Genomic DNA, 115,343 nt, shown 5'->3' on the forward strand with positions numbered 1-115,343 from the left:
AGGAGCGGGCCGGGTACTACGAAACCTCCGGGGCTCTGCGCGACATGGTGCAGAACCACCTCACCCAGATCCTGGCCCTCACCGCCATGGAGCCCCCCGGCCGCTTCGACGCCGAGGCGATTCGCAATGAAAAGGCCAAGGTGCTGCAGGCCGCCCGCCTCGCCCGCGAGGACGAGCCCTGGAAGTGCTGCGTGCGCGGTCAGTACAGCCGTGGTGGTTCCGCCGCCAGCCCGCTGCCGGGCTACCGCGATGAGCCGGGGGTGAATCCCAACAGCACCACGGAGACCTACGTGGCGATGAAGCTGTTCATCAACAACTGGCGCTGGCAGGGGGTGCCCTTCTACCTGCGCACCGGCAAGCGCCTGCCCAAGCGGCTCTCCGAGGTCGTGCTCACCTTCCGGGAGGCGCCGGTGCACCTGTTCGACGCCGCCGGTGGTGCCCCCACCCCGAACCAGCTGATCCTGCGCATCCAGCCCGATGAGGGTGCCGAGATCCGGTTCGAGGTGAAGGCCCCCGGCTCCGGCATGCGCAGCCGGCCGGTGGACATGGCCTTCTCCTACGACGACTCCTTCGGTGAACCCTCCGATGAGGGCTATGTGCGACTGCTGGCCGACGCCATGCTGGGCGACCCCACCCTCTACACCCGCAGCGACGAAGTGGAGGCCGCCTGGCGCCTGTACACCCCGCTGCTGGAGCTGATCGAGGAGGCTCCCTGGCAGCTGCCGGTGCATCCCTACGAAGCCCGCACCTGGGGCCCCGCCGCCGCCGACAACCTCATGGCCGAGGACGGTCTGGTCTGGCGCCGCCCCTGAGTCCCCTCCCTCCGCTGACGATTCCCCCCGGTCCTCTCACCCTCGTCCACCATGCCTGCCCAGCTCACCCTTGCGGCCCCCCTGGACGTACCGCCTGCGGAGGTCAGCCCCTATCTCGAACGCCTCTGGAACCAGGAGCTGGAGGGCTCCACCGGAGCCGCCACCTTCACGTTGATCGTCTGGGAGCCCTCCTGGCTGGAGCAGCAGCTGGTGCGCCTCGGTCGGATCGATGGCCCGATCCGTGGCCTTGACCGTGATGATGCCCTCGAGGCGGCCCGCGAGGCGGTGCCGGAATGCGGTCTGCCGTTCAGTACCGCTCCGATGGATCCGCGCCTCACCTGGAAGCTCGGCGCCCTGGCCGGCGATCACACCGCCGAGGATCTGCGCGGTCAGTTCGTCGAGAGCGCCATCAGCGGTCACATGCCGCGGCGGCTGATCACCCTGGCGCCCACCCTCGATGCCTCTCTGGCGCTGGAGACGATGGTGGCGGCCTACTGCCCGCTGCCGCAGGAGCAGGGAGCCGGGGAAGCCTGCGGCGATGTGATCGTGCTCCGCGGTGGTATCGGGGCCCTGCAACAGGGGCTGCCCCTGCTGCAGCCCCTGGTGGGCAGCGATCTGCCCTGCTGGGTGTGGTGGAACAGCAGCCTCGATGAACCGGCCGAGATGCTGGAGGCGCTGGCACCGCCCCCCCGTCGCCTGGTGATCGATACGTCCCTGGGCAACCCGGCCCGCTGCCTGCAGGTGCTGGTGGACCACATCGACAGGGGGCAGGCCGTCAATGACCTCAACTGGCTGCGCCTGCGCAGCTGGCGCGAATCCCTGGCGATGGTGTTCGATCCCCCCTCCCGCCGGGATGCTCTGGCCCATGTGGTGCAGATGGACATCGACGTGGAGGGGGACCATCCGGTCAAGGGTCTGCTGCTGGCGGCCTGGCTCGCCGATCGCCTCGGCTGGCATCTGGTCGACAGCCAGGTGATCGAGGAGGGCGGCATCGCCGCCGAGTTCCAGCGCACGGACGGCGCCACGGTGCGGTTCCGGCTGATGCCTGTTCCGATGGGGCATCCCAAGGCGCACCCCGGTGCCATCGTCGGCCTTCGCCTGATCTGCCAGCCGCCCGAACGGGCGGCCCTGTGCGTGATCCTCTGCTCCGAGTCCGGCGGCTGCATGCGGCTGGAATCCGGCGGCATGGCCTCGATGCAGCTGGTGGAGGAGGTGGTGCCCCTGCCCGAGGAGAAGGAGGAGGTGGAGCTCGCCCGTCTGCTCGGCGGCGGCCACGACACCACCAATCCCCTGCTGGCGGCGGCGGCTCCCGTGGCCCTCGACCTGCTGCCCCAGCCTGCCGGCGCCGGTTGAGCCCTTGGCCTGTGTGATCGCCGCCCCCTGCAGCGGCAGCGGCAAGACTCTGCTCAGCCTCTGCCTGGCGGCCCTGGCCCGTCAGCGGGGCGCCAGCCTGCAACCCTTCAAGGTCGGACCGGACTACCTCGATCCCCAGCTGCTCTCAGAGGTGGCGGGCCGCAGCTGCCGCAATCTCGACACCCAGCTCTGCGGCGAGGAGTGGGTGCGCCGCTGCTTCCGCTGGCATGGCAGCCGCACCGAGCGGGTGCTGGTGGAGGGGGTGATGGGCCTGTTCGATGGAAGGGGGCCCACCAGCGAAGGCAGCACCGCTGAAGTGGCCGCTCTGCTCGAGCTTCCCGTTGTGCTGGTGGTGGAGGCCTCCCGCCAGGCGGGCTCGCTGGCGGCGCTGGTGCGTGGTTTCCGCGATCACGGCCCGCCGCAGGTGACCCTCGCGGGGGTGGTGCTCAACCGGGTGGGCAGTGAGCGCCACCGGGCCCTGCTGGCCGAGGCCCTCGCCGCCATCGACGTGCCGCTGCTGGGGGTGCTGCCCCACGATCCATCCCTCGCACTGCCATCCCGCCATCTCGGTCTGCTGCCGCCCGGCGAGCTGGAGGATCTGGTCGAGCGGCGCCGGCAGTGGGCCGATCTGGCCGCCCGCCATCTCGATCTGGAACGGCTCTGGCCGCTGCTGGAGTCTCCGGAACCCCCCCCTCCGGGAACGGTGGATCCGATTCACTGGGTGCTGGAGCGGGGCCGATCCGGGGACGGCGGGGATCCGGCTCTGTGGCTGCCTCTCCAGGCCCAGGCGGATCCATGCGGTGTCGCCCGCGCCGAGGGAGGGACCAGTGGGCTCCTGACCGCTTCCTGTTCCGGAGGACGGGAGGGCTCGTCGGCGGGTCGGCTGCCGTCCTCCCTGGCCGTGCCGCCGCCCGAACCTGACCCCTCCTGCCGGGTTCCGCTGCCGGTGGCGATCGCTAGCGATCAGGCCTTCCATTTCCGCTATCCCGAGGTCAGTGAGCTGCTGCTGGCGCTGGGCCTGCAGCCGCACCCCTGGAGTCCTCTGGCGGATGCGCCGCTGCCGGCCGGATGCCGTGCCGTGCTGCTCCCCGGCGGCTACCCCGAGCTCCATGCCGAGCAGCTGGCAGCCTCCCGGCGCAGCCTTGGCGCGCTGGCGGCGGCCGCGAGGGGGAGGGTGCCGGTTGTGGCGGAGTGTGGCGGCCTGCTGTTGCTGGGGCAACGCCTGCATGACCCCGACGATCGCCCCCACGCCATGGCCGGTGTGCTGCCGTTCTCGGCTCGGCGCGGCTCGCTCACCCTGGGGTATCGACAGGCCGAGGCGCACTGTGATGGCCTGCTGGTGCGCCGCGGCGAGCGACTGATCGGCCACGAGTTCCATCGCTGGCAGCTGCGGCCTGACCCGCCTGTCCCGACAGATGCGGCGGCGGTTCCGTGGGTCGAGCCGCGGCAGTCCCAGGCGCTTCAGGCGGATGGCGAGGGCGCTCGGCCACTCGCCAACAGGCTCATCCGTACGGATTGGACCGCTGCCCCGATGGCAACCGCGCCGGGGCTGTGGCAGCTTGAGGGCTGGGGTTGGCCGGGGAGACCGGAGGGATGGACGAACGCCGCGCTGCACGCGAGTTGGCTGCATCTCCACTGGGCTGGTTGCCCGGTGATCCCGCTGCGGCTGGCCGCCGCAGCCGCCAGCGCCGTGCCGCTGCCGACGAACGGCGATTTCTGCAGCCCCAGGACCCCCGCCCCACCCAGGGCAGGGAGCGCTGGCGGCTGATCGTGCGCGGCCAGGTGCAGGGGGTGGGCTATCGCGCCATCTGTCGCCGCCGCGCCGAGGAACTGCGGCTCAGTGGCTGGGTGCGCAATCTGCCCGATGGATCGGTGGAGGTGGAGGCCGAAGGTCAGACCCGGGATCTGGGGGAGCTGCTGCTCTGGTGCGAACGGGGGCCCCAGGGCTCCCAGGTGAGCGGCGTCAGCAGCACCCGGATCGCCCCCACTGGCTCCGACTGGTTCGAGATCCGCCGCTGAGCCCGGCTGCCCCCCTGGGCCTGGCGGTTCCGGGGCTGGTGATCCAGGCCTGCTGCCCGGGCCCGGATCGCCTCGTGTGTGGATCCGAACGGCATCGCGAGCCATCTGCGGAGCGGGCGCGGCGAGCGATGGTCGGGATGGCCCTCCCTCGATGGTGTCTGCGTTGATGGCAGGCGGCCACAATGGCCGCTGCTGCCGCCGGACTCCTGAACCTCGCCAGCCTTGCGGGTGAACTGCTGGGGTTTGCCCTGGCCATCTCCTTCAGCCCGCTTCACATCGCCCTGCTGCTGCTGCTGCTGCTCGGTCCCGATCCGCTGCGGCGGGGGGGATGGTTCGTGGCCGGCTGGCTCCTGGTGTCGCTGCTGGAGCTGACCCTGTTGCTGGCCCTTGGCCACGGCCTGCTGCTGACGATGGAGAAGGGCAGCGACCACCGCACCGGTCTTGATCTGCTGGCTGCCGGTGCCCTGATGGCCGTGGGGCTCAATGAGCTGCTCAGTCGTGGCGAGGAGGAGGCCGTGCCCGGCTGGGCTTCCAGGCTGGATCGCTTCTGCGCCAGGCCGCTGCTGCCGCTGCTGGCCCTCAGCGCCCTGATCCAGGTGATCAGTCCGGATGATGTCTTTCTGTATGCCAAGGCCGGCGGCAGTCTTCTGGCCGCCGGTTTCAACCGTCCCGAGGAGCTGGTGGCGGTGCTGCTGTTCAGCCTGGCGACGGGCCTGCTGCTGCTGGTGCCGCTGGGCGCTCTGCTGGTGGTCGGCCAGGAGCGGCTCCAGCCCTGGCTGGAACGCGGCAAGGCCTGGCTCTACGCGCGTGCGGACACCCTGGTGGGTCTGGTCAGCCTGGCTCTGGCGGTTTACCTGGGCGCCCAGGGGGTGCAGGGTCTGCGGTTGGCCTGATCACCCGTCCCTCGCCCTCAGGTCGGCCCCGGCTTCGATCCGGGACCATCCCGCTCCTGCAGCCAGTTGCGCCACAGCTCACCGGCGCCGGGATCGCTCCTTGGGCCCGGGTCGGTCGCCATCAGCGAGACGGACTGGCTGGCCCGGCTGACCGCCACATAGACCAGCTGGCGCCGCAGCACCGGGTCGCGGGGCCAGAACACATCCGCGTCGACGAAGACCTCGGCGAAGGTGCTGCCCTGGCTGCGGTGCACCGTCAGCACCGCGGCGGGTCCCAGCGAGGCAAAGGCGTCCCGCACCAGGAAGAACCGTCGCCAGAGGCTTCGGCCGCCCTGCTTGCCGGCGTCGCGGGCCCGCTGACGCAGCCGCTCCAGCACCGCCTCCAGCTGGTTCCTGGCCTCGCTGCCGAGGGGAGGCAGCAGGCGCAGCTCCAGCTGGCTCTCACCGCTGTCGACACGGGCGGAGAGGGTGTCGATCAGCGGCACCGCCAGACCCTCCAGATCCGCGGCCTGCACGCCGAAATCGAGCAGATCGCAGCGTTCGGGACGCACATCGATCACCTCCAGCTCTCGGTTGGAGCCGAGCACCATGTCCGGCTCCTCCCCCGTCTCGGCCCCCTGGCGGCAAGCCGGCGCCAGCACCGCTCCGCGTGTGATCAGTACCTCGCCCGGCAGCACCGGCAGCTGATCGGCCATGGAGCCGTGGAGGGCGCGTCGGGCGATCGGCACCAGCTGCTCCAGGGAGCGGTTGGTATAGCAGAGGATCCGGGTGCGATCGGGATCGCCGCTCTCGGCGCAGCGTCGCAGGGACTCCTGTGCCGCCTGCAGCCACTCCTGCCGCCCGAGTATCGCCACCCGCCCCTCCGGAGCCTCGATCGTCCCGAGGGCCGGCGGCCGGCTGCAGGGGAGGGCCTGCTCCCGGATGCCCTGGGCCAGGCGCAGCACCGGGCCCTGATGGCGCACCACGTGGGTCAGGTCGGCCCGGAAGGAGCGGCCGAGGCTGAACACCGGACTCTCAGCCTCCCCCACCGGCGGCAGCTGGGCAGGATCGCCCACGAACACCAGCCTGGTGCGAAAGGGATGGGCGCAGCGCAGGGTGATGTCCAGCAGGCTGCTGTCGACCATCGAGGCCTCATCCACCAGCACCAGGGCCAGATGTTCCAGCGAGCCGGCCGTCTGGCTCGTTTCCTCGCAGATCTCCCGATCCCCCTGGCGCTTCAGCTTGAGCCGGAGCAGCCTGTGGATGGTGGAGGGATACCAGGTGGGCCTGAGGCCGGCCTGCTGCAGGTGCTGATGCAGCACCCCCACCGCCTTGTGGGTGGGAGCCACCACGGTCCAGCAGAGCGCGCGGGCCTCGACGCGCTGGAGCAGCCGCGTCGACAGGAACGTCTTGCCGGTGCCGGCGTAACCGCTGAGCACGAACGGCACCCCGGCCTCGGGGGCCTCCAGCCAGGCGGCGAAGGTGTCTTCGGCTCTGCGCTGATCCGGGGTGAGAGCGGCTTCGGTCACGGCACGACCGCCTCGGTCCGCAGGGATCGCTCAGCCCAGGGGCGGCAGACCCCAGAGCTGGGCCAGCTGCAGGGGGGAGCCCACCAGAGCCAGCCCGGGCAGGGCGACCAGAGGGCCCATCAGAGAACCGATGAGCACCTCCAGACGGGTGTGGCCGAGGTTCTGCTTGAGGGGCTTCGCCGGGGTTTCACCGGCCACCAGCCCGCCGGCATCGCTCACCAGGCCATTGACGCGCTCGGCGGTCAGGCCGGCGGCCCGCCGCACCCCCGAGGCGTCGTAGAGCACCACGAAGCAGAGGGTCGCCGCCAGTGCGAACACACCGTCGGCAAAGCCCAGCTGCCAGCCCAGGCCGGCGGCGGTGCCCGTCATCAGCGCCGAGTGGCTCGACGGCATGCCGCCGGTCTCGACCAGCACCTTCGGATTCCAGCGGCGATGAACCACCAGCTCGATCAGCAGCTTGGAGAGCTGGGCCGCGCCGCAGGCCGCCAGTCCCCACCACAGCACGGCGTTGTCAAGCATGGCCAGCAAGGGCCGTGCGTCATGGAAGCCGCTCAGCAGGGCGGGGGACAGGGTCATCGATCGCGGCTGGTGATGAACTCGGCCAGAGCCAGCAGGGGTGCCGCTTTGCCGCCCGCACCGTAGGGCTCCAGCGCCGCCTTCGCTTCGGCCACCAGGGCTTCGGCCCGCCGCTTCGATTCCTCCAGCCCCAGCAGTTTGGGGTAGGTGGTCTTGTCGGCGGCGAGGTCCTTGCCCGCGGTCTTGCCGAGCACCTCGCTGCTGGCGGTGACATCGAGGATGTCATCGATGATCTGGAAGGCGAGGCCGATGCCGCGCGCGTAGGTGCGCAGGGCGTCCAGCAGTTCGGCCGAGGCGCCGCCGATCAGGGCGCCGCAGAGCACACAGGCCCGCAGCAGGGCGCCGGTCTTGTGCAGGTGGATGTACTCGAGAGTCTCGAGATCCACCTGCTTGCCCTCGCACTCCAGGTCGACGACCTGGCCGCCCACCAGGCCCGGGGCGCCCGAGGCCATGCTCAGTTCGCCCACCACCGCCAGCAGTCGTTCCGCCGGCACACCCGGGCTTCGCAGCGCCACCATCTCGAAGGCGCGGGTGAGCAGGGCATCACCGGCCAGGATGGCGTTGGCCTCGCCATACACCTTGTGGTTGGTGGGGCGGCCGCGGCGCAGGTCGTCGTTGTCCATCGCCGGCAGGTCGTCGTGGATCAACGACATGGTGTGGATCATCTCCAGCGCCACTGCCGTCGGTATCGCCAGCTCGCTGTCGCCACCTGCGAGTTCACAGGCCGCCAGGCAGAGGATCGGCCGAAGGCGCTTGCCACCGGCCAGCAGGGAGTAGCGCATCGCCTCCCGCAGGCTCTCAGGCCGCTCGGGACCGAGGGAGGCATCGAGCGCCGCCTCCACCCGGGCGCCGGCGTCGGTCAGATAGGTCTTGAAGTCGAAGCCTGCCGCCCCCCCCTGGGAGGTGCTGTCCATGCTCGTCACCGCCGCGGTCATGGGGGATGGGCCGTCGCGTTCGTCGCGCCGGATTCTCTCAGGCCATCCCATGGGGAGCCGCGCTGGCAGCGCGATCGTTCATGGCACCAGATCCCCCAGCCCGTGTTCGATGCCGTGGCGGCGGCACCAGGCCACCACCGTGTTCACCAGCAGCATCGCCACCGTCATCGGGCCGACGCCGCCGGGTACCGGCGAGATGGCCGCGGCGAGCGGCTCCACCTGCTCGAAGATCACATCGCCGCACAGGCCTCCCTCCGGCCGCCGGTGGATGCCCACATCCACCACCACGGCGCCTGGCCTGACGTGGTCGGCGCCGATCATCCGCGGCCGGCCGGCCGCCACCACGAGCACATCAGCCTGTCGGGTCAGATCGGCCAGATCCCTTGTGCGCGAATGGGCCACGCTCACGGTGGCATCGGCGGCCTGCAGCATCAGCGCCATCGGCTGGCCGACGAGGATGCTGCGGCCGACCACCACCGCCCGCCTGCCGGAGAGCTCGACCTGAGCGGCCTTGAGCAGGGCCATCACACCGGCGGGCGTGCAGCTGCGGGGACCTGCCTCCCCCTTGAGCAGCCGTCCGAGATTGAGCGTGTGCAGGCCGTCGGCGTCCTTCTCCGGATCGATCGCCCTCAGCAGGGGGCCCTCGTCTAGGCCGGCGGGCAGGGGCAGTTGCAGCAGGATGCCGTCGACGGCCGGATCGGCGTTGAGCCGCTCGATCGTGGCCTGCACCTCCGCCGCGGGGGTGTCGGCCGGCAGATGGGCGCCGAGGCTGCGGATGCCGACGCGCCCGCAGGCCTTCTCCTTGTTGGCCACGTAGACGCCGCTGGCGGGGTCATCGCCCACCCGCAGCACCGCCAGTCCCGGGGGCCGGCCGGCCTGGTCCAGGCCGGCGCGGATGGCGTCCGTCAGCCGTTGCTCGATGGCAGCGGCCAGGCTGCGACCGTCCAGAAGCGATGCCATCGGTGCGGCGAACTCGACCCACCAGCATGCCTGCGGGGCTGCAGGGCTAGCGTTTCGGTCCATGACGGGCTCAGCAGCCGAGGCGATGGCGCACGCGATGCGGCGACTGCGGTCTCTGTGGCGGGGCCTGCTGCGGCTCGAGCGCCCGCGCCAGGCGATCGTCTGCTGGCGCCCGGCCGGCATGGCGGCGATGCTGCTGGCCTGCCTGCTGGTCGCACTGCTGACCAGCTGGCCCTGGCTGGTGGAACCGAGTCTGCGGCCGGGGCTGCCGGCTCCGTTCACGGTGCGGGCTCCCCGCGACGCCACCGTGATGGACAGCGCGGCCCTCGAGCAGCGCCGCAGCCAGATGGTGCCGCGCACCACCGTGCAGGTGATCGATGAGCGTCTGACCAGGCAGCTGCAGGACCAGCTCGAGCGCCTGCTGGAGCAGGTGCGTCAGCAGCGCGTCGCCGATCAGACCAGGATCGATCCGCTCAACCTCACCGCTGCTGAGCGGCGCTGGTTGCGGGGGCTGGATCCGAACTCTCTGGCCTCCTGGGAGGACGGCGTGCGACGGGCCCAGAACCGCATGTTGCGCCAGGGGGTGGCCGGCACCCTGGCGGATGCGCAGCTGCTGGAGGCGGCCGGCCTCCAGCTCGAGGATCAGGCCCGGGAGGGGCGCCAGCTGGGGAGCCGTCTCGTTGTTCGCAGCCTCCAGGGCCGCAGCAACCTGCGCAGTGATCCGTTTCTGAGCCAGCAGCGGATTGAGGAGCTGCTCAGCCGCAACGGTCTGCCGACGATCACGGTGCGTCGCGGAGATCTGGTCGTCCGACAGGGCGAGAAGATCACGCCGCAGGCCTTCGATGTGCTGGACGCGTTCGGCCTGATCAACCGCCGGCCGCGGCCCCTGGCCTGGCTGGCCCATGTCAGTGAGGCCCTGGCCGTCTCCGGTGTGATGCTGCTAGTGATGCGGCGCTGGCGGGCGAGCCTCGAACCGCGTCAGGCTCTGCTGGCTCTGGCCACGCTGCTGGTGGTGCAGGCCTGCAAGCTCTGGCTGGGGCTGCTCGTCAGCCCCCTCGCCCTGCTGGTGCCCCCCACCCTGCTGCTGGCCCAGGGGCTGGGGACCGTCGCCGGGCTGGCCTGGCTTGCGGCCGCCAGCCTGCTGTGGCCCTTCCCCCTCAACGGCGTGCTGGAGTGTCGCCTGATCGTCGCCACCCTGGTGGCGGTGCTGGCGGCTGTGCTGGCCGGGCGTCAGCGCAACCGCGCCCAGCTGCTGCAGCTGGCGGTGCTGCTACCGCTCGGGGCGCTGGCGGCGCAGGCCGCCGTGCTGCAGCTGGCGGCCCTTCTGGGGCTGGCGGGCGGCTCCGAAGGGGAGCTCCCCAGCAATGCCGAGCTGATGAATGAGGCCTGGCTGGTGGCGAGCCTGCTGCTGGCGGGTCTGATCCTGGCGCCCCTGGTGGAGAGCTTCTTCGGGCTGCTGACCCGTGCGCGGCTGATGGAGCTGGCGGACCTGGAGCGGCCGCTGCTGCGGCGGCTGTCCACCGAGGCGCCTGGCACCTTCGAGCACACCCTGATGATCTGCGGCCTGGCGGAGGAGGGGGCCCGCGCCATCCATGCCGATGTGGATCTGATCCGCACCGGGGCGCTCTACCACGATGTGGGCAAGATGCATGGCCCGCAGTGGTTCATCGAGAACCAGGACGAACGCAGCGGCAATCCCCACGACCGGCTGGATGATCCCTTCGCCAGTGCTTCCATCCTTCAGGCCCATGTCGATGAGGGGCTGAAGCTGGCACGCCGCTATCGCCTGCCCCGCCCCCTGGCGGATTTCATCCCAGAACACCAGGGCACGCTGAAGATGGGCTACTTCCTGCACCGGGCCCGCGAGCTCGATCCCTCCGTTTCCGAAGAGCGGTTCCGCTACCGGGGACCGACGCCCCGCAGCCGCGAGACGGCGATCCTGATGCTGGCCGATGGCTGCGAGGCCGCCCTCCGTTCGCTGCCGCCGGATACCACCGAGGATCAGGCGCGCCAGATGGTGCGGCGCATCGTCGAGGCCCGTCAGGCCGACGGCCAGCTGGCGGGCAGCGGCATCAGCCGCGCCGAACTGGAGCTGGTGATCCGCGCCTTCGTGAGGGTGTGGAGACGCATGCGTCACCGCCGCATTCCCTATCCCATCCCGGCCCGCAAGGCCTTCAGTGCCTGATCCGATGACCCTCACCAGTTCCAGCTCAGGCATCAGCCCCAGCTCCGGCAGTAGCCCCGGGGCGACCGATCCCTGGCGGCAGGCCTGGTACCCGGTGGCTTACCTGAGCGACCTCGACCCGGATCGGCCCACCCCCTTCACCCTGCTCGGCGAGGACCTGGTGCTCTGGTTCGACCGCCAGGAGGCGCATTGGCGGGCGTTCACCGATGTGTGTCCGCACCGGCTGGTGCCCCTCTCCGATGGCCGCCTCAACGAGAAGGGCGAGCTGGAGTGCCCTTATCACGGCTGGAGTTTTTCAGGCGACGGTCGCTGCACGGCGATCCCCCAGGCCAGCGAGGGGCAGAGCTTCGGTGCCCGCAGCCGCTGCCGCGCCCATGCCACCGCCACGGCTCAGGGGCTGCTGTTCGTGTTCAGCGGTGATCCCGATCAGGCGGGGGCCACACCCCTGCCGTTGGTGCCCGTTCTCGATGAGGACGAGCGCGGCCGCTGGCGCGACGGCTGGTTCGTGCAGGACACCTTCCGCGATCTGCCGATGGATGCGCTGACCCTGCTCGAGAACGTGCTGGATGTGAGCCATGTGCCCTTCACCCATCACGCCACCGTGGGGCGCCGCGAGAACGCCGGGCCGGTGGAGCTTGAGCTCACCGGTTTCGGGCCGCAGGGTTTCACCGGCCTGTGGGCCGAGGGACCGCGGCAGGGAAAGCTCGGCAGCCAGAACACCACCTTCGCGGCTCCGTGCCTGATGTGGCATGACCTGACGGCGCCGTCCTTCGCCCGCATCCTGACCGTGGTCTACGCCACCCCGATCCGGCGGGGTGAGTGCCGTCTGTTCGCCCGCTTCCCGTTCCAGTTCCGCTCTCCCTGGCCGGCGCGCCTGCTGGCGCTGCGGCCCCAGTGGCTGCAGCACATCGGCAACCACACGGTGCTCGAGGACGACCAGCTGTTCCTGCACTGGCAGGAGCGGGTGCTGGAGCGCCGCGGCGGCAGCGCCGAGCTCAGCCGCAGCTGCCATCTGCCCACCGGCGCCGATCTCTATGTGCGCAGCCTGCACGACTGGGTGAACCGCCATGGCGGCGAACCGTTCCCCGGCCAGGCGCTGCCGCCGCGACTGGACCGGGAGGCGCTGATGGAGCGGGAGCAGGCCCACACCCGCCATTGCCGCAGCTGTTCCGGGGCGCTGCGACGCCTCCGGCTAGTGAGGCGGATCTGCGAGGCGGTGGTGGTGGCCGGTCTGGCCCTAGCGGCGGTGTTGCCGGCCGTGGGCGCCAGGCTGATCGCCCTGATGCTGGTGCTGGCGGCCGTGCTGCTCAGGGCCCGCTGCCTGGGTTGGATTGAAGGTCTGCGGCGGGGCAGTGGCCTGCCGCCCCGCAATCGCCGCTGAGCAGCGCTCACCAGCCCTGCCAGAGGCGGGTGCCTGGGCTGGCCAGGCTGGCGACGATCTTCCGCTGGAGCACCACCAGGGCCGGCACCAGGGTGATGGCGTTCGCCACGATCAGCGGGCCGTCTCCGGTGATCAGGCCGTAGAGACCCCACAGAGCGAGGCCGAGCGTGAGCAGCACGTACATCGGCAGCGAGATCCCGCGGGTGTCGCCGCTGCGCAGGGTCTTGATCGCCTGGGGAAAGAAGCTCAGGGTGGTGAGCGTCGCGGCGGTGTAACCGACCAGGGCGACCGGCAGGGGCTGGGCCATGGCGGCGGCGAGTGGGGCAGGCCACACTCTGACGCCGCAACCGTGCTGCGGTGCCCGATCGGCGGTGCCGGTCCCGGCGAGGATGGAATCCTGCCTCCCCGCCCCGATGACACTCAGCTTCGCCCAGCTCCAGGCCCAGCTGAAACCCGAGTGGGGCCGCGAGCACGACGGCAATGGAGTCGACTTCGACCTGCTGATGCTGCCGTCGCTCAGCGTCGATCCCGCTCAGATCGCCCTGATCACCGGTGCCCACAACTACGAGGAGCGTCAGCTGTTCTCGCTGATCCGGCTGCGCGATCCGGGCGTGCGCATCGTGTACGTCACCAGCAAGCTGCTGCCCGATCTGGTGGTGGACGCGGTGCTCGAGCTGCTGCCGGGGGTGCCCACCACCCATGCCCGCCGCCGCCTGCATCTGTTCGACGCCGACGACGCTTCGCCACGGCCGCTCACCGAGAAGCTGCTGGAGCGCCCGGCCCTGTTGACCCGCATCAAGGAGCTGCTGCGGCCCGGGCGCAGCTTCATCGCCTGCTATGTGGTCACCGAGCTGGAGAAGCGCCTCTCGGAGGTGCTGCAGGTGCCGCTGCTGGGCACTGATCCGGCCCTGTCCTGGTGGGGCAGCAAAGCCGGCAGCCGCGCCCTGTTCGCCCGCTGCGGTGTGCCCCATCCGCCCGGCAGCGCGCTGGTGCACAACCTCGACGACCTGGCGGAGGCGACGGCGGAGCTGTGGGAGGCACACCCGGATCTGGCGCGCTGTGTGGTGAAGCTGAACGAGGGGATCAGCGGCGAGGGCAACGCCCCGCTGGAGCTGGCGCCGCTGCAGCTGGCTGCGTTGAGTGCGGCGGAGCGGCGGCGGACGCTCCGGCAGGCGCTGGAGGCGATCCCCATGCCGCCGCCCCAGTGGCGTGACCTGGTGGTGCAGCAGGGGGCGCTGGTGGAGGCCTGGCTGGCCGGCGGCGAGGCCCTGTCCTCCCCGAGCGTGCAGGGCACGATCCACCCCGGTGGTGCGGTGGAGGTGCTCTCCACCCATGAGCAGATCCTGGGGGGTGCCAGCGGTCAGACCTATCTGGGTTGCCGGTTCCCCGCCGATGAGCCCTACCGGCGTGAGTTGATGCGCCACGGTCGCTCCGTGGGCGAGGCGCTGGCCAGCGAGGGCGCGCTCGAGCGCTATGCGGTCGACTTCATCGCCCGTCGCTTCGGTGACCGCTGGGACATCCAGGCGATCGAGGTAAACCTGCGCCAGGGCGGCACCACCCACCCCACCATGGCGCTGCGGGCGATCACCACCGGCCATCTCGATGCCGACAGCGGCCTGTTCCTTTCGCCCACCGGCCAGCCGCTGCATTACGTCGCCAGCGACAACATCGTCGATCCGCACCTGCGCGGCCTGCTGCCGGTCGATCTGGTCGACATCGTCGCCGAGGCCGGCCTGCACTACGACCCGGCCCGGCTGCGCGGCAGCGTGTTCCATCTGCTGGGCTGCCTGTCGGAGTTCGGCAAGCTCGGCATGACCTCCCTGGGCAGCAGCGCCGCCATGGCCCAGACGGTGTTCGACGAGACCCGAGAGGCACTGCTGGAGGCCGGGGCGGCCCGCTCGCTGGTGCAGGGCTGAGGGCCCCTGGAACGGCGGCGACCTCCACACCCCGGGATGGCTCCGATGAGGAGCGAGACGGGTGGCGCGTCGCGCTCCCCTGGCGTGCGGCAGTCTTCCAGTGCCGGTTCAGCGGGCTCATCGACGTGCTCTCCTTGCTGGTCAGCTCGGCAGCGGACCGGCAGGATCGGCTCAGCAATGCCGAAACGTGCCATGGGCGCACCGCCGCCGGAAGGTTCCTCCCCGTGGCAACAGGATGCTCAGGTCGCTGGCCCTCCCGCAGGCCTGCAGCGGGATCTGGGGACGGGGATCGCTCAGGAGTCCCGCATGCCGGCGCACCGGAGAACACCCCCTGGCCCGGAGCGGAGGACACCCTGGCTCTGGCTGCCTGTGGCCCTCTCCACCACGTTGCTGGTGCTGTTCGCCGTGGTGGTGAACCGCCAGCAGGCCCAGGCGCAGCGGATCGGAGAGCTGTCCAACCGGGTGAGGGCGCTCGAACAGAGCCGTGCCCTGGAGCGCACCGCCGTGCTGGAGCAGCAGCTGCGCGCGATGCTGTCGCGCCTGCAGACAATGGAGAAGGGCGGGCTGGAGCTGATGAGCAAAGAGCGTGATCAGCAGCAGGTGATCGAACGGCTGCAGAGCGAACTGGAGCAGGTGCGCAACGCCCTGCTCACCCAAGGCGGCAGCGCGGCCGATGGCCTGCTGCTGCCGTCTCCCGCCAGCGGCGGCCGGCGGCCAGCGCACTCCCTTCCGGCCAGCCCTTGAGCCCTCGTCGTCCGCACACCACTGTCCCGCCGCAGCGGCCCCTCGCCGCTCTTGCCCTCGCAGCTCTGGCATTGGCCCTCCCGACGGCGCTGGCTGCGGCCTGGGGTGGAGGCCGTGCGCTGGCCCAGGGATCGGCGGCGATCCAGCGCTGCCCTGATCCGGGGCTGCCGGATCCCGATCCCGACCACTTCAGCCTGGTCGCGCCCCCCTACCTGCAGCCCGGCAACCAGGCCTGCGCCCCCTGCGACGCGCCCGCCAACGCGGCATCGCCCGCCTGCACCGTGTTCCGGGAGCTGCGACGCTGCCGCGACGGGCAACTCTGCCGCCAGTCCGCGGGACCCTTCTGGATGCTGCCTCAGCGGCGGCTGGGCGTGGTGGCGGTGCTGGACCGCCGGGGCGGCCCTGACAGCTGCCATCTGGTGCTGTTCGCATCCGAGACGACCATCGGCGTGGAGGACCGCTCCCGCCGCGATCAGCGCCCCTACTGGAATCTGGCGATCGACATGGTGCGGCGACTGCGCCAGCCGAGCCTGGGGGAGCGCGAGTGGCTGCTGGGGATCAATCCGATGGACCATCGCAGCCAGCACCAGCTGCACCTGCATGGCGGTCGGATCAGCCCGACGCTGCGGGCGGCACTGATCCAGGCCGGCCAGGACTCACGCTTCCGCTCACTGATGATCCTTTCGCCGATGGCCCCGGGGAACAGCCCCAGCACCACCGGTTCCGCGTCCGCTGGATTGCCGATGCCCAGCCCGGGTCTGGGAATGCCGGCCAGGACCTGAGCCAGCGCAGTCCCTTCGCCCTGGTGAGCCTCGATGCAGGGGAGGAGGCGATGCCCCGGGCGGCGATCCTCCTCAGCCGTGCCGCCGGGGGGGCCGGCTACCACCTGCTCTACAGCCTCGATGGGATCAGCGCCGAGGGCCTGATCGACTTCCGCGGGGCCTGCCAGCTGCGCGATCCCGGCTCTGCCGGCAGCTGACTGACAGACGCCTGGAAAGGCTGATTCACCCCTTCACCGCATCACCGCTGGCACTGGGCAGGATATAACGCTGCAGCAGCACGAACAGCAGCAGTACCGGCACGATCGAGACCACCGAACCTGCTGCCACCAGGCGCCAGTCGAGTGAGAAGCTGCTGGACAGCTGCTGCAATCCCAGCGGCAGGGTGAACAGATTGGGGTCGTCAAGAATGATCAGGGGCCAGAGGAAATCGCTCCAGGTGCCGATGAACACGAACATCGCCAGCGTGATCAGATCGGCACGGGCGGCTGGGATCAGCACGTTCCACCATTCGCCCAGTGGCGTGCAGCCATCGATGCGGGCCGCCTCCTCCAGCTCCACCGGTACCCCCAGGAAGCTCTGCCGCAGCAGGAAGATCCCGAAGGCGGTGGCCGCCTGGGGCAGGATCAGAGCCCAGAGGGTGTTGCGCAGGCCGATCTGCACCATCAGCAGATAGAGCGGGATCATCACCACCTGAAACGGAATCAGGATCGTGGCCACCACCAGCGCCAGCACCAGCCCGCGACCGGCGAAGCGCAGCCTGGCCAGCGGATAGGCGGCCAGCGAGCAGAAGAGCAGGTTGGCCACCACCGCCAGGGCGCTGACGATGGTGCTGTTGAGCAGGTAGGTGGCCATCGGCTGCTCGGCGAACAGCTTGCGGTAGGCCTCCAGGCTGGGGGCGGCGGGCAGCAGGGCCGGCGGGCTGGTGAAGATGTTCTCGGTGGGGCCCTTCAGCGAGGTGCTCAGCAGCCACAGCAGCGGCAGCAGCAGCAGCAGAGCCAGCAGCAGCAGCACCGCCAGCTGCACGGCCACGGCGAGCGGGGATCGGGGCGCGGCACTGCCTGTCGAGGCCATGGGAGTGGGTTCGATCGACGGACGCCGCCAGCATGGGGCATCGCTGCAGATCCATGCTCAGTCCCTCCCGCGGCCCTGAACGGCTGGTGCGCGCCGGTCAGTGGGCGATCGCCGTGCTGTTCGCCTGGTTCCTGATCCAGGTGGGGGCCAGCCTGATCGCGGATCTGCCGCTGCTCAGCCGCGCCCCTCAGGCCGCGCAGTTTCGCCCCGTGGTGGCGCTGCAGGCGGTGCAGAACCGTCTCGAACCGCTGCAGGAACAGGTGCGGCGCCTGCAGGAGCAGCTGGAGGCCCTGAATCGCCGCCGGGAGGTGGTTCAGGAGACGTTGCGGCGAGAGCGCCAGAGCTTCGAGACCTGGCGGGCCACCCGGGCCGCCACCGCCCAGAGCGATCAGAACCCCGAGGTGCTGCAGCGGGCCCGTCAGCTCGATGCCCGGCTGGAGCAGGATCGTCTGCTGGCCGAGGACCAGCGACAGCTCGAACAGCGCCAGCAGCAGCTCCAGGGTCGCCTGGCGCCCTTGCGGCGCCAGCAGGCGGAGTTGGAACGTCGCGGTGAGCAGGCCTATGCGCGGGCCCTCCGCCGCCATGAATGGATCGCCTTCCTGATCCGGCTGGGATTCGTGCTGCCTGTGCTGGCTCTGGCGTTGCATCTGTTCCGCCGTCGGCGTGGCGGCGAGCAGTGGCCATTCGTCTGGGGGTTCCTGCTGTTCAGCCTCTACGCCTTCTTCGTGGAGCTGGTGCCCTACCTGCCCAGCTTCGGGGCCTACATCCGCTACGGCATCGGGGCGCTGCTCACCTACCTGGGCGGGCGGGCGTTGATGCGCTGGCTGCGGGCCTACCTGCGCCGCAAGCAGTCCGAACAGCAGGCTCCCCAGCAGGACCGGCTGCAGCAGATCCGTTACGAGAGGGCCTTGCAGACCCTGGCTCGCCGCCAGTGCCCCAGCTGCGAGCGTTTCCTGTGCAGCGGCGAGGCTCCCATGCCGGACTTCTGCATGCACTGCGGCCTGCGCATCCAGACCCACTGCCGCGTCTGCGACCACCATCAACCGGTCTTCTACCCGTACTGCTCCGCCTGTGGCGCCGCGTCGGAGCTGCACACCAGTCAGCCCGACGCTGCCGCCGGGGAAGACGCTCCCTCCGCCGCCCTCGGCTGACCCCGGTCGCCATCGTCTGCAGGTCTGAGGGGGGCTGTGTGACCGCTGCAGCACCTGGACTTCACCGCGACGCCCGGCAGCTGCGGCTCAGACCGGCGCGTTCCAGCGCAGCAGCACGGCCTGCTCACGTTCGCGTCCCAGAACGCTCAGCGTGCCGGTGGACAGGCTGAGCAGGGCTCCGCCACCCGGCCCCAGCCCCAGCCAGGTGCCGGCGAGGGCGCGCAGGATGTGGCCGTGGGCGAACAGGGCCAGCCGACCGTGCCCACCGATCAGGCCCTGGCAATGGTTGAGCAGCCGCTGGCAGCGCTGCCCCACCTGTTCCAGGGATTCACCGCCGGGGCAGGGGTGGCTGAACACCGTCCAGCCCGGGACGCTGCGGCGGATCTCGGCGGTGGTGATGCCCTCATAGTCGCCGTAATCCCACTCGCGCAGGTCATCCACGATCCGGGCGTCCTTCCCCAGGCCGGCCAGCTCACAGGTGCGCCGGGCTCTCTGCAGCGGACTGGTGAGCACCGCGTCGAAGGCCATGCCGGCCAGTGCCGGCGCCAGACGGCGGGCCTCCTCCTCACCCTCCGGCAGCAGGGGCCGATCGGTGCGGCCGGTGTGGCGGCCGTTGCGGGCCCAGTCGGTGGCGCTGTGGCGCAGCAGCCACAGCTCGGGGGAAGGGGAGGGCATCGGCCTCAGTTGTACTCGCCGGGGATGTCGTTCTTGCGCACGGTGACGCGGTCGAACTTCTGACCGGACACACGCAGGAGTTCATCGCCGGAGAACTCGAAGCCCAGCTTCAGCGCGATCTGAGCGACGTCGTCGGCGGTGGCGGCGGCCAGCACCTGCTGCTTCAGGCCCGCATCGGCCTGCATGCGCGCCAGGAAGGCTTTCAGTTGGTCGAGCGACATCGGCAGGCCGGCAGGAGTATCCACTCTCCCCGAGCCGCGGCGCCCCTGTCAGCCCCGGGCGTGGGGAGTGGCGGGGCGTTTCAACGCGCCGTCAGATCCGGGGGATCAGGCGGCGCAGCAGGGCGAGGAACAGCTCCAGCGAGGCCAGGGCCATCACGACGCACAGGAGATTGACGACCCAGCCCAGCAGATAGAGGAGTGGCGCCGCAGGGCCCGGGCCACCGCCCTGCAGGGCGGCGAACAGATGATCGAGGGCGCCGTCGAGGACCGAGAACAGGGAGGCAACGAACATCGCCAGCGAGCTCTGCATGGCGATCGCGGCCTCGGCTGCCTCAGGGCCCGTGACAAGGAATCGGGCCAGGCTCAGCTGGAAGCTGGCCACCAGGAACAGCACCGCGAAGACCGTGATCTGGGTCAGCTGCCTCTGCGCCGCCACCTCGCGAGCCTCCAGCAGCAGATAGCCCAGTGCCACAGCCCAGATGAGCAGTCGCAGGATCGGCTCGCTCCAGTGGAGCAGCCGCCGCAGCGTATGGCTCATCGCTCACACCCTTGGCATCTCGGCCAGCGGCAGCGGCGTCTTCTGCGGATGCAGCGGTGATCGCTGGCTGCCGGCCACCAGGCGGTTGAGGGCATTGACGAACGCCTGGGCCGCAGCCACGACGATGTCGGTGTCGGCGGCGTGGCCGGAGTAGAGCACACCGCCGGCGCGCAGACGGATCGTCACCTCGCCCATGGCATCGATGCCCTCGGTGACCGACTTGATGCTGAACTCGATCAGTTCATTGGGCACTCCCGCCAGGCGGTTGAGGGCCTGGCAGACGGCATCCACGGGCCCCGTGCCGATCGCTGCCTCGGTGAGTTCGACGCCGTCGGTGGTTTCGAGGCTGACCGTGGCGGTGGGCTGCAGGCCGGTGCCGCAGCTCACCTGAACCCGCTTGAGCACGAAGCGGGCTTCGGATTGCTGCTGCACCTGCTCACTGACGATCGCCTCGAGGTCGCGGTCGCTGATCTCGCGTTTGCGGTCGGCCAGCTCCTTGAAGCGGGCGAAGGCGTCGTTGAGATCGTCACCCTCGAGGTTGTAGCCGAGCTCCTCGAGGCGGGCGCGGAAGGCGCTGCGGCCGGAGAGCTTGCCCAGGGAGATGCGGTTGTCGGCCAGGCCGACGGTGCGGGCATCGATGATCTCGTAGGTGAGCCGGTTCTTGAGCACGCCGTCCTGGTGGATGCCGCTCTCGTGGGCGAAGGCGTTGGCGCCGACGATCGCCTTGTTGGGCTGCACCGCCATGCCGGTGAGGTTGCTCACCAGCCGTGAGGTCTTGGTGATCTCCTCGGTGCGCACGCCGGTGAGCGGTTCGCTGCTCTCGACCGGCCGGCCCAGGAAGGGATTGAAGTAGCTGCGGCGCACATGCAGCGCCATCACCAGCTCCTCGAGCGAGGCGTTGCCGGCCCGCTCGCCGATGCCGTTGATCGTGCACTCCAGCTGACGGGCGCCGTTCTTGACGGCCTCGAGGAAGTTGGCGACGGCCAGACCGAGGTCGTTGTGACCGTGCACCGAGATCACCGCTTGATCGATGTTGGGGACGGCCTTGTCGATGCCGGCGATCAGGGCGCCGAACTCCGCCGGGGTGGCGTAGCCCACCGTGTCGGGGATGTTGATCGTGGTGGCGCCGGCCTCGATGGCGGCCTCGATCACCTGATGCATGAACTCGGGATCGCTGCGGCCGGCGTCCTCGCAGGAGAACTCGACGTCGTCGACGAGCGAGCGCGCGTAGGCGACCATCTCGCGGGTGATCGTGAGCACCTCGGCGCGGCTCTTGCGCAGCTTGTGCTCGAGGTGGATGTCGCTGGTGGCGATGAAGGTGTGGATGCGCCTGCGGGCGGCCGGGGCGACGGCCTCGGCGCAGGCCTTGATGTCACCGGCGGCGGCCCTGGCCAGGCCGCAGATCACCGGCCCGTCGGGTGTGCCCACGGCGTGGGCGATGCGCTGCACGGCATTGAAGTCGCCGGTGCTGGCGAAGGGGAAGCCGGCCTCGATGATGTCGACCCCGAGGCGCGCCAGCTGCTGGGCGATCGCCAGCTTCTCCTCCAGGTTGAGGCTGGCGCCCGGGGACTGCTCCCCGTCGCGGAGGGTGGTGTCGAAGATGAGAACCCGTCCGGGATCGCGCGCCATGGCTGAAATGGCCGCCTGGGGCTGCCCTGGCCGGCCGGAGGGCCGCTGACTGCACGGGGCAGGGCGGATCCGGAGGAGGGCGCTAAGCGGATTGAGTATGAGTTAGACGGCATTCTAAGGCCAGGCTGGCGGGCTGCCCCCTGCCCCCCGAGCCCGGGGACCTGCCGCCCGAGGCCGTGGGGGAGGTGCAGCGGCTGAACGCGTTGGTGCTGAACGGCTTGCGCGGATCGCCTGGGGCCCTTCCAGGGGCTCTGTGACCGGCTCCTAGAGTGCCGCGACTGTGGGTTCGCCATGGCCGACGGCGATCTGGCCCTTGTGCTCCACGCCCACCTGCCCTATGTGCGGTCGGGCGAGGCGGGATCCCTGGAGGAGGACTGGTACTTCCAGGCGCTTCAGGAGTGCTATCTGCCCCTGCTGGAGATGCTGGAGGCGGCCGCCGCTGACCCCACCCAGGAGCCGCGGCTGACGATGGGGGTCTCCCCCACCCTGCTGTCGCTGCTGTGTGACGCGGAGCTCAACGCCCGCTTCGTGCCGTGGCTGCAGCTGCGCCTGCAGCTGCTTCAGGGGGCCCCCACGCCCCTGGAGGCCGCCGCCCGCGATCTCTCCGGTCGGCTGGAGGCTGCCCGCGATCAGTTCCTCGCCTGTGACGGGGATGTGCTGCCCCGCCTGCGGGCCCTGCAGCGCCTGGGGGTGCTCGACCTGATCACCTGCGGCGCCACCCACGGCTACCTGCCCCTGCTGCGTGATGCGCCCGAGGCGGTGCGGGCCCAGCTGCTCACCGCCGTCCGCGAGCATCAGCGTCTGCTGGGCGAGCGGCCGCTGGGGATCTGGCTGCCGGAGTGCGCCTACTACGAAGGGCTCGATCAGCACCTGGCCGCCTGCGGCCTTCGCTACACGCTCCTCGACGGCCATGGGTTGCTGCATGCCCTGCCCCGTCCCCGCTACGGGGTCTACGCCCCGATCTGCTCTCCTGCCGGGGTGGCCTTCTTCGCCCGTGACAGCGAATCCACCCTGCCGGTCTGGAGCGCCAGCCAGGGCTACCCCGGTGACGGCGCCTACCGGGAATTCCACCGCGACCTGGGCTGGGATCTCAGCGACGCGCAGCTGGCCGCGCTCGGCATCGGCAGTCGCCGGCCCCTGGGCCTGAAGCTGCATCGGGTCACCTCTCAGGGCTGCCCCCTCGATACCAAACAGCCCTACGACCCCGCCGCGGCGGCGCAGCGCCTGGAGGAGCACGCCACCGCCTACCTGCGCGGCCGCTCCCGCCAGCTGCAGGCCCTCGCCCGCGCCATCGATCGCCCGCCGCTGCTGGTGGCCCCCTTCGACGCCGAGCTGTTCGGCCACTGGTGGTTCGAGGGCCCCCGCTTCCTGGGTGCCCTGTTCCGTCAGGCGGCCGACTCCGGGGTGCGCTTCACCCACCTGCGCCAGGTGCTCAGCGCCGGCCAGGCCCTGCAGGTGTGCCAGCCGTCTCCCTCCAGCTGGGGCCAGGGCGGCTACCACAACTACTGGCTCAACGAGAGCAATTCCTGGGTGGTGGCCGAGTGGCAGCGGGCCTCGCGCGCCATGGTCCGCCGCGTCAACCGGGGGGTGGGCAGCGCCAGCCAGCGGGAGCTGCTCACCCAGGCGGGCCGCGAACTGCTGCTCGCCCAGAGCTCCGATTGGAGCTTCATCCTGCGGGCCGGCACCACCACCGAGCTGGCGCGCGAGCGCATCCATCGCCATCTCGAGCGCTTCTGGCGCCTGATGGATGCAATCGACCGCGGCACGGAGCTGCCCGAGGGCTGGCTGGAGGCGCTGCAGCACGAGGATGGCCTCTTTCCGCTGCTCAACGCCGCCGACTGGGCGACGCCGCCACTGCGGGCCACGCCAGGCCATCCGCCCAAGCCGCGGGGTTGAGCCTCATCGCCGGCTGAGACTCCAGCAGCGGCTCCGGCGGGGTTCTGCGGCGGGTCTGTCCTCCACCTGCCCGGTTCGGTCCGCCCACCGCCAGCGTGGCCCATGGCTCGGCGTCATCCACGCCCAGCGTCTGGCCTGGAGGCCTTGCCACAGCAGCCCCCGCCAGCGGCGTCCCTGTCGGGCCTGTGGGTTGGCTCCGGGGCTTCAGCACCGCCACTGCCGCAACGTCTCCGTCGTCAGATCAGCCGGGGATCTGCACCACGAGGCTCTGGCGGTTGTTCGCCTGGCGGCAGGCCTCCTCCAGGATGCGCCGCTCAGGATCGACGATCACCTCCAGCCGGTGGCGGCCGGGTGCCAGGTTCAGGGGCATGCGCACCTGCTCCCCTTCGCCCGCCCCCAGCCAGGGGAGGTGCAGGTAGCGGTGATCGCTCCAGCGATCTTCGATCACCACCGCCACGCCCACGTCGCTGGCATCGAGGTTGCCTTCGTTCAGCACCGAGAACCGCAGCTCCCCCGCTTCGAAGCTCAGCTCCCGGATGGCCAGATCGGAGGCCATGGCATGGATCGTCTGCAGCGGGTAGAGCACCAGCCGCTCCAGCTCCTGCAGCCGGCTGCCCGGGTGTTCATGGTGCAGGTGGCCGCCGTGGCGCAGATCGGTGCTGCAGCCGTGCAGGTGCAGGTGGGCGCCGGTCGCCGGCACCGTCACCCGCCCCAGCTCCGGCTGGGTGTCGTAGAAGCCGCAGCCGTCCCAGTGCAGGCTGCGGCCCAGCCAGCGCACCGGATCGCCGGGGGTGGCGGGATCCTCCGCACTGAGGCGGAAGTGGGGCAGCCGCTCGTAGATCGTCGCGCCCACGCCCGCCTCGCCGCCCGCCAGCGCCTGCAGCCGCGCCAGGCCATCGTTGCGCCGCAGCTGGCCCATGCAGAGCTTGGAGGCCACCGTGATCACCAGCGACTCCCAGAGGCTGAGGAGCCGCAGCCCGTACAGCGGTGCCCGCTCCAGGCTGCCGGCGGCGGTCATCGCGGCGATCGCCCCGCCGATCGTCTCCTGCAGGGGCCTGCCCCCGGCGCCGCTCAGCAGCTCCGCCGGCACCGGCCGCCGCAGGGACGTGGCGTCATCGCTGAAGCAGACGTAGGGGAAGTGGCTGAGCCCGGAGCCGCCGGTCAGCCGGCGGATGCTGCCATCGGAGGGTTCGCTCTTGTAGATGCTGCTGCCGCCGTCGGGCCCGGTCTGCAGAAAGGTGAGTTCGCCGTTGTCCCAGCCGCTGGTGGTGCCGAGGCCGAGCACATCGCCCCGCAGCGGGATCCGCTCCAGGGGCAGGTGCTCCTGCACGTCCCCGTGCACCAGATCGGTGACCGTGTTGGCGATGTGAAGACGGACCATCGGGAGCGGGCGACGGGGTGTGGTTCGAAGCCTCTCGCTAGCAGCGGCCGGCGCCGATGCAACGATCGACGCCTGTCCTGTCGCGAAGGTCGGCCCAATCCCGCTCCGGGGTTGACCCCACGTGCCACCGCGCCATGGCTCCCGCGCAGGGCTCCGCTCAGAGGATCTGCTCCAGGAACCTGCGGGTGCGCCCGTGGCTGGGGTTGGTGAAGAACGTCTCCGGCGGGGCTTCCTCCACCACCAGGCCCTCGTCCATCAGCACGACCCGATGGGCCACCTGCCGGGCGAACCGCACCTCGTGGGTGACGACCACCATCGTGATGTCGTCGTCGGCCAGATCCTGCATCACCTCCAGCACCTCGCGCACCATCTCCGGATCCAGGGCGCTGGTGGGCTCATCGAACAGCAGGATGCGCGGCTCCATGCACAGGGCGCGGGCGATCGCCACCCGCTGTTGCTGGCCGCCGGAGAGCTGACCGGGATACTTGTGCGCCTGCTCGGCGATGCCCACCCGCTCGAGCAGGGCCTGGGCCTGGCTCTCGACCTCAGCCCTGGGGCGACGTCGCACCAGCACCGGCGCGAGGGTGAGGTTCTCCAGCACGCTCAGGTGCGGGAACAGGTTGAACTGCTGGAACACCATCCCCACCTCCCGGCGGATGGCGTCGATGCGGCGCAGATCGTTCGACAGGACGATGCCATCCACCGTGATGCTGCCCTTCTGGAACTCCTCGAGGGCATTGAAGGTGCGCAGGAAGGTGCTCTTGCCCGATCCGGAGGGGCCCATGATCACCACAACCTCGCCGCGGCTGACCCTCAGGTCGCAGCCGCGCAGGGCGTGGTAGCCGTTGGGGTACCACTTCTGGACGCCGCTGGCCTCGATCATCAGGCTGGCGGGCTGATCGGCTGGGCTTTGCATCAGGCTGTTGTGTTGGGGTTGAGGCGACGTTCCAGCGCGCGGCTGCCGAGACCGAGGGCGGCGCAGCAGCACCAGAACAGAACGGCAAGCGTCAGGTAGACCTCGGCGTTGCGGCCGAGGAAGGCCGGGTTGGCCATCACGGTGCGGGCGGTGCCCAGCAGCTCGAGCAGTCCGATCAGGGACAGCAGTGTGGTGTCCTGCAGCAGGGCGATGAACTGGCCCACCATCGCCGGCATCGCCGTGCGGATGGCCTGGGGCAGCACGATGCTCGTCATGGCCTGGGGCGTGGACAGCCCGAGCGAGCGAGCGGCCTCCAGCTGGCCCCGGGGAACCGCCGCCAGGCCGGCACGGACGGCTTCGGCCAGGTAGGCCGCCGCGAACAGGGTGAGCACCAGGGCGGCACGCCAAACCCGTTCAGGCGCAACTCCACCGGGCAGCAGGAATCCCAGGATGTTCTGCCCCAGGAACAGCAGGGTGATCAGCGGGGCGCCGCGGATGAACTCGATGTAGACCACCGAGCTCCAGCGCAGCAGCGGCAGATCGCTGCCGCGGCCAAGCGCCAGTAGCACCCCGAGCGGAAAGCAGAGCAGGATCGCCAGGCTGGCCTGCACCAGGGTGAGCAGCAGGCCGCCCCACTCGCCTGGGGGCACCTGGATCAGTCCGAGCCCCCCGCCGATTAGGCCAAGGCCGAACAGGTAGAGCACCGGCCAGACTAGGGGCAGCAACCGGAGGGCGAGGCGGCCGCGGCGACCCGCTCCCCAGTGCCCCGCCGCCCAGCGCAGAGCCAGCAGCAGGGCGGTGATCAGCCACCAGCGTGCCTGGATGGCCGGCGACAACCGCAGCAGAGCTGGCAGCACCAGGGCAATGGCGGCGAACAGGATGATGGCGATGCGGTCGTTGAGGGGCCAGAGCCTGGCTTCCAGGCGGCGATCGCGACGGGGCAGGGCCCGCAGCAGTCCCCAGCTGATGCCGCTGGCCGCCGCCAGCAGGGCTGTCACCAGCCACAGCCGCCACTGCTGCTCCACCGGGTAGCGGCCGACGGCGAACAGGGTGCTGTTGACCTGGATCACGGCCCACTCGGCCTGGAACAGGGCCCAGCGCAGCAGCCCGATCAGGCCTGAACCGACCAGCAGGATCAGCACCACGCTGATCGCGCTGTCCACGGGGGTGGCGAAGTAGTCCCGCCGCAGGCGATGGAGCACGGCTGTCATCAGCGTTCCTTCACCTGCACGCTGTGGTTGAGGCCGTTCATCAGGGCGGAGATTCCCAGATCGATGGCCAGGTAGGCGGTCAACAGGATCAGGTACACCTCAATCGCCCGGCCCGTCTGGTTGAGGGTGGTTTCGGCCACCGAGTAGAGGTCGGTGTAGCCCACGGCGATGGCCAGGGAGGTTCCCTTGGCGAGATTGATGTACTGGCTGTTGAGTCCCGGCACGATCACCCGCAGGGCCTGGGGCAGCACGATGCGGCGCATCGTCGTCCACCAGTGCAGCCCCAGCGACGAGGCGGCCTCCCACTGTCCGCGCGGCACGGAGCTGATGCCGCCACGCACCACCTCAGCGATGAAGACGCTGACGTGCACGATCAGGCCGGTGAGCAGGGCCGCGAACTCGACGCTGAGCTGCAGTGGCGCGTGCCAGACCCCGTTGGTCAGGCTCGGAAGCTCCCAGCCCGCGGATCCGAAGCCCGCCAGGTAGAGACCGGATTTGGCCAGCACCACGCCGGGCAGCTGCGGGGCGGCACTGCCATTGGGCAGGGACAGGAAGACCACGAAATACCAGAAGACCAGCTGCAGCAGCAGCGGGATGTTGCGGTTGATCTCCACATAGATCCGTACCAGCCGGCGCAGCAGGGCATTGCTGCTGAAGGAGGCCATGCCCACAAGCGTGCCCAGCAGCGTCGAGCCGATCAGGCCGGCGATCACGGCCCGCAGGGTGTTGACCAGGCCCACCAGCAGGGCGCGCCAGTAGGGAAGGTCGGGGCTGAACGGCAGCAGCGATTCGCTGACGTCGAAACCGGCGGGCTGGCCCAGCCAGCGCCAGGTGAGCAGCAGGCCGGCGGCGGTGAGGTTGCGCACCAGATTGCCCAGCAGAAAGGCGATCAGCAGCAACAGCACCAGACCAACCACTCCCTGGACCAACCAGGGCAGGGCGCGGCGGTTGTGCCACCAGGGCATGGGTTCGGCCGGCTTGCCGCCGGGGTCCGTGGAGGCGACCGCCATCAACGGAACGGGGGCGAATAGATCAGGCCGCCCTTGTTCCACTGGCGGTTCAGGCCCCGCTCAAGCTTGAGGGGGGACCCCATGCCGACGTTGCGCTCAAAGATCTCGCCGTAGTTGCCGGTGGTGGACACCGCCTTGACGACGAAGTCGGCGGGAAGCCCCAGCTGCTTGCCGAACTCCCCCTCGACACCGAGGAAGCGGCGCAGGTCGGCCTGGTTGGGATTGGCCTTGGCGAGCTGGACGCGCTCGGCCACGTTGGCCTTGGTGATGCCCAGCTCCTCAGCCTGCATGAGGGCGTAGGTGACCCAGCGCACGGCGTCAGCCCAGGCGGGGTCGGCGTTGACGACGGCCGGGGCCAGCGGTTCCTTGCTGAGCACGTCCGGCAGCAGCGCGTGCTCGGAGGGATTGGGGAAGTTGGTGCGTTTACCGGCCAGCTGGGAGCGATCGCTGGTGACGGCGACGCAACGGCCGCCCAGGTAGGCGGCGTAGGTCTGATCCCCCGTCTGGAACTTCAGGGGGGTGTAGGGCACATCGAGCTCGCGCATCCGGTCGGCGAGATTGAGCTCGGTGGTGGTGCCGGTTTCGACGCAGATCGGTTTGCCGGCCAGATCCTTGAGGCTGCGGATGCCGCTGCTGATCGGTGCCATCACGCCCTGGCCGTCATAGAAGACGGTGGGTCCGAAGCTCAGGCCGTTGCCGCCGGCCGCATCACGGCTTAGGGTGTTGGTGGTGTTGCGGGAGAGCACATCCACTTCGCCACTGGAGAGGGCGACGAAGCGCTCGCTGGAGTTGAGATCGCGGTATTCGAGCTTGCCGGGGTCGCCGAACAGAGCCGCCGCCAGGGCACGGCAGACGTCGACATCGAGGCCGCGGTAGGTGCCATCGGGGCCGACGAAGCTGAAGCCTGGCAGCTTGCCGTCGACACCACAGACGAGCTTGCCTCGGGTGGTGATCGTGGCCAGCTTCTGACTCTGCACCCCGCCGCCGCCTTCACTGGCACAGCCGGCGAGCAGCAGGGCGGAGGTCGCGCAGGCGATCGGGAGCGTTGTTTGCCAACGCTGGAACATCCTCATGGCCACGCCTGTCAGTGCGGGAATTGTGTCAGCTGGTGGAGGGTTGCGGATGTCCCTGACGGGAGCTGTCAGCGAAAGGGAGGCGATTGCTGCAGCCCGCCGTCTCCGGCAAGCCGGTCGAGGCCTCGCTCCAGCCCCAGCGCAGACCCCTGGCCAAGGTGCCGGCGGAACAGCTCGCCGTAGTTCCCCACCGCCCGGATCACGCGCACGCTGAAATCGGCGGGCAGGCCCAGCGAGGCCCCCAGGTTCCCCTCCACCCCGAGAAAGCGGCGCAGATCGCTGCGGCGCGGGTCACGGCGGGCGGCGGCCAGGGTGGTCTCGAGCCGGCCTTGGCTGATGCCCCGCTCCTCGGCCTCCACCAAGGAGTGCATCACCCAGCGCACCGCGTCCGCCCAGGCCGGATCCGCCTGGGCGGTGGCGGGGGCCAGCGGTTCGCGGCTCAGCACCTCCGGCAGCAGGCCGTGCTCCTGGGGCTTGGGAAAGCGGCTGCGGCGGGCGGCCAGGCCGGAGCGGTCACTGCTGATGGCGCTGCAGCGTCCTGCTAGATAGGCGCTGAACGTGTCGTCGGCGCTGCGGAAGCGCAGGGGCGTGTAGGGCACCCCCTCGCGGCGCATGCGGTCGGCCAGCACCAGCTCATTGGTCGAGCCGCTGATCACGCAGACGGTCCGCCCGGCCAGGTCGGGCAGGCGGCGGATGCCACTGGCCACGGGCGCCAGCACGCCGCCGCCGTCGTGCACCATCACCGGTGCGAAGCTGAGCCCGTTGCCGCCGGTGGCATCGCGGCTGAGCGTCATCGTGAGGTTGCGGGAGAGCAGATCCACCTCGCCGCTGACCACGGCCGTCAGGCTCTCGGCCAGGGTCAGCGGCCGCAGCTCCAGCCGGATCCCCTCCCCGAGGGCCGCCGCCACGGCACGGCACAGGTCCACGTCGAATCCCTCGTAGCGGCCATCGGGCGCCAGGCTGCTGAAGCCAGGCAGCTGGCCGTTGATGCCGCAGGCCAGCCGTTTGCTCTCCCGGATGCGCTGGAGGGTGGGACTGGCACCGGCCTGTGGGGCCTCCCTGTCGCCGCAGCCGACCACAAGTCCCATCAGCAGCGGCAGCACCGCCAGGATTGCCGCGCGCATGGGGATCCTGCTGTTCGGCGGATCTTCTCACGACTCACCTCGCGGGCCTGAGCGAGGCCTGTTGCGGGTTTGGGCGTTCCCAGGCCCTGGCCTGAGCGATGGGGCACGCCCGGGACGATCGGCGCTGCGTACCGCGGTGGGTTCTCTTCCGCTCAGCGCTGTCACCATAGGGGGGGGCCTCTCCGCCCTGCAGGCATCTTGATGCTGCCTCCGCCGTCGCCGCCGTCGCAGCAGGGGGCCCCACAGGCGTCCGTTGAGGCGCGCTCCGCAGGGGATCCATCGGCCCAGGCACCTGCCGCCGTCCCTGCCACCGCGCGGCGGCTGCTCTCTGCGTTTCGCCGGTTGTTGATCGGCAGCCAGCGGCGCCTGCCTCTGGTTGTTCTGGTGCTGGGTCTCGGCCTCACCGCGGCCGTCGCTGAACAGACCCGTCGTCTCGGTCAGCAGAGCCATGAACAGATCGAGCGGGCCCTGCTCGATGACGTCGCCGATGCGATCGAGATGAAGCTCAAGGAGGTGATCGACACGATCAACGGCGTGGCGGGCCTGTTCAACGCCTCCGCAGAGGTGGATCGGCGCGAATTCAGCACCTACTACGAGACGCTGCGCCGCGAGGAGAACAGTCTCGCCGGCATCCAGGGCATCGGCTTCAGCCGCTTCCTCACCGCGGCCCAATGGCCATCCCAGACGGCGGCGCTGCGTGCGGAGGGTTTTGACGATTTCACGATCCGTCCACCGGGGCCGCGGCCCTACGGCAGCGCGATTGTCTACCTGGAGCCCTTCGACCTTCGCAACCAGCGGGCCTTCGGGTTCGACATGTACAGCGAGCCCGTCCGTCGCCGGGCCATGGATCGTGCCGCGCAGACGGGGCGGGCCTCGCTGTCGGGTCAGGTGCAACTCGTGCAGGAAGGCACCATCGACGTGCAGCCCGGGGTGCTGATCTATCTGCCGGTCTGCCGCCAGGGAACGCGCACGCCGCCGCGTTCCGCCTCGCAGTACTCCACAACGCTGCAGGGGTGGGCCTACGCGCCGATCCGGGTGGGGGATCTGGTGCAGGCGGCGCTGCGCACGATCAACAACCCTGTGCTGGCCGGTTCAACCGTGCGGGTGTACGACGGCGACACGGTCGCGAGCAGCGATCTGATTTTCGACAACACCCGCCAGCAGAATCGCCCGTCGCTCGGCCACGCCCAGTACCAGCCGATCACCGTGGCGGGTCGACGCTGGAGGATCGGTATTCAGCTCAGCGATCAGCTGATCGGTCCGGGCGGCTGGTCCGGCCAGGTGCTGCTGGTGCTGGTGCTCGGTTCGATGGGGACAGTGATTGCTTCGCTGGCGACGGCGATGCTGATCACGAATCACCTGCGTACCCGTGAAGCCCTGGCGATCGCCGAGAAAGCCAATCAGGAGCGGGCCCTGGCCGCCACCGTGTTCGAGGCCAGCCCCGAGGCGATCGTCGTCACCGATTCCCAGGGCAGGGTGCTGTCGGCCAATCAGAGCTTCGCCCGCATCACGGGCTATGCCGGAGCCGAGATCCTGGGGCGCAGTCTCAACCTGCTCAAGTCCGGGCGGCATGAGGGTGATTTCTACGCCCGGCTCTGGGAGGACGCCCGCGAGCGAGGGTTCTGGCAGGGCGAGATCTGGAACCGGCTGCGCAGCGGCGAGATCCGTCGCCATGAGCTGAGCGTCACCGCCGTGCACGACTCCGCTCTGCAGATCAGTCACTTCGTGGGCATGCTTCAGGACATCACCGATCGCCACCACGCCCAGGAACTGGTGCGCTACAGGGCTCTTCACGATGAGCTCACCGGGCTGCCGGGGCGGGCGATGCTGCAGGAGAAGCTCAATGTCGCCCTGGCCGTGGCGGAGCGGCAGGGCGGCCATGTGGGCCTGCTGTTTCTCGATCTCAACGGCTTCAAGCCGGTCAATGATCAGTACGGTCATGCCATCGGCGACCGGGTGCTGCGGCTGGTGGCCCAGCGCCTGCGCGCCGCCACCCACAGCGAGGATCTGGTGGCGCGCCTGGGCGGCGATGAATTCGTGATCCTGGTGCCGCGGGCCATCGGTCTGGAGGAGCTGCAGGCCTTCGCTCAGAAGATCCAGGCGGTGATTCGCCTCTGCAGCAGCGAGTTCGATCTGCCGATCGCCATCAGCGCCAGCATCGGCATCGCTCTTTCGCCGCAGCATGGCATCAGCTCCGGGCAGCTCCTCGATGCCGCCGATCAGGCGATGTATCGCTCCAAACAGGACGACAGCCATGGCATCACCATCGCCCGGCAGGTGCCGACGACGCTCGCCGCTCCGGGGGATGACAGCCAGCCTGGGAGCTGATCAGCCGGGCAGGATCACCCGGTTGAGCACATGCACGATGCCGTTGTCACAGGTGATGTCGGCCTGCAGCACCGTGGCGTTCTTCACCTCGAAGGGGTCGGCCCGACGAATCGGCACCGGGGCTCCTTCCAGGCTCTCCCATTCGGCATGCACGATCAGCTCCTCGCGTCTGTGGGCACCGGCGAGAACGTGATATTTGAGGATGCGGGCCAGCTGGGGGGTGTTGTCCACCAGGGTATGCACGGTGCCGGGCGGCAGGGCCGCGAAGGCGTCGTCGACCGGCGCGAACACCGTGAACGGACCGGGACTCTCCAGGGCGGCGGTCAGGCCGGCCAGCTCGACGGCGGTGAGCAGGGTGTGGAAGCAGCCGGCGGCCTGTGCCGCTTCGAGGATCGTGGCCATGGGGAGCGGGGGGTGGAAGGGCGTCGGGTCGTGGTCGTCACAGGACGGCGGCAGGCACCTCGGGAGGTGGGGATCGTCCGGAGCGTGGTGATCGTTCAGCGGTAGTCCTGGGTCTGGATGGCACCGAGGCGGGCCTCAGGGCGCAGGAAGCGATCCATCTGGGCCTCGAAGAAGCGGCGGTTGGCCATCAGATGCTCGGGATCGCTGTCATCGAGCGGGTAGAGCAGGGCGCAGCGCAAGGCCTGGATCACCGCGGAGGTGACGTTGTACATCGAGCGCTGGAAGGTGATGCCCAGCTGCACCAGCTGATCCTCCTCGCCGCGGCGGTGCTGTCTGTAGAGCTCCTGCAGATAGGGCGGCAGGAAGTGCAGCATGTCCTGCATCAGCAGGGTGGGCGGAATGCCGGCGGACCCCACGGGGAAGACATCGGCGTACAGGATGCCGTAGTGGAAATCGGCCTGATCGGATGGCACCTGGCCGGCCTGGGCGTTGTAGCTCTTGGTGCCGCGGAAGGGGGCCGTGCGATAGAAGACAGCCTCCACATATGGAAGGGCCGCTTCGTACAGCCAGGTGAACCCCTCCGATTTGGGGATCACCTCGATGCATTCGTCGCCCACATGGACGTGGTGGTAGATCGGCCGGCCGGCAACGGCAAAGATGCCGTTCACCAGGAAATTCATCGCATCGGGCACTCCCTGGAAGCCGCCTTCGTCGTAGATGTCGCTCATCTCGAAGAAGACTGGTGCCATCACCTCCCAGAACAGGCCGAGATTGGCGTAATAGCTCATCTGTTTGACCTGTTCCATGAACATTTCAGGGAACAGCGCATACAGACCCAGCATCAGCGGGTTGCCCCGGAAGTAGGCCCTGATCGCCCGATCGGCATTGGCCCGGTAGGCGTCGCTGGCCAGATAGTCGTTGAAGCGCCCGCCCATGCCCTGATGCCAGAGCATCGCCTGCATGCAGGCCTCGGCGAACTCCATGTTGATGCGGTCGTGCCACAGGTGATGCAGCAGCTTCGGCATCCTGCCGGTCTCGCCCCTGGCCATGAACGCGAGCAGTTCGGGATGGGCCTGTTCGCCGCCGCGCCAGATGCGCAGCTTCGATTGATCACCGGCGTAGGAGTTGGGGCGATCGAGATACTCCTGGCTGGGGAAATACTTGAACGCCGGCAAGGGGTTGAGGAACACCCGTTCGGCGATGTAGAGCAGATCGCGCCAGTAGAAATCCATCGGCACGGCGTAGGCTTTGTAGATGCCGATGATCTGCATCAGGTTCTCCGGCGAGTCGGGCAGCATCGAACCCCCCGCTTCCAGCCGGTGAATCACATCGGCCCAGCGGTGCTGGGATGGGGGGATGAGCGGAGCCTTGCTGGGCGCGTCGAGGGTGGCGTTGGCGGGCGTCATGCGGGGAGCACCTCCGGTGCGGCGGGGGAAGCAGAGGCGAGAGCGGTGTCGGCCACGGAGGCCGACGCCAAGGCCGAAGCCGGTGCGTTGGCCGGCCCGGCGGAGAGGATGGCCCCGTCGCCGGCGGCCATTGGCGAGAGCGAGGGCCCCTGGGACAGCAGGAAGGGCTGGGAGCGCAGGGCGAGGGCGTTCGCTTCCGATTCGCTCCAGCCGGTGAGGGCTGTGGGCCAGATGCCGAACGCCACCACCAGGGCGGCCAGCACGAGGGCCGGTGCCCGCTCTCCCCACCGGGTCGAGACCCAGTTGGCGCGGCTGTTGTCCAGCCGGCCGAAGCCCACCCTGTTGAACAGGCGGATGGCGTAGACGGCCGTGAAGCCCGAGGCGATCAGCGAGACCAGCGTGGCTCGCGGGAAGGCGGTCCAGCTGCCCTCGAACACCATCAGCTCGGCCGGAAAGCCCGCCAGACCGGGGATGCCGGCGGCGGCCATCAGGGCCAGCAGCAGCATGCCCATGGTGAAGGGCAGGCCCCGCAGCGGGTTGAGGAGACCGGAGAGCTCAGGGATGCTGGTGGTGCCGGTGCGGCGTTCGATCAGGCCGACGCAGGCGAACAGCAGGGCCACGATCAGGCCGTGGGCCAGGATCTGAGCCACGGCACCCTGCAGGCAGAGGGGGGTGGCGGCAGCGACCGCCAGCACCAGAAGTCCCATGTGGCCCAGGGAGCTGTAGGCCATCAGGCGACGGATGTCGTCCTGGGCGATGGCATTGAGGGCGCCGTAGACCGCGCTGATGGCACCGGCGGCGGCGATCCAGGGGGACCAGGCACTCCAGGCGTCGGGCAGGAAGCCGACCCCGAAGCGCAGCAGGCCGTAGGCGCCCAGCTTGGTGACCACCCCACCGAGCATCATCACCACCGGAGTGGGCGCCTGGCCGTAGGTGAGGGGCTGCCAGCCATGCAGCGGAACGATGGGCAGCTTCAGGCCGAAACCCACCAGCAGCAGAACCAGGATCCAGCGCTGCAGCTCCACCGGGAGGGAGGCCTGCGCCAGGCTGGCGTAGCTGAAATCCACACCCTCGGCGCCGAGCCAGCCGAGGCTGAGCACGGCCGCCAGCAGGGTGAGCCCGGAGACCGCCCCGTAGAGCAGGAAGCGCACGGCGGCGGCGGCGCGGCGCTCACCCCCCCAGATGGCCACCAGCAGGGTGGTGGGAATCAGCACGAGCTCGAAGCACAGCAGAAACAGCAGCGCGTTGCGGGCCAGGAAGGCGCCGCTCACCCCGACGTTGGTGGCCAGCAACAGGGCATGAAACAACCTGGGGCGGCTCTGATCGGGGCGGGTCGCCAGGACCGAGAGCGTCGTCAGCAGGGCAGTGAGCAGCAGCAACGGCAGCGACAGGCCGTCGAGGGAGAGATCCAGGCTCAGTCCCAGCTTCGGCAGCCAGTCGAGACGCAGATCCGGTGGCGGCAGCCGCCAGCAGAGGAGTCCGAGCAGGAACTGCAGGCCCGCGGCCAGAGCCGCCAGAGGTCGCACCGCGGCGGCGCGCTCCTCCGTCAGGAGTTGGATCAGCAGGGCTCTGAGCAGGGGCGGAACCAGCAGCAACAGAAGAGCGATCGGTGGCATCAGCGCATCGACATGGCGGTCACGCCGTGGGTCCGGAATCCGGCCGGCCTTCGGGTGGGCGGGAAGCTACTGAACGTCCGCTGCCGTTGTCGCGGCTTGAAGAAAGGAAGTCGCGATCGTTGAGACAAGCAACTCTGATCGTTGGCCGTGGCCTCTCGCCTGGTGCTGCGGACTGCGCACGGCAGGCTTCTGTTCCCACGACACCCGAGTGATGGTGTTGGACCGGTCGGAGCGGGCCGCGATGAAGCTCAATTCAGGGAGCGAGCTGCATCAGGTTGCAGCGCCGGAGGGCTCAGTCGCTGTTGCGCCGCCCACCGAGAAACGGCAGGCGCAGATAGGAGCGCAGCTGCCGGCGGCGCGTGTCCTGAATGCGCCGGCCTTTGATCGGAATCGCCCGTGGCCGGTAATCGAGTTTCTGCAGCAGGGTGATCGACTCGCTGATCGAGATCGGCACGGAGAACAGGAAGCCCTGGGCGGTGACGGTGCCATGCCGCAGCAACCATTGGCGCTGCTGCTCGTCTTCCACTCCCTCTGCGGTGACCTCCAGGTTCAGATCCGTCAGCATCGTCAGCATCGTGCGCAGCAGAGTCCGAGGGGAATCGGTGTCATCGGTGAGCTGGCAGATGAAGGCGCGATCGATCTTCACGGCCTGGATCGGCAGGGAGATCAGCCTCGCCAGTGAGGAGTAGCCGGTGCCGAAGTCATCGATGGCGATCCGCACATGGCGCTCCACGAGGGCAGCGAGGAACTGGCTGAATTCCCCGCTGGTGTCCTGGAAGATGTCTTCCAAAAGTTCCACCTGCAGGCGCCAGCCGGGAGGGCAGGGGTTGTCATCGATCAACCCGAGCAGGCGTTTCCTCAGCTCTTGATCTTCCAGCAGGATTCCCGAGACGTTGAAGCTCAGCCGCATCTCGCGCAGCGGCACCGGCTGGGCGAGCAGCGGCATCGCGGCCAGGGCCTTCTCGATGATCAGCAGATCAAGTTCTCCGGTGAGACCGCATTCGGCCGCCAGCGGGATGAAGGTATTGGGCAGCAGCAGGCCGTCGGAGCGGGGCCAGCGGGCGAGAGCCTCGAATCCGATCGGTTCCGTGGTGCTGAGATTGACGATGGGCTGCAGGAAGGGTTCCAGCGCCTTGGCGGCAATCGCTTCGCGGAATTCGGATTCGAGTCGATAGCTCTCGCGGGCTGCCACGCGTGATTCGCCATCAATGAAGCGATAGGCATTGCCACTGAGGCGGCTGGCCATCCGCACCGCCATGCTGGTGTCAGCCAGGATGGCCTCGGAGCCGTCATAGTTCTGGCGACGCACAGCGATGCCGATGGACAGGGCCATCGACAGCGACTGCTGGCCACTGCGATAGATGTGGTTGGCAAAGGCAAGGATCCGCTCGGCCACCTTGCGCAACTCGCCCTGTTCCACGAAGAAGGGCAGCAGCACAATCAGCTCTGCGTCGGAAAAGCGGGCCACCGAGGCGGAACGGGGAATCGATGCAAGCACGCGACGGGCGGCTTCGTTCATGTATTCCTCCGCCACGATGCCGCCGAGAGTGGAATTCACCCGCTCGTAATCCCGGAAACGGCAGCGCATCAGACTGAACTCTGACTCCAGCTCCATGCTGAACATCAGATCCAGCATCTGCACCATCTGATCGCGGCTGATCAGTCGCTCCAGGGAGCTGAGGCGCTCGCTGGTGAGGCCGCGCAACTGCTCCACGGTCATGGCAGAGGCATCGGCGGCCAGCAGCGTGGATTCAAGCAGATATTCCAGCTGCTGCACGGTCAGCTTGGCCAGTCGTCGGATGCCGTTGATCTGGTCGTCGTTCAGCTGGTGGGGCTGGCGGCTGATCGCGCAGAGGCTGCCGATCACGAAGCCATCGGCGGTGATCAGCGGAAAGCCGGCATAGAAGCGCAGATAGGGCTCTCCGACCACGAGGGGATTGTCGGCGAAGCGGGGGTCGGCGAGCGCATCGGGGATGATCAGCGGTTCGCGCTGCAGGATTGTGTGGCCGCAGAAGGAGATGTCGCGCGGCGTCTCCTGCTGTCCCAGGGGTGCGCCCACACAGCTCTTGAACCACTGGCGGTTGCTGTCCACCAGGCTGACGATGCCGATCTCGGTGCCAGCGAGATAGCGGGTGAGTTCACTGATGTCATCAAACTTGGGATCCGCCTCCGTATCCAGAACGCCGAAGCTGTACAGCTTCTGTAAACGTTCCGCTTCGTCGTCTGGGATCAGAGGGGGTTCCATGGCCGTCAGCGGCTCATCTCGGAGGGGAGTGACAGGCGACTGACCAGCTCGCCATCATTCCATTCCAGCCGATTGCGGCCGCGACGCTTGGCTGTGTAGAGGGCCTTGTCAGCTGAATTGTAGAGAAAGTCAACGTTGTAGCCGCATTGGGCGGTGGCCGCCGCGCCGATGCTCACCGTGAGCGGAATGTTGTGACCGTTGTAGAGAAGTCTGTTCATCTCCAGCTGCAGGCGAAGACGCTCCAGCGCTTTGGCTCCGGCCTCGCGGGGAGCCGAGATCAGCATGGCGAACTCCTCCCCCCCGAAGCGACAGACCAGGTCTTCGGGTCTGGTGACGGTGAGCAGCAGGGAACCCACCGAGGCCAGGGCAGCGTCACCACAGCCATGGCCGTAGGTGTCGTTGATGCGCTTGAAGTGGTCGATGTCAAGGATGGCAAACACCAGATCTCCCTGGCGTTCCTCCGCTTCGGCGAGCACCTCCATGGCCAGATCCATGAAGGGGGTGCGATGCATCAGTTGCGTCAGGGCATCCGTCTGGGACGCCTCCACCAGCTGGGGCAGCATCCTGGCCGAGATCACGCACCAGAGACCTGCTGCCAGCACAGCTGCGATCATCGCGGAGATCAGCACCAGCCAGGGCACATCCTGCAGGACATCGCTGATGAGCATGCCCGCATCAAAATTGACCACCACCAGAAAGGGCTGTCGCGGCAGGCCGAGATCCGTCGGCGGCATCCAGACAGGGCGCACGATGCTGATGCCGCTCAGATGAAGATTCCAGTCTTCACTGCGCAGCTCCATGCAGGAGGTGTCCTGGCGTTGGAAGCACTGCACCACAGCACTGAAGTCAGGGTCGTCCTGGCCCATCTGCCGAAAGAGCCGATCACTGATCGGAAGTGCCGGCCAGGCTGGGCGCGAGCTGTAGGCGACCTTGCCGCTGCGATCGAGGACCAAGGTCACATTCACCCGGTCAAAGCGCTGGGTTCGGTTGGTCTGGGTGTAGGACTCCAACAGCTGCTGCCGTTGTTTGCTCGTCATCGGTATGCGGAGGCTGGAGGCCACCAGATGGGTGATCTGCTGCCCTTCCCGCACCGTTTGTTTCTGGTGTTCCCAGAGGTCGTAGAGGGTCAGCGCCGTGCTGATCACCAGGGTGGATCCCAGCCAGTAGGTGATCAGCAGCTGCCTCAGAAACTGACCGGTCTGCCTGAGGGAGGAGGGGAGCGGGATCATGTGCTCTTGCTGTAGCGCTCAATCACGCCTGAGATCTCGGCAAGAGAAGCCTCGACATTCTGATGGGCCTGTTCCTCCGAGCGCAGGAAGGCCTCCTGCTCCACGGCGCAACCGCCGCTCTGCTCGAGCTGCCGTTGCAGGGCCTCGGCAAAGCGTCTGGCATCGTGGAGTGCCGCGCGGGCGGCTGCCACATCGTTCTCGAGGCTGCTGAGTTCCTGCAGAGGTACGCCCCTCTCCAGCTTGAGATGGGTGATGTCCACCTGATTGGCCACGAAGAAATCAGGCTTGCCGCTGCTGCCTCCCACGGGTGAGAGAGTGAGGCGATTCCAGAAGCGACTGCCATCGTTGCGATAGTTGATCAGCTCACCGCTGTAGGGCTGCCCCTGATTCAGGGCGTCCCGGATCCGGCGCACCTCCGCCGGATCGGTATCGGGCCCTTGCAGGAAGCGACAGTTGTAGCCAATCGCCAGGTCTCTGCTGTAGCCGGTGATCCTGGTGAAGGCCTCATTCACATAGATGAGGGGCCGGTCTGGTTTGCGCATGTCGGCAATGGCGATGCCCACGACCGAATTGTCAACCGCCGTGCCGAACAGGGACAGCTCCTGCAGCTGATCGCTCATCCGGGCCGCGAGCTCTGACTCACGCGCATGGACGGTGCTCAGCTTTTCGTTGATCTTCCCCAGGTTGCGGCTCTGTCGCTGGAAGACCCAGGCCGCCGCCACCGACAGCAGGCCGAGGAGGGAGATATAGCCAAGCAACGTACCGATCTTGCCGAAGCTGTTCACCTGCAGCCCGCGCACGGTGACCTCCTGAATGCCGCGGATATCGCCCACCTTCCAGTCCCGCTTGGGTGAATCGGGATGGGTGTTGTGGCAGGTGACGCAGGCCTGGCGCATGATCACCGGCGTGGCCAGCCGGTAGGAGGAGCGGCCGAGGCCGTTGCCCTGAAGCTGGGTGTAGGTGGTTCGCTCCGGATCGGCACGGAAGGCGTTGATCGCCCTGGACTCGAACGGGTCCAGCTGGCGGGCCACGCGTTTGGCAAAGGGATAGTCAGAGATGAATTCGTAGGAAATGCGTCCGTCGCGATGGGCGTTGTCAAACAGTGCGCCCAGCTCGATCGAAAGGGTGGCGGGAATCGGGATGCCACCATGAATGTCGCGGTAGTTTTCGCTGTACACCGCTTTGCCATCGGCAGCCTGCAGACGGGCAATCACGTTGTCGGCGTAATAGGCGCGGATGTCGGTGGCCAGGCTGGCGATTTCCTCGGCCTGCATCTTCATCTGGGCCACCGTGGCATCGGAGATGGAGTTCACCATCACAACCGGCAGCAGCAGCAAGGCTGCCAGCAGCAGCCACAACACCGTTTCCGGCCGCACCAGCATCGCCAGCCGCCTTTGCAGCCAGAGGATCGTGCTCTGAAAGCGCCTGGGGTCCCTCCAGGACAAAGTTCTTCGGGCAATTTCAGCCAAGGAAACCAGCCACCGCCCAAGCGCGCCGCTCCAGGTTAGCGCTCAGGTGCAGCGGATTCGGTTCACCTGAATCCGGGCTGAAAATGGGGCTGGCCACGGGTGGAGATCGGCTTGAAACCCCGATCCGCCGCGTCTGCCGGGGTGTCGCGCTGCCGCTTCAGAGTCCTGCCAGCAGCCAGGCGGCCATCAGCAGCACTCCCAGCACCAGTGTCAGGGCATAGGCCTGGGAGCGGCCGGAGGTGGTGAGGCTGAGGCGGCGGGCACCGATCAGCGCGGCACCGCCGGTGGCACCGCTGAACTCATCCACCACCCGCAGCTCGGACCAGCGGCTGAGGCGGGCCAGCAACAGCACCAGGGCGACGACAGTGCGGTGATAGAAACGCTCGGTCTGCATGTCGTGCGCCAGCCAGTCCTGCAGGCCGCCCAGGGCGGCGGGAAGCTGGGCCAGGGGGTGAGGCCGCAGGTAGAAGACGGCCGAAAGGCCACCCCCGATCAACGTCGACAGAAGCAGAGGCAGTGCGAGCGGGCCCCAGCCCGGCAAGGGATCGAGGGCCAAGACGCCATTGCGCACCAGCAGCTGGGGCAGGTGCAGCACCAGGCCCATCAGCAGCAGCGTGGGCAGGGCCATCAGCCAGAGCACTTCGGGAGAGCGCATCGTGAACGGCGTCGGCTGCCCGGCCCAGATCAGGCCGAACACCCGCATCAATCCGGCGCTGATCAGGGCATTGGTGAGCAGCACCAGGCCGCCGAGCAGGAGGGGATGGCTGCTGCCCGCCGTCAGGCTGAGAAGCTCCCGCAGGGCCGCGAAACCACCGAAGGGGGGCAGGGCGACCAGGCTCACGGCCCCGCTGAGGAAGGCCAGACCCATCAGCGGGCGCTTGCTCCACAGGCCCCCCAGCTGGGTGAGGTCCTGGGTGACGTTGGTGAGCACGATCGCACCCACCGCCATCAGCATCAGGGCCATCGGCAGCGGGTAGACGAGCATCAGGTGGTCGGCCACCGGGATGCCGTCGAGGCCCACCGCCACGAACAGCAGCCCCATCCAGCTGGTGACCAGGAAGGAGAGCGCCCGCTTGACATCGATCTGGGCCAGGGCGATCAGGGCTCCCACCAGGGCGCTGGTGCCGCCCACCACCACCAGCACCGACTGCACCAGCGGCACCATCTCGATCAGCGGCTGCAACCGCAGCAGCACCCAGGCGCCGCCGACCACCACCACCGAGTTGCGCAGCACGGTGGAGGGGAGCGGACCCTCCATGGCTTCATCCAGCCAGAGGTGCAGGGGGATCTGGGCGCATTTGCCCATCGGACCGGCGACCAGGGCGAGCACGATCAGGCTGAAGCCGGCAGGCAGCGGCAGCTGGTTGTTGGCCTGATCGGCGGCCCAGGCCTGGAGGCCTGGAAATTCCAGGTGCCGGTGAGCGGCAGCAGGGCGATCACGCCGGCCAGGAGGATCAGGTCACCGATGCGCTTGGTCAGAAAGGCGTCGCGCGCTCCCTTCACCACCAGGGGCTGGTTGTACCAGGTGCCCACGATCAGATAGGTGCCCAGGGTCAGCAGCTCGAGAATCACGTAGCTGAAGAACAGGGAGTCGGTGAGCACCAGGGCGCACAGGCCGGCCTCGAAGAAGCTGAGCGAGCCGAAGAAGCGCGGCCAGCCCCAGTCCATCTCCAGGTAGGCGATCGCATAGATCTGCACCAGCACGTGCAGGGCCGTGATCACGGTCATCGCGATCAGGGCCGGTTCGGTGATCAGGCCGTCGAACCCGATGCGCAGACCGGCGGTCTGCAGCCAGGTCCAGCCGAAGGTGAGCGGCCGGTAGATCGCCGACGAGCCGGCGCCGGAGTTGGAGTGCAGGGCCACCAGGGCGGCGGCGCTGTGCACGAAGGCCAGGCTGCCGAGCAGCAGGTTGAGGTAGCCGCAGGGCCGCGGGCCCGTGCGGGAGATCAGTCCCGGCGACCAGAGCAGCGACAGCAGCGAGGCCAGCAGGGGATAGAGCGGGATCAACCAGGCCGTCTGGGCCGGGAGCAGGGTCATGGCGGCGGGAGCGAGAGCTGGAGCCGATGGGCCCCAAACCCTAAGCAGAGCCTTGCTTTTCTGGGCTGTGCGGGCCAGTGGCAGTTCCTATGGCCAAGGCAAGCGCCGCTGATCATTGCCTCCTGGCCGGGGTTTCGGTCGCCGTTGCTGCAGAACGTGGGGCGACCAGCCCTGCAAAAGTGGGCATTCCCGTGCGGCAACCATGGCCTGTCATCGTTGCGGCAGTCGGATGCTGAGCCGGGCCGGCAGCAGCCGCCTGGGCCTGGTCTGCAGCGACTGCGGCACCCCCGCCCCACTGCGCGTCGAGGCTGGCAGACCCCACCCCCTGCTCACCGGCCTGACCCTGGTGTCGATGGCGGCCTTCGCGATGCTGCTCTTCTTTCTGACGAACTGGAGGCCGCTGCCGGCGCAGCAGGCCTCCAGCCAGAGGGCGATGATCAAGCAGATCACCACCGGCGCCTTCGAACGGGAGCCGGAGCTGATCGACAAGGGTGTCCAGGACGAGTGAGTCCAGCCAAGGGCGCAGCTGGTGCCCACGCCGCCTCGGGGCGGTTCAGGCCCCGGTGATCCGATCAGAGCGCGTCGCTCCTGCGACGGGATTCAGACGGCGTCGCTCCGGTGACGGTGTCCCCAGAGGATGCGCAGTTTGTCGAGTTCGAGATAGACGAAGAAGACCAGGCTCACTCCCAGGCACACCAGCAGATCGGCACCGCTCAGCGGCACCGTGCCGAAGAACCTTGACAAGGCCGGCACATAGAGCAGGGTGAGCTGCAAGGCGGACGTGAGCAGCACCGCTCCCAGCAGCCAGGGGTTGGAGAGTGGATTGAGGCGCAGCAGCGGCAGGTCGCTGCGGGCCGAGAGGGCATGGCCCATCTGGGCCAGACACAGCGTGGTGAAGACCATCGTGCGCCAGGGCCCCGCCTCGGCATGGGTGCGGTAGGCCCAGACCATCATCGCGATCGTGATCAGGGCGAACACCACACCGATGCGCAGGATGTAGGAGCCGATGCCGCGGGCGAAGATCGATTCGCCCGGCCGTGCGGGGGAGCGCTGCATCAGTCCCTCCTCAGCCGGTTCGAGCGCCAGGGCCAATGCCGGCACGCCGTCGGTGACCAGATTCATCCACAGGATCTGCAGCGGCGTCATCGGCACGCCGGTGAGTCCCAGCAGGGGGGCGGCGGCGATGGTGATCAGTTCGCCGACATTGCTGCCGAGGATGTATTTGACGAAGCGGCGGATGTTGGCATAAACGAGGCGACCTTCCTCCACGGCATTGACGATCGTGGCGAAGTTGTCATCGAGCAGCACCATGTCGGCGGCCTCCTTGCTCACCTCGGTGCCGGTGATGCCCATCGCCACACCGATGTGGGCCTGCTTCAGCGCCGGCGCGTCGTTGACGCCGTCGCCGGTCATCGCCACCACCTGGCCGTTGGCCTGCAGGGCCTTGACGATGCGCAGCTTCTGCTCGGGCGGTACGCGCGCGTAGACGTTGCAGCGGGCCACCGTTTCGCGCAGCGCGCTCTCATCGAAGCGCTCGAGATCGCGGCCCAGCACCACTTCGCCATCGGCCTCGCTCAGGCCGATGGCGGTGCCGATCGCCCGGGCCGTGAGCGGATGATCACCGGTGATCATCACGGGTCGGATGCCGGCCCCCCGACAGGTGGCCACCGCATGGTTCACCTCCGGCCGGGCCGGGTCGAGCTGGGCCATCAGCCCCAGCAGCACCTGATTCTCGAGGGGATGGTCGGGGCTGGGGTGATGGGGCGCGCAGGCGAACGCCAGCACCCGCAGGCCGGAGGCCGCCAGCTGGCGGGCCTGCGCGAGCCACCAGTCCCGCTGGGTCTGGGTCAGGCCGGTCACGCCGGAGCCGTCGATCCAGCGGTTGCAGCCGCTGATGATCACCTCGGGGGCTCCCTTGCTGATCAGCAGCCGCCGGGAGTCGGCCGCGGCCTCCGCCAGCGGTGTCTGCAGTGCGCCCAGGGGATCGTCGATCCACACCGCCATCAGCTGGCGTTCCGAGCTGAAGGGGATCTCAGCGTCGCGCTGGAAGTGACTGCGCAGCTCGAAGTCGTCGATGCCGGCCTTCTCGGCCACCACGGACAGGGCACCTTCGGTGGGGTCCCCCAGGATCTCCCAGCGCCCCTCGGCGTCCTGCCTGAGCTCGGCGTCGCTGCAGAGCACGCCGGCCCGCAGGAGCAGCTGCAGGGCGCCATCCGGGGCCCCCGGGGTGGCCGCGTCGGGGGCGGCCAGCTCCCTCGGCCTGAAGTCGCCGCGGGGTTCGTAGCCGTGGCCGCTCACCGCCACCGCCAGGGTGCCGACCCGCAGCTCCTGCACCACCTGGCGGTTCTGGGTGAGGGTGCCGGTCTTGTCGGAGCAGATCACGGTGACCGAGCCGAGGGCCTCCACCGCCGGCAGTCGGCGGATCAGGGCGGCGCGGCGCACCATCCGCTGGGTGCCGATCGCCAGGGTGACGGTGATCACCGCCGGCAGCCCCTCCGGCACGATCGCCACCGCCATCGAGAGCGACACCTCCAGCAGGTTGAGCAGCGGCTGGCCCATCAGCCAGCCCACGAGCACCACCAGCGCCACCAGGGCCAGGGCACTGATCACCAGCACCCTGGCCAGACCATCGAGCCGCTGCTGCAGCGGTGTCTCCTCACCACCGGCGGTATTGATCATCTGCGCGATCTGGCCCAGTTCGGTGGCCATGCCGGTGGCGGTCACCAGCGCCACGCCGCGGCCGCGCACCACCTCGGTGCCCTGAAACAGGCAGTTCTGGCGCTCCAGCAGCGGGGTGCCCTCCTCCAGCAGCAGATCGGCGCGCTTGAACACCGCTTCGGCCTCCCCGGTGAGAGCGGCCTCGCGCACCCCCAGATCGGCCTCCTCCAGCAGGCGCCCATCCGCGGGCACGCGGTCGCCCGCCTCCAGGCGGATCAGATCGCCGGGCACCAGTTCCTCACTGGCGATCCGCTGCCAGCGGCCGTCGCGGCGCACCTGCACCAGTGGCTGGGCCATGTCGCGCAGGGCCAGCAGCGCCTTCTGGGCGCGGCTCTCCTGCAGGTAACCCAGCAGCCCGTTGAGAACGACGATCACCAGGATGGCGATGGCGTCCTTGGGGAACTCCTGCTGATGCAGGGAGACGGCGCCGGAGACCGCCGCCACCGCCAGCAGCATGAGCAGCATCACGTTGCTGAACTGATCGCGGAGGATCTGGAGGGCGCTGCGGCCCTCGCTGATCTCCAGGCGATTGGGGCCGTTGTCGGCGAGGCGGCGGGCGGCGCCGGCTGTGCTCAGGCCCTGGGCATCGGCCTGCAGTCGCTCCAGGCACGCCTGCGGCGGAAGGGCGTGCCAGGAGGCGGAGCCTGCAGGAGCGGAGCCGTTCAAGGAGGGTGATCAGCGTCGGCCGAACCCTAAGGGGGGCGATCAAGGCTGATCGGCTGGACGGTGCGGGCAGACCCCAGACTGTGCCGGCCGCAGCGCACTTGCGATGTCCGACCGCCCGCTCGCCACCGGGCATACCAGCACGGTGCTGGCCCGACTCGAGCTCTGGCGCCGTCAGCTCACCGTTCCCCAGTTCACGATCCTCACCGGCCTGCTGGTGATCGCCTGCGGCACCCTCCTGCTGGCCTCGCCTCTCTGCTCACTCGACAGCGTCGGCCTGTGGCAGGCGCTGTTCACCGTCACCTCGGCGATCACCGTCACCGGGCTGACGATCATCGATGTGGGCCGCGATCTCACCTTCGTCGGACAGCTGGTGCTGGCCGGGCTGATTCTCACCGGCGGCCTCGGGCTGATGGCGATCACCACCTTCCTGCAGGGCTTCGTGCAGGGGCGTTCCGGCCTGCGGCAGCGGCTCGACAAGGGGCGCGCCCTCGATGAGTTCGGCGTCGGCGGTATCGGCCCCACCTTTCATTCGATCCTGATCAGCGGCGCCTGGGTGATGGGTCTGGGCAGCGCCGTGCTGTTCCTGATCGGCTTCCGTGACATCCCCGAGCCCGGCCCGCGTCTGTGGGCCGCGCTGTTTCACTGCATCAGCGCTTACAACAACGCCGGCTTCGGCCTCTGGAACACCAGTCTCGAGACCTATCGCGACAACCTCGTCGTCAACGGTGTGATCGCGGTGATGATCGTCAGCGGCGGCATCGGCTGGCGCGTCAGCCAGGATCTGTGGCGAAACCGCAGGAAGCTCAACAGCTTCCGCCGCCTCAGCCTGCACACCCGGCTGGTGCTGCGCAGCACCGTTGCCCTGATCGTGGTGGGCACCTTCGGCCTGCTGTTCACCGAGAACTTCGGGGTCGGTGACACCGCCATCGAGCAGCTGGCTCCTGCCCGCCAGCTGCTGATCGCCCTGTTTCAGTCGATCACCACCCGCACGGCCGGGTTCAACACGATTCCGCTGTCGCTGCAGACGCTTTCCGAGGCCGGTCTGCTGCTGATGATCACGCTGATGTTCATCGGCGCCAGCCCGGGCGGCACCGGCGGCGGCATCAAGACCACCACCTTCGCGGTGCTGATGGCGGCCACCCGCTCCACCCTGGAGGGCCGCGACCACGTGCATGTGCGCCGCCGGCACGTGGCCGACACCACCGTGCTGCGGGCCGTGGGTGTGGCGCTGGCCTCGGCGCTGTTCGTGCTGGCGATGACCCTGCTGCTGGGGCTGGGCATCACCGCCGAGCCCCGGGCCGGCCAGCCGGGGTTCACCTTTCTGGAGAAACTGTTCACCTGCGTGTCGGCCTTCGCTACCGTCGGCCTCGATGTGGGCGTGACGGCCCAGCTCAACCGCTGGGGCCAGCTGGTGCTGATGGTGGGCATGTTCACCGGGCGGCTTGGCGTGATCCTGCTGTTGTCCGCCATCTATGGACGCCGTTCGGTCCCGCGGGTGCGCTTCCCCAGCGAGGAGGTCTATCTGTAGGGCCAGCCGGGTGATGTTTCGGGGGGGCTCCCGCTGCTCCGCCGGGCCCTCATGCCAGCGGCCAGAACCAACGGCCAGAGCCAGTGACAGGCTGCCGGGGCTGCTCTCAGGAGACAGCGCTCCGGTCCACCGTGTGCGATCCCGGCAGGCTGGTCAGCCGCTGCAGGCGCCGCTCCAGCAGCAGCAGCCCCACCACGGTCGTGAAGCTGACCATCAGCACCAGCGCGGAGAACTGGGAGGCGTTCACCACGCCGGCCTTGAGCGCCGTGGTGGCGAACACCAGCCCCGGCAGGCCGCGGGGGATCAGGCCGTAGATCACCAGGCGCCGGTCCACCCCGGTGGCGGTGTCGTGGGCCGTGATGCCCAGGCCGCAGGCCAGCTTGCTGACCAGAGCCATCACCACCAGCACCGCCGCCATCCCCCAGGCCCCGGGCGCCAGCAGGCTGGCGGCCTCGATGCGCATGCCGACGCTGATGAAATACAGGGGCAGGAACACCTCACAGAGCAGCACCAGCACCGCGCGCACGTCCTGCTCCAACGGCGAGAGGCGCGCCAGCAGCAGCCCACCCCAGAAGGCGCCGAAGAGGCTGGTGAGTCCCACCAGTTCGCCCAGCCAGGCGGAGGCGATCAGCAGCAGCAGGATCGACAGCGGGCTTGAGGGCCGCTCCGGCCGGTGCCGCCGCCAGGTGTCCACCGCGAGCAGGCTGGCCAGGCCCAGCAGCAGCCCCAGCGGCGGGCCCAACCAGCCGGCGCCGCCCCCATGCCCCGCGGCCTCGCCGGCGCCGAGGGCCGTCGACAGGGCCAGCAGCAGAATCGCCGGCAGGTCATCCAGCACCGAGACACCCACCAGCAGGCGGCCCGACGGGCTTGTCAGGGCCTGGCGCTGGGCGAGCACCCGCAGGGTCACTCCGGTGCCGGTGGCGCAGAGCACCGCCAGGCAAAGCAGGGTGGTGGGCACCGACAGTCCGAACAGGGTCCGCAGCGGCCAGAAGAAGAGCAGCGGCGCCAGGGCGCTGATCGCCACCAGCCGCAGCAGCGTCCGTCGCTGCGCGATCAGCAGATCGCCGCGCACCTCCAGGCCCACCTGGAAGAAGAGACTGAGCACCCCCAGCTCGGTGATGCCGCCGAGGGGCGCCACCCGCTCGAAGGGCAGCACGCTGTTGCCCAGCAGGAAGCCCACCAGCAGCTCCACCAGGATCGCCGGCACCGCCCAGCGCGCCAGGCGACCTGCCGAAAGCCGCGCCAGCGCCACGCCGGTGAGCAGCAGCAGCAGCGTGCCGAGCAGGGGCGAGGCGTGCATCGGGGGATGGGGCGGAACGGCGCTCAGGGCAGGCTGACTGCCGCTGGTCCCGGTCCTAGTTTGAGCAGCTGCCCGACCCGTGGTCCCGCCAGGCATGTCGCCACTCGCCGCGTTCAACCGGGTCCGGCGCACCCTGATCGGCAGTCCGCTTCCCACCAGCGCCCAGCACGAGGAGCGCTACAGCAACGCCGAGGCCCTCGCGATCCTCAGCTCCGATGCCCTCTCGTCGGTGGCCTACGCCACGCAGGAGATCGTGCTGGTGCTGGGGCTGGCCGGTGCCGCCGCCCTGCCCTTCACCCTGCCGATCACCGGCCTGATCGTGGGGCTGATGCTGATCGTGGCCACCAGCTACCGCCAGACGATCAAGGCCTATCCCCATGGGGGCGGCTCCTATCGGGTCTCCCAGGAGAACCTCAGCCCTCTGAGCGGCCTGGTGGCCGGCGCCGCCCTCTCGATCGACTACGTGCTCACCGTGGCCGTGAGCGTGGCGGCCGGCATCGCGGCCCTCACCTCATATTTCCCCGGCCTGGATGATCAGCGGGTGCTGCTCTGCCTGGTGGCGGTGGCCCTGGTCATGGTGGCCAACCTGCGCGGGGTGAGTTCCAGCGCCAGGCTCCTCAGCCTGCCCACCTACCTGTTCATGGGGGTGGTGATGACCCTGCTGGTGGCGGGCGCGGTGAAGGCCGGCCTGGGCCAGCTGCCGACCCCGGCGATGGCTGATCAGCAGCGCCTGCTGGAGGACGCCAATGGCCGTCAGGGGCTGATGGTGATCGGCCCGCTGCTGCTGATGCGGGCCTTCAGCTCCGGCTGCGCCGCCCTCACCGGCATCGAGGCGATCAGCGACAGCGTCGCCGCCTTCCGGCCGGTGGAGTGGCGCAACGCCCGCCGCGTGCTCACGGTGATGGTGCTGATGCTGGCGTTGATGTTCAGCGGTATCAGCGCCCTGGCGCACCAGAGCGGCGTGGTGGCCACCGACAACGGCCCGACCCTGCTCTACCAGCTGGGCGAGCGGATCTTCGGGGACGGCCTGCTGCTGGCGGTGCTGCAGCTGGCGACGCTGCTGATCCTGCTGCTGGCGGCCAACACCGCCTACGCCGATTTCCCCCGCCTGGCGGCCTTCCTGGCCCAGGACGGCTACCTGCCCCGCCAGCTCGCCTCACTCGGCGATCGGCTGGTGTTCAGCAACGGCATCTTCGCCCTCAGTGGTTTCGCCGGTCTGCTGCTGGTCCTGTTCGAGGGCAGCGTCAGCCGCCTGATCCCGCTCTATGCGGTGGGGGTGTTCCTCAGCTTCACCCTCTCGCAGGCGGGGATGGTGATGCACTGGTGGCGCCAGCGGGGCCGAGGCTGGTCCGGCAAGGCCCTGATCAACGGTGTCGGCACGGTGATCACCGGCGTGGTGGGGATGGTGCTGCTGGTCAGCAAGTTCACCCAGGGGGCCTGGGTGGTGGTGGTCACCATCCCGATCCTGGTGACGCTCTTTCTGCGCATCCGCGCCCACTACGACACGGTGGCCCGCCGGCTGCGCCTTGCTCCCGACAAGCGTCTCCGGCTGCCGCCGTCGCCAACGGAGGGGACGGGCAGCCCGACGGTGGTGCTGGTGGGGCAGTTGCATCGGGGCACCTTCGAGGCGATCCGCTTCGCCCGCACCATCGCCAGCGATCTGGTGGCGGTGCATGTCGATCTGGGTGGCGGCGGCAGCCAGGCCTTCGTCGCCCAGTGGCAGCGCCAGGTGCCGGAGGTGAGGCTGGAGGTGCTGCCATCCCCCTATCGCTCGCTGGTCGATCCGGTGGTGCAGTTCGTCCAGGGCTTCGAGATCGAGCACCGCAAGGACCGCGACCGCTTCTGCGTGATCGTGCTGCCGGTGTTCGTCACCCGGCGGCGCTGGGAGAACCTGCTGCACAACCAGTCGACGATCCTGCTGCGCAATGCCCTGCGCGCCCAGGGCACGCGCGTGGTGACGACGGTGGGGTTCTACCTGTGAGCAATGGGTGCCACCGTCCGGCCCCGGCCAGGCCCTCACACCGCTTGCATCGCCCTGCGGCTCGGGCGTTCAGCCCCTGCCCGGTTGCCTCCGGGCGGCTGCTCATACCGGCTGCTCAGATCGGCTGCCACGGCCGCAGGTCGCTCCCGCTCCGGGAGGTCAGTAATCCACGGCAGGCAGGTGGGGAATGGTCGCGTCGCCTGGCCGGGCTCAGGGTCTTGCCGGCTGGAGTCTGAGGGGAGCGGGTGTGGATGGTTGCACATAACCCGATCCACGAACCGGTGTATGTTGGCGGAATTGTCGGACCGGCCTTGGAGTCCCTGCTCGCCGCCGCCCTGCAGCCCCAGGCGGCCATCACCCTGGCGATCCTCGCCGGCTCCGTCGTGCTGTTCGTCGGGGGCTGGCTGGCTCCCGAGGTCACCGGCCTCCTGGCGGTGGCTCTGCTGGTGGCCCTGCGGGTGCTCAGTCCCGGCGAGGCGATGGAGGGCTTCGGCAGCCCGGCCCTGATCACCCTGATGGGTCTCTTTGCCCTCTCCGCCGGTCTGTTCCGCAGTGGTGGCCTTGATCGGCTGCGTGCCTTGATCGGCTCGGATGCGGTGCGCAGTCCCAAGCGGATGATCGCCCTGATGGTGGCGGCGGTGGGGCCGGTGTCGGCCTTCGTGCCCAACACGCCGGTCGTCGCCAGTCTGTTGCCGGTGATCGAGGGCTGGTGCCAGCGGCGCCGCGTCTCCCCCTCCAAGGTGTTGCTGCCGCTGTCCTTCGCCACCGTGCTCGGCGGCACGCTGAGCCTGCTCGGCAGTTCGGTGAACCTGCTCGCCAGCGAGGTGAGCAGCAAGCTCGGCTATGGCGCCTTCGGCCTGTTCGCCTTCACGCCGATCGGCATCGGCGTCTGGCTGGTGGGGGGCCTGATGATGGTGCTGCTGGCTGATCGCTTCCTGCCGGATCGCGGCAGTAACGAGGAGGATCTCCTCGCCGATCTGGCCAGCGGTGGTTATCTCACCGAGGTGAAGATTCCGGCCGGTTCGGAGCTGATCGGCCAGTCGCTGCATGGCAGTCGCCTGCAGCGTCGCTTCGATGTCGACGTGCTTGAGCTCCATCGTGAGCAGGAGCGCTTCCTGCCGCCCCTGGCCGATCGCACCCTCAAGCTGGGCGATCGTCTGCTGCTGCGCTGCACCCGTGACGATCTGCTGCGCCTCCAGCAGGACCACACCGTGGTGCTCGCCCCGACTCCTGAGGAGCCGGTCCGCTCCGATCAGCAGAACGATCAGCGCATGGTCGAGGTGCTGCTGCCCTCCGGCTCCACCCTGGCCGGCGACTGCCTGCGCGATCTGCGCTTCCGCCAGTGCTACAACGTCACCGTGCTGGCGCTGCGCCGCGGCAACCAGGTGCTGCGGGAACGGCTCGGCCGGGTGCAGCTGCGCGACGGTGATGTGCTGCTGCTCCAGGGCCCCAAGGACGCCATCCGCGGTCTTCAGGCCAGCAACGATCTGGTGGTGCTGGAGCAGCTGGAGAAGGATCTGCCCACCGTCAGCCGCAAGCGGCTGGCTCTGGTGATCACCGCCCTGGTGATCCTGCTGCCCAGCTTCGAGATCATCCCTCTGGTGGCCTCGGTGCTGCTCGGCACCGTGGCGATGGTGGCCACGGGCTGCCTGCGGCCGGGTGAACTGCAGCGGGCGATCCGGCTCGACGTGATCCTGCTGCTGGGTTCGCTGGCGAGCTTCAGTGTGGCCCTGGAAAAGACCGGCCTGGCGGCGGCCCTGGCCCGGGCGCTGCTCGCCGGTCTGGATCACTGGCCGGTGTTGGCGGCCCTGATGGTGGTGTTCCTGTTCACCACCCTGCTCACCGAGGTGATGAGCAACGCCGCCACGGTGGCGATGCTGATTCCGATCGCCGGCCAGCTGGCCCAGGGGCTGGGCCAGCCTCCCCTGGCCTTCATCTATGCGGTGCTGTTCGGCGCCAGCCAGAGCTTTCTGAGCCCTGTCGGCTATCAGACCAACCTGATGGTGTTCGGTCCCGGCCGCTATCGCTTCCTGGACGTGGCCCGCTACGGCTTCCCGCTCACGCTGGTGATGACGGTGGTGGTTCCCTTGCTGATCTGCCGCTGGTTCGGAATCTGAAGGCTCCCGCCGGCAGCCTGTGCGCAACAGCCGGGGCTTCCTTTGCTCGGGAACCCGTCACGGGAATGGTTCAGAGGTGCTGGAACGCTTCAGAGGCTGGGATCGCCGCTGGCGACACCCTCCGGATCGCGCAGCTGGCGTGATTCCAGCCGCGAGAGCAGCCGCGGCAGAAGCACCACCAGGGCCACCAGGACCAGGGCTCCGAGGCCGAACTCCACGACGCTGCGCACCATGACGTTCAGCGGCACCCAGCGGCCGCCGAGCCAGGCCAGGCTGACCATCGCCCCGGCCCACAGCAGCGCTCCGGCGGCGTTGCAGATCAGAAAGCGCCGGTAGGGCATGTGCACGGCACCCGCCATCGGGCCGGCCACCACCCGCAGCACCGCCACGAAGCGACCCAGCAGCACCGATTTGCCGGCATGGCGCTGGAAGCTGTCGCGCAGGCGCTCCAGTTGCTCCGGCGACTGACCGAGCAGGCGGCCCACCCGCAGGATCAGGGACCAGCCGGCGCGGCGACCCACCCAGTAGCCGAGGTTGTCGCCAAGCATCGCTCCGGCGGCGGCGGCACCGAGCACACCGAAAAACTGCAGCTGGCCGCTGCCGGCGGCATAGCCCCCCAGAAGGGTCACCGTTTCGCCGGGGAGGGGCAGGCCGGCGTTCTCCAGCAGCATCGCCACGAAGATCACTCCATAGCCCCAGGTCTGCAGCAAGTGCTGCAGCGACTCCAGGCTGAGGAGCTCCATGGCGGCGGGTCAGGGGGCTTCAGGCTATGGGAACGGGTCGTGTCGCCGCGCCCTCGCCTTGGCCCGCCTGCCAGAGCGAACCTGCCGATCTGAGGCTGGGCTGGCTGCAGCGGCTCAGGTGTCGCCGAGCGCCAGCAGCCGCCGTTTCAGCTCCGCCGCCGGGACCCCCTCCACCGCCACCCACTTGCAGCGGCTCCGCTCACCGCGCAGCAGCTGCACCGCCGTGGTGGGGCACCCGAGCCGGCGCGCCAGGAAGCGCAGCAGGGCGGCATTGGCGGCCCCATCCACCGGTGGGGCCTGCAGACGGATGGCCACCATGCCCTCCCGCTCACCCACCACGGCGTCGCGGCTGGCGCGTGGCTGGATCCAGACGGCCAGGGCCTTGGCGCCCTCTTCCTGGTGCTCCGCAGCTGTGGCGTTGTGGCGGCTGGGCGAACGATGCCGGTGGCCGGTCATGGGGAGAGGCGAGTCGCCAGGCTGCCCTTACGGTGCCATTCCCCCTTGAAGCGCATCCGTGGCCTCCCTGAGCAAACGCCTGGAATACCGGTTCGAGACCTGGCTGTGGCGCTTCCGCCTGGTGGCCATCCTGCCGGTGCTGTTCAGCCTGGCGAGCACGGGCGTCACCTTCGTGCTCGGCACCAAGGAGATCGGCATGGCGATCCTGGGGCTGGGGGCCAGCCACAGCGCCGAGAAGAAATACATGGCGACGCTGCTGGGGGGCGTGGTGACCGGCATCGATCTCTACCTGATCGGCATCGCCCTGTTGATCTTCGGCTATGGCGTCTATGAGCTGCTGATCTCGCCGATCGAGGCGGCCCGCGCACCCGGCAAGGCGGGGGATGGGCTGCTCGACATCCGCGATCTCGATCAGCTCAAGGAGAAGCTGGTGAAGGTGCTGGTGGTGGCCCTGATCGTCTCAGCCTTCAAGGCGATGCTGAGTCTGCCGATCAACGACGGCCCGTCGCTCGCCTTCTTCTGTCTGAGCGTGTTGCTGCTGGCGGTCAGCGGTTTCCTGGTGACCGGTGATCTGGGCAAGCGCGGCAAGGAAAAAGGCTGAAGGCCTGATCGTCGGAATCCCAGCGCAACCGGAGCTGGCGAGCGGGCCGATGTGGGTCCACTCCGCGGTGAGCCGGATCGGTTGAACCCGGGAGCGTGCCGTGGGCATCCGACACTGAACGGATGGCCATGGCCTGTCTGCAGCCGGCCCGGCCCCTGCGCCACACCTCCTTCGCACCACACCTCAGCCGATGGCTTCCGTCCCCGCCGCCGCCCCCGATCGCCTCAGCCTGCGGCGGCCGGACGACTGGCATGTGCATCTGCGCGACGGGGCGCTGCTGCAGGCCGTGGCCCCGGCCACGGCCCGGGTGTTCGCCCGGGCGATCGTGATGCCCAACCTCAGTCCGCCGGTCACCACGGTGGAGCAGGGCCGCGCCTACCGCGAGCGGATCCTGCAGGCGGTGCCCGCGTCCTTGGGCTTCACGCCGCTGATGACGGCCTACCTCACCGACACGATCGACCCGGCCGAGATCGCGCGTGGCCACGCCGAGGGGGTGTTCACGGCCTGCAAGCTCTACCCCGCCCACGCCACCACCAATTCCGCCGCGGGGGTGAGCGACATCATGCGCCTCGAGCCGGTGCTGGACACCCTGGAGCGGATCGGCATGCCGCTGCTGATCCATGGCGAGGTGACCGACGCCGAGATCGACATCTTCGATCGCGAGGCGGTGTTCCTGGAGCGGGTGCTGGATCCGCTGCTGCAACGCCACCCGGCGCTGAAGGTGGTGCTCGAGCACATCACCACCAGCGATTCGGTGCAGTTCGTGATCGAAGCGGGGCCGAATCTGGCCGCCACGATCACGCCCCACCACCTGCACATCAACCGCAACGCCATGTTCAAGGGCGGCCTGCGGCCTGATTTCTATTGCCTGCCCGTGGCCAAACGGGAGCTGCACCGCCTGGCCTTGCGTTCAGCCGCCACCTCCGGTAATCCGAAGTTCTTCCTGGGCACCGATTCGGCCCCCCATCCGCGCCACGCCAAGGAGAGCGCCTGCGGCTGCGCCGGTATCTACAACGCCCCCTTCGCCTTGGAGAGCTACGCCGAGGTGTTCGAGCAGGAGGGTGCGCTCGATCGCCTCGAAGGCTTCGCCAGCCTGCACGGCCCCGCCTTCTACGGCCTGCCCGTCAACAGGCAGCGGATCACGCTGGTGCGCGAGAGCCAGGTGGTGCCGCCCCGCCTGCACGGCAATGACGCCGCCGGCAGCGCCGTGGAGCTGGTGCCGTTCCATGCGGGGGAGCGGCTGGGGTGGCGGGTGGAGCTCCTGGACTGACCTGCATGGCTGCGGTCTGGGCCGAGGACCGATCCGCTGCGACCCGGAGCGGGGAAATTCACCGCGCTCCCTGAGGTCCCCAAGATGCGGGTTTCGAGAGGCCGGGCGCACCTGTCGCGGCCATGGCTGATGGCGTTGCCGCTGCCTGCGCGAGGCCTCAGGCAGGTTTTGGTCAGGATGTTCGGAGAGGGTTGTCCCGTGCGCATGAACGGGTCAGCTCCTGCACAAGGAAGGTCCCGACCAGGATCCAGATCAGGCTCTGTACCAGTGAGCTTCCAGGCAATGCATCGAGAAGACGCTGTGGCGTCCAGACAGATGCCGCCATGGATGCGGCCAGTACCCCTTCAAGAATCCTTGGGCGACCGAGGGCAAGCCTGAACACCACAAGAAGCGCGGGATAGAGCATGAGGTTGTCGTAATAGCGGTGATAGAAGCCGAGCTGTCCGAGCACCCCGCAGAAACCAGCCAGACCCAGAGGATCGCCAACTAGAAGGGATTCCATCGTTCTGAACACGGTGGACAGATTCCTGCGGCCGAAGACCGTTCCCAGCACAGCGGCAACGCAGACGACTCCGGCGAACAGCATCAGGGAGGCCTGGCTTGAGGCTCGAAATAGATTGGTCAGAAGAGCTACGGCATTGAGGTTGGAACTGCTCATGAACTGAGGCAAAACGCTGATCCAGCTGCGCAGATAAATATCCAACTCGACGTTGGTGTGGTGCAGAGCTAGAAATGAAAGTCCCGTCAACACACCCAGGCCCAGCAGGAGTCCAGGAAGGCGCCTGGGTGTCAGGAATGGCAGTGCGTAGGTGAGGCCGATCTGAGGTTTCACCATCGCAAGGGACCAGAGCAGACCAGCGGGCAGGTTTCGCTGTCGTTGGAGAAGCAGCCATTGAAGACTGATCAGTCCCATGCAGATGATCGAGAATTGTCCTTTGTTCAAGGCGCTGAAGTTACCGGCAATGGCCAGCGGCGCCAGGGTTCCCAGCCATCCGGCTGAAGCGCCGAAGGATCTGAGGCTGAACCAGCCGATCCTGGCGATCAGCACCAATGAGAGCAGGCTCAGAAGATGAAGGATCCAGGTGCCTTGGATCCATCCACCCAGGACGAAGAAGGGGCCGAACAAGGGCAGCGCCCAGGGCAGGTAGACCGTGGTCCGAAAGTCGGGCAGGGAGCGCTGCAGGGGTGTCGCCAACATGGCAGATGGATAGATGCCGTCCGCAAAGAGCTGCCACTCAGCCCAGCGTTCGCGAAGGTCAAACGGAGTGAGGATCCAGGTGCTGATCAACCCGGCCAGGAGGGTGGAGATGGCGAGCAGGCCCAGCAGCATCAGACTCCAACCAACCAGCCGACCCTGGAGGGCGGGGCGATGTTGCAGCCAACTGGGCCAGTGCAGCGGCCGTTGCAGAAGATCCAGCAAGGTCAGCACGGCAAAGGTGACGCCCGAATAGCTGAGAACCAGGCCGTGCAGCACGATGCCAACACAGGCTTCAGGCGGACCGCCTCGGCGAAAAAGCAGCCCATAGAAGTTGCGATTAAGTAGCAGCAACAGCGCCAGGCAGCCGCCAGCTAGCGCCAGCGACATGGGTCGCAACGCAGGCATCCAGGCCGCCACCAGCAGGGCCAGAGGTAGCAGCAGGCTGGCAGCGGCACTGAGGCGTGCAGTCGGATCGAGGTTGAGGGTGGTCGGCAGTTCCCGGCGTCTCAGCAGAAGCTGGCTCCAGGGAATCGCCCGTTGGCGGATGTCGGTGGACACCATCGAGCGCAGGGTCCAGCGCTTGTGGTGGGTTCCCTGAATGGCGGGGTCAAGGATGATCATTCCACCGGCGTCGCTGAGCCGCAGGCCGAACTCGATGTCCTCGATGCAGGGTCGGTCGTAGGACACGGCATCGAACCCCCCCAGATCCAGGAACGCCTGCCGGCGCACGGCGCCGAGCCCAGCCCAGAAGGTGCAGGCCGGCCCGGGATGGCTGCTGTGGGTGTGGTGGTGCAGCAGATTGCGGAAGCGGCTCACCAGCCCGGGATCGGCGGGCGTGTCGTCGTAGCTGCCGAACACCGCCGCGAGGGCAGGACTGTCGGCGAAGTGCTCCCGGATACGGCCTGCCGCATCGGGATGGACCTGGACGTCAGCATCGACGAACCACAGGATCTCGCCACGCGCTTCACGCGCGGCCAGGTTGCGGGCAGAGGCGGGACCCGAACGTCGCCCGGTGCTCAGAAGCCTGACCGGGCTGTGCAGGAGCCAGTCCGGTGGCGGCGGCGGCTCGCCGTCGAACACCACGAGGGCCTCATCCTGGGGGGCAAGGGCTGCCAGTGAGGCGCACAGGCAGGTGGCGCAGGGCTCCTCCCAGCTGATGGTGGGCATCACCAGGGTGAGGGAGGGGTGGGGCATGGGCGGTGCTGTTTCTTCTGTTGTCAACGCGAACGAATCATGCTGCTGCTTTTCATCGGAATATAATGTCATACGAACGGTCAGAAACGAGCCTGATTTGCACTTGCATCTGGCGCAAGCAGGGCCGCATACATACCTGCCATCTCGGCCGAGCGTGCGAGCAGTGAAGCCACGACTGCCAATGGGAAAAGGCAAAGAGCGCGAGTTCGCTGCAGGCCTAAATGATGGCTGTAACGGAACCAATGCCTTGCATCCCGACAGACGAGCGCAAAACGAAGAATGATTGGTTCAATCAGGGGAATTTGTTCGAGAGCCTTGATCCTTGGCCAGTCTGGATCGCTTTGCCGCCCGATGTAAGTTTCCCAGCCTCTTCGGAAGTGCATCCTGGTCAGCCACCAGCGAAATGTCATGCCGTGGGCAACGCGTTGATCCGGCTGGAATGAAAATCTGGCACCTGAGCGAAGCAGATCAAAATACAGCAAAGAGGATGGGAATGAATGCTTGAGCGTGCTGAACTTGTGGCGGAGCATCAAGTCTCGTCGAATCGCGAAGTTATGAGCCACCAATGCGCCGGCCTGGGGAGTGGATCTACGGGCCAGTACGAATCCCCACGATGGCAGGGCAGCAGCCAGCATCAAGGCCGAGTTGGCATCCAGGCGTTCGGTTCGGTACTGAGAAAATCCCACCGAGACGTCGGCACCGTTGCGTAGAGCTTCAGCCAAGGCAGGCAGCCAACGAGGTCCCGGTAGGCAGTCGCAGTCAATGAAGGCTAGATAGTCTGCTTGGGCAACCTTTGCGGCTTCGTTCTTTAGCTGCCAATAGTGGGCATTGGATGCACTGATCGGCAATAGGTGCACATTCCAGAATGCATCTTCGGGTAAACAGAAATGCCCCCAATATTCAAATTGCCTGGGACTGCCGATGAGAATCAGTTCCACAAGCTCCAGAGGAAAGTCTTGCGTGCACAGAGCAGCAATCGTGTCTACGGGTGGCGAGAGGTTGTTGGCTTCTTCGTTGTAGGCCTCGATCGCAATGGAAATCAAGGGCTTTGAGGGAGGCGCCATCAAGCCTGCCAGTTGTTATTGCTTGAGTTTAGCATATAACTGCTCGAATCGATCAACGAAGCCTGCTTCCGTCAGTCGCCGGAGCGCAAAGTTTCTTCCGTTCGTTCCAAGTGTCTCAGTCTCCCTTGGATTGAGGAGCATGGTCGTCAATGCCTCGGCTAACGATTGCGGGTCATTGGCCGGTACCAACAGCCCAGTTTCGTGATCCTGAATGATCTCATTCAGGCCGCCACTGTTGGTGGCCAAGACCGCAGTCCCTCGCATCATCGCTTCTGCCGCGACGATGCCGAATGGCTCTTCCCAGCGAGAAGGCACCACCTGAACCCAGGCTCCCTTGAGTCGCTCCTCCAGCTGAAGACGGGATAGGTGACCCAGAAAGACTACATGGTGACCGATGCCGATTCTGCGAGCCCTGGCTTCCAAGTGCTTTCGTTCAGGACCATCTCCGGCCACCAATAAGCTTGCTGCTGGGATGCGTCTGACCAGAATATGCATTGCATCAAGAAGATCATCCACACCCTTCTCCGTTACAAGCCGGCCCGCGAATGCAACTGTTGGAGTCTGATTGAGTTGTCTGTCATAGGGATGAACGGGAACTCCATTCCAGATCACCTCGTCCGCTTGAATGCCATACTGCAGAAGTTTTTTCTGCGTGGCATAGCTGTTGGCGACGATCAGACTGAAGTTTCTGCTCCAGAGTCTCCATAGGCTGAGCTGGGCCATGGCGCTCGGCCAGGCAGCCGCCGGAAAGCAACGGTTTTTGATGCAGGCTATCCCTGCATTTTCTTGGCAGGGCGATTGATCAGGGAGCAACTTTGTGCCGATTGGGCAGATGCAGCGGTACCAGGCGACGTGATAAATCGCAGGCGTGTCTTTTAGTAGAGGCAATATGAATGGAGACAGTTGGCTGAGGAACAGGCGAACATGGATAACATCTGGCCGGAACTCCTTGAGGATTTGCCTCAGTCTGTTGTAGGCCGATGGATTTAAAACCTGAGTGATCCCCCGAATTGAGGAAAGCGTCCCAAAGCAGGAATAATCTGCTTCGGGCTGGAGCTTTATTGGCCTAGCGTTACTGGCAAATAGGCGCACATCATGCCCTCGGAAGCGAAGCTGCTTGCGAAGGGACAGTGTCATCAATTCAGCGCCGCCGGACGGTGTGCTGTAATCGCTGATAAGAAGAATGCGCATTCGCTAATAAAAATGATCGAATCGGATGATGCCGCGACTCATTTCTTGGGGGTGGTCGGCTTTGGCTTGAGAGTTCTATTCATTAATGGCACTATTCGCAAGTGTTTGGAATAGGACTTGTGGTCTTAATGTGGTGGGCCTCTTTTGGGTTCGGCCTCCTAGGTTGCTTTTTGGTATTTTATGGTAGTCGCTCATGAGGATGCTCGCCAGGCTGGCTTGACGTGCAGGTGCCAGTGTCTTGGAACCTGCCTCATGGGTTTAGTGATCGGAATTGTCAGTTGGCTGTGCAGCTTGGCGTCATCCCAGAATCTGCCGCTTTGCTTTAGGGGACCTAGTTCATGAAAACGCCAGGGCCCACGTCTGTTGTTAGAATATTGCCGTAAAACAATAGTCTGTGTGTCGCGATCCGCCTGTCGCATCTCTGCAAGAGAGCATAATTGCAGTTCGCCGCCGGACCAGCCAGCGGTCAACAAAACTACGATTCTCAGCGCCAAGGTCTCCAAAACTTTTTTCGCGGCCGCTGAGTATTGCGTAGCATTTTCGATTCAATGCGAAGTTCAGGCCGGGCAGGAAATGATCAGATTTGCCAGGTGGATCGAAAAAAACAATGCACCGTATCTGTGATCGTCTGGCCTGCCACTGCGATGCAACTTTGTGGCTCGTGCGGCGGTGGTGCGGATGTTCTGCTCGTTGCCCGAGGCCCATCAGAAGTGTTTCGGAGCCGATCAGAGCTGTAATAGCATGGATTTCTGAGGGAGACCTGAGTTATTCTTAGACGCGTTCGAATCGATATCCGAAGGCTTCGATGTCGCGACTGAAGCGCTCTGCGACGACATCGCGAACTCGGTCGCTATACCATTCGCTATAGTGCCGGTGGGTGCTCCGATTGCGATGAGGTAAGCGATCGTCGATCTGCAGTCGTGAGAAGATTTCAGCGGAGTCGGCGGCAATATTCTCGAACCGACCGATCTTATCGACCAGAATTCTTCCGTCGGCATCGGATAGATAATCGATCTGGTTGAATGCGAAGCTCTTCAAGCATCCGTTGTCCCAGGTGACGTCGGTGCACTTCTCTACGAACTGCTCGAAGTTTTTGGCTTTGCGATAAACCTCGTTCCAGTTCTTGTATTGAAATGGCGCAGTTCTCCACCGTTTCCAGAGCGGCAGTTTGAGGCGGGCAGCATCAATCATCGCGTACCAGGAGACGAGCCGCTCCCAGGGATTGCGGACAAATCCGAAGGAATAAAAATCGCTCCATCGCTCGACACCTAGCTCTACCGCTCCTTCGCGCGCGAAACCATGTCGACCGTGCCATCGCATAAGGTCTGGAAAGTTTCTGGTGAGTACAGACTCGAAGCTGATGCCCGCGGTTTTCTGTACGTGAACGAAGATAAACTTCGACTGATGACTAATCAGCATGGCAAGCCAGGCATCAAAAAACTAGATTGCCTGTAAGCCTATGCGAACCCGAGACCACGCTCGGTGCAAGGAATACGGCAGCTCGCCGCATTGTCGATCCGTTCAGTCGTCGCCGCCAGTCAGAAGCATCTGTTGAAGTGGGAGCAGAAGCTACCGAGGTGTCTCCTGGCGTATTGGTCAGAGTTGTAGGCGTGGAAGTTGCCGCTGGTGCTTGTCTTGAGGTTGACCAGCAATGTCTTGATCCAGTCGAACTGCGGCAGATCATTGGGGTGTTTACCGCTGGTGATGATGGCTTCATGGCTACATCCTGCCGTGGTGACCAAGCGGAAGCAGGCCAGACCATCAGAGAGCACGTCACTGCCCGGAACCAGGTTCTTCCCGGCCCTGCTGCCAAAGACATTTGAACTGAAGCCGGTGTCTTGAATTCCCACCAGTCCCAGACGCGAATGGGTGCCAGCCTGGAGGCGCATCGCTTTGGTGATGGCTGGGATGCTTCCCTCACGGTTTCGGTCAAGGGCATGAGGGGACGGGCCTGCTGCGTGGTTCATGTGGTTCTGCCCTGGCTACGCAGTCGGGGAATGTCTGCGGAGCATGGCGATCATTTTCGTGTGATCTCTGGCATTTGCCTTGTGTTCGCTCGATTTGTGTTCGCCTGCTGTCTCCACAACGCCGCATAGATCCCCTGCAGGCCAAGCAGTTCGTCGTGGCGCCCCCGTTCCACGATGTGTCCGCCTCCGAGCACCAGGATCTGATCTGCATGCACCACTGAACTGAGCCGATGGGCCACGGTGAGCACGGTCCGGTTGTGGGCGAATCGCTCCACTGCCTCAAGGATGCGGGCCTCGGTGGGGCTGTCGAGGGCACTGGTGGCTTCATCGAGGATCAAAATCTCCGGATCCTGAAGAAGCGCCCGCGCCAGGCAGAGCCGCTGGCGCTGCCCGCCGCTGAGCCGGAAACCCCGCTCTCCGATCAGCGTGTCGTAGCCCTCCGGAAGCGCCTCGATGAAGGCGGCCGCATCGGCGGCTTCGGCGGCCGCTCGGATGGCCTCCTCGCCGGCGTGGGGCACCGAGAAGGCGATGTTGTCGCGGATGCTGCCGTTGAGCAGGAGCAGCTCCTGGCTCACCACTCCCAGCTTCTGTTGCCAGCTGTCCAGATCGATCGTCTCCAGATCCACTCCATCCAACAGGATCCGTCCCCCGCTGGGGCTGATCAGGCCCACCAGCAGGTCCACCAGGCTGGATTTGCCGCCGCCTGATTCGCCAACCAGAGCCACGGTGCTGCCTGCTGGGATCTCCAGATCGATGCCGTCCAGGGCCGGTTGATGGCGCCCTGCGTAGGTGAGCGAGACACCTTCCAGGCGGATTCTCTGCCGCAGGCCGGCGAAGGGAACGCCACCGCGGCGGCGGAATTGCTTGCCTGCCGGATCGAGCAGCTCCTCCACCAGTTGCAACGAGCCATGCATCTCGGCCATTCGGTTCAGGCAGCCGGCGGTTCTCGTCAGCCGCAGATTGAGCCGCTGCAGCACCAGCACGAACACCACCAGATTCGGCACCATCAGGCTCTGCTGGCCTTCAAAGAGATGCCAGCTCAGCAGGCCGATCAGGGCCGCCGCCAGCACCGGCAGCAGATCGCTCACCGGTTCCAGCACCGGCACCAGCAGGCCCATTCGGCGCATCTGCCGTTCCTGCTGCACGGCACTTTGTTCCTGGCGCTTGATGGCCCTGGTGATGCCGGCCGTGCTGTGCAGCAGGCGCAGGATCTGGATGTCTTCGGTGATCGCCGATGCCATGCGTCGGCCCGCCTCCGCCAGCTGCTTGGAGGCTGTGCGGATGCGCGGCCGCAGCTGACTCTGCAGCAGGGCGATCGCCGCCGCCATGGCGACCGCCACGAGCGACAGCAGCGGCGTGAGCAGGATCAGCACCGCCAGATAGACCCCCACCAGCAGCAGGTTGCTGAGCACCTGAGCCCACTCCTGCAGTTGCCGTTGCACCGCCACGGGAGCCAGGGTGCAGCGGTTCACCAGGTCGCCCACCGGGTAGCGGCTGACGCAGCCATAGCTGAGGCTGAGGAGGTGGCGATGGATGGCCGGTGCCACTTCGCGCTCGCAACGGGCCGCAAACCAACCGGCCGAGACACCATTGATGTAGTTGAACAGGCTCGTCAGGCCCTGCAGCAGCACGGCCAGGGCCAGCAACAGGGCAAAGCGTTGCCCCAGAGGCAGCGTGCTGAGGCTGCCCAGCGGCAGCCCCATACGCCCTGGCATGGCCATCGCCCCTGTGGCCGCGCCGCCGCTCAGCAGGCGGGCGGCCTGGAAGATCACGCCGAAGGTGAGTCCCTCACACAGGGCCAGCAGCACGCTGGAGAGCAGCAAGGCAGCCAGCAGTCGCCAGGACTGGCCAGCGGTCTGGAGGATCAGGCTGCCCAGCGCGTTGCCAGGAAAGGCCCCGGCCAGGCGGCGGCGTAGAGGCCTCGGCAGCCGCCGGAGCCAGGCTGTTTGATCAGCCACCCTTGCCGCCACCAGCCACATCCGCCTCGATGTATTCAGCGTCCTGGTTCACCTGCCAGACGTCGTAGAGCTGCTCACCGGCGAGGATGTTGCGGGCCGTGAGCATGGCCGTCATCATCGAATGGTCCTGATTGTTGTATTGGTGCATGCCGTTGCGGCCCACCACATGCAGGCCGGGGCAGTGCGTCTTCAGGGTGTCGCGGATGATGGCGCGGCGTTCGGTGTAGAGGTCGTCGTAGACGGGATAGGCCTTGGGCTGGCGCACCACGGCACCATCGATCACATCTCCCTCCGCCGCCAGCCCCAGGCTGATCAGCTCGCTGGTAGCCATGGCGATCAGGTCGGCATCCTTGCTGTTCCAGATCGGGTCGGTGTCGTTGCAGAAATATTCCATGCCGTAACAGGCCATGCGCGGGTCGGGAACCATTTCGGCCGACCAGTTGATGAAATTCTGGATGCGTCCCACCTGCAACTGCGGATCGTGGATGTAGAGCCAGGTGTCGGGGAAGCTGCTCGGTGTCTTCAGGATCAGGGCCACCGTAAGGAAGTCGCGGTAGCGCAGGGCGGCTGCCGCTTCGAGGGCTTCGGGCGGCAGGCTGGGTTGCACCTGGGCCACGAGCCAGCTCAGCGGCGCGGAGCTGATCAGCTGATCCACCACCTGTTGGCGCTGGCTGCCAGAGGCGTTCGTCAGGGTCACACGCCAGCTGCCTTCGCTGGTGCGCTCCAGGCCGCTCACCCGGGTTCCCAGATGAAGCCGGCCTCCCCGTTCGCGGATTCTGGCGGCGGCGGCCTCCCAGAGCATGCCGGGGCCGTGGCGTGGGTAGCGGAAGGCGGTGATCAGGGTCTTGATCACGGTGGAGCGAGCGCCGTCGCCCGCCTCGGGTTGTCGCTGGGCTGGCCGCAGGGCCGCCAAGGCGGCCTGGATCAGGGAGAGGCCCTTGATGCGCTGCGCGGCCCAATCCGCGGAGATGTCACGGCAAGGAATGCCCCACACCTTCTCGGTGTAGCTCTTGAAAAACATCCGATAAAGGCGCCCGCCGAATTTTCGGGTCATCCAGTCTTCGAAGTTGGCTGGGCTGGCCGGTCTGTCGATCTTGGCTTTCAGGTAGGAGGCCAGGGTGAGCAGCGACTGGCGCTTGCCCAGGTTATTCACCACCTCCCCCAGATCCAACGGGTAGGAGTAGAACTTCCCCTGGTAATAGATCCGTGAAAGGCGGTCCTGCACCACCATGTCATCGGGAAGAATCTCGCTCCAGAGATCTTCCACCTCCTGCGATTTCGAGAAGAAGCGATGGCCGCCGATGTCAAAACGAAAGCCCTTGTAGCGCACCGTGCGTGAGATGCCACCCACCGCAATCGGATCCGCCTCCCAGATGTCGAGCTCCAGGCCGGCTTTGCTCAGCAGGTAGGCGGCTGTCAGGCCGGCGGGGCCTGCGCCAATCACCCCGACTCTTAGGGGGTGATCGATTTCATGCAGAACCAAGGATTCCAATCACATTTACTCAGATTTTACAGCGTGATTGAGCTGCTCCGCTTCCTGCCGACACGAGCTGCAGGTCAGCAGCTCTCCTTGGAGAGGAGCAGGAGTAGGGACCTCGCGCTCCTCGGGGTGTCTCCGGGACAGCGTCTGAGGAAGCTGTTCCATGGTGATTTCGGTGTCGGAGATAAGCTGCCAGGAAGCATGGACTTCAGTCAGCCTGTGCAGGCACCCGCCATTCCTTGGGCTCAGCGACGGCCGCTGACGGGGGAGTCAGCTGCGCCATGGTGAGGCAAGATGAGTCGGGACTGGCGACTCATGCTCGGGGTGGAGCGTCAATGCCATGACCGTGCGGAAGAACCCCCACCCCTCCCAAGCCGGTGCCGCCTGGTGGGCGACTGGGTTCAGAATGGCGATCAGGCCACTCCACCCGAGAAACGAGCACTTGCAACCAGCGACCGGCGAGGGGCAAGCGCGCGCGGGAAGTTTTGCGCCGGAGCCACAAGCATGCCCCCGCTGACTTCGTCAGCAAATCAGGACGCATGGCGGCCCTATCTGGACTGGCCTGGTGTAATATAGTTTAAAATGCTATCTCGAGCATGGACCTACCCAAAGATACTCAGCAGGCAACTCCTTCTGCTCCCGAGCCCTACGAATCTCCTCGAATCGAGCAGATCCTTCAATTGGAGGATCTGGAACGCGAAGTCGCCTATGCAGGCACTGGGGCGTCAGTGGTCTGGCCCATTTAGATTTCGTTGGCGTCCTCCTGCTCTATACCTCTTGGCTGCTTTCCGGTTGTTTCGCTTGAGAGCTCTTGTCCATCATTTATGAACAGTGCTCTCGGATTCAGTCTTCCGAGGTCGGGGATCGAGTTGTGTTATTTCACCGTGATAGGCACACAACCGTCATTCTCAATCCAGCGGGTTCCAGTCTCTGGAGGCTCCTAAAAACTCCATGTACATGCTCGGCATTGGCTGACACCCTTGCGGCCTCGCATCCGGATCTGTCCTACGATAAGGCCTTAGGCGATGTCTCGGCATTCATAGAGAGTTTGATGGTTCACGGAATGGTCGAACTTTGGGGCTGAAGCTGTGGCTGTTTCCATGGCCACAGTATCCTGGCAAGTTGCAAATCGCCGCCACGAACTGGTCAGCGAGAGCCCTATGGTCCTTGCGCTCGGAATAGTCATTCTTGGCTATCGCCAGGTGTACTTACCTGCAGCCTGTGATCAACCCGTTTTGCGCTGGCGCATCGATGACTTTGGCTATTCAGGTGATCGGTGGCAAGTGCACGGGCCTACTGGTGAACTTTTTACCACTTGCACGTCTGTGGCCGATGCCATCCGCACAGTGGAGTATTCAGCGCTCCAAGAACTCTTCCTCCCAGATTCCTCGGTCACCACGCTGCACGCGGCCCTGCTCGGCCGCGGTCGTTTCGGGCTCCTGATCGTTGGCCCCGCTGAGTCAGGAAAGAGCACTTTGGCCATAGCCCTCTGGCTAGCCGGCTTCTCGCTCCTCGGTGACGATATCGCACTCCTGGATCCTGAAGGTGGGGGATTGTCTGCTGCTCCCCGTCGGGTGTCGCTACGGCATCCGAGCCGGCGGCTTCTCGGTGATGACTTCTGGCAGCGATTGGCCGCAACTCCTTCGTTCATGCCTACTTCAGAGGGCTGCCTATTTCATCCTCACGAGCTGGGTGGCCTGCCAGCCTCAGCCTGTGCACTTGCACCAACCCTGATTGTTTTCCTTGCCCGGCGCGGGGTGAAGCTGGGTGCCGCTGAAAGTCGTCGGCTCTCGCCGGCGGAGCTACTGGTTGCGCTCGCGCCATACTCGAATGTTGTGAGGACTGCCGGGATGGGAGCCGCCCTCAACCGGCTGCAAAAGTTGGCCGAGCTTGCACCCGCCTACGACCTCGGTCGCGGCCCCATTCCTTCGATGCTGGAGGCCATCGCCGCTCTCTTGCCACAAGACCATTTTAGGCCATGACCGACTCAGCCCCCTCCGCCGGCTCGCTTTCATCCAATCCCAACGTTGGACTCTATCTGCCCCTGATGGTCACGCGGCGCTGCAACCTCGGCTGCGCCCATTGCAGCGTGGAGTCGAGTCCGGAGTTACGAGACCGCCAGCCCACAGAGCAGGAACTCCTTGAGGTGGTTCGCCAGGCAGCAGCGGCAGGGGTGAGGGCCATTCAGTTCACAGGTGGAGAACCGATGCTGCGCCAGCAGCTTGTGCTGAAGCTGATCCGCGAGTCACGCCGGCTCGGCATCGGTTCAACCCTCACCACCAATGGATTCTGGGGCTGCACACCGAAGCTTGCCCGCACCCGGCTGCAGGCGCTGCTGGCCGCCGGTCTGGCCCGCCTCACCGTGAGCTTCGATCGCTACCATGCGGCCTTCCAAGGTCCGGAGCCTGCAGTCAACATCGTTGAAGCCGGCGCCGTACTCGGCTTACCCGTGAACATCAACATCACCCGGGTGCAGGATGAAGACGATATCGATGCGTTCGTGGCGCCCTTCGCCGAGCTCCCGACGGCCCAGCTGCGTTTTTACGACGTTCAGCCAGTAGGCGCTGCGGCTCGCAATACCCCCGATCACCAGTGGCGGGGGCAAACATCCGGATTCTGCAGAGCCTGTGATGCCGCCACCGTCACCGATGACGGTCGGCTGATCGCTTGCAACGGCCCAGCCTATTTCACGCCTCCCGGTCATCCGCTCCACATCGGTTCGCTCAGCGACAAGCCTCTATCCGCCCTGTTGGCTGCCCATCGCGACGATCCACTGCTCGACGCGATCCGAACACTCGGTCCCGAGCGGCTGCGCGCGGAACTCGTGAAGATTCCGGGGTTTGAGGCCTTCCCATTCCACGATCGCTACCGCGGCCTGTGTGATCTCTGCCTTCACATCACCGGTGATCCCTCCGCAGCTGCGGCCCTGAGGGAGCACATGGCTCATGGGCTCCTCGCCGCTGAGCGCCACGCCATGGCGCTGTTGATCGCCGACCAGCGCCGTGCCGGCGCGCTGAACCGCCGGATCGTGAATGCGGAGGCAGCCGCGAGACTGTTCCATCAGGGCATCACCACGGGCACGAGTTCCTGGAGATCTGAAGCGTCACGGTTGCTCGGCCGCGCTGATCTCGACTGGCAGCAGCAGGCGGCGATGCTGCTGGCCTCCGGACTGGCTCGACCGCTTCTTCCGGTTCTCGATGCCCCCGAGCTGCAGCGCTGGGCCCCGGCGTTCTTCAACACAAGGGTGCGTGAGGCTGCGCTTCGCGATGGTCTGCGTGAGGTGGTGCAGATGGACGCGCTCGAGCGTATCGACCGGGCGCTTACCCTGCTCGGAGGGCGTGGAGTGTTGCTCAAGGGGGCGGCCTTTCTCGCCAGGGGCGGCGAACAGACGGTGCTACGGGCCGCTGGTGATGTTGATCTGTTGGTGGACGAACGGTTGGCTCAACCGCTCCGGCATCAGCTGATTGCGGATGGTTTTCAGGGCGATCCCAATGCCATGCGCAGCGCTCAGCATCACCTGGCCCCGATCAGCTGGCGCGGGGTGCCGATCGAAATTCATACCGGAATCATGCCCGCCTTCTGGGGGCTGCCGGAACGACAGATGCTGCAGCGGAGTTGGGCGGTGCCTGGGTTTTCTGCGCTCGACACGCTCGATCCCGAAGGGATGATCCTGCATGCCGTCACTCATGCCACCACCCACCTCTTCGGCCAGGGTCACAAGCTGGCCTGGGATGTACAACACGTGCTGCAGACGGCCGGCCGGCCGCTCGATTGGCCGCGTCTCCAGGCCTGGGTGGAAGCCTGTGCTGTCCCGCGGGCTTTCTGGGTCCCTTGCGCCGTGGTGGCAAGGGAAATGACTCTTGAAATTCCCGCGGCCTTTCTCGTTTCGGCGCCGGCCGATCGCCGTCAACGGCAGCTTGAGCTGATCGCCCAGCGGCGGCTGTTCACCGCCATTGAATCGACGTTCGCAATCAATCCACTCAGCCGCACCGCCGTTTTTCTGCTGCTGCACGATGGCCTGCCAGCACGACTGGCCTATCTGCATATGTTGTTCGGCTCCGCCGCCAGAGAAGCCCGTCGCTCTGCGGCCAGCCATTCCGCTGTCCAAAGACCCACCGCTCTTCCTGCCCATCTTCGTGAGGCCTGGAAGCAGTTGCGGCAGTTCCGTGCTGTCTGCCGAACCCTGCCTTGATCAAAAGGATGGTCGCGAGTGGATTTCGATGGTGGGCGCCTCGATCGGATGTTTCCCAACAGCTAAACGGCGAAGGCGCTGGATGCTTACCGGCCTTCACCCCCCTGTCTGCCGCAGGACGATCAGAACAGCCCGGTGCCCTGACCTAGACCGGAACCACGCTGCTCCCCGCCCGTGACCGCCCCCCTCCCTGCTCCCGTGCGCACCTCGCTGCGGGGCGCGGCCCTGCTGGCGGATGCGCGCTGCAACAAGGGCACGGCCTTCAGCAGGGAGGAACGCCAGGCCCTGCAGCTCGAAGGCCTGCTGCCCTGGGAGGTGGAGTCGCTCGAGCAGCAGGTGGAGCGCTGCCGCCAGGCACTGGCGGCCATGGACAGCGACCTGGAGCGCTACGGCTGGCTGCAGGGCCTGCGCGAGCGCAACCTCACCCTGTTCCACCGGCTGCTGGCGGATCACGTGGAGCTGGTGATGCCGCTGGTGTACACCCCCACCGTCGGCCAGGCGATCCAGGCCTTTTCGCGCACCTACCGCACCCCTGCGGAGGGGGTGTTCCTCTCGGCGCCGATGCAGGGCCGCCTGCGCCAGGTGCTGGCGGCCGCGATCGCCGCCTGGAGCCCCGAAGGACCCGACTGGCGGCCGGAGCTGCTGCTCGTGACCGACGCCGAGGGGATTCTGGGCATCGGCGATCAGGGCGCCGGTGGCATCCACATCTGCCAGGGCAAGCTCGCCGTCTACACGCTCTGCGCCGGCGTCGATCCGGCCACCACCCTGCCGGTGATGCTCGATGTGGGCACCGACCGGGAGGATCTGCGCGCCGATCCCACCTATCCGGGCGTGCGCCAGCCGCGCCTGCGGGGCGAGGCCTATGACGCCTTCGTGGCCGAGTTCGTTGAGGCGGTGGCCGAGCTCTGCCCCGGGGCCCTGCTGCAGTGGGAGGACTTCGCCGCCGGCACCGCCCGCCGCGTGCTCGACGCCCACCGGCAGCGGATCGCCAGCTTCAACGACGACATCCAGGGCACCAGCGGCGTCGCCTGCGCCGCGATCCTGGCGGGCCTGCAGGGACTGGGGAAGAGCCTGGCGGAGTCGCCGATCGTGATCTTCGGGGCGGGCACGGCCGGCTGCGGCATCGCCGAGCGGCTGGAGCGGCTGCTGATCGGCCAGGGGCTGAGCCCGATGCAGGCCCGCTCGCACCTGTGGCTGCTGGATCGCCGCGGCCTGGTGTACGCGGGCCGGGCCGGGGTGCGGGAGCTGGCGCTGCCCTGGGCCGCCGACGCCGGCCGGATGGAGGCCCTGGCGGCGGCAGGAGCCAGGCCCGACGCCGAGGGCCAGATCGGCCTGCAGGAGCTGGTGGAGGCGGTGAAGCCGGCGGTGCTGATCGGCACCTCCACGGTGGCCGGTGCCTTCGATCAGGCGGTGATCGAGGCCCTCTGCCGCGGCTGCGCGCGGCCGATCGTGCTGCCGCTCTCCAATCCCACGCCCCTGGCGGAGGTGACGCCGGCGAACCTGCTGCGCTGGAGCGAGGGACGCGCCCTGGTGGCCACCGGCAGCCCCTTCGCGCCGGTGCCGGTGGCGGGCCGTCTGCGGCCGATCGGGCAGTGCAACAACTGCTTCGTGTTCCCGGGGCTGGGCTTCGGCGCCCTGGCGGTGGGGGCCAGCCAGGTGAGCGAGGCGATGATCGACGCCAGCCTGCAGGCCCTGGCGGCGGTGATCCCGGCCGCCTCCGATCCCGACGCCTCGCTGATGCCGCCCCTGAGCCAGGTGCAGGCGGTGTCGCGGGCGGTGGCGGAGGCCGTTGCCCTGACGGCCGTGGCCGGGGGCCTGGCGACGCGGGCCCAGACCCCCGAGGAGGCACGGGCCTGCCTGGAGCAGCGCCGCTGGCGGCCGGTGTACCCGGAGGTGCTGCCGGCCTGATCGGCGCCGAGGCGCTCTGGGCTGCGGCCGTCACGGTGGCGCCCGGGCTGGCGCCCACCCCCTCTTCCATCCAGGAAGCGCGCCGATGGCGGCCCGGCGGTGCGGTCCAACCATTAAGTCCAACCATTAAGAGCGATGTCGCGGGCTCGCGCTCGGCACCGGCGGCGGCTTAGCAACGCTCCATCCTCCGGCCGCCGCGATGGGCTTCTTCGTCCAGCTCACCGACGCGATCGCCAGCAACCAGTCGCTGCTGGTGACCGGTCTGGATCCGAATCCGGAGATGCTGCAGAGCTGGACCTTCCGGCGCGGCATGGCGGGGCGTTCCTTCCTGTCGCAGGCGCGCCACTGGATCAAGGCGGTGATCGAGGCCACCGCACCCCATGTGTGCGCCTACAAGCCCAGTCTTGGCTTCTACCAGGCCCTCGGCCCGGTGGGGCTGGAGCTGCTGCGCGAGGTGCGCGAGCTGGTGCCGCTCGACATCCCGCTGATCATCGATGCCAAGCACGGCGATCTCAACAGCTCATCGGCCCTGGCCCACTATCTGTTCCGCGAGCTGGGGGCCGATGCCGCCACCCTCTCGCCGCTGGCGGGCCAGGACATCGCCGCCCCGTTCCTGCTCTATCCCGACAAGGCCGTGGTGGTGACCTGCCACAGCTCCAATCCGGCGGCGCGGGTGCTGCAGCACCATCCGGACGAAGAGCGCCCCCTGTACCTGCGCATCGTGCGCGAGGCCCAGCTGTGGGCGACGCCGGAGCAGCTGATGCTCGAGGTGGGCACCAGCGATCCGGCGATCCTGGCCCGGGTGCGGGCCGAGGCGCCGGAGAGCTTCCTGATCCTGCGCAGTCTCTGGGCCGAGGAGGACAGGCTTGATGCCCTGCTGGAGGCGGGTCTGAGCGCCTCCGCCGATGGCCTGCTGCTGCCGCTGCCCCAGAACCTGCTGGTGGAGGACGACATGGCCGAGCGGGCGGCCTGTCTGAAGCGGCGCATCGAGGAGCGCCGCCATCACTGGCTGGAGAGCCGTCAGCGGGAGGCGGGCGCCAGCTGTCAGCTGTGGCTGCCCGGCCAGGACGTCCAGGCCGACGCCAGGCCGGTGGGCTCCGATGGCACCGCCGATCCCTCGGTCGATGGACGCCCCTCCGCCGCGAGGGGCTCCATCACCGGGGCGGCCATGACCGGGGCGGGTGCGATCGAGCCGATGGAGGCGCTGATCCTCGATCTGTTTGACATCGGCTGCCTGCTGTTCGGCGAGTATGTGCAGGCCTCCGGCGCGGTGTTCAACTATTACGTCGATCTTCGCCAGATCATCTCCGATCCGAACCTGTTCCACCGGGTGCTGCACAGCTATGCCGAGCTGCTGCAGGGGCTGGACTTCGATCGCATCGCCGGCATTCCCTACGGCTCGCTGCCCACCGCCACGGGCCTGTCGCTGCAGCTCCACAAACCGCTGATCTATCCCCGCAAGGAGGTGAAGGCCCACGGGGCGAGGCGGCTGATCGAAGGCGACTTCAACGAGGGCGATGTGGTGGCGCTCGTCGATGACATCCTGATCACCGGCGGCAGCCTGCTGGAGGGGATCACCAAGCTCGAGAGCTCAGGCCTCGTGGTGCGCGACGTGGTGGTGTTCATCGACCATGGCAGCGGAGGTGGCAGCGGAGGTGGTAGCGCTGGCGGCGGTTCAGGCGGCGCCGGTCAGGGGAGCGATGCGCTGCGCCGTCTGGCGGAACGGGGCTATCGCGTGCGCGCCGTGCTCGATATCGGTCGCATCACCACCGTGCTGCGCCGCCATGGACGGCTCAGCGAGGCGCAGGCCTCCCTGCTGGGCCACCAGCCCCAGGCCGTCAGCCGCGTCTGAGCGGCACCGGTCAGCGCGATGTGGGTTGGCTTTGGTGAAGTCCTGCCCCGGCGGGCCCATGCCGCCTCGTACGGTGGACGAGTGCCCTTGCGATCCCCGGGCACACATTCTTCCCATGTCCCAGGGCAACCGGGCCGCGGCCAGCTCCGCTCCCTCGATCGGCGAGCTGGAGGCGAAGTATCCCCTGTACTGCAAGGCGTTGAGACTGCTCATCCAGGAGGGCCGCACGCTCGCCGAGATCCAGCGCACCGTCTGCTGGGGGCGGCTGGAGCAGCTGCACATCTGCCTGCCGGGCCGCTACAAGTCGCCCGATTATCTGCACACGGTGCTGCAGCGCTCGCCGGTCTGAGCGTCAGCCGGGTCCACGCGGTCCTGGCGCCCTCGGGTTGGAGTCGTCTCCGGACCGCCGCACGGGGGCGAGCCGCTCGTCTGCTCCCTGTGGCCTGGCCTGTTGTTCCGGGGTGAGCTGCCCGCCACGGCGCCGGCTGCCCCGGCAGCGGCCCTACGGTGCCGACGGGAGTTCCCCCCGAGACGTTGATCCCAAGGCATGGAGCCCAGACCGGAGCGATCGATCGCCGAACCCTTCCTGCGGCGGCCGGTGCTCACCCTGGTGGTCAGCCTGCTGATCCTGCTGGCCGGCCTCTACAGCCTTCCCAACCTGCAGGTGGAGAACCTGCCTCCGATCGCCCCGAGCCGCGTCACGGTGCGGGCCAGCTATCCCGGCGCCGGTCCTGAGGTGGTCGAGCAGGGGGTGACGGCCCTGCTCGAGAAGCAGCTCAACGGCCTGGAGCGGCTGGACACGATCCGCTCCACCAGCTCCTTTTCAGGCAGCACGATCACCCTGGCCTTCGAGGGGGGGGATCCCGAGCTCAACCAGATCAACACCCAGAACGAGGCCACGGTGGTGACGCGGCAGCTGCCGCCGCAGGTCGCCCGCTTCGGGGTGCAGGTGCGGCGCAGCTCCGATGACCTGCTGCTGGTGCTCAGCTTCAGCGCCGAGCGAGGCCTCTACAGCGACACCTTCCTGACGGGCTGGGTCGACCAGGTGGTGCGCGACCGGCTGCGGCGCGTCAGCGGTGTCAGCGATGTGACCCTGTTCGGTGGCAGCAGCCTCGCCTTCCGCCTCTGGCTGGATCCCGCCCGGCTGGAGGAACACAACCTGACGATCGTGGATGTGCGTCAGGCGCTGCAGGCCCAGAACGTGCTGGCGGCTCTGGGGCAGAGCGGCGACGCGCCGGCGCCCGCCGATCAGCTCACCACCCTGCCGCTGCGCATGGAGGGGCGGTTGCGGACCCCCGAGGAGTTCGGCGACCTGGTGGTGGCCCGCAGCGACGACGGTGGGATCATCCTGCTGCGCGACCTGGGCCGGGTGAGCCTGGGCAAGGAGAGCTACGAGACGATCGCCACCAACCTCTCCGGCGACTCCGCCATCGCCCTGGGCGTGTTTCAGCGGGACGGCAGCAATGCCCTGGAGGTGCGTCAGGCGCTGAGCGAGGCGTTGAAGGACCTGGAACCCCGCTTCCCGCCTGGGGTGGCGATGGAGGTGATCGTCGATGAGGCCCGCACGGTGCGCACCAGCATCGACAGGGCCGTGGAGTCGCTGCGGGATGCCGTGCTCCTGGTGTTCGCCGTGCTGCTGCTGGGGCTCGGCAACAGCCGCCTGGCCCTGATCAGCGCCGCCGTCGTCCCGATCTCGCTGATCGGTTCCCTCACCCTGCTGCGTCTGTCCGGCGGTTCGATCAACACCCTGTCGCTGTTCGGCATGGTGCTGGCCTCCGGCCTGCTGGTGGACGACGCGATCGTCGTCAGCGAGGACATCGGCCGTCGCATCGAGCAGGGCACGCCGGCCCTGCGGGCGGCGCGCGAGGCGATGGCGGAGCTGGGCGGCGCCGTGATCGCCACCTCCCTGGTGCTGGTGGTCGTGTTTCTGCCGGTGCTGGGGCTCGAGGGCAGTCTGGGCCGCCTCTATGCGCCGATCGCCATCGCCATCTGCGGCGCGATCGCCCTCTCCACCCTCAATGCCATCAGCCTGACGCCGGTGGCCTCCAGCTGGCTCCTGCGTCCCGGCCAGCGCGAGCCCGCCTGGCTGGAACGCGTCACCGATGTCAGCCGGCGGGCGTTGGAGGGACTGGAGGAGCCCTACGGCCGGTTCCTCGATCGGGTGCTGCGCCACCGTCGCCTGATGCTGGTGCTGCTGCTGACGGGCCTGCTGCTCACCGGCCTGGCGCTGCGGGCCCGTCCCACCTCCTTCATCCCCCAGGAGGACAACGGCCAGCTGCGGGGCGTCGTGATCCTTCCCGATGGCATGGCCCTCGCCCGCACCCAGGAGGTGCTCGAGCAGGTGAGCCGGATCGCCCGCAGTGAGCCCCTGGTCGCCAGCGCCAACTTCTATGCAGGCCGCTCGTTCGGTGACAGCAGCCCCAACAAGGGCCAGATGTTCGTGCGGCTCAAGCCGGTGGAGCAGCGCACCAGGCCGGAGCAGAGCAGCGCCGCCGTGGCCGAACGCCTCAACGCGAAGCTCCGCAGCGGGGTGCGCGGCGCCGTCGTGCAGCTGAGTGAGGCCCCGAGCGTGCGCGGTTTCAGCAGCGAGGGGGGCATCGAGCTCGAACTCCTCGACAACAGCTCCGGTCAGCTGAGCCTGGAGGCCTTCGAGGCCCAGGCTCGCGAGTTCCTGGCCGAGGCCCAGGAGCTTCAGCTCAATGGCCGACCGGCCTTCGATCGGGTGTCGACCCGCTTCACCACCTCCGCCCCCCAGCTGCGGCTGATCCCCGATCGCCTGCGGCTCGCCTCGCTGGGGGTGTCGCTCTCCGACCTGGTGGACACGCTCGGTGCCAGCTTCGGCAGCGATTACGTCAATGACAGCTTCGAGAGCGACCAGGTGCGGCGCGTGATCGTGCAGCTCGATGGCCGCAGCCGCCGCGATGCCGAGGATGTGCTGGCCCTGCCGGTGCGCAGCCGCGAGGGGCGGCTGATCCCGCTGTCACAGGTGGTGCGGATCGAGCAGGGCTCCGGCCCGACGGTGATCAACCACTCGGGCCTGGTGCGATCGATCAGCCTGCGGGCTCTGCCGGCGCCGGGGGTGAGCACCGGCCAGGCGATGGCGCTGCTGCAGCAGCTGCATACCGAGCGCTCCAATGCGGCGATCGGCCTGGAGTGGGCCGGCCTGGCGCGGGAGGAGGCGAAGGCCGGCGGCGGCAATCTGCGGGTGTTCGCCCTCGGGCTGCTGGTGATGGCGTTGGTGCTGGCCGGCCTCTACGAGAACCTGCTCGACCCGCTGATCATCCTGGTGACGGTGCCGCTGGCGATGCTCGGCGCCGTCGTGGGCCTGTCGCTGCGGGGCCTGGCGCTGGATGTGTATGGCCAGATGGGGCTGCTCGTGCTGGCCAGCCTGGCGGCCAAGAACGGCATCCTGATCGTCGAGTTCGCCAACCAGCGACTGGAGCAGGGGATGACCCTCTCCAGGGCCATCCATGGCGCGGCCGTCGCCCGTCTGCGGCCGATCCTGCTCACCGCCATCTCGTCGCTGGCGGGATTCCTGCCGCTGCTGTTCGCCAGCGGCTCCGGTGCGGTGAGCCGCACGAGCATCGGCACGGTGGTGTTCAGCGGCCTGCTGGTGGCGACGGTGCTGAGCCTGTTCGTGGTGCCGGCGCTCTATTCGCTGATCAAGGGCTGGGAGCTGGGGCTGGTGGGGAGGCTGCCGGTCCGCCCGATGGAGCCGGCTGAGCCGGAGGGGTGAAGTTCGAGCTGCCGCCGGTGGGCTGCAGGCCGGGGTTGACCCGCGACAGGCGCATCAGCATCGCCAGGAACGGCGACCACACGAACGACAGCAGAAGGGCCGCCAGCAGGATGCGCAGCCAGAGGGGCCAGCCTCCGGCTTTGGGGGGTGCCTTGGGCCGATCCGGGTTGTCGGGCTCAGTCGCGTTGTCGTGGAGTGGGGAGCTGGACGGATCCGGCATGGGGGGAGGCTCGGCCGATTCCATCCTGGGCAGGGCGGCAGCCGTTGGCAGCGCTCCGCGATCGTCGGGGCATCGCCGCTGCGGCCGCCCCGGTGAGCAGCCTCTACGCTCGGCCCATATGACCACGGCGTTCAGTCCCGGTTGTTCCGGCAGACGTCCGTTTCTGATTCACACTTTCGCATCCCTGCGCTGATGGACGCCGACAAGACCTGTGTGGCGGGATTTCCACTCGTGTCGTTCGTGTGCCAGACCGACGCGGATCTCCTGCCACATTTTGTGCGCTGGTATCAGCGCCTTGGGGTGGATCGCTTCCTGCTCCTGATGCATGGCAGCTGGGATGACGACGTGCGCCGGGCGGTTGTTTCCCTTCCAGGCGTCGAAGCCATCGCGGCTCCAGATGGTGTGTTCTGCAAGCAGCTCAAGTGCGACGCGATCACGGAGGTGGCACGGCGATTCCGAGGCGAGTGGGTGGTGTTCGCCGATGCGGATGAATTCCTCGAGATGCCGGCAGCGGATCTCCGCGCGATGGTGGACATGCTCGAAGCTGCCGGCGTCGAGGAGCTGTACGCCAGCCTGCTGCAGCGCGTGGCGGCGGACGGCAGCCTGCCGGAGGTGGGTCCGCAGAGCGATCTCGATGCGCTGTTCCCGCTGTTTCATGCGGGCCTGTGTGAGGACATGGGCCTGGCGGTTCCCGCCTGGAAGAGCAAATATCCCTTCGCCCGGGTCGGGCCTGATTTCTACTATCAGCGAGGCAATCACCTACCTGGCAATTTCCGCTCGGTGGCCCATGTGCCGATGCGGGCAGTGCTGCATCACTTCAAATGGCGCAGTCGTCTGTATGCGGCGTTCGCGCGCCAGCGCGGCACGGGGACGAACTTCGGCGAGATGGCCGTCTACCGGCAGTGGCTGGAGACCCATGGCCGCCTGCCGCTGGAGGGGGCGAAGCCCTGCTCGCGCGCGGCGCTGGAAGCCGAGGGCTGGCTGCGTCGTCCCACCCAGGAGGAAGGCCGCCAGCTCGAGGCCCTGATTCAGGAGCGATCGGCAGGGGCGGCCTCGGGCCTGCGGGTGGGCTTCGTCACCTTTGAACTGGGCGGACCCGGCACCCCCAATGGCGGCATCGCCACCGCCATCTCGGCCCTGGCCAAGCTGCAGGCGGCCCACGGGATCTCTGTGGAGGTGTTCTATTGCCCGTTCCACATGCCCAGGGAACTGCCGGCGCTGTGGTTCGAGTACTGGTCGACCTTCGGCGTGACGCTGCACTACATCCCGCGTCTGGCGGCGGATGAGGAGCGCACGCTCGAGACCCACGAGGTGGAGCAGGCGATCGTCGAGGCGGTGCGGCGGGCGGGTCGCTTCGATCTGCTGCATTTCCATGACACCCAGGGTTTTGCGGCGGCGTTCACGATGCTCAAGGCCGCGGGTCTGGCCTTCACCGAGACGACGCTGGCGATCACCACGCACGGCGGCACGCGCTGGCACAACGAACCCAACGGCACGCCCTGGGACGAGGCGGCCTACGAGCAGGAGCTGGTGGCTCAGCGCCTGTGTGATGTGGTGGTATCGCCCAGCGCCTACCTGATCGAGTGGAATCGCGAGCATGGCGCGCTGCCAGGACGGGAGCGGGTGCTGCCCAACGTGCTGGAGCCGGAGAGCAAGTCGTTCACGCCGGCGGTGGATGCAGCCGTGCTGCCGGGGTGCGTGGCCTTCTTCGGGCGGGTGGAGATTCGCAAGGGCTTCGATCTGTTCCTCGCCGCCCTGCGCGAGTTGGTAACCACGACCGATCTGAGGCCGGAGGTGCTGATCCTGGGGCGCTTCGGCAATGGCTATTCGCAGGAGCGTTTTGACGCGGAGACGGCGGATCTGCCGCTGCCGATCACGCACCACCGCTCGCTCAATCCCCAGCAGGCCCTGCGGATGCTCAAAGACCGGCGGGCGCTGGCGATCATGCCGTCGCGCCAGGAGAACTCGCCCTATGTGGTGTACGAGGCGATGGAGAATCAGCTGCCCTTCCTGGCGAGTTTCACCGGCGGCACGGCCGAGCTGATCCGCAGTGAGGACCGGCCTGATGCCGAACTGCCGGCGGATCCGATCGCCATGGCCACCAGGATGGCCCGGGCCCTGCGGGAAGGGCTGCGGCCGGCGCGGCTGGCGATCGATCCTCTCGAGATCGAGCTGCGCAATCTCACCACCTGGCGGAGCCTGGCTGCGGAGCGGGGGCAGCCTGCCGACGGACCCGGGCAACAGGCGACACCTCCCCTGGCCAGAGTGCCGCTCAGTGAGTGGCGCCTGGCCGCACGCCGCGATCCGCACGACATCGTGGCGCTGGTTCCGGATGGCGATGCGGTCTCGGATGAAACGCTGCAGGGGATGACCCGCCTGCTGGCCCGCTCGCCCATCGCGGATGTGGTCGAGCCGTTCTGCCACGTGGTGGAGGAGGGCAGGGGCCGGCAGATGACGTCCCTTCAGATCAGGACAAAGGCGACGCCTCAGGAAGCGGCGCTGATCACCGGAGCCCTGCCGCTGGTGCTGCGTGCCGGGGTGCTGGCGGAACTGGAACCGGTGCTCGCCCCTGTCAGGCAGGACCGGTTGTTCGGCATCTTGATGGAAGGCATCCAGGCCGCGGGCAAAAGGGTTCTGCCGGCACTGATCAATGTGGGCACCCGTCGATTCAGCCCTGGGCTGGAGGCACGATCCCTGTGCAATCGGCTGTGGCTGCCCATCGGCCGATCCAGCATCGTGGACAGGACCACGGTGGCTCCCATCGACATGTCTCAGCTCTGCGGTGTGCTCATCACAGATCCCTATGTGGCGATCTCGACCTGGTCAGAGTCGGCTCCCTATGGAGCGCTGTCGCTGTTCCCCCAGGCGTTCCAGGGGCGGCCCTCCCTGCATCTGATCACCCTGGGAAGCTCGCTGCTCTGGGCCGTCCCCGATGAGTTGCCACGTCGCCTGGCGGAGGCAGCCGAACGCTGGCCGCAGGCCCGCTTCCGGGTCCTGGCTTCCGATGCGGTGGAGCTGCAGGCCCTGCGGGAGGCCGGTCTGCCGGCGCTGCTTGGAAATCTGAACATGTTCGTGAGCGAGCAGGACTTTCACCCGCCCCACGAGGCGGCGTCCACACCGGCCTGGGATGCGATCTGCATCGGGGCGCTGGAGTTGCGTGAAAACCATTTCCTGGCCAGGCAGATCCCATCGCTCGCATTGGTTCATCACCGCTACGAAGGCATGGAGGACGTGGGGGAGGAGGTGCGCCGGCTGTTGCCGCAGGCGACCTATCTCACCGATGATCTGGAAAGCCCGGAGGGCTTTTTCTATCCCTCAAACGATCAGCTCAGCAGCTGGATCGGCCAGTCGGCCACGGGGGTGGTGCTCTCACAAACCAATGGCAGCTGTCCAGAGAGTGTGCAGATGCTGCTCTGCGGCACACCTGTCGTCTCGGTGGCGAACATCGGTGGACGGGATCACTTTCTTCATCCCCCCCACGCCGTGCATGTGGCCGCAACACCGGAGGATGTGGCTGCGGGCGTCGCAGAGCTCAAAACCAGGAGGCTGTCCCGTCAGGAGGTGTATCGGGCCACGCTGTGTCGCTTGCAGGAGGCGCGCGTCCGCTTTGCCGCTGATGTCGATGTGGCCATTGCCGAGGAGTTCGGCCCTGGCCTGCCTGGAGTCGATGTCACGCCGCTGATTGGTGAAGCTGCGCGCTATCGCAAGGCATTCGATGTGCTGGGTGAGGGCCTTGCAACAGTCCCTGAGGGCCAGTCCAGCCATGAGAGCATCACCGGTGCTGCACCTTTGCTGGAGTCGCATCATGCTTCACAGCCTCAGCAAAGCAAGCCCAAGCCGATGGTGGCGATTTCGGAGAGCCACAGTCGATTCTCTCCCGAGGCCATCAGGCTCAAACTCCAGACAGCCGAGCAGATGATGAGTCAGGGCAGCAGCATGGAAGACGTCTGCTCCTTTCTTGAAGTGCCGGCGATCACGTTTCAGCGTTGGCGGCAGCACTACGGCGGATTAGGGAGTAATGCCGGCCAGAGAAGGCGAAAAGTCGGCCCTTCAAAACCTATTTGGGATGATCAATCTGCGCTCCCAAGCCGACAAGTCCTGGAGACGACTCGCCACAAGAATCAGGGTCGGAAGGGGGTTGATAGCCTCGATCTGCTTTCTACCCACGATTCAGTTGAGGTACAGCAGCTCAAACGTCAACTTCAGGAAGCGCGTGACGAGGCAGATCTCCTTCTGATTCAATTACATAACCTGCAGCTTGCAATGAATCCGAACTATTCGTCATCCATTGATGCAACCACAAATGTATGAATATACAGGGCATTCTCGCGCCTGAAATATGAAAATTACTCGATGAACGGCATACTTATGTTTGTTTCTTGCATTCGAATCTCTTCTCCCGCCGCATTTATAGGCCTAGGGCCTCATGATGCGGCCTTGAGCCCTTGTCTATGAGACTTTCGAGGCTCACCTCAGCGCAAGGGGGATGACCGTGCGGCAGAGAACGATCAACGATCCGACCTTGATATCGGCACTCGGCTCCACGAAGAACAAAGCCGGAGAGCTGAATCCGAAGATACATCAGAAGACGGTAGAGAAAAAATCCTATTATCGCCGCCCGGGAGGCTGAGTCTACGGGATGAAGGTCCACCTAGGTGTGGACAAGGACTCAGCTCTAATTCACTAAGTTGTGAACACTTCTGCCAACATGAATGACCTGACCTACGTAGACTTGATCGAGACGGCCCTAGCCGGAACGGCTTCTGCTTGAAGTAGGCGCACATCCGCGCAAATGGCGAGCACCCCTTTTGGGTGACAAGCATCAGATCGGCTTTCAGAAGAACCGGCTGCGTGGCATAGTGAAGAACCGCCATAAGGTCAATGTGCTGTCGGCGCTGACCAATCTGTTTTTGGCATAGCGATGGTTGATCTTGATGCTGTTAGGGGTAAAATAGTAGTTCTTGAGACTAAAGTGCGTCGTCCAGTTCCACTCAAAGAATAGGTAAGACATGTGCCTGACTGTGATGGAGAATCTTGAGCCTAACCAGAGGCCCAGTCGTCGAGAGTCATACCTGAGCCGGTCTTCAAATCCCTGTTACCAAGAGAGTCCTTAGAAGAAAAGAACAAGAGAGACCTGTTGTGAGATTTGAGGTAAAATTACAGGATCCTAACCGCTCCTCCTTTGACTCCAAGACCCAGGCTGCTTCTACATATCGGTACTGAAAAAACGGGGACCACTGCGATTCAAGAGTATTGCCGCCTTAATTCCAACAGATATGCTGAACTAGGGGTGATAATACCGGATTATCTGGGTTGGTCAAACCACTCACTCTTTACCTGTTGTTTTTACTCGGACGCAAGAAAGGATGAAATGGCGTTAAAGCATGGAATGAATTCATTGGAAGAACGTAGTCGAAAAAGAAGTGAGACTCTGTCCCGCTTAATACAACACACACTTTGCCATCCGGAAGGCACATTTCTAATATCTTCAGAGCACCTTCATTCGCGTCTGACCAATGAGGAAGAAATTGAATCTCTCGCTAGGTTTCTTTCGCCACTATTTGACTCAGTTACTATTGTTTTATACATTCGAAAGCCCATTGATACGGCAATATCGGCATGGTCGACAGGCGTCAAATGCGGACTAACTGGCACCTCTCTTCCTTCGCCATCAAACCCATATATTCACAATCTCTGCATGCATAAAGAATCAATCCTACGCTGGAGCAATTATTTTGGAGAATCTAACTTATGCGTGCGACTCTTTAGAAGAGATGCCTTATTCAAGAATGACCTGATTCACGACTTCGTCGAATCATGCGGCATTGGCTTCAGTTCTGATATGATAATCCCGCCTAAGACTAACGAGAAGCTGGGACTTGATGGCATCCTATTCCTTGCCGAAGTCAACAAGGTGCTGCCATTAATAATTGATAACAAGCCCAATCCAGTTAGAGGTAATATTGCCAATTACTTTTCGAAGCACTTTTCTGATTCTCCTGCTTATATTCCTTCAGAAGACGAAGTACTTAGCTATTCAAGCTATTATAATCATTCAGATCTGTGGGTCAAGGACAATTATTTTGGTCATCTAGACTCTCTCTGGGGAGAAGAGAGTCGGTTCCCCATGGTTCAGGCTAAAAACGATAATCTCATTTGGGATGCAGATATCAAATCGGACTCCAGACTGGGTTATTCGCCTGAGAGTGTGTCTCGGTTGCTAACCTTACTATCGCAAGTATGGGTAGACAAGAGCCATCGAATTATCTCCCTTGAATCGGAAAACTTGCGTCTAATGGATGAGCTAAGTCAGCTGAAAAAAAGTATTATTCTTGACGAACAAGATTAGAATTGTAGTTCCGATTAAATTAGCATACTTTATTTCAGATTAAGAACTCCTGAGAGAGGGAGATCGGGGCCAGGCCGCAAAAAGACTGGTCCCGAATCCACATCTGCTCGCAGTTCATGTTCAAGCCGGTGGCGCGCTCATGAGTTCTGATTGTTGCCTCATCCCTGCTTCTGTGACGAATAGAGGATGTAGCCAGTAGGCAAAAAGGACTTCATGAAGCTCCAGTCGGCTTCTTCTTGCCAACCGCTAGCACTTGCTGTCCGAATTTTCTTCAGTGTGGGCGAGACTTATAGCCAAAGGCATTCCTGACATTCGCATTCATCGTATGGATCAGGATATCTGTCACCTCTCTGGCTTGATTGAACAGTGAGAGATCGGTTGAATGATGGATATCCACCGGAGCACAGACGGTATCGATCAATAATCAACCCTGCTTCGTTGGCTTCTTTGCGGGTGGCATCTTCTGTTCGCCAGCGCTGGTGGATCCACCTTAACTGTTGATGGGATTCTCTTGTACCTGGGAACCAGATGAAGGAATCAGATTCAGGCAGTGTCAAACGATGCGTCCAATGTAGTCAGCTAAGGAAGCTCTGATCAAGACCGGGAATTGAGCGCAAGCGTGTCTCATTCTCGTCAATGAGACACAAGTGGGGTATTTTGTCCTTGGCTACTCGCCAGGTGCTCCAATCCAGGGCCTGACTGGCTTATTTCTCGTGAGTTCCCCGATCATTTTTGGCTGCTCACCCTCAAGATGGCACACTTATTCTGTCATTTACGCTGTAGAAGGACAACGTTCGCGCACCATCCAGAGATTGGCGAGGGCAAACAGCATCGTCAGCTTGAGGTTGTTCTTGCGGATGCCTCGGTAGAAGACCTTCCGAAATCCAAACTGGCACTTGATGATCCGAAATGGATGCTCCACCTTTGCCCTGACATGTGCTTTCGCCGCCTCCATCAGATCCAGCAGTCTTCCCTCTGGGGTGTCCGGTAGAACTCGGCGCTGTCCGGGCTTCATGGCGATGCGCATCTCTGCTTCGCAGTCCTTGAACGCCTCACGCTTTTCGATGCCGATGTGGCCAGAGTCGCCGTAGATCACGCGTTCCTCGCCATGGACGCGATCGGGTGCCGTGTTCAGCTCATGGACGTTGGCAGCCGTGCTCACCACGGAATGGACCAGACCCGAGGCTGCATCCACACCGATGTGGCACCGCATCCCAAAGAACCACTGGTTGCCTTTGGCCACCGAGTGCATTTCAGGATCCCGCTCGCCCGTCTTGTTCTTGGTTGAACTGGGAGCGTTGATGATTGTGGCATCGAGGATCGTACCCTCCTTAAGCATCACGCCCTTCTCCCGCAGGCTCTGGTTCACCGTCTCCAGGATCTGCTCTGCTATCCGATTCTCTTCCAGGAGGTGGCGGAAGTTCAGGATCGTCGTCTCGTCAGGGATCCGGTCCTCAACCATGTCGATCCCAGCAAAGCGGCGGAAGCAGGGGGTATCGATCAGCATCTCCTCCATCAAGGGATCGGAAAGCGTGAACCACTGCTGCAGCAGGTGGATGCGCAGCATCACCTCCAGCGGAAACGGTGGGCGCCCGCCCTTGGCAGAAGGCCTGTGGTACACAGGCGAAATCAAGGCCAGGAAAGGATCCCAGGGCACTGTGGCTTCCATCTCATCGAGGAAGCGCTGCCGGCGCGTTTTCTTCTTGGCGTAGGTCTGCTCGTAGTCCGTGAAACCCAACTGGAGGGGGGCCGCCATCCGCTGCCAGTCTCATTATTGGAACTGTACTGATTCTATCGGGTTTTTCAGGGGTTCCCTAACAGCAGTTTCTTGGAACCGCTTACGGAAGCACACAATTACCGTGGACTCTGAAATTTGAATCATGCCAACGTTCACGGGCTTTCTTGATTTCCGATGGCATGACCAATGGCGAGGAATTACCTTTTTGATCAGAAGGCAGAAAGTTAGGCGGCTCAAACCCTCTTAATATTTGCATTCAAGATGTCAATTAAAAAAGGACTCTGCTTCGCGTATGTCCAAAAATAGTTTGCAAGCTTCTCTGAAGGCTCGTTCCAAGGCTTAATGTTAGAAGTGTAGTGAAGAATCCGAATATTATTCCCGGAGCTATAATAATCTTCTTTTTCATCCTCCAAGAGATCTGCAAAGTTCTTTTCCTGTCTGCTGACTAGCCCATGATGCCATTGAAAATTCCAGCGTTGATCTATAAATGTGACTTGACCTTGGCAGACAACATTCAATGTATCTTGGTCAGGGCACGCCAGCGAATCGTTAATGCTTAAAAACGACAAGCACTTCTGTTTGGTATTATTGCGAATAAAAGCCTCTGTATTTATTATTATAACACCCGAATTGAAATACTCTTTACGGCTGAATCTAAGCCTGTCTTCTAGGTATGAAGCCATGAACTTATGGACAGGATTCTTGGCGGCTGCAAGAATATTTTCCCCAAGATCAACTTGGTAAAGCTCGTGCAAGTCAGACATCACAACAATATCACAATCAAGATAAATGACTTTGGCTAAATATGAGAAAACCTCAGCAATAATAAGTCGATAGTACATTTCAATACTGTAGTGCGCCCTTGTATAAAGTGTATCGATGTCAATGAAAGGACTTACATCTATGAGTTCAATATGAAGATTGGTCGTTGACAAAGAACGTACACGCTGGATTGTTTCGACCTCAAGGTCTGTATAAAATATAAATAAGTATATCTTTGTTTTTGTGGTGGATTTGATCGATTCAATGGCGACAGCTAAATAAGGGATATAAGCCTCGTTCGATGCCATGACGATAGGTATGAATGGTTCAGGATCATTCAGAAGGGTCTGTTCGATTCTTTTGACCTGCTCGTGAACGCCTCTCTGATAATCATCAAGGACTCCTTGCTGATGAAGTTTATCAAACAAAGGATTTGACTCTGATAAATGATAAACTGGCTTCAGAAATAATGATAAGCTATCGCTAAAAGCATCGCCCGTGCAACTCGATCCGTCGCCCCAATGCCTCAAGAACAATGCTTTTGCATGACTTTCTAAGGCAGTTCCCATACAGAACGTGACAGTTGCTAAATTGTCAGATATCAAATCGTAAGCTATTAAGCGTACCACTTCTTCATGAAGACTCAGCAAGCCTCGGCTTAGCAAGAAATCATAGATAATTCGGACAATAGCAGCTTGGGCCATGTGAATCGCAATTTTTGACAAGGTAAACTTGCGACCGCCAGTGACCCCAGTTCCGTAGGAATAAATGTAGAGACTGTCGCCAATAGAATCAATAGAGACCGCATATAGTAAAATAAAAAACTGAAGCAGTAAATCCTGGGCTTTATAGATGGGCTGAGTCGGAAGATTGGAGGCCGCAACTTTGACTAGCCGTGCATTGTAGATCTTGTTCCAAATCGTAAAACCAAAGACTTTCGATTCAAAGCAATGACGTAATAGATTACCCGTAATGCGGTCTTTTGACTTGTAAGTTAAAAAGTCTTCGAACCACTCAATCTGACCAGGGGTAGCCTTGACAGCTTTAACGGCTACTCCAAACTGTAGGATATCTACTTGTTTGGTTTCTATTGCGTTGTAGGCCGTTTCGCATGCAAACTTCTCTAGTGCATCATCGGCGTCGACAAACATAATGTACTTTCCATTGGAAGCATGAATTCCGACTCTTCGGGAATAGCAAGCACTCTTATTCTCTTCGTTTGTAATTACCCTTAATCGCTTGTGTTGCTTGTCAAGATCCGTTAGGATGCGAGGGGTTTCGTCGGTCGAGCAGTCATCAACAACAATAATCTCAATATCAAACAAGGACTGTTGTATTATGCTGTCGACGCATTTCCCGATTGAGTTTTCTGCGTTGTAGGCTGGAACAATGATGCTGACCTTGGGATTTTGCATGGTAGGACGGATGTGCTAGGCAAGTTAGAACGGTAACTGCCAGGAAAGATGACGCCCCTGCCGCCGTTCAGGCAGCCATCGCCAATGTAGCCGGAGTGATGCCGTTTTCTGGTGGTGGCGGATTGATCCAGACCACCTCCGGTTGATGCCAACAGCGAATGCTGCGGCTCCAACGACGCGGGTGCAGCTGGCGGGCCTGTTCGTAGACCTCAGCCCGTTGGCGAGCAATGGAGACAGCCCGGCCGGTGTGTCGCTGAACAGGTGTCACGAACCGGATGCCGCTGTGGCGGTGCCGCTCGTTGTACCAGTCCACGAACGTCATCACCCAGCGGCAGGCGTCGGCCTGGCTGGGGAAGGGGCGCCTTGGGTAGTCCGGCCGGTATTTCACCGTCCGGAACAGCGACTCCGAGAAGGGGTTGTCGTTGCTCACCCTCGGCCTGGAGAAGGATCTGAGCACACCCAGCTCCTCCAGGCGGCTTTCCAGCGTGGCGGCCCGCATGGCATTGCCGTTGTCGGCATGGAGGATCAAGGGCTGAGGGCGTCGGCGACTGATGCGCTCCCGCAGGCAGGCTCGGCTGACGAGATCAGCCGCGATCTGGGCGTCTTCCCGTTCAGCGACATCCCAGGCCACGATCTTGCGGCTCCATACATCGACCACCAGATAGAGGTAGAGCCAGATGCCCCGGACGCTGGTGGGCAGGTAGGTGATGTCCCAGCTCCAGACCTGATTCGGCCCGTCAGCCCTCAAGCGCGGAACAGGACGCGGCTCCTGCGGAGGGCGGGCTCGGCCGCGGCGGTGCGCCTGCCCATGGGCGTGGAGCACGCGGTAAAAACTGCGCTCTGAACCGATGTAGAGCCCCCTGTCCGCCAGTATCGGCACGATCTGTCCCGGCGGCAGAGCAGCAAATTCCGGTTCGTTGCAGGTCAGCAGGATCCGCTGACGCTCCTCGTCCGTGAGGCGATGAGACACGTGGCGTGGACTGCCTTTACGGCGATCCAGGCCGCCCCCATCACCGGCGAAATGACGCCTCCAGCGCTGCAGGGTCGTCAGACCCACGCCCAGCAGCTCGGCGATCTGGCAGGCCCGTGCGCCAGCTTCCATACCGGCATCGAGGATCTCCAGGGCCTTGCGCCGATCCTCGGGCGAGGTCAATCCGCCTCGTCCTCTCCCCAGTAAGCCTGGATCTTTTTTGAGGCGATCAGCAGTGCCGCCGCCTCCGCCAGGGCTTTGTCCTTGCGGGGCAGCTCCTGCTGCAGGCGTTTGATCTCCCGCCGATCAGCCTGGTGGCGCTTCTCGAGGTCCTTCTGCTCGGCCATCGTCAGCAGCGGCTGTGCGTTGGCATCCTCGGCCGCCTGTCGCCAGCGGTCCACCTGCTCGGGGAACAGGCCCCGCGCGCGGCAATAGGCCGCAAGCTCGGTGCCGTTGAGCCCCGCAGTCTCCAGGACCACGGTGAACTTGTCGCTGGAGCCCCAACCCTCGGGATCCTTCTGGCTGGCGGGCACCACCTCCCCCTGCAGGCGCCAGGCCTTGCGCCACTTGTAGAGGGTGATCACGTGGATACCCAGCTCGGCTGAGATCTGGGCCACGCTCTGCCGGTGCGGCGGCCCCATCCGACGACGGACATCAGCCTTGACGGCCTCGCTGTAACGACGCATCGCTCTGTTCCATCAAGCCCCCTGGTGGTGAAAGTGGTCCCGATGGAGAGGCGTCATCTTTCCTGGCAGAGGGGGCACAGGCCCTTGCGGATGTCCTTGAGGCCGCCGCGGCGCACCAGATAGCGGGCGGCGGCGTGGATCGCGGTGCGCGGATCACGGATGTCGCCGCCCTTGCCGATGCCGGGTTCGGCCCAGGTGGTGGGCAGGAATTGCATCGGTCCCCGTGCATCGGCCACCGACACGCCATCGATGCGGCCCATGCCGCTCTCCACCAGATTCACCGCCGCCAGCACCTGCCAGGGGATGCCCGTGACGGCGGCGGCTTCGCGGTAGTAGCGCAGCAATTACGCCTGAGGATTGGGTGTCATGAACTGCATGTGCGGAGCAAAATCTGCATGACCACCTTTTTGATGCCATCCCTGGTTCTGTGCATGGCCTTGATTCCCAATTTCATGGGCCTAAATACATGCCGCCAGCCACATTGCGACTGAATCGCAAGCTATGGTCGTTCATCGCTTTATAATCTGTTGAGTCAGAGGCCATTCTGGAGTCTGTAATGTAGATCTCCTTGTCACTCCGGTCCATCTTCACTCTCTTCACTGCTGGCATGCTTAAGGGCCCTGATTAGCCTTGTTTTCTTTGGGAGTCTTGACAAAATCTCTTTTTTGGGCAATAATGGGATTGTGAGTTTCAGGCGCAGATATTTCCATTCCTTTTTCAAGGCGCGTTTGATTCTTGTCCGGCAGGTCGTTCTTCTATGCGAAACCTGTGCTTTCCACTGACGACATCATCGTTCAGCGTCCCTCGCACCGTTGCCCTTGTTTATTCTCCTGATCAGCATCCATGGTCTGATTCGAGGTCAGAATCTTGAGCTAGGACGCGATGCTGACACGGGTGGGCAGACCAAGTATGTTCTCGAGCTCACCAAGGCCCTGGCGCGTCAGCCCGAAGTTGCGCGGGTGGATCTCGTCACGCGCAGAATCGTTGATCCAGCCGTCAGTGATGACTATGCCAATCCAGTTGAGATCCTGACTGAGAATGCGCGCATCATCCGCATTGATGCTGGGCCTGAGGAGTATCTACCCAAGGAGTCTCTCTGGCCATACCTCGATACCTTTGCTGACAATCTGTTCACCTGGCTGCAGCAGCAGGAGCGACAACCTGATGTTCTCCATAGTCACTATGCCGATGCAGGTTATGTCGGCGCCCGTCTGACACGCGCCACAGGTATTCCCTTGGTGCACACGGGGCATTCGCTGGGCCGCGATAAATTCCGCCGCCTGCTTGGGCTTGGGCTGTCCTTGGAAAAAATTGAAGACAGTTACCATATTCAGGATCGAGTTGCCGCCGAAGAAGAGACGCTCAGTACCTCTTCGCTGATCATTACGAGTACCCGCAATGAAATTGAAGATCAATATGAGCTTTATGACTATTATCCTCCCGAGCGGATGAAGGTCATTCCCCCGGGCACCGATCTGCAGCAGTTCTATCCGCCACGACCCGGCGAGCATCTGGAGGATCGGCCTCGTCTGTCCCCATTCCTGCATGATCCGGCCAAGCCGATGATCCTGGCGCTGTCACGACCCGATCAGCGCAAGAACATCATCACGCTGGTCGAAGCCTATGGCGAATCTGAACCGCTGCGCCGTGTCGCCAATCTGGTGATTGTCGCCGGCAACCGTGACGATCTGCGCGAGCTGGCGGAGCAGACTCAGGCGGTATTCACCGACCTTCTGATCACCATCGACTGTTATGACCTCTATGGGCAGGTTGCGATCCCCAAACATCACAGCTCTGAGGATGTGCCGCTTCTCTACCGGCGTGCATCCGCCAGCCGGGGAGTGTTCATCAATCCCGCGTTGACCGAGCCCTTTGGGCTCACCCTGCTGGAGGCCGCCGCCAGTGGTCTGCCCGTGGTGGCGACTGAAAACGGCGGTCCTGTCGATATCCTCGCCAATTGTCGCAATGGCCTTCTCGTCGATCCTCTGAACAAGGAGGCCATCGCCGAATCGTTGCTGCGCATCCTTGAGGACCAGGCGCTCTGGCACGAGTTCTCGGCCAACGGTATCCGTCATGTGGCGATGCATTACTCCTGGGATGCCCATGCCAGCAGCTATCTGGAGAGCATTCAGCCTCTCATCGTCTCCCGGCCTGCGTTGGCCATCCCGCCGGCTGCCCAGGTGATTCCGCGCAATCGCGATCGAGCCATTGTCACCGCGATTGACAACACCCTGCTTGGCGATGCTGAGGCTTTGCGGGAGTTCATTCAAACCGTCCGTCAGCAGCGGCGCAGATTTGTGTTTGGAATTGCCACGGGACGTCGGCTGGATTCTGTGCTTCAGATCCTCAAGCGCTATGGCATTCCCACTCCCGATGTGTTGATCACCAGCCTCGGAACGGAAATTGTGTATTCAGCTCAACTCATCAGTGATCTGGCCTGGACGTATCACATCGACCATCTCTGGACACCCAGGGTGATGCGCCGCATCCTGGAGTCTGTTCCTGGCCTGCGCCCGCAGCCGAAGAGTGAGCAGAGTCGCTTCAAGGCGTCCTACTACTACGACGCCGCCGTCGCGCCGCCGATCCATGAGATTCAGTCACTGCTGCGCCAGCAGGAGCTGTCGGTCAATGCCACCCTCTCCTTTGGCCAGTATCTGGACATCATTCCAGAGCGGGCCTCCAAGGGGCAGGCGCTGCGTTTTGTCGCCAGTCAGTGGGGTATTCCGCTGGATCACATTCTGGTGACGGGAGGATCAGGGGGTGATGATGACATGCTCCGTGGCAACACCCTCGGAGTTGTGGTGGCCAATCGGCACCAGGAGGAACTGTCAGATCTCAGTGGCAGTGAGCGTGTTTACTTCGCGCAGCGGGCCCATGCCGGTGGCATTCTGGAGGCCATCGATCACTATCAATTCTTCTCCGCAGGCAGCCTGTCTTCATAAGTTCTTGGTACCCATTCAGGGGGGCGGGACAGCTCATCGCGAACATCGATACGACTGAACCCTTGACGTCGGCTTGAATCCCGGTTGCATCTCAGGCAGAGACTTCCTGCGATGACCACCCCTCCGGCCGGGATTTCAGAAGCGGACTGGGCTTCCACTCCGGTGGGCGTGAGGGCTGGCTTCCTTGAGGTTCTTGCACAGCTCCAGAGACAACAGCAGGAGAACGACCAGCTCCGAGCGCAGCTCACCGACCTGGCGACGGAACTGGCCAGCCTGCGCGAGCGGATCGGCCGCAACTCCCGCAACTCCTCCAAGCCGCCCTCCAGTGACGGCACGGGTTTTAAGCCGCCCACCCGCTGCAAAGGCACTGGTCGCAAGCGGGGTGGTCAGCAGGGGCACCCGGGAGCAGGGCCGGAGCTGCTGCCGATCGCGCGTGTGGATGAGGTGCTCGAGCACCACCCGGACGCCTGCCGCCGCTGCGGCACCCTGCTACAGGGGGAGGATGCGGAGCCGCTGCGCCATCAGGTGATCGAGATTCCACCGATCAGCCCGGTGGTGATCGAACACCGTCTGCACCGTCTGGTCTGCCCCTGCTGCTCCACCAGCACCTGCGCCGAGCTGCCGGCGGATGTGGAGCCCAGCCGCTACGGCCCACGCCTGAGCGGCCTGGTGGGACTGCTGGGCAGCGCCTTTCCCCTGAGTTTCGGCCGAACCCAGGCGCTGCTGGATCAGCTGCTGGGTGTGGAAATCAGCCGCGGCGCTATCGCCACCATCCGGGCACGTCTGAGCGCAGCCCTGCAGCAGGCGGTGGAGGAAGCCCTGGAGGTGGCCCGGCAGCAGCCGGTGGCCTACGTGGATGAAACCGGCGCCCCCACCGGCAACGCCGACGGTTGTAATCCTGCTGGCAGGCGCGGCTGGCAGTGGGTCATGGTCACACCACTGGTTACGGTGTTCCTGCAGGGCCTGAGCCGCTCAAGTGCAGCGGCAATGGAGCTTCTGGGCCATACCTTTGCAGGGATCGTGGTGAGTGATCGCTTCTCGGCCTACAACCACCTGCCCGTGGAGCAGCGGCAGCTGTGCTGGGCCCACCTGATCCGGGATCTGGCGGCCATCGCTGAACGCCAGGGCGCCAGCAGGGAGATCGGAGCCCAGATGCTGGCTCTGCAGCAGCATCTGTTCGCTCACTGGCACCAGTGGAAGAGCGGAGCGATCGACCGGCCCCAGCTCCTGCATCGATGCCACCCCCTCCGCTTGGCGTTCGAGGCCACGCTGCAGCGGGTGGTGGATCTGGGCTGTGAGCGGGGCGAGCAAACGCCCTGGGCCCAGACGGTGCGAACCTGTCGCCAGTTGCTGCAGCGCAAGCAGGCGCTCTGGACTTTTCTGGAAACGCCAGGGATCGAGCCCACCAACAACGCTGCCGAGCGGGCACTGCGGCAATCGGTGATTCACCGCAAGATCAGCCATGGCGTCCAGTCCTCCGGCGGCGCCATCTGCCGCAGCCGGTTGCTCACCGTCACCGCCACCCTGCGGCAGCAGGGCCGCGATGTCTGGCAATTCCTGGAGCAGGCCTGGATTGCCCATCGCCTCGGCGGCGTGATGCCATCGCTGGTGCCGGATCGCTGAGGCAGCGATCACACGTGGAAGGAACAGATGGCCCCTCTCAGAGGAGAGATCGGAGATTGACTGACGCACTGGGGTGTCCCGACCCCTGAACGCTTACAGTTCTTGATCTCTGTTGTTACTCCATCACCGCCTTCGGATGAGCACCTTTCTTCTTTGCACAGACCTCGACCGCACCCTGCTCCCGAATGGGACGCTGCCGGAGTCTCCGCAGGCAAGACCGCTCCTGAAGGAGTTTGTTGACCGTGAATCGGTACATCTGGCCTATGTGACCGGCCGCGATCTCGCACGCGTCGAAGCGGCGATGCAGCGCTATTCCCTGCCGGTGCCGGACTGGCTCATTGCGGATGTCGGTGCTTCGCTGTATCGGGTGAACGGCGGCTCCCGGTGGCGTTGTCCCGACTGGGATGAGCGCCATGCGCGTTGTTGGCGCGGCCAGAGCTGGCAGGAGCTGGCCGCGCTGCTCAAGGATGTCACTCCACTGACCCTGCAGGAGCCAAGCAAGCAGGGCCGGTACAAGCTCAGTTTCTATCATCCGCTGGAAGCGGACGTCGAACAGCTTCGCACTGAGATTCAGCCCCTGCTGAGGGCTCAAAGGCTGGCGACCAAACTGATCTTCAGTGTGGATGACATCAACCACATCGGCCTTCTGGATATCCTTCCTGAATCGGCAGATAAACTGTGCGCCATCCGGTTTCTGATGACTGGCCACGACTATTGTCCTCAGCAGACTCTGTTTGCAGGAGACAGTGGCAATGATCTGGAGATCTTCGAGAGCGACATTGCCAGTGTGATCGTCGCCAACGCCTCCGCCTCGATCATCGCGAAGGCACGCCAGCTCGCCGACGCGGCGAGCACCTCAGGCCAGCTCTATGTGGCCCGCGGTGGCTTCCATGGCATGAATGGCAACTATGCCGCCGGCATCCTGGAAGGCTTGTCGCATTTCTATCCGGATCAGATCCGCACCCTCCCTGCCGCTGTCACATCCATTCATGCCTGTGGCCACGGCTGAGATCCGCTTGCATGCTGAACCTGATCACGGCGGCCCACATCGGTGCGTTGTCCTGGGTGTGACGGCGTTGCCGCCCGAGGATGCCGTCACCAATCCCGCTCCAGCCCACGCGATGCGCCTTCGAAGGCATGTACGAACCCAACCTCCACTCCCTGCTGACTGCCATCCTGAATGAACTCCGGCTCGAGGGTGAGGCGCAGGTTCTGCGTTGTTTCTATACGCGTCTGGGTGCCAACTCTGCCAGTATCTTTGCGCGTTTCCAGGCTCTCTACGGTCAGCGGGATGATTTCCAGCATCAGTGTCAGGTGCTGGTGAAAACGCTGGCAGAAGCGGCACTGCGTCGTCCCCGTGAGCTGATGGTGCTTGATCAGGAACGCGAGCGTGACCCGGCCTGGTTTCTCTCACAGCGGTGGGTTGGAATGGCGCTGTACGCCAATGGTTTTGCCGCGAATCTTTCTGATCTCGTCCATAAGATCGACTACTTCTGTCAGCTTGGCGTGAACCTGGTTCATGTCATGCCGATCCTCAAGTGTCCGAAGGGTCGATCCGATGGCGGTTATGCCATCAGCGATTTCCGCGAGATCGACGATCGCGCCGGCAGTTTTGAGGATTTTCAGCGCCTGGCCAGTGCCTTCCGGCAGCACGGCATCCTGTTGGCGTTGGACATCGTTCTCAATCACACGTCGGACGAGCATGAATGGGCCCAGCGGGCCAAAGCCGGCGAGGAGCGCTTCCAGAACTACTACCTGACGTTCCCGGATCGGAGCATCCCCGATCGCTTCGAGCAGGCGATGCCTGAGGTGTTCCCCCAGAGCAGTCCAGGCAACTTCACCTGGAATGCGTCGATGCAGCGCTGGGTGATGACGGTGTTTCATGACTATCAGTGGGATCTCAACTATGCCAATCCTGAGGTCTTCATCGCGATGCTCGACACCATCCTGTTCTGGGCCAATGAGGGCGTCGATGTCTTGCGTCTCGATGCGGTTGCCTTTCTCTGGAAGCGCATCGGCAGCTCCTGTCAGAATGATCCCAATGTGCATCAGATCCTGGCCCTGCTGAAGGACTGCTGCCAGGTGAGTGCGCCGGCTGCGTTGTTCATTGCTGAAGCGATCGTGGCGCCATCGGAGGTTGTCAAATACTTCGGTGCGGATGCGATCTCATCCAGCGAATGCGATGTGGCTTATAACGCAACTCTGATGGCTCTGCTCTGGGAAGCGATTGCCACGAAAAATGCCCGGTTGCTCACTCAGGGGGTTCGCAACCTGCCGGCCAAACCATCGCGAACGACCTGGCTCAACTATGCCCGTTGCCACGATGATATCGGCTTCGGATTTGACGATCAGGATATCCGTGTTGCCGGCTATGATCCCCTGCCCCATCGCCGCTTCCTGGCGGATTATTTCACCGGGGTTTTTGATGGTCAGCCCCGCGGTCTCATCTTCAACCGTGATGAGCAGACCGGCGCGGCACGGATCTGCGGCACTCTCGCCTCTCTTGTGGGGCTTGAATCGGCGCTTGAAACGGGGAACGAGGAGCTCCTGGCTGAGGCGATCCAGCGCATCCTCCTCCTGCATGGCATGATCTTTTCCTTCGGCGGCATCCCATTGTTGTTCAATGGAGATGCTGTCGGCACGCTCAACGATTACAGTTATTGCGAGGATCCTGCCAAGCGTGACGACAGTCGCTGGGTCCATCGCGGTGGACTGGACTGGGAGCAAGCCGCTCGCAGGAATCTGCCTGGAACGATCGAGCATACGTTGTTCAGCGGGATCCAGAGGCTGATTGCGGTGCGCGCTTCTCTGCCCGCTTTCGCGGATCTGAATAATCGCTCCCTGCTCGCTTTTGATCACCCACACCTTCTCGGGTTCCTGCGCCTCCATCCACAGAATCCCTCCGATCACGTGCTTGTGATGGCCAATTTCGATGTCAGGCCCCATCGGGTGGCGCAGCATGAACTGGCGTCTGAGGGCTTTGCAGCGGTTGGTCACCTGGTGGATCAGTGCACGGGCGCGTCGCCGCACCTCGAGGATGGCCAGCTGATCATTCCACCGCTTCAGTTTCACTGGCTCACCCGGCGCGGTTGAAGGCCCCCTTCAATACCCGGAGGATCCCGACGGTGGTGCGCTGGCCGGCGACTGTTTCAGAAACGTGGCCACAGCCACGGGCCGGGTCTGATGGGTTCCCTGCGGCAGCCACAGGTCGCCCCCGGCGGCGGCGTAGTGGATCTGCCAGTGATACAGCCCGGTGTAGGCGGCCGGATCCTCCTTGAGCAGCTGGGCGTAATGCAGCACGCCCCTGCCGTAGGCGTCGCTGTTGTTGTAGCCCCACAGCCCCCGGCGGATGTCCTTCAGCCCGCCGCGGCGCACGAGATAGCGGGCGGCGGCGTGGATGGAGGTGCGTGGATCGCGGATGTCGCCTCCCTTGCCGATGCCGGGTTCGGCCCAGGTGCTCGGAAGGAACTGCATCGGCCCGCGTGCATCCGCCACCGAGATGCCATCGATGCGGCCCATGCCGCTCTCCACGAGATTCACCGCCGCCAGCACCTGCCAGGGGATGCCCGTGGCGTCCGCGGCTTCGCGGTAGTAGCGCAGCAGGTTCTCCGGCGGTTCCGGGGCGATGATCCGCCATGCCGGCACCTGGCGTGGGCGGCGGCTGGGGGAATGCATCGAGATGAACTCCCGCCGTGCCGCCAGGTGCAGATCGAACACCCGTTGCCAGCGCGGCGGCAGCTGAGCGCGCACCCGCTCGGACAGCTCGCGCCGGTGGCCCAGCACCCGATAGATCACCTGCTGCTGGTGACCCAGGACCGGCAGCTGCTCCACCGGGGTGTCTGCGGAGCGCAGGGCCTCCTCCACGGCAATCAGCAGGGTCGCCAGCCGGCCAGGATCGCTGGGCACCAGCGGGTAGCGCCTCCCTTCGGCGCTGGCGGGCCAGCTGGGATGCTCCGGCAAGGCGACGACCTGCGTGGTGGAGGGCTCCGGAGCAGGGGCGGGAGGGGCTCCGGTGGCGATGTCGCTCAGGAGTGAGGCGGTGGTGCAGCCGGGCCCCAGCAGGGTCAGCAGCAGGGCCAGTCCACCGCCGGCGGCGCCTGGAGTGAGCCGGGAGGAAAGGCGGCGAAGCATGGGGCCCATCCAGGCGGAGACGCACAGCGGCGGAGGTTAGGCGGCGGCACCATCGACAGGCACCGCTCCGCAGCAGCGCCCTGCGATTCAGAGGCGCGGCAGGTCGGGGGAGGCCAGCAGTGCCTCGTCGGGCCAGGCGCCGAAGCCTGCGAAGCGGCTGGCCAGCAGGCTCCAGAGGTTGGTGTGTTGCCGGAGGTCCTGTTCGGCGGCCCATTCCGCCTCCTGCACCTCCCCTTCCGGCAGGCCCAGGCCCTCCACCAGGCGGCGGTAGGCGATTTTCTCGCGGGCATTGATCGGGCTGCTCTCGCCGTCCTCGCGGCTGATGCGGATCACCATGTAGGCGAGCTTGACCGCCAGCTGCTTCTGGTCGTGGCCCTGGATCTGGGGGATCAGCGCATCCATGGCGGGCAGGCCCAGGGTGTCCGCCACCAGGGACGACGCCTCGGCGGCGGCTTCGGATTTCTCCTCCTCGGTGAGCAGCACCTCGGTGGCCAGGGACTGCAGCAGCTTCCGCTCCTTGGCCGACACCTCGCCGTCGCTCCAGGCGATGCAGCACAGCAGGCGGAGCAGCACCCGATCCGGATCCCGGCTGGCTGGTGGCGTCAGGGCGGCGTCGGAGGGAGGAAGGCTCATGGCGGGTTCGATCGCAGGAGACACCCCATGCCGCGACGCAGTGTCCGCAACACCGCGCCGGTGCCTGAGGGGTGTCAGGCGGCGCAGTCAGGCAGCAGCGTCGGGCCCGGAGGGGGCTGGAGAGCTCAGCCTGCCATCACTCCGGCGGCGGCGCAGCTGTCCGGGGTAGGGACCGCGGCCATCGAGGCAGGCGGCGCCGCAGTGGCAGCCCAGGCTGAGGGTGGCGGCCAGATCCCATCCCGCCGACAGGCCAGCGGTGACGCCGGCGGCGAAGGAGTCGCCGGCGCCGTAGGTGTCGCGCACCGGCCGGTCGCGCTGCGGTGCCGCGAAGCGCTCACCGTCGGCGTGGTCCCGGGTGAAGACGCGGCCGCCGGCGGCTCCTTCCGTGGCGATCCGCAGGGAGGGTGCGGGATCGAGGTCGCCGGGCTCGTAGCGCTCGGCCGGATCAAGGGCGCTGCCGATCAGGGCCTCCAGCCGCACCCCCGCCTCGCGCAGGATCTCCAGCCGTGTGCGGGGAGTTGCGGTGAGGCAGCGTGCGGCGCGGGCCAGGCGGATGGCCTCGGCATCGGCGGCCGTGATGAAGGCGCCGTCGCATTGCGCCAGCAGGTCCCAGGCCAGCGGATCGGCTGCGGTGGGGGTGAGGCGCTCGCCGATCACCGTGATCGTGCGCTCGCCGGCGGCATCGATGAAGGTGATCGCCTCGCGGGTGGGGGCGTCGTCCCGCCAGGCGACGTGCAGCTCCAGCCCGAGGGCGGTGAGCTCCGCCGCCGCGCGCTCACCGGCCGCATCGCGTCCCAGTGACGTGAAGAAGGGGACGGGAGTCCCCAGCAGTCGCGCCAGCTGCACCGCCACCACGGCACCGCCGCCGGCGGGCACCTCATGCACCTCCAGGGCCTTGATGATCTGTCCAGGCCGGGGAAGCTCGGCCACCTCGACGAAGCGCACCACCTCCACATGCCCCAGGACCGCCAGCCGCAGAGGCGGCAGCGGCGGCAGCTGCTCCAGGGGCAAGGGCACCGCCGTCAGATCAGCGGCGGACGCGGGGGGGAGGCTCATGGGCCCACAGGCGTGGGGCTTTCAGTGTTGCAGGAGTCGGCGAAGCGAGGCGTGCTGTGCCGGATGCGCCGAGGCCGTCCATGCACAAAAAGGCCCGGTGGTTCTCCACCGGGCTTTTGTCAGATGGTGTGTCGCAGCTGAATGGGATCAGCCCAGACCGATCTGGCTGAGGATGCCCTGGCCGGTGAGCAGTTCGGTGGCGAGGCCGATCACAAAGCCGAGCATGGCCAGGCGGCCGTTCCAGGTCTCGGCGAAGGCCACGAAACCGAAGCGGGAGGTGGGAGTGGTCATGGGGATGTCGCGTCTTTGCGAAACGTAAAGGAACTGTAGCGTTGTGTAAAGCCGCTCGGCGGGTCGATGGTGTTCGGCTGACCTGCCCGTTCGGTCCCGCCGGGCGGGGGGGTCAGCAGATCCGAGGCAGGAGCTCCCCGCTCTGGGGTGCCAGCAGGCGCTCGCTGCCGAAGGGCGTGCGCAGCAGCACCTGAGCCGTTGCCGCGCCGTTCCCCCCGGCGCTGCCGGGCTGCACCTCGCCGATCCAGCCGCCCCCCAGCGGCTGCAGCAGCTGCAGGCTGGTCTCCAGGTCCTGCGGTGCCACCACCAGCAGACAGCGCCCCTCATTGGCCAGATGCAGCGGATCGAAGCCCAGCAGGTCGCAGCAGCGGGCCACGGCTGGGCACACCGGCAGGCGCTCCTCCTCCAGAACCAGTGCGTGGCCGCCGGCCTCCGCCAGTTCCTGCAGGGCCGCCGCCAGGCCACCGCGGGTGAGGTCGCGCAGGCAGCGTGGCCGAACACCCGTGGCCAGGAGCTGCTCCACCAGGGGCCAGAGCGGCGCGCAGTCGCTGGGCAGCGGGGGCTGCAGGTCCAGGCTGTGACGGGCCGCCAGCACCGCCACCCCGTGGCGCCCGAGATCGCCGCTCACCAGCAGCTGATCGCCGGCGCGGATCCGCTCCGGGCCGATCGGCTCCGGCGTCTCCAGCAGGCCGATGCCACTGGTGTTGATGTACAGGCCGTCGGCCTTGCCCCGCTCCACCACCTTCGTGTCGCCCGTGACCACAACCACGCCACAGTCGCGGGCCGCCTGACGCAGCGAGCCCAGCAGGCGGCGGAGGCGTTCGAGCTCCAGCCCCTCCTCCAGGATCAGCCCCAGGCTCAGATGCAGCGGCCGGGCTCCGGCCATCGCCAGGTCGTTGCAGGTGCCGATCACCGCCAGCTTGCCGATGTCGCCGCCGGCGAATTCCAGGGGCGTCACCACATAGCTGTCGGTGGTGAAGGCCAGCCGGCCGTGCGGCAGCTGCAGCCGTGCGGCATCGTGCAGCGCCAGGGCGGGATCGGCGTAGAGCGGCCGCAGTTCCCGTTCGATGAGCGCGCGCATCAGCGTGCCGCCGCCGCCATGGGCGAGGCGGATGCGTTCGGGCTCGCTGCCCCCGGGCAGCTCAGCGGGGGAGGGACTGCCTTGCATCACCGCGTTCGTCGCTCGCCTGGGGCCGTGGCCGCAGCCTGGCAGCGGCGCGGGGTCTTCCGCCTGGCCCACCTGCCAACCGCCTCCCGCCTCCGCAGGTCAGCCCATGGGGCCAGCGGCTGGAGGCACGGTTTCAGCAGGCCCGCAGTACCAGCATCCGGTTGTTGGACGGCATCGCCACATCCGCCACGGGCTCCAGGCCCAGGCCACGGGCCATCTCGAGCAGCGCCGCCGCATCACGCACCCCCATGGCGGGATCGAGGCTGCGCAGGTGGGCATCGAAGGCCGCATTGCTCGCCGCGGTGTGCACGCCGTGGTCGTGGAAGGGGCCGTAGAGCAGCAGCAGGCCGCCCTCCTGCAGTGCCCTGCGGCTGCCGGCCAGCAGGGGTGGCAGCGCCGTCTCCGGAAGGATGTGGCAAGTGTTGGCGCTGAACACCGCATCCCAGGGTCCGGGAGGCCAGGTTTCGGCGCGGGTCACATCCAGCTCCAGCGGCGCCGGCAGCGACGCTCCCGCCGCCAGCTCCACCGGAGCCTCCTGCAGCGCCGCGCGCAGATCGGCCAGGGCCTCGGCCCGTTCACTGGTCTGCCAGTGCAGGCCAGCCAGCTGGCTGCAGAAGAAGCGGGCGTGCTGGCCGCTGCCCGATCCGACTTCCAGCACCCGCAGCGGCGGCTGCAGCCAGTCGCGCAGCATCGACAGGATCGGCTGCTTGTTGCGTTCGCAGGCAGGGGAGAAGAGCACGCTGTTTTCGCTGGGGAGTGAACTGCTGGCCGTGGGCTGCAGGAGCGGGGCGCTGCGGTCCGTTGTCGCCGCAACATGGTTGCGCTCCAGGACTGAATGCTGGCCTGCTGGGCCGATGCTTCCGTCACATCCCCATGCAGGGGCTGACACGGCCTGGCATCAGCCCCCTGGCCCTTGACGCGCTGCCGGGCTGGCAATCTCCGGGGCGATCGCCGCGCCTGCCTTGCGTCAGCGACGCTGCTGAGTGCAGTACCAGGCCTGTGCGCCGCAATGCAGCCAGGCCCGCAGGGAATTCCTAGCGTTCCGCGGCTGTGCCGCCCACTCGTGACCCCGATCGACTGGCTCTGGATCCTCCATCCACTGCTGATGGTGGTGATCGCCTATCCCTTGCTGGGGATCGTTCTGTATCTGGCCCGCCGCACGCGCCTGCGCCGGCTCGGCCGGAGCCGCCTGCCGGTCAGCAGCGGTGCGGAGCACACCGATCTGGGCAGGGGCCTGGCGGTGGCGGTGGTGGCGATCACTCTGCTGGCCCTGGTGGTGGTGATCAGCACCAAGGGGCCCCTGGCCCAGTTCGCCGGCGGTCCCGGCCGGCTGGCACTGCTGGCCCTGGTGGCCGTGGGCACGGCCCTGGCGCTGGCGTCGCTGCTGCGGGTGCGTGCTGCGGCCCTGCGCGCTGTGTTCGCGCTGCTCACCTGGGTCGGCATGCTGGGTCTGGGCAGCCAGCCGGAGGTGTGGCGGCTCAGCGACGATCCCCTCTCGCCTGGCTTCTGGCAGTCGCATTACTGGGGCGGCGCCGGCCTGATCGGTCTGCTGCTGTTCTCCGTGGCCGCCAGACCCGAGATCCAGCGCAGCCTGCGCTGGCGACGCCTGCATCTGAGCGCCAATGTGCTGGCGGCGCTGCTGTTTGTCACCCAGGCCGCCACAGGCACCCGCGATCTGCTCGAAATCCCGCTGAGCTGGCAGAAGCCCACCATCTACGCCTGCGATCCGGTGGGTCAGACGTGCCCGCCGCTCGCTCCACCCAGCGCGCCCCCGGCCGACGCGCCCGCTCCCTCCACTCCAGCCCCGGCCACCTGAGTCCCCGCGCCCTGCCGTCCGATGCGTCTTCCCTGGGCGGTTGCCCTGCTGCTGTTGCTGGGACTGCGCTACCTGCTCTGGCGGGCGACCGACACGCTCAACCTCGCCACTCCCCTGGCGGCGGCCATCAGCGTCACGGCCCTGGCGGCCGAGGCCCTGCTGATCGCCAGCAGCTTCCTGGAGCTGCTGTTCAGCCTGTGGCTGCCGTCCGGACCGGGACGAGGGGACGAGCGATCCCCGCTGCCGGCTGCGCCGCTTCCGTGGGTGGAGGTGCTGGTTCCCAGCTACGGCGAGCCGCCCGAGCTGATCGAGCGCTGCCTGCGCGCCTGCCGCGATCTCGACTATCCCCGCTTCCGCGTCTGGCTCCTCGATGACAGTGGCCGGCCGGAGCTGGAGCAGCTGTGCGCCGATCTGGGGGTGCGCTACCTGGCCCGCCAGGAGCGCCGCCACGCCAAGGCCGGCAACCTCAACCATGCCCTGCCCCATCTGCAGGGCGAGCTGATCGCCGTGTTCGATGCCGATGTGCTGCCGCTGCGCCGTTTTCTGCGGCGCACCGTGCCGCTGTTCGAAGAGCTGGGCTCGGGCATCGATGCTAGGCGAAGCGCGCCGGTGGGCTTCGTGCAGACGCCCCAGACCTACCGCAACGCCGATCCGGTGATGCGCAACCTGGCACTGGAGCGCTGGTTGATGCCCGATGAGGAGAGCTTCTACCGCTGGATCGAGCCCTGCCGCGAGGCCGTCGGGGCCGTGGTCTGCGCCGGCACCTCGTTCGTGATGCGGCGCGAGGCCCTCGAGCGGGTGGGGGGCTTCGAGACCGGCACCCCCTCGGAGGATCTGGCCACCGGCATCCGGATCACGGCGGCGGGCTACCGCAATCATTATCTCCCCGAGAAGCTGAGCGCCGGTCTGGCACCGCTGACGGCGGCGGCGATGGCGCGGCAGCGCTGCCGCTGGGCCAGCGGCACCCTGCAGGTGCTGCGCACGGGAGCCAGCCCGCTGACCATCCGGGGACTGAACCCCCTGCAGCGCCTGGCCTACCTGGAGGGGATCGTGCACTGGCTGATGCCACTGCCGCAGTTGCTGCTGGCGCTGATGCCCCTGAGCCTGGGGGTGCTGGGGGTGGTGCCGCTGCGGCTCAGCGGCGAAGGGCTGCTGCTCCATGCCCTGCCGTTTGCCCTGGCTCAGCTGCTGCTGGTCCGCTGGCTGAGTGCACACTCGCGCACGGCCCTGCTGCCGGAGCTCTACCGCTGGATCTTCCTGCTGCCGCTGGTGGGTGCGGTGCTGCTGACGCTCCTCGGCAGGCCGCAGCGCTTCCGCGTCACCCCCAAGGCCCTGGCCGGTGGGCGCCGCACCTCGCCGGCCAGGCGGCTGCTGTTGCCCCTGCTGGTGCTGCTCAGCCTCCAGGTGGTGAGCCTGCTGAACCTGCTCCGTCCCGCCATGGGGGCCGCCCTGGCGCCCCTCTCCACCGCCACGCTGACGGTCAGCCTGGTGTGGGCGGCCCTGAACCTGTTTCTGCTCAGCCTGGCGCTGCGGGCCTGCTTCGATCGGCCTGGCCTGGCGGCGCAGCCCTGGTTCCGTCTGCGCCTGCCCTGCCGCGTGCATGGGGGCGAGCGGGAGGCGGAGGCGGAGTTGGAGGCGATCAGCGAGATGGGTGTGGAGCTGCTTCTGCCAGAGGGGTGGATGTCCGGTTTCTCGCTGCCGGAGCCGCCGGCAGACGGGCTACCGGGGACAGGGATGCCCGAGGCGATCGGGTTGGAGGCCATCGCGTCGGGCAATCTGGAGCAGCCTGGCCTCGCCCACGGGATGGCGCCGACCGGAACGGAGACTCAGCCGGTTGCCACCCGCCAGGGAGCTCTCCAGCCAATGCCTGCGATGTCAACCGCACCCCAGGCCGAGGGGGCGCAGGGGGACGGGCCCCTGGCGGGCAGGGCGTCTGAGGCGATCCGTCCCGGCCAGTCGCCGCAGAGCCGGCCGGAGCTGTGGCTGGATCTGCAGGTCGAAGGGTTGGAGCGTCTCCCCCTGCAGCTCACGGCCCGTCTGGGCCGGCGGCTGGGAGCCCACTGGGGCCCCCTCAGCGCGGCGCAGCGACAGGCCCTGTTCCGCTTTCTCTACAGCCGGGATGGCCTCTGGCCGCAGCGCAAGGCGCCACCCGAGCCACTCGCCCTGGTGGTGGTGCTGCAGCGATGGCTGCTCGGCTGCCGCCCGGAGTGCTGGTTCCGCCGCAGCCTGATTCCCCAGAACCCGCCGGTGGTCAAGGCGGGCTGATGGCCTGGCGCCTCCGGCTCGGATTCACGGTTCGGGGGTTCCGCCGCAGGGGCACTCCGGCCGCGCATGCACCCTGCAGGGGATGGGCCCGTGCCGCAGGCCCAGGCGGGGCTCAGTCGTCCTGTTTCGCATGAAGCCCGGCTCGGTGCCGATAGAGGAAGTACGCCGCGCAGGCCCCTTCGCTGGAGACCATCGGCGCCCCGAGCGGATGCTCGGGCGTGCAGGTGGTGCCGAAGGCCGGGCACTGCTGCGGTGTGGCCAGGCCGCGCAGGATCGAGCCGGCGATGCAGCGCTGGGATGTCGGTGACCACTCGGAGTCGCTGACGCCGGTCTGGGCTCCGGTCGCTGGCGGCGCTGAGGGCGGCGGTGCGTGGATCGGCCGAGTCTCCGCAGCGGCGATCCCGCAGGTCGGGCAGCCGACACCATCCGTGCTGGGCCGCCGGGGCCCCGCGCCGTGCCTGTCATGGCGGGTTTCTGTCGGCGTCTCTCTGGCAGGCGAGCTGGCGGCTGGCGCCGTGGTCGGGTGTTCGCTGGCCCCTCTCTCCAACCGGAAGCGCTCGATGGCATCCAGCGCCCGGTAGGGCCCCCGCAGCGCCAGCCCTCCGCCGGCCATCACCCCCAGGCCCCGCCAGGGTCGATCGCACGGTTCGAACACCTCCTCCAGCAACAGGCGGGCCGCCGGGTTGCCCGCGGCCTGCACGACGGCGTCATAGGCGTTCTCCACCCGCGCCTCCCCGCCCTCCAGCTGACGCACGCAGGCCAGCACGCCGGCCATCAGCTCCAGGGGTTCAAATCCGGTCACCACCACCGGCAGCCGCCAGTGCTCCACCAGCTGCTCCAGCTCGGCGGTGCCCAGCACGCTGCAGACATGGCCGGCCGCCAGGAAGCCCTGCACCCGGTTGGCGGGGTCGGCCAGGATCGCCTCCATCGCCGGGCTCACCCGCACATGGGCGGCCAGCAGCGACAGGTTGCCCACACCCAGTGTCAGCGCCTGGCGGGCCAGCAGGGCCGTGGCCGGCGCCGTGGTCTCAAACCCCACGGCCAGGAACACCACCTGGCGATCGGGATGGTTGCACGCCAGCGCCAGGGCCTGCAGCGGCGAGGTGAGCAGCCGCACGTCGCCACCGGCGGCGCGCACGCTCAGCAGCGTGTCGCGGCCCTCCCCCGGCACCCGCAGCATGTCGCCATAGGAGTAGAGGATCACATCCGGCCGCCGCGCCAGCGCCAGCGCCTGCTCGATCGTGCGGGCGGGCGTGACGCACACCGGGCAGCCGGGCCCATGGATCAGGCGCAGACCCTCGGGCAGCAGCTGATCCAGCCCCCAGCGGACGATCGCGTGGGTCTGGCCGCCGCACACCTCCATCAGGGTCCACGGCCGGGTGGTGATCGCCTTCAGCTCCGCCGCCATGGCCTGCACCGCGGCGACGGAGCCGAGCCGGTTCCGGCCGGCCTCGACAACGTCACCGGCCACGGCATGCACGCCACCAATCGCCGTTCCAGGGGCCGTGGCGCCGTTCACCACGGCCCGCCGGTCTGCATCGCCTCCAGGGGCCGGAAGGTCTGCAGGCTGCGCAGATAGGGGGTGCGCTCGTAGTGGCTCGGATCCGGGGCCTGGGACTGGGCCATGCATCCCACCAGGTCTCTGACGCACGCGTATTCGTGTTCGGCGAGCCAGAGGTTCAGTTCATCGCGCAGCCCCAGCAGCCGCTGCGGGCCGTGGCGCAGCAGCGCCCCCACCACCTGGGTGCAGCAGGCTCCGGCCATCAGCAGCCGCACCACGTCGGTGCCGCGATGCACACCGCCGCTGGCGGCCAGCTGCAGCGGCTCGCGGCCATGCAGCAATGCGATCCAGCGCAGCGGCAGACGCAGATCCTGGGGGGTGGAGAGCAGCAGATGGGAGCGCAGCTCCAGCGCCTCGATGTCGATGTCGGGTTCGTAGAAGCGGTTGAACAGGGTGAGGGCATCGGCGCCGGCACCCGCCAGGCGGTGCGCCATACCGCGCAGATTCGTGAAGTACGGGTGCAGCTTCACCGCCAGCGGAATCGACAGTTCCGAGCGCACCTCCCGCACGGTCTCCTCCACCTGCGTCTCGATCGCGGCGCTGCTCAGCTCCGGGTCGGTGGGCAGGCCGTAGAGGCTCAGCTCCAGCGCCATCGCCCCGGCCGCCTCGATGCGGCGGGCGCTGTGTACCCAGCTGCCGGGATGGGCGCCGTTGAGGCTGGCGATCAGGGGAATCGACAGCTGGGCTCGGGCCTGCTCGATCAGGCGCAGATACAGATCCTCACCGCCGCTGAACCAGTGCGGATCGGGCAGATAGGAGAGCGACTCCCCATAGCTCTCGCTGCCCTGCAGCGCCCGCTGATGGAAGGCGATCTGCTCTTCGGCGAGCTGCTCTTCGAACAGCGAATGCAACACGATCGCGGCGGCACCGCAGTGCTCCAGTTCGCGCAGCTGCCCCACATCCTCACTGAGCGGGCCGCAGGCTCCCACCACCAGCGGCGAGTGCAGCGGCAATCCCAGCCAGCTGCAGGAGAGATCCGGTTCGGCCATGGCGGTGCTGCCTCTTCCCGACTCTGGCCAGCTCCAGGGGCAGCGGCAAGCGAGGGAGCAGCACCCGGAGGGAGCTGTTGCGGTGTTCCGCTGGCTTCAAGGGCAGTGGGCGGCCCCGATCGGCCTTCAGCCCTGCCGCAGAGGCTCCAGTTCGCGGCGGCCGTGGCTTTCGGCCAGAGCGTCGTAGCCCCCGATCGGCTGGCCGTCGACGAACACCTGGGGCAGCGAGCTGCTGCCGCTGCGCTGCTCGATCTCGCTGCGCAGGGCGTCGCTGTCGACCTGCAGAACGCGATGGGGAATCGAGAGGGTGCGCAGCATGCGCAGGGCCCGGGCCGACCAGGGGCAGCCGGGCAGCACGGCGATCTCCACCCGCGGTTGCGTCAGCGAATCGATGCTCACCGGCGCCCGGCTGGACTGCACGGGGCTGTCGCTTCCATGGTCGCCGGCTGCGAGGGCAGCCAGTGGCGTGGCGCTCGGGAGAAAGCCCACGAGCAGGTCGGCGCCGCGCAGCACCAGAGTGCCGGGCTCCAGATGGCCGCCCCAGACTCTGCAGTCGCCGTCGGAGAAGCTCAGATGCAGGTGCACCCCCTCGGGCGAGAGGGTGCCCGAGAGGGTGATGATCTCCAGCTCACCGCGCAGCCGGGTCGGAGAGGCCTTGCCCGGGCACTGGAACACGGCGGTCGAGAGATTGCCCACCACCGACAGCACGTAGCCCGTGGCCCCGTGGTCACGGGCAAGGGCCTCGAGGCTGAGGCGCACATCGCTGCCGGCGTCGAGATGCAGCGGCAGGGGTTGCATGGCGGCGGGCGGGTCGAGACCTGCCAATGGTCGCAGGCCGTTGTGGGCCGTCTCCCGGTTCGGTCGTCAGCCCTGGGGTCGCCGGCTGCTGGCGAGGGCCTGCAGGCCCATCGCCACATGGGCCTGGAGGGCGCCGAGGGCCATCAGCTGGCGGGGGCCACGGCCCTCGGCCACGGCAGGTCCGGCCTGCTGCAGGGTCTGAAGCAACTGCTGGCTGGCGCGGCTCCAGGCCTCGAGGGCGTTGTCCAGGTTGGCCATCTCGCTGTCGCTGCTGGCGCTGATCGGCGTCGCGTCGGCCGGAGCGCTCTGGGCCAGGTTCTGCAGCTGTCGATAGCTGATCGAGGCGGGAATGGCGAGGGGCTCTTCCATGAATAAGGCGTCATGAACTTTGGTGAACTGACGCTATGGGTGGCGGCCGTGGCCCTCAAGGGGCGGTGATGTCGGGATGACCGAATCCGACGGGGCCGGCCGGAAGGCCCCTGCCACGGGGTGGCGGCCACGGCCTGGCGAGACCTGACCTCAGGCCTCAGCCGCCGTTCTCCACGGCCCGGGCCCGCAGGCTGCTCAGCTCCACCCGGCTGACGCGCGGGTCGTCGCTCTCGGCCACCAGCTGCAGCCGCTCCCCGTGGCGGCCCTGCCGTTCGACCTTGCGCTCGCCGATCACCGCGCCGGAGGCGTCCAGCAGGGCGAAGGCGGCGCTGATCGTGCCGCAGTTGCGCTCCAGGCATTCCACCTCCACCGCCCCGGCCGCCCCGCCGCCGTAGATGCGCGGCGGCCGGCAGGGGGCCTGGCAGGGGCGGGCGTAGACGCCGCCATCGAGCTGCTTCCAGCCGGCGGCCAACAGGGCTTGGCGGCGCTGGATCAGCGCACCGGCCGGGTCGTCGGGCACGGGGCGCTGCAGCACCAGGGTGCGGGCCTGCCAGCCGAGGGCCCCGCCCAGGCCCAGCAGGATCAGGCAGCCGAGAAGCTTCAGCGCCGTCCCCAGGCCGCCGCTCCGGGCGCCGGGCCGCGATGCCTCCTTTGCTGTCGAGGCCATCGCCCGCTCAGGGGTTGCCATCGCCGTAGCCGCGCAGCGAGCGGAACATCAGGCCGGCGCCGCTGCCCATCAGGGTGAACATCATCAGCAGGTTCCACAGGGTGGTGGGCTGGAACTGCACGAACAGGGTCTGCAGCACACCCGCCCCCAGGGCCGCCAGCGAGGCCGCCACCAGATACCAGCCCCAGCGCACGTGGCGCTGAGAAAACAGGAGGGCCACCCCCAGGCTCAGGGGGATCAGCAGCAGGCCGATGCCGCCGGGGGCCAGCAGGTTCGGCAGGCCGGGCCAGCCGCCGCCCAGGCCACCACCCCGGCCCCCCCATCCGCCGAAGAAGCCGCCGCGCCAGCTGCGGCCGCCGCCCTGGCCCAGCCAGCCGCTGCCGGCGGAGCCCACCATCACCTGCTGGAAGAACAGGAACACGCCCATCGTCAGCAGGACGGCGCCGATCAGGAAGGTGAGAAAGTCCTGGATCGGGTTGCGGGATTCCACGGCCGGTTCAGCCTCTGGGGGCATCCTGCCCGGCCCGGCCGCCGCTGCCAACGGGGAGCTCAGCCGGCGCCATCCGGCTGGGACAGGGCCCGGTACAGCTCCAGCCGCCGGTCCCGTTCCACGCGGGCGCGTTCCTGCAGCTCCCGGCTCCGCTCCCGGGGGCCGCCGCGCAGCAGGCGAAAGCGCTGCTCGCTGGCCCACTGGTCCGCCAGATCCCGCTTCGGTGCGGGGCTGTCGAGCTGCAGCGGCGTCTCGCCCTGCGCGCGGCGGCGCGGGTCGTAGCGGTAGAGCAGCCAGCGGCCGGTGTCCACCGCCAGCTTCTGCTGGGCCATGCCGTGGGCCATGTCGATGCCGTGGGCGATGCAGTGGCTGTAGGCCAGGATCAACGAGGGCCCCGGATAGCTCTCGGCCTCCAGAAACGCCCGGATCGTGTGTTCATCGCGGGCGCCCATCGCCACCGAGGCCACATAGACCGTGCCGTAGGTCATCGCCATCAGCCCCAGGTCCTTCTTGGCGGTCTCCTTGCCGGCGCTGGCGAACTTGGCGACCGCCGCCAGCGGGGTGGACTTGGAGCGCTGGCCACCGGTGTTGGAGTACACCTCGGTGTCAAGCACGAGCACATTCACATCGGCGCCGCTGGCCAGCACGTGATCGAGGCCGCCGAAGCCGATGTCGTACGCCCAGCCGTCGCCACCCACCAGCCAGACGCTGTGCTTCTCGAGGCTGCCGGCCAGCGCCAGCAGCCGGGCCGCCGGCGAGGACGGATCGCGCGCCTCGGGCCTGGCCTCCAGCCGCCGCCGCAGCTCCGCGATCCGCTGGCGCTGCTCGGCGATGCCCGCCTCATCGCTCTGATCGGCGTTCAGGATCTGCTGGACCAGCTCCTGCGGCAGCGCCTCATCGCCCTGTCCTTCCAGCTGCGGATCCCGGAGGAGATCCTCCGCCATGCGCCGCTGCTGATCCACCGCCAGGCGCATGCCCAGGCCGAATTCGGCGTTGTCCTCAAACAGCGAATTGCTCCAGGCAGGCCCACGGCCCTCGCCGTTCTTCGCCCAGGGGGTGGTGGGCAGGTTGCCGCCGTAGATCGAGGAGCACCCCGTCGCGTTGGCCACCAGCATGCGATCGCCGAACAGCTGGCTGGCCAGCTTCAGGTACGGGGTCTCGCCGCAGCCGGCGCAGGCGCCGGGGAACTCGAACAGGGGCTGCTGCAGCTGCTGCTGGCCGATGCGGCGCAGGTCCAGGTCCGCGCGCGGCGCCTCGGGGAGCTGCAGGAAGAAGTCCCAGTTGGCCCGGCCTGTCTCGCGCAGCGGGCGCTGGGGCACCATCTCCAGCGCCTTGCGCTTCGGCTGGGTCCGGTCCCGCGCCGGGCAGACCTCCACACACAGGCTGCAGCCGGTGCAGTCCTTCACCGACACCTGGATCGTGAACGCCTGCCCCTCGAAGGCATGGTCACGGGCCGGCGCCTGCCGGAAGCCCGGCGGCGCCGATTCCAGGGCGGCGGGCTCGGCCACCTTGGCGCGGATCACCGCGTGCGGGCACACCATCACGCATTTGCCGCACTGCACGCACAGATCGCTGTGCCATTCCGGCACCGAGGTGGCGATGTTGCGCTTCTCCCAGCAGGAGGTGCCCGTGGGCCAGGTGCCATCGCAGGGCATCGCGCTCACCGGCAGCCGGTCCCCCTCCAGGGCCAGCTGCGGTGCGATCACCGTGCGCACGAAGTCAGGGGCCCCGGGTGCGGCGGCGGCGAGGCCGGTTCCCCTGTCGCCGGGCTGTTCGGGCGGCTCGGGGAGTTCGCGCCAGGGCAGGGGAACCAGCTGGTCGAGGCTGGCGTCCACGGCCCGCAGGTTCATCGCCACCACCGCCTCCCCCTTGCGGCCGTAGCTGTGGCGGATCGCCTCGCGGATGCCTTCGATCGCCTCCGCCTGGGGCAGCACGCCGCTGAGGGCGAAGAAGCACACCTGCATCACGGTGTTGATGTGCGGGCCCATGCCGGCCTCACGGGCGACGCGGGTGGCGTTGATCTGCCACACGTGCAGCTGCCGCTCGCGGATGCGTTGCCGCAGCAGCGCCGGCATCCGCAGCCAGCTCTCGGCCGGCTCGAACGGGCTGTTGAGCAGCAGTGTGCCGCCGATGGCCAGCTGCTCCACCAGCGGGAAGCGTTCCACGAAATCCCACTGGTGGCAGGCGACGAAGGTGGGCCGCTGGATCAGATAGGGCGCATGGATCGGTCGCGGGCCGAAGCGCAGGTGCGAGATCGTGACCGAGCCGCTCTTCTTGGAGTCGTAGACGAAATAGGCCTGAACCTGAAGATCGGTCTGTTCGCCGATGATCTTGATCGTGCTCTTGTTGGCCCCCACGGTGCCGTCGGCGCCCAGGCCGTAGAAGATCGCCCGCACTTCATCGGTGGCCTCGGCCCGCTCGAGCACGAAGCCCGGATCCACCACCAGGGAGCTGTGGCAGACGTCGTCCTCGATGCCGACGGTGAAGCCATGCAGCGGCGGCGGCAGGGATGGATCGAGGGCGCCGCGCAGGTTGTCGAGCACCGCCCTGACCATCGCCGGGGTGAACTCCTTGGAGCCCAGCCCGTAGCGGCCGCCGATCACCTGGGGCAGCGGCGCCCCGCGCTGCATCAGCGGCCAGTGCCGCTGCAGCGCCGCCATCACCTCCAGGGCCAGCGGTTCGGCCGCGGCGCCCGCCTCCTTGCAGCGATCGAGCACCGCCACCGCCCGGGTGGTGGCCGGCAGCACCGTGGTGAAGCGCTCGCCCGCGAACGGACGGAACAGGCGCACCTTCACCACCCCCACCGATTCCCCTGCGGCCTCCAGGGCCGCCACCGTTGCCGCGGCGGTGTCGCAGCCGGAGCCCATCAGCACCACCACCCGCTCGGCGGTGGGTGATCCCACGTATTCGAAGAGGCCGTATCGGCGGCCGCTCAGGGCGGCGAAGCGTTCCATCGCCTCCTGCACCAGCTGCGGCACGGCGGCCACGAACGGATTCACCGTTTCGCGGCCCTGGAAGTAGAGATCGGGGTTCTGGGAGCTGCCGCGCAGCACCGGATGGTGTGGGCTGAGGGCTCTCTGGCGGTGCGCCTCGATCGCCTCAGCCGGAATGAACTGCCGCAGCAGGTCATCGCTGAGGGTGTGGATCTTCTGGATCTCGTGGGAGGTGCGGAAGCCGTCGAGGCCATGCACGAAGGGCACGCGGCCGAGCAGGGCGGCGCGGCTGGCGATGGCGGCGAAGTCGCCCGCCTCCTGCACCGAGGCCGAGCAGAGGATGGCGCAGCCGGCACTGCGGATCGCCATCAGGTCGCCATGGTCGCCGAAGATCGACAGGCCCTGGCTCGCGATCGCCCTCGCCGCCACGTGCAGCACCATCGGCGTCAGCTCGCCGGCCAGCTTGTAGAGGGTGGGCAGCATCAGCAGCAGGCCCTGGCTGGCGGTGAAGCTGGTGGCCAGCACCCCCGCCTGCAGCGCGCCGTGCAGGGCACCGGCGGCGCCGCCTTCGCTCTGCATCTCCACCACCGCCGGTGGCGTGCCCCAGAGGTTGGGCCGTCCTTCGGCGCTCCAGGCGTCGGCCCATTCCCCCATCGGTGTGGCCGGGGTGATCGGGTAGAGGGCGATCAGCTCGCTGAGGCGATAGGCCACCCGCGCCACCGCCTCGTTGCCGTCGAGGGTCTCCTGGATCGGCTCTGGTTCCGGCCCGTCGCTGCGGGTTCGGGCAGGCCGGGACTCCGTTGTCAGGGGCTGTGGGGCGGCGCCCTCCGGTCGCCCGGTTCCGCCTGGACGCTGTGCTGTCTGCATGGCCGACCCCCGCGTTGCCATCGCCTGACTTTTTTATAGGCAGAGCGCTCAGAACTGGCCCATCAGTCCGTCGTCGTCCTCCTCCACCCGGGCGATCGCCAGGCCCACGTGCACCAGCACCCGGTCGCCCACCCGCGCCTCGGGGAGGCAGGCGAGGCTCACCTGCTGGCGCACGCCGCCGAAATCCACCTCCGCCAGCCGCCAGAGACCGTCCTCGGCACCGCCACTCACCGCGTTGCCGGTCCCGGCAGTGTCATGGCCCGGCGGCGGCTGGCTGCGGATCGCCAGGATGCGACCGGACACAGCCAGACACATGCGGCACGCGGAAGCGACTGCTTTCTTCTAGCTCCGGCGCTCCTGGCCGGCCTGGCACGGCTGCAGTTTCAGCGCCAGGATCTGGCCGGCGGCCAGGCCGCCGTCATTGAGCGGGATCCGCTCTCCCCAGAAGGGCTCCAGGTGGCGCTGCCGCAGGGCCGCGATCAGCCCCTCCAGCAACCGGCGGTTCTGGAAGCAGCCGCCGGCCAGGATCACGGCCGGGGCTGCCGCTGGGTCTGCTGATCCAGGCGTCAGCGGATCCGTGCGAGTGCCCGCGGATCGCTCCAGCCCCAGGCCGCAGACCGCCTCCGCCAGAGCCTGAATCAGCCCGTTGTGGAAGCGGGCTGCGCAGAGGTCCCGCGCCTGCCCCGAGGCGATGTCCTGCAGCAGGGCCATCAGCAACGGCTGCCAGTCGAGCAGGGGCAGGTCCCGCTCTTCTCCAGCCGTTGATGCGTCGTCGTCGCTGGCGGGTCCGCT

88 protein-coding genes and 2 pseudogenes (2 of these 90 cut by a window edge) are annotated in these 115,343 nt (G+C 66.6%); 35 read left to right on the forward strand and 55 right to left on the reverse strand.

The genetic code is table 11. The features are described 5' to 3' along the window. The 5 genes from zwf to H8F25_RS00290 all read left to right on the forward strand — a co-directional run. Window positions 1–812, forward strand: the 3' portion of a protein-coding gene (gene zwf / locus H8F25_RS00270; protein WP_197211544.1) for a glucose-6-phosphate dehydrogenase. Its footprint begins 712 nt before the window's first position; 812 of the gene's 1,524 nt are visible here — the last part of the coding sequence; its start codon lies beyond the left edge, outside the window; it ends in the stop codon at window positions 810–812. 51 nt (window positions 813–863) lie between these two features. Beyond that, window positions 864–2,165 carry a glucose-6-phosphate dehydrogenase assembly protein OpcA gene (locus H8F25_RS00275; RefSeq protein ID WP_197211545.1) on the forward strand — a complete coding sequence of 434 codons (1,302 nt, stop codon included), beginning with the start codon at window positions 864–866 and terminating at the stop codon, window positions 2,163–2,165. 4 nt (window positions 2,166–2,169) lie between these two features. Next, a complete protein-coding gene (locus H8F25_RS00280) occupies window positions 2,170–3,933 on the forward strand; it encodes a cobyrinate a,c-diamide synthase (protein WP_197211546.1) in 1,764 nt (587 codons plus the stop codon). Further along, a complete protein-coding gene (locus H8F25_RS00285) occupies window positions 3,882–4,184 on the forward strand; it encodes an acylphosphatase (protein ID WP_197213281.1) in 303 nt (100 codons plus the stop codon). Before H8F25_RS00280 ends, H8F25_RS00285 begins: the two co-directional genes overlap by 52 nt. A 182-nt stretch (window positions 4,185–4,366) precedes the next feature. Continuing rightward, window positions 4,367–5,077 (forward strand): GAP family protein, encoded by a 711-nt coding sequence (locus H8F25_RS00290; protein ID WP_197211547.1) that lies wholly within the window; start codon window positions 4,367–4,369, stop codon window positions 5,075–5,077. 17 nt (window positions 5,078–5,094) lie between these two features. On the opposite strand, the gene H8F25_RS00295 is transcribed toward H8F25_RS00290, so the two are convergent. The 4 genes from H8F25_RS00295 to folD form a co-directional block, all read right to left on the reverse strand. Next, window positions 5,095–6,585 carry an ATP-dependent RecD-like DNA helicase gene (locus H8F25_RS00295; RefSeq protein ID WP_197211548.1) on the reverse strand — a complete coding sequence of 497 codons (1,491 nt, stop codon included), beginning with the start codon at window positions 6,583–6,585 and terminating at the stop codon, window positions 5,095–5,097. A 30-nt stretch (window positions 6,586–6,615) separates the two neighbouring features. After that, window positions 6,616–7,161: a divergent PAP2 family protein gene (locus H8F25_RS00300; RefSeq protein ID WP_197211549.1), complete on the reverse strand. Its 546-nt coding sequence runs from the start codon at window positions 7,159–7,161 to the stop codon at window positions 6,616–6,618. After that, window positions 7,158–8,096, reverse strand: coding sequence for a geranylgeranyl diphosphate synthase CrtE (gene crtE, locus H8F25_RS00305; protein ID WP_197211550.1), 939 nt, complete (start codon window positions 8,094–8,096; stop codon window positions 7,158–7,160). Before crtE ends, H8F25_RS00300 begins: the two co-directional genes overlap by 4 nt. A 78-nt stretch (window positions 8,097–8,174) precedes the next feature. Then, complete coding sequence (gene folD, locus H8F25_RS00310) at window positions 8,175–9,056, reverse strand: bifunctional methylenetetrahydrofolate dehydrogenase/methenyltetrahydrofolate cyclohydrolase FolD (RefSeq protein ID WP_197211551.1); 882 nt, start codon at window positions 9,054–9,056, stop codon at window positions 8,175–8,177. Between the two features lie 85 nt (window positions 9,057–9,141). Here folD and H8F25_RS00315 point away from each other — a divergent pair, with 85 nt between their 5' ends. Together H8F25_RS00315 and H8F25_RS00320 are read left to right on the forward strand one after the other, a co-directional pair. Continuing rightward, window positions 9,142–11,241, forward strand: coding sequence for an HDIG domain-containing metalloprotein (locus tag H8F25_RS00315; RefSeq protein WP_197213282.1), 2,100 nt, complete (start codon window positions 9,142–9,144; stop codon window positions 11,239–11,241). A gap of 4 nt (window positions 11,242–11,245) precedes the next feature. Beyond that, on the forward strand, window positions 11,246–12,622 hold the full coding sequence (locus tag H8F25_RS00320; protein WP_197211552.1) for a Rieske 2Fe-2S domain-containing protein: 1,377 nt from the start codon (window positions 11,246–11,248) through the stop codon (window positions 12,620–12,622). Between the two features lie 7 nt (window positions 12,623–12,629). On the opposite strand, the gene H8F25_RS00325 is transcribed toward H8F25_RS00320, so the two are convergent. After that, window positions 12,630–12,929: a SemiSWEET transporter gene (locus H8F25_RS00325; protein ID WP_197211553.1), complete on the reverse strand. Its 300-nt coding sequence runs from the start codon at window positions 12,927–12,929 to the stop codon at window positions 12,630–12,632. Between the two features lie 106 nt (window positions 12,930–13,035). On the opposite strand from H8F25_RS00325, the gene H8F25_RS00330 reads away from it, so the two are divergent. The 4 genes from H8F25_RS00330 (at window position 13,036) to H8F25_RS00345 (ending at window position 16,261) form a co-directional block, all read left to right on the forward strand. Then, on the forward strand, window positions 13,036–14,538 hold the full coding sequence (locus H8F25_RS00330) for a peptide ligase PGM1-related protein (protein WP_197211554.1): 1,503 nt from the start codon (window positions 13,036–13,038) through the stop codon (window positions 14,536–14,538). 369 nt (window positions 14,539–14,907) lie between these two features. Next, complete coding sequence (locus tag H8F25_RS00335; RefSeq protein ID WP_197211555.1) at window positions 14,908–15,282, forward strand: hypothetical protein; 375 nt, start codon at window positions 14,908–14,910, stop codon at window positions 15,280–15,282. Continuing rightward, window positions 15,279–16,064, forward strand: coding sequence for a CDP-diacylglycerol diphosphatase (locus H8F25_RS00340; protein WP_197211556.1), 786 nt, complete (start codon window positions 15,279–15,281; stop codon window positions 16,062–16,064). Before H8F25_RS00335 ends, H8F25_RS00340 begins: the two co-directional genes overlap by 4 nt. Window positions 16,065–16,087: 23 nt before the next feature. Beyond that, window positions 16,088–16,261 (forward strand): hypothetical protein, encoded by a 174-nt coding sequence (locus tag H8F25_RS00345; protein WP_197211557.1) that lies wholly within the window; start codon window positions 16,088–16,090, stop codon window positions 16,259–16,261. Window positions 16,262–16,286: 25 nt separating this feature from the next. On the opposite strand, the gene H8F25_RS00350 is transcribed toward H8F25_RS00345, so the two are convergent. Further along, complete coding sequence (locus tag H8F25_RS00350) at window positions 16,287–17,135, reverse strand: carbohydrate ABC transporter permease (protein WP_197211558.1); 849 nt, start codon at window positions 17,133–17,135, stop codon at window positions 16,287–16,289. Between the two features lie 53 nt (window positions 17,136–17,188). Between H8F25_RS00350 and H8F25_RS00355 the strand changes: the two genes are divergently transcribed. Continuing rightward, window positions 17,189–18,286, forward strand: a complete 1,098-nt coding sequence (locus H8F25_RS00355) for a hypothetical protein (protein WP_197211559.1) — start codon at window positions 17,189–17,191, stop codon at window positions 18,284–18,286. Window positions 18,287–18,373: 87 nt separating this feature from the next. Here H8F25_RS00355 and H8F25_RS00360 read toward each other — a convergent pair whose 3' ends face one another. The 4 genes from H8F25_RS00360 to H8F25_RS00375 all read right to left on the reverse strand — a co-directional run bounded on the left by H8F25_RS00360 (window position 18,374) and on the right by H8F25_RS00375 (window position 21,349). After that, window positions 18,374–18,961: a histidine phosphatase family protein gene (locus H8F25_RS00360; RefSeq protein ID WP_197211560.1), complete on the reverse strand. Its 588-nt coding sequence runs from the start codon at window positions 18,959–18,961 to the stop codon at window positions 18,374–18,376. 5 nt (window positions 18,962–18,966) lie between these two features. After that, the gene (locus tag H8F25_RS00365; RefSeq protein ID WP_197213283.1) at window positions 18,967–19,182 is read right to left on the reverse strand and encodes a Nif11-like leader peptide family natural product precursor; all 216 of its coding nucleotides are present in this window, start codon (window positions 19,180–19,182) and stop codon (window positions 18,967–18,969) included. 91 nt (window positions 19,183–19,273) lie between these two features. Beyond that, complete coding sequence (locus H8F25_RS00370; RefSeq protein WP_197211561.1) at window positions 19,274–19,720, reverse strand: hypothetical protein; 447 nt, start codon at window positions 19,718–19,720, stop codon at window positions 19,274–19,276. Between the two features lie 3 nt (window positions 19,721–19,723). Beyond that, entirely contained in the window at window positions 19,724–21,349 is a 1,626-nt protein-coding gene (locus H8F25_RS00375) for a 2-isopropylmalate synthase (protein ID WP_197211562.1), read from the reverse strand. 291 nt (window positions 21,350–21,640) lie between these two features. On the opposite strand from H8F25_RS00375, the gene H8F25_RS00380 reads away from it, so the two are divergent. Then, window positions 21,641–23,245 (forward strand): glycoside hydrolase family 57 protein, encoded by a 1,605-nt coding sequence (locus H8F25_RS00380; RefSeq protein WP_197211563.1) that lies wholly within the window; start codon window positions 21,641–21,643, stop codon window positions 23,243–23,245. A gap of 241 nt (window positions 23,246–23,486) precedes the next feature. Here the strand turns inward: H8F25_RS00380 and H8F25_RS00385 are convergent, their stop codons facing one another. The 6 genes from H8F25_RS00385 to H8F25_RS00410 form a co-directional block, all read right to left on the reverse strand. Beyond that, window positions 23,487–24,626: a CARDB domain-containing protein gene (locus H8F25_RS00385; RefSeq protein ID WP_197211564.1), complete on the reverse strand. Its 1,140-nt coding sequence runs from the start codon at window positions 24,624–24,626 to the stop codon at window positions 23,487–23,489. A 157-nt stretch (window positions 24,627–24,783) separates the two neighbouring features. Next, on the reverse strand, window positions 24,784–25,542 hold the full coding sequence (locus H8F25_RS00390; RefSeq protein WP_197211565.1) for an amino acid ABC transporter ATP-binding protein: 759 nt from the start codon (window positions 25,540–25,542) through the stop codon (window positions 24,784–24,786). After that, window positions 25,542–26,753 (reverse strand): amino acid ABC transporter permease, encoded by a 1,212-nt coding sequence (locus tag H8F25_RS00395; protein ID WP_197211566.1) that lies wholly within the window; start codon window positions 26,751–26,753, stop codon window positions 25,542–25,544. Before H8F25_RS00395 ends, H8F25_RS00390 begins: the two co-directional genes overlap by 1 nt. Further along, entirely contained in the window at window positions 26,753–27,763 is a 1,011-nt protein-coding gene (locus tag H8F25_RS00400; RefSeq protein ID WP_197211567.1) for an ABC transporter permease subunit, read from the reverse strand. Before H8F25_RS00400 ends, H8F25_RS00395 begins: the two co-directional genes overlap by 1 nt. Next, a complete protein-coding gene (locus H8F25_RS00405; protein WP_231597409.1) occupies window positions 27,763–28,836 on the reverse strand; it encodes an amino acid ABC transporter substrate-binding protein in 1,074 nt (357 codons plus the stop codon). Before H8F25_RS00405 ends, H8F25_RS00400 begins: the two co-directional genes overlap by 1 nt. A gap of 68 nt (window positions 28,837–28,904) precedes the next feature. Next, on the reverse strand, window positions 28,905–29,960 hold the full coding sequence (locus tag H8F25_RS00410; RefSeq protein WP_197211569.1) for an amino acid ABC transporter substrate-binding protein: 1,056 nt from the start codon (window positions 29,958–29,960) through the stop codon (window positions 28,905–28,907). A gap of 201 nt (window positions 29,961–30,161) precedes the next feature. Between H8F25_RS00410 and H8F25_RS00415 the strand changes: the two genes are divergently transcribed. Further along, window positions 30,162–32,288 (forward strand): CHASE domain-containing protein, encoded by a 2,127-nt coding sequence (locus H8F25_RS00415; RefSeq protein WP_197211570.1) that lies wholly within the window; start codon window positions 30,162–30,164, stop codon window positions 32,286–32,288. On the opposite strand, the gene H8F25_RS00420 is transcribed toward H8F25_RS00415, so the two are convergent. The 8 genes from H8F25_RS00420 to H8F25_RS18050 form a co-directional block, all read right to left on the reverse strand. Next, window positions 32,289–32,690 carry a fasciclin domain-containing protein gene (locus tag H8F25_RS00420; protein ID WP_197211571.1) on the reverse strand — a complete coding sequence of 134 codons (402 nt, stop codon included), beginning with the start codon at window positions 32,688–32,690 and terminating at the stop codon, window positions 32,289–32,291. A 95-nt stretch (window positions 32,691–32,785) separates the two neighbouring features. Then, window positions 32,786–34,096, reverse strand: a complete 1,311-nt coding sequence (locus tag H8F25_RS00425; protein ID WP_197211572.1) for a CO2 hydration protein — start codon at window positions 34,094–34,096, stop codon at window positions 32,786–32,788. Further along, window positions 34,093–35,712: a NuoM family protein gene (locus H8F25_RS00430; protein WP_197211573.1), complete on the reverse strand. Its 1,620-nt coding sequence runs from the start codon at window positions 35,710–35,712 to the stop codon at window positions 34,093–34,095. Before H8F25_RS00430 ends, H8F25_RS00425 begins: the two co-directional genes overlap by 4 nt. A 292-nt stretch (window positions 35,713–36,004) precedes the next feature. Next, the gene (locus tag H8F25_RS00435) at window positions 36,005–37,957 is read right to left on the reverse strand and encodes a sensor domain-containing phosphodiesterase (protein ID WP_197211574.1); all 1,953 of its coding nucleotides are present in this window, start codon (window positions 37,955–37,957) and stop codon (window positions 36,005–36,007) included. A 5-nt stretch (window positions 37,958–37,962) separates the two neighbouring features. Next, entirely contained in the window at window positions 37,963–39,186 is a 1,224-nt protein-coding gene (locus H8F25_RS00440; protein WP_197211575.1) for a GGDEF domain-containing protein, read from the reverse strand. Further along, window positions 39,183–40,631: a DUF3365 domain-containing protein gene (locus tag H8F25_RS00445; RefSeq protein WP_197211576.1), complete on the reverse strand. Its 1,449-nt coding sequence runs from the start codon at window positions 40,629–40,631 to the stop codon at window positions 39,183–39,185. Before H8F25_RS00445 ends, H8F25_RS00440 begins: the two co-directional genes overlap by 4 nt. Window positions 40,632–40,812: 181 nt before the next feature. Next, the gene (locus tag H8F25_RS18045) at window positions 40,813–41,985 is read right to left on the reverse strand and encodes a proton-conducting transporter membrane subunit (protein WP_370525777.1); all 1,173 of its coding nucleotides are present in this window, start codon (window positions 41,983–41,985) and stop codon (window positions 40,813–40,815) included. Window positions 41,986–41,987: 2 nt separating this feature from the next. Then, window positions 41,988–42,692, reverse strand: a complete 705-nt coding sequence (locus H8F25_RS18050) for a proton-conducting transporter membrane subunit (RefSeq protein WP_370525778.1) — start codon at window positions 42,690–42,692, stop codon at window positions 41,988–41,990. A gap of 202 nt (window positions 42,693–42,894) precedes the next feature. On the opposite strand from H8F25_RS18050, the gene H8F25_RS00455 reads away from it, so the two are divergent. After that, window positions 42,895–43,200: a hypothetical protein gene (locus H8F25_RS00455; RefSeq protein WP_231596954.1), complete on the forward strand. Its 306-nt coding sequence runs from the start codon at window positions 42,895–42,897 to the stop codon at window positions 43,198–43,200. 92 nt (window positions 43,201–43,292) lie between these two features. Here the strand turns inward: H8F25_RS00455 and H8F25_RS00460 are convergent, their stop codons facing one another. Then, window positions 43,293–46,076: a cation-transporting P-type ATPase gene (locus H8F25_RS00460; RefSeq protein WP_197211578.1), complete on the reverse strand. Its 2,784-nt coding sequence runs from the start codon at window positions 46,074–46,076 to the stop codon at window positions 43,293–43,295. A gap of 103 nt (window positions 46,077–46,179) precedes the next feature. Between H8F25_RS00460 and H8F25_RS00465 the strand changes: the two genes are divergently transcribed. Next, entirely contained in the window at window positions 46,180–47,604 is a 1,425-nt protein-coding gene (locus H8F25_RS00465) for a TrkH family potassium uptake protein (protein ID WP_197211579.1), read from the forward strand. Window positions 47,605–47,710: 106 nt separating this feature from the next. Here the strand turns inward: H8F25_RS00465 and H8F25_RS00470 are convergent, their stop codons facing one another. Next, entirely contained in the window at window positions 47,711–48,904 is a 1,194-nt protein-coding gene (locus H8F25_RS00470) for a cation:proton antiporter (RefSeq protein ID WP_197211580.1), read from the reverse strand. A 94-nt stretch (window positions 48,905–48,998) separates the two neighbouring features. On the opposite strand from H8F25_RS00470, the gene H8F25_RS00475 reads away from it, so the two are divergent. Both H8F25_RS00475 and H8F25_RS00480 read left to right on the forward strand, forming a co-directional pair. Next, window positions 48,999–50,885 carry an APC family permease gene (locus H8F25_RS00475; RefSeq protein WP_197211581.1) on the forward strand — a complete coding sequence of 629 codons (1,887 nt, stop codon included), beginning with the start codon at window positions 48,999–49,001 and terminating at the stop codon, window positions 50,883–50,885. A 311-nt stretch (window positions 50,886–51,196) separates the two neighbouring features. Beyond that, window positions 51,197–53,002 (forward strand): SLC13 family permease, encoded by a 1,806-nt coding sequence (locus tag H8F25_RS00480; protein ID WP_231596955.1) that lies wholly within the window; start codon window positions 51,197–51,199, stop codon window positions 53,000–53,002. An 89-nt stretch (window positions 53,003–53,091) separates the two neighbouring features. Here the strand turns inward: H8F25_RS00480 and H8F25_RS00485 are convergent, their stop codons facing one another. Continuing rightward, the gene (locus H8F25_RS00485) at window positions 53,092–53,745 is read right to left on the reverse strand and encodes a DedA family protein (protein WP_197211583.1); all 654 of its coding nucleotides are present in this window, start codon (window positions 53,743–53,745) and stop codon (window positions 53,092–53,094) included. Between the two features lie 114 nt (window positions 53,746–53,859). Beyond that, a complete protein-coding gene (locus H8F25_RS00490) occupies window positions 53,860–54,201 on the reverse strand; it encodes a DUF167 domain-containing protein (protein ID WP_197211584.1) in 342 nt (113 codons plus the stop codon). A 58-nt stretch (window positions 54,202–54,259) separates the two neighbouring features. Between H8F25_RS00490 and H8F25_RS00495 the strand changes: the two genes are divergently transcribed. Both H8F25_RS00495 and pyrC read left to right on the forward strand, forming a co-directional pair. Further along, window positions 54,260–54,802, forward strand: coding sequence for a YqhA family protein (locus tag H8F25_RS00495; RefSeq protein WP_197211585.1), 543 nt, complete (start codon window positions 54,260–54,262; stop codon window positions 54,800–54,802). Between the two features lie 190 nt (window positions 54,803–54,992). Next, window positions 54,993–56,072, forward strand: a complete 1,080-nt coding sequence (pyrC, locus tag H8F25_RS00500) for a dihydroorotase (RefSeq protein ID WP_197211586.1) — start codon at window positions 54,993–54,995, stop codon at window positions 56,070–56,072. Between the two features lie 172 nt (window positions 56,073–56,244). On the opposite strand, the gene H8F25_RS00505 is transcribed toward pyrC, so the two are convergent. The 7 genes from H8F25_RS00505 to H8F25_RS00535 form a co-directional block, all read right to left on the reverse strand. Further along, window positions 56,245–58,659, reverse strand: coding sequence for a glycosyltransferase (locus H8F25_RS00505; RefSeq protein ID WP_197211587.1), 2,415 nt, complete (start codon window positions 58,657–58,659; stop codon window positions 56,245–56,247). Continuing rightward, window positions 58,545–59,528 carry a glycosyltransferase family 2 protein gene (locus H8F25_RS00510; protein WP_197211588.1) on the reverse strand — a complete coding sequence of 328 codons (984 nt, stop codon included), beginning with the start codon at window positions 59,526–59,528 and terminating at the stop codon, window positions 58,545–58,547. Before H8F25_RS00510 ends, H8F25_RS00505 begins: the two co-directional genes overlap by 115 nt. Window positions 59,529–59,543: 15 nt before the next feature. Next, on the reverse strand, window positions 59,544–60,719 hold the full coding sequence (locus tag H8F25_RS00515; protein WP_197211589.1) for a glycosyltransferase family 4 protein: 1,176 nt from the start codon (window positions 60,717–60,719) through the stop codon (window positions 59,544–59,546). Window positions 60,720–61,490: 771 nt separating this feature from the next. Next, complete coding sequence (locus H8F25_RS00520) at window positions 61,491–62,138, reverse strand: sulfotransferase family 2 domain-containing protein (protein ID WP_197211590.1); 648 nt, start codon at window positions 62,136–62,138, stop codon at window positions 61,491–61,493. A gap of 119 nt (window positions 62,139–62,257) precedes the next feature. Next, window positions 62,258–62,686 (reverse strand): transposase, encoded by a 429-nt coding sequence (locus H8F25_RS00525; RefSeq protein ID WP_197211591.1) that lies wholly within the window; start codon window positions 62,684–62,686, stop codon window positions 62,258–62,260. 50 nt (window positions 62,687–62,736) lie between these two features. Then, on the reverse strand, window positions 62,737–64,509 hold the full coding sequence (locus H8F25_RS00530; protein WP_231596956.1) for an ABC transporter ATP-binding protein: 1,773 nt from the start codon (window positions 64,507–64,509) through the stop codon (window positions 62,737–62,739). Window positions 64,510–64,636: 127 nt separating this feature from the next. Next, complete coding sequence (locus H8F25_RS00535; protein WP_197211593.1) at window positions 64,637–66,127, reverse strand: NAD(P)/FAD-dependent oxidoreductase; 1,491 nt, start codon at window positions 66,125–66,127, stop codon at window positions 64,637–64,639. 868 nt (window positions 66,128–66,995) lie between these two features. Between H8F25_RS00535 and H8F25_RS18055 the strand changes: the two genes are divergently transcribed. The 7 genes from H8F25_RS18055 (at window position 66,996) to H8F25_RS00570 (ending at window position 77,812) form a co-directional block, all read left to right on the forward strand. After that, on the forward strand, window positions 66,996–67,208 hold the full coding sequence (locus tag H8F25_RS18055) for a PqqD family protein (protein WP_197211594.1): 213 nt from the start codon (window positions 66,996–66,998) through the stop codon (window positions 67,206–67,208). 16 nt (window positions 67,209–67,224) lie between these two features. Beyond that, entirely contained in the window at window positions 67,225–68,106 is an 882-nt protein-coding gene (locus H8F25_RS00545; RefSeq protein WP_197211595.1) for a hypothetical protein, read from the forward strand. Continuing rightward, entirely contained in the window at window positions 68,103–70,316 is a 2,214-nt protein-coding gene (locus H8F25_RS00550) for a nucleotidyltransferase family protein (protein WP_197211596.1), read from the forward strand. The genes H8F25_RS00545 and H8F25_RS00550 overlap by 4 nt, the downstream gene beginning before the upstream one ends. A gap of 174 nt (window positions 70,317–70,490) precedes the next feature. Then, window positions 70,491–72,224: an NAD-dependent malic enzyme gene (locus H8F25_RS00555; protein ID WP_197211597.1), complete on the forward strand. Its 1,734-nt coding sequence runs from the start codon at window positions 70,491–70,493 to the stop codon at window positions 72,222–72,224. A gap of 199 nt (window positions 72,225–72,423) precedes the next feature. Then, window positions 72,424–74,076, forward strand: a complete 1,653-nt coding sequence (locus H8F25_RS00560; protein ID WP_197211598.1) for a bifunctional orotidine-5'-phosphate decarboxylase/orotate phosphoribosyltransferase — start codon at window positions 72,424–72,426, stop codon at window positions 74,074–74,076. A 115-nt stretch (window positions 74,077–74,191) separates the two neighbouring features. Further along, window positions 74,192–74,425, forward strand: coding sequence for a DUF3136 domain-containing protein (locus tag H8F25_RS00565; protein WP_197211599.1), 234 nt, complete (start codon window positions 74,192–74,194; stop codon window positions 74,423–74,425). A 198-nt stretch (window positions 74,426–74,623) separates the two neighbouring features. Beyond that, the gene (locus tag H8F25_RS00570; protein ID WP_197211600.1) at window positions 74,624–77,812 is read left to right on the forward strand and encodes an efflux RND transporter permease subunit; all 3,189 of its coding nucleotides are present in this window, start codon (window positions 74,624–74,626) and stop codon (window positions 77,810–77,812) included. Here H8F25_RS00570 and H8F25_RS00575 read toward each other — a convergent pair. Then, window positions 77,739–78,032, reverse strand: a complete 294-nt coding sequence (locus H8F25_RS00575) for a hypothetical protein (protein ID WP_197211601.1) — start codon at window positions 78,030–78,032, stop codon at window positions 77,739–77,741. The two genes, H8F25_RS00570 and H8F25_RS00575, sit on opposite strands and share 74 nt — an antisense overlap. Window positions 78,033–78,224: 192 nt before the next feature. Here H8F25_RS00575 and H8F25_RS00580 point away from each other — a divergent pair, with 192 nt between their 5' ends. Next, window positions 78,225–82,343 carry a glycosyltransferase gene (locus H8F25_RS00580; protein ID WP_197211602.1) on the forward strand — a complete coding sequence of 1,373 codons (4,119 nt, stop codon included), beginning with the start codon at window positions 78,225–78,227 and terminating at the stop codon, window positions 82,341–82,343. Window positions 82,344–83,214: 871 nt separating this feature from the next. Then, window positions 83,215–84,381 carry a hypothetical protein gene (locus H8F25_RS00585; protein ID WP_231596957.1) on the forward strand — a complete coding sequence of 389 codons (1,167 nt, stop codon included), beginning with the start codon at window positions 83,215–83,217 and terminating at the stop codon, window positions 84,379–84,381. Window positions 84,382–85,153: 772 nt separating this feature from the next. On the opposite strand, the gene H8F25_RS00590 is transcribed toward H8F25_RS00585, so the two are convergent. From H8F25_RS00590 to H8F25_RS00605, 4 genes and pseudogenes are all read right to left on the reverse strand, one after another. Further along, a complete protein-coding gene (locus tag H8F25_RS00590; protein ID WP_197210200.1) occupies window positions 85,154–86,137 on the reverse strand; it encodes an IS5 family transposase in 984 nt (327 codons plus the stop codon). 215 nt (window positions 86,138–86,352) lie between these two features. Then, on the reverse strand, window positions 86,353–88,296 hold the full coding sequence (locus H8F25_RS00595; RefSeq protein WP_197211604.1) for a glycosyltransferase: 1,944 nt from the start codon (window positions 88,294–88,296) through the stop codon (window positions 86,353–86,355). 67 nt (window positions 88,297–88,363) lie between these two features. Next, window positions 88,364–89,952, reverse strand: a pseudogene (locus H8F25_RS00600) (IS3 family transposase). A gap of 77 nt (window positions 89,953–90,029) precedes the next feature. After that, window positions 90,030–90,296, reverse strand: a pseudogene (locus H8F25_RS00605) (lytic transglycosylase domain-containing protein); the annotation flags it as partial. 474 nt (window positions 90,297–90,770) lie between these two features. Here H8F25_RS00605 and H8F25_RS00610 point away from each other — a divergent pair. From H8F25_RS00610 to H8F25_RS00625, 4 genes are all read left to right on the forward strand, one after another. After that, window positions 90,771–92,894: an HAD-IIB family hydrolase gene (locus H8F25_RS00610; protein ID WP_231596960.1), complete on the forward strand. Its 2,124-nt coding sequence runs from the start codon at window positions 90,771–90,773 to the stop codon at window positions 92,892–92,894. 111 nt (window positions 92,895–93,005) lie between these two features. Further along, on the forward strand, window positions 93,006–94,517 hold the full coding sequence (locus H8F25_RS00615; protein ID WP_197210249.1) for an IS66 family transposase: 1,512 nt from the start codon (window positions 93,006–93,008) through the stop codon (window positions 94,515–94,517). A gap of 136 nt (window positions 94,518–94,653) precedes the next feature. Next, window positions 94,654–95,526, forward strand: coding sequence for an HAD-IIB family hydrolase (locus H8F25_RS00620; protein WP_197211606.1), 873 nt, complete (start codon window positions 94,654–94,656; stop codon window positions 95,524–95,526). A 128-nt stretch (window positions 95,527–95,654) separates the two neighbouring features. Beyond that, window positions 95,655–97,610, forward strand: coding sequence for an alpha-amylase family protein (locus H8F25_RS00625; protein ID WP_197211607.1), 1,956 nt, complete (start codon window positions 95,655–95,657; stop codon window positions 97,608–97,610). Window positions 97,611–97,619: 9 nt separating this feature from the next. Here H8F25_RS00625 and H8F25_RS00630 read toward each other — a convergent pair whose 3' ends face one another. The 6 genes from H8F25_RS00630 to H8F25_RS00655 form a co-directional block, all read right to left on the reverse strand. Continuing rightward, the gene (locus H8F25_RS00630; RefSeq protein ID WP_197211608.1) at window positions 97,620–98,648 is read right to left on the reverse strand and encodes a lytic transglycosylase domain-containing protein; all 1,029 of its coding nucleotides are present in this window, start codon (window positions 98,646–98,648) and stop codon (window positions 97,620–97,622) included. An 87-nt stretch (window positions 98,649–98,735) separates the two neighbouring features. Continuing rightward, window positions 98,736–99,281: a TerB family tellurite resistance protein gene (locus H8F25_RS00635; RefSeq protein WP_197211609.1), complete on the reverse strand. Its 546-nt coding sequence runs from the start codon at window positions 99,279–99,281 to the stop codon at window positions 98,736–98,738. Between the two features lie 87 nt (window positions 99,282–99,368). Beyond that, window positions 99,369–100,337: a PfkB family carbohydrate kinase gene (locus H8F25_RS00640; RefSeq protein WP_197211610.1), complete on the reverse strand. Its 969-nt coding sequence runs from the start codon at window positions 100,335–100,337 to the stop codon at window positions 99,369–99,371. A gap of 147 nt (window positions 100,338–100,484) precedes the next feature. Beyond that, complete coding sequence (locus H8F25_RS00645) at window positions 100,485–100,628, reverse strand: chlorophyll a/b-binding protein (RefSeq protein WP_197211611.1); 144 nt, start codon at window positions 100,626–100,628, stop codon at window positions 100,485–100,487. A 112-nt stretch (window positions 100,629–100,740) separates the two neighbouring features. Continuing rightward, a complete protein-coding gene (hypE, locus tag H8F25_RS00650) occupies window positions 100,741–101,796 on the reverse strand; it encodes a hydrogenase expression/formation protein HypE (protein ID WP_197211612.1) in 1,056 nt (351 codons plus the stop codon). 133 nt (window positions 101,797–101,929) lie between these two features. Beyond that, the gene (locus H8F25_RS00655) at window positions 101,930–102,535 is read right to left on the reverse strand and encodes a DUF938 domain-containing protein (protein ID WP_231596961.1); all 606 of its coding nucleotides are present in this window, start codon (window positions 102,533–102,535) and stop codon (window positions 101,930–101,932) included. A gap of 324 nt (window positions 102,536–102,859) precedes the next feature. Here H8F25_RS00655 and H8F25_RS00660 point away from each other — a divergent pair, with 324 nt between their 5' ends. Both H8F25_RS00660 and H8F25_RS00665 read left to right on the forward strand, forming a co-directional pair. Further along, complete coding sequence (locus H8F25_RS00660) at window positions 102,860–103,612, forward strand: DUF4079 family protein (protein ID WP_197211613.1); 753 nt, start codon at window positions 102,860–102,862, stop codon at window positions 103,610–103,612. 21 nt (window positions 103,613–103,633) lie between these two features. Further along, entirely contained in the window at window positions 103,634–105,877 is a 2,244-nt protein-coding gene (locus tag H8F25_RS00665) for a glycosyltransferase (RefSeq protein ID WP_197211614.1), read from the forward strand. A 112-nt stretch (window positions 105,878–105,989) separates the two neighbouring features. On the opposite strand, the gene hypD is transcribed toward H8F25_RS00665, so the two are convergent. The 9 genes from hypD to H8F25_RS00710 form a co-directional block, all read right to left on the reverse strand. Further along, entirely contained in the window at window positions 105,990–107,396 is a 1,407-nt protein-coding gene (hypD, locus tag H8F25_RS17910) for a hydrogenase formation protein HypD (RefSeq protein WP_255518289.1), read from the reverse strand. Beyond that, on the reverse strand, window positions 107,393–108,427 hold the full coding sequence (locus H8F25_RS00675) for a dihydroorotate dehydrogenase-like protein (protein WP_197211615.1): 1,035 nt from the start codon (window positions 108,425–108,427) through the stop codon (window positions 107,393–107,395). Before H8F25_RS00675 ends, hypD begins: the two co-directional genes overlap by 4 nt. A gap of 126 nt (window positions 108,428–108,553) precedes the next feature. Beyond that, the gene (locus tag H8F25_RS00680) at window positions 108,554–109,225 is read right to left on the reverse strand and encodes a PCC domain-containing protein (RefSeq protein WP_197211616.1); all 672 of its coding nucleotides are present in this window, start codon (window positions 109,223–109,225) and stop codon (window positions 108,554–108,556) included. Window positions 109,226–109,291: 66 nt separating this feature from the next. Then, window positions 109,292–109,594 carry a hypothetical protein gene (locus H8F25_RS00685; RefSeq protein WP_197211617.1) on the reverse strand — a complete coding sequence of 101 codons (303 nt, stop codon included), beginning with the start codon at window positions 109,592–109,594 and terminating at the stop codon, window positions 109,292–109,294. A 157-nt stretch (window positions 109,595–109,751) separates the two neighbouring features. Then, the gene (locus H8F25_RS00690; RefSeq protein ID WP_231596962.1) at window positions 109,752–110,282 is read right to left on the reverse strand and encodes a hypothetical protein; all 531 of its coding nucleotides are present in this window, start codon (window positions 110,280–110,282) and stop codon (window positions 109,752–109,754) included. Next, window positions 110,269–110,751: a hypothetical protein gene (locus H8F25_RS00695; RefSeq protein WP_197211619.1), complete on the reverse strand. Its 483-nt coding sequence runs from the start codon at window positions 110,749–110,751 to the stop codon at window positions 110,269–110,271. The genes H8F25_RS00690 and H8F25_RS00695 overlap by 14 nt, the downstream gene beginning before the upstream one ends. 59 nt (window positions 110,752–110,810) lie before the next feature. Further along, complete coding sequence (gene nifJ, locus H8F25_RS00700) at window positions 110,811–114,551, reverse strand: pyruvate:ferredoxin (flavodoxin) oxidoreductase (protein ID WP_197211620.1); 3,741 nt, start codon at window positions 114,549–114,551, stop codon at window positions 110,811–110,813. Window positions 114,552–114,599: 48 nt separating this feature from the next. Further along, complete coding sequence (locus H8F25_RS00705) at window positions 114,600–114,866, reverse strand: HypC/HybG/HupF family hydrogenase formation chaperone (protein WP_197211621.1); 267 nt, start codon at window positions 114,864–114,866, stop codon at window positions 114,600–114,602. 27 nt (window positions 114,867–114,893) lie between these two features. Beyond that, a protein-coding gene (locus H8F25_RS00710; protein WP_197211622.1) for a Sua5/YciO/YrdC/YwlC family protein crosses the window boundary here: on the reverse strand, window positions 114,894–115,343 show its 3' end. It continues 2,313 nt past the right edge of the window; only the last 450 of its 2,763 coding nucleotides appear in the window; its start codon lies beyond the right edge, outside the window; its stop codon occupies window positions 114,894–114,896.

This window comes from Synechococcus sp. CBW1004, from assembly GCF_015840715.1.
In the GTDB taxonomy this organism is placed as follows: domain Bacteria; phylum Cyanobacteriota; class Cyanobacteriia; order PCC-6307; family Cyanobiaceae; genus Cyanobium.

Bases quoted from the DNA above. Each gene is read 5' to 3' on its own strand.
- H8F25_RS00625 (WP_197211607.1), top strand. From the start codon at position 95,655: ATGTACGAACCCAACCTCCACTCCCTGCTGACTGCCATCCTGAATGAA.
- H8F25_RS00580 (WP_197211602.1), top strand. From the start codon at position 78,225: ATGGACGCCGACAAGACCTGTGTGGCGGGATTTCCACTCGTGTCGTTC.
- H8F25_RS00350 (WP_197211558.1), bottom strand. From the start codon at position 17,135: ATGGCCTCGACAGGCAGTGCCGCGCCCCGATCCCCGCTCGCCGTGGCC.
- H8F25_RS00470 (WP_197211580.1), bottom strand. From the start codon at position 48,904: ATGCACGCCTCGCCCCTGCTCGGCACGCTGCTGCTGCTGCTCACCGGC.
- H8F25_RS00510 (WP_197211588.1), bottom strand. From the start codon at position 59,528: ATGGCGCCTCCCTCAAAGCCCTTGATTTCCATTGCGATCGAGGCCTAC.
- H8F25_RS00400 (WP_197211567.1), bottom strand. From the start codon at position 27,763: ATGGCGGTCGCCTCCACGGACCCCGGCGGCAAGCCGGCCGAACCCATG.
- H8F25_RS00395 (WP_197211566.1), bottom strand. From the start codon at position 26,753: ATGACAGCCGTGCTCCATCGCCTGCGGCGGGACTACTTCGCCACCCCC.
- H8F25_RS00475 (WP_197211581.1), top strand. From the start codon at position 48,999: ATGTCGCCACTCGCCGCGTTCAACCGGGTCCGGCGCACCCTGATCGGC.
- H8F25_RS00635 (WP_197211609.1), bottom strand. From the start codon at position 99,281: ATGAGCCTTCCTCCCTCCGACGCCGCCCTGACGCCACCAGCCAGCCGG.
- H8F25_RS18050 (WP_370525778.1), bottom strand. From the start codon at position 42,692: ATGACCCTGCTCCCGGCCCAGACGGCCTGGTTGATCCCGCTCTATCCC.
- H8F25_RS00355 (WP_197211559.1), top strand. From the start codon at position 17,189: ATGCTCAGTCCCTCCCGCGGCCCTGAACGGCTGGTGCGCGCCGGTCAG.
- H8F25_RS00675 (WP_197211615.1), bottom strand. From the start codon at position 108,427: ATGGCCGAACCGGATCTCTCCTGCAGCTGGCTGGGATTGCCGCTGCAC.
- H8F25_RS00575 (WP_197211601.1), bottom strand. From the start codon at position 78,032: ATGCCGGATCCGTCCAGCTCCCCACTCCACGACAACGCGACTGAGCCC.
- H8F25_RS00705 (WP_197211621.1), bottom strand. From the start codon at position 114,866: ATGTGTCTGGCTGTGTCCGGTCGCATCCTGGCGATCCGCAGCCAGCCG.
- folD (WP_197211551.1), bottom strand. From the start codon at position 9,056: ATGGCATCGCTTCTGGACGGTCGCAGCCTGGCCGCTGCCATCGAGCAA.
- H8F25_RS00420 (WP_197211571.1), bottom strand. From the start codon at position 32,690: ATGGCCACGATCCTCGAAGCGGCACAGGCCGCCGGCTGCTTCCACACC.
- nifJ (WP_197211620.1), bottom strand. From the start codon at position 114,551: ATGCAGACAGCACAGCGTCCAGGCGGAACCGGGCGACCGGAGGGCGCC.
- H8F25_RS00690 (WP_231596962.1), bottom strand. From the start codon at position 110,282: ATGGCAACCCCTGAGCGGGCGATGGCCTCGACAGCAAAGGAGGCATCG.
- H8F25_RS00435 (WP_197211574.1), bottom strand. From the start codon at position 37,957: ATGGAACCCCCTCTGATCCCAGACGACGAAGCGGAACGTTTACAGAAG.
- H8F25_RS00365 (WP_197213283.1), bottom strand. From the start codon at position 19,182: ATGTCGCTCGACCAACTGAAAGCCTTCCTGGCGCGCATGCAGGCCGAT.
- H8F25_RS00320 (WP_197211552.1), top strand. From the start codon at position 11,246: ATGACCCTCACCAGTTCCAGCTCAGGCATCAGCCCCAGCTCCGGCAGT.
- H8F25_RS00565 (WP_197211599.1), top strand. From the start codon at position 74,192: ATGTCCCAGGGCAACCGGGCCGCGGCCAGCTCCGCTCCCTCGATCGGC.
- H8F25_RS00560 (WP_197211598.1), top strand. From the start codon at position 72,424: ATGGGCTTCTTCGTCCAGCTCACCGACGCGATCGCCAGCAACCAGTCG.
- H8F25_RS00300 (WP_197211549.1), bottom strand. From the start codon at position 7,161: ATGACCCTGTCCCCCGCCCTGCTGAGCGGCTTCCATGACGCACGGCCC.
- H8F25_RS00685 (WP_197211617.1), bottom strand. From the start codon at position 109,594: ATGGAAGAGCCCCTCGCCATTCCCGCCTCGATCAGCTATCGACAGCTG.
- H8F25_RS00410 (WP_197211569.1), bottom strand. From the start codon at position 29,960: ATGCGCGCGGCAATCCTGGCGGTGCTGCCGCTGCTGATGGGACTTGTG.
- H8F25_RS00455 (WP_231596954.1), top strand. From the start codon at position 42,895: ATGGCCTGTCATCGTTGCGGCAGTCGGATGCTGAGCCGGGCCGGCAGC.
- H8F25_RS00665 (WP_197211614.1), top strand. From the start codon at position 103,634: ATGCGTCTTCCCTGGGCGGTTGCCCTGCTGCTGTTGCTGGGACTGCGC.
- H8F25_RS00275 (WP_197211545.1), top strand. From the start codon at position 864: ATGCCTGCCCAGCTCACCCTTGCGGCCCCCCTGGACGTACCGCCTGCG.
- H8F25_RS00595 (WP_197211604.1), bottom strand. From the start codon at position 88,296: ATGCAAAATCCCAAGGTCAGCATCATTGTTCCAGCCTACAACGCAGAA.
- H8F25_RS00385 (WP_197211564.1), bottom strand. From the start codon at position 24,626: ATGGTCCGTCTTCACATCGCCAACACGGTCACCGATCTGGTGCACGGG.
- H8F25_RS00680 (WP_197211616.1), bottom strand. From the start codon at position 109,225: ATGCAACCCCTGCCGCTGCATCTCGACGCCGGCAGCGATGTGCGCCTC.
- H8F25_RS00640 (WP_197211610.1), bottom strand. From the start codon at position 100,337: ATGAGCCTCCCCCCCGCGTCCGCCGCTGATCTGACGGCGGTGCCCTTG.
- H8F25_RS00415 (WP_197211570.1), top strand. From the start codon at position 30,162: ATGCTGCCTCCGCCGTCGCCGCCGTCGCAGCAGGGGGCCCCACAGGCG.
- H8F25_RS00485 (WP_197211583.1), bottom strand. From the start codon at position 53,745: ATGGAGCTCCTCAGCCTGGAGTCGCTGCAGCACTTGCTGCAGACCTGG.
- H8F25_RS00290 (WP_197211547.1), top strand. From the start codon at position 4,367: ATGGCCGCTGCTGCCGCCGGACTCCTGAACCTCGCCAGCCTTGCGGGT.
- H8F25_RS00545 (WP_197211595.1), top strand. From the start codon at position 67,225: ATGGCCACAGTATCCTGGCAAGTTGCAAATCGCCGCCACGAACTGGTC.
- H8F25_RS00645 (WP_197211611.1), bottom strand. From the start codon at position 100,628: ATGACCACTCCCACCTCCCGCTTCGGTTTCGTGGCCTTCGCCGAGACC.
- H8F25_RS00380 (WP_197211563.1), top strand. From the start codon at position 21,641: ATGGCCGACGGCGATCTGGCCCTTGTGCTCCACGCCCACCTGCCCTAT.
- H8F25_RS00630 (WP_197211608.1), bottom strand. From the start codon at position 98,648: ATGCTTCGCCGCCTTTCCTCCCGGCTCACTCCAGGCGCCGCCGGCGGT.
- H8F25_RS00430 (WP_197211573.1), bottom strand. From the start codon at position 35,712: ATGCCACCGATCGCTCTTCTGTTGCTGCTGGTTCCGCCCCTGCTCAGA.
- H8F25_RS00615 (WP_197210249.1), top strand. From the start codon at position 93,006: ATGACCACCCCTCCGGCCGGGATTTCAGAAGCGGACTGGGCTTCCACT.
- crtE (WP_197211550.1), bottom strand. From the start codon at position 8,096: ATGACCGCGGCGGTGACGAGCATGGACAGCACCTCCCAGGGGGGGGCG.
- hypE (WP_197211612.1), bottom strand. From the start codon at position 101,796: ATGCAAGGCAGTCCCTCCCCCGCTGAGCTGCCCGGGGGCAGCGAGCCC.
- H8F25_RS00590 (WP_197210200.1), bottom strand. From the start codon at position 86,137: ATGGCGGCCCCCCTCCAGTTGGGTTTCACGGACTACGAGCAGACCTAC.
- H8F25_RS00570 (WP_197211600.1), top strand. From the start codon at position 74,624: ATGGAGCCCAGACCGGAGCGATCGATCGCCGAACCCTTCCTGCGGCGG.
- H8F25_RS00550 (WP_197211596.1), top strand. From the start codon at position 68,103: ATGACCGACTCAGCCCCCTCCGCCGGCTCGCTTTCATCCAATCCCAAC.
- H8F25_RS00360 (WP_197211560.1), bottom strand. From the start codon at position 18,961: ATGCCCTCCCCTTCCCCCGAGCTGTGGCTGCTGCGCCACAGCGCCACC.
- pyrC (WP_197211586.1), top strand. From the start codon at position 54,993: ATGGCTTCCGTCCCCGCCGCCGCCCCCGATCGCCTCAGCCTGCGGCGG.
- H8F25_RS00375 (WP_197211562.1), bottom strand. From the start codon at position 21,349: ATGGCGCGCGATCCCGGACGGGTTCTCATCTTCGACACCACCCTCCGC.
- H8F25_RS00620 (WP_197211606.1), top strand. From the start codon at position 94,654: ATGAGCACCTTTCTTCTTTGCACAGACCTCGACCGCACCCTGCTCCCG.
- H8F25_RS00425 (WP_197211572.1), bottom strand. From the start codon at position 34,096: ATGACGCCCGCCAACGCCACCCTCGACGCGCCCAGCAAGGCTCCGCTC.
- H8F25_RS00390 (WP_197211565.1), bottom strand. From the start codon at position 25,542: ATGCAAAGCCCAGCCGATCAGCCCGCCAGCCTGATGATCGAGGCCAGC.
- H8F25_RS00315 (WP_197213282.1), top strand. From the start codon at position 9,142: ATGGCGCACGCGATGCGGCGACTGCGGTCTCTGTGGCGGGGCCTGCTG.
- H8F25_RS00490 (WP_197211584.1), bottom strand. From the start codon at position 54,201: ATGACCGGCCACCGGCATCGTTCGCCCAGCCGCCACAACGCCACAGCT.
- H8F25_RS00370 (WP_197211561.1), bottom strand. From the start codon at position 19,720: ATGAGCCATACGCTGCGGCGGCTGCTCCACTGGAGCGAGCCGATCCTG.
- H8F25_RS00520 (WP_197211590.1), bottom strand. From the start codon at position 62,138: ATGCTGATTAGTCATCAGTCGAAGTTTATCTTCGTTCACGTACAGAAA.
- H8F25_RS00525 (WP_197211591.1), bottom strand. From the start codon at position 62,686: ATGAACCACGCAGCAGGCCCGTCCCCTCATGCCCTTGACCGAAACCGT.
- H8F25_RS00440 (WP_197211575.1), bottom strand. From the start codon at position 39,186: ATGATCCCGCTCCCCTCCTCCCTCAGGCAGACCGGTCAGTTTCTGAGG.
- H8F25_RS00465 (WP_197211579.1), top strand. From the start codon at position 46,180: ATGTCCGACCGCCCGCTCGCCACCGGGCATACCAGCACGGTGCTGGCC.
- H8F25_RS00515 (WP_197211589.1), bottom strand. From the start codon at position 60,719: ATGCGCATTCTTCTTATCAGCGATTACAGCACACCGTCCGGCGGCGCT.
- H8F25_RS00325 (WP_197211553.1), bottom strand. From the start codon at position 12,929: ATGGCCCAGCCCCTGCCGGTCGCCCTGGTCGGTTACACCGCCGCGACG.
- H8F25_RS00330 (WP_197211554.1), top strand. From the start codon at position 13,036: ATGACACTCAGCTTCGCCCAGCTCCAGGCCCAGCTGAAACCCGAGTGG.
- H8F25_RS00405 (WP_231597409.1), bottom strand. From the start codon at position 28,836: ATGAGGATGTTCCAGCGTTGGCAAACAACGCTCCCGATCGCCTGCGCG.